At 56.7% G+C, this 112,331-nt stretch carries 121 protein-coding genes, 2 tRNA genes, 1 pseudogene and 1 riboswitch (2 of these 125 cut by a window edge); of the genes and pseudogenes, 49 read left to right on the top strand and 75 right to left on the bottom strand.

Annotation, left to right across the window (positions count from 1 at the left end):
* The 7 genes from ASB66_RS12590 to ASB66_RS12560 form a co-directional block, all read left to right on the top strand.
* Positions 1-70, top strand: partial view of an ABC transporter substrate-binding protein gene (locus ASB66_RS12590; RefSeq protein WP_060715621.1) — the 3' end only. It extends 707 nt beyond the left edge of the window; the window shows 70 of its 777 coding nt (coding positions 708-777); its start codon lies off the left edge, out of view; the stop codon is at positions 68-70.
* Positions 71-164: 94 nt separating this feature from the next.
* Positions 165-968, top strand: coding sequence for an ABC transporter permease (locus ASB66_RS12585; RefSeq protein ID WP_060715622.1), 804 nt, complete (start codon positions 165-167; stop codon positions 966-968).
* Entirely contained in the window at positions 965-1,795 is an 831-nt protein-coding gene (locus ASB66_RS12580) for an ABC transporter permease (protein WP_060715623.1), read from the top strand. The genes ASB66_RS12585 and ASB66_RS12580 overlap by 4 nt, the downstream gene beginning before the upstream one ends.
* A gap of 234 nt (positions 1,796-2,029) precedes the next feature.
* Positions 2,030-2,296 carry an usg protein gene (locus ASB66_RS12575; RefSeq protein WP_041696536.1) on the top strand — a complete coding sequence of 89 codons (267 nt, stop codon included), beginning with the start codon at positions 2,030-2,032 and terminating at the stop codon, positions 2,294-2,296.
* A 195-nt stretch (positions 2,297-2,491) separates the two neighbouring features.
* A complete protein-coding gene (locus tag ASB66_RS12570; RefSeq protein ID WP_060715624.1) occupies positions 2,492-3,301 on the top strand; it encodes a class I SAM-dependent methyltransferase in 810 nt (269 codons plus the stop codon).
* Between the two features lie 21 nt (positions 3,302-3,322).
* A complete protein-coding gene (pip, locus tag ASB66_RS12565) occupies positions 3,323-4,297 on the top strand; it encodes a prolyl aminopeptidase (RefSeq protein WP_060715625.1) in 975 nt (324 codons plus the stop codon).
* Between the two features lie 105 nt (positions 4,298-4,402).
* The gene (locus tag ASB66_RS12560) at positions 4,403-5,272 is read left to right on the top strand and encodes an NAD(P)-dependent oxidoreductase (RefSeq protein WP_060715626.1); all 870 of its coding nucleotides are present in this window, start codon (positions 4,403-4,405) and stop codon (positions 5,270-5,272) included.
* 36 nt (positions 5,273-5,308) lie between these two features.
* On the opposite strand, the gene ASB66_RS12555 is transcribed toward ASB66_RS12560, so the two are convergent.
* The 3 genes from ASB66_RS12555 to ASB66_RS12545 form a co-directional block, all read right to left on the bottom strand.
* On the bottom strand, positions 5,309-5,797 hold the full coding sequence (locus ASB66_RS12555) for an Lrp/AsnC family transcriptional regulator (protein ID WP_015915887.1): 489 nt from the start codon (positions 5,795-5,797) through the stop codon (positions 5,309-5,311).
* A gap of 65 nt (positions 5,798-5,862) precedes the next feature.
* Positions 5,863-6,498: a uracil-DNA glycosylase family protein gene (locus ASB66_RS12550; RefSeq protein WP_081088837.1), complete on the bottom strand. Its 636-nt coding sequence runs from the start codon at positions 6,496-6,498 to the stop codon at positions 5,863-5,865.
* Positions 6,495-7,019: a thermonuclease family protein gene (locus ASB66_RS12545; protein ID WP_141748794.1), complete on the bottom strand. Its 525-nt coding sequence runs from the start codon at positions 7,017-7,019 to the stop codon at positions 6,495-6,497. The genes ASB66_RS12550 and ASB66_RS12545 overlap by 4 nt, the downstream gene beginning before the upstream one ends.
* A gap of 121 nt (positions 7,020-7,140) precedes the next feature.
* On the opposite strand from ASB66_RS12545, the gene ASB66_RS12540 reads away from it, so the two are divergent.
* Positions 7,141-8,676 (top strand): sensor histidine kinase, encoded by a 1,536-nt coding sequence (locus ASB66_RS12540; RefSeq protein WP_060715629.1) that lies wholly within the window; start codon positions 7,141-7,143, stop codon positions 8,674-8,676.
* A 19-nt stretch (positions 8,677-8,695) separates the two neighbouring features.
* On the opposite strand, the gene ASB66_RS12535 is transcribed toward ASB66_RS12540, so the two are convergent.
* Entirely contained in the window at positions 8,696-9,007 is a 312-nt protein-coding gene (locus ASB66_RS12535; protein ID WP_114386580.1) for a hypothetical protein, read from the bottom strand.
* A gap of 175 nt (positions 9,008-9,182) precedes the next feature.
* On the opposite strand from ASB66_RS12535, the gene ASB66_RS12530 reads away from it, so the two are divergent.
* A tRNA-Asn gene (locus ASB66_RS12530) sits at positions 9,183-9,257 on the top strand.
* A gap of 82 nt (positions 9,258-9,339) precedes the next feature.
* On the opposite strand, the gene ASB66_RS12525 is transcribed toward ASB66_RS12530, so the two are convergent.
* From ASB66_RS12525 to ASB66_RS26710, 3 genes and pseudogenes are all read right to left on the bottom strand, one after another.
* On the bottom strand, positions 9,340-9,612 hold the full coding sequence (locus ASB66_RS12525) for a hypothetical protein (protein ID WP_060715630.1): 273 nt from the start codon (positions 9,610-9,612) through the stop codon (positions 9,340-9,342).
* 124 nt (positions 9,613-9,736) lie between these two features.
* Positions 9,737-10,279: a GNAT family N-acetyltransferase gene (locus ASB66_RS26715; RefSeq protein ID WP_234613886.1), complete on the bottom strand. Its 543-nt coding sequence runs from the start codon at positions 10,277-10,279 to the stop codon at positions 9,737-9,739.
* Positions 10,256-11,356: pseudogene (locus ASB66_RS26710) on the bottom strand (anhydro-N-acetylmuramic acid kinase); the annotation flags it as partial. The gene ASB66_RS26715 and the pseudogene ASB66_RS26710, both read right to left, overlap by 24 nt.
* A gap of 141 nt (positions 11,357-11,497) precedes the next feature.
* Between ASB66_RS26710 and tyrS the strand changes: the two are divergent.
* Entirely contained in the window at positions 11,498-12,754 is a 1,257-nt protein-coding gene (gene tyrS, locus ASB66_RS12515; protein ID WP_060715998.1) for a tyrosine--tRNA ligase, read from the top strand.
* A gap of 115 nt (positions 12,755-12,869) precedes the next feature.
* Here the strand turns inward: tyrS and ASB66_RS12510 are convergent, their stop codons facing one another.
* Complete coding sequence (locus tag ASB66_RS12510) at positions 12,870-13,850, bottom strand: alpha/beta fold hydrolase (RefSeq protein ID WP_060715631.1); 981 nt, start codon at positions 13,848-13,850, stop codon at positions 12,870-12,872.
* A 175-nt stretch (positions 13,851-14,025) separates the two neighbouring features.
* On the opposite strand from ASB66_RS12510, the gene ASB66_RS12505 reads away from it, so the two are divergent.
* Positions 14,026-14,439 (top strand): Rrf2 family transcriptional regulator, encoded by a 414-nt coding sequence (locus tag ASB66_RS12505; protein ID WP_060715632.1) that lies wholly within the window; start codon positions 14,026-14,028, stop codon positions 14,437-14,439.
* A gap of 72 nt (positions 14,440-14,511) precedes the next feature.
* On the opposite strand, the gene bluB is transcribed toward ASB66_RS12505, so the two are convergent.
* From bluB to ASB66_RS12490, 3 genes are all read right to left on the bottom strand, one after another.
* Positions 14,512-15,198 carry a 5,6-dimethylbenzimidazole synthase gene (gene bluB / locus ASB66_RS12500; protein WP_060715633.1) on the bottom strand — a complete coding sequence of 229 codons (687 nt, stop codon included), beginning with the start codon at positions 15,196-15,198 and terminating at the stop codon, positions 14,512-14,514.
* A gap of 78 nt (positions 15,199-15,276) precedes the next feature.
* A riboswitch (cobalamin riboswitch) is annotated at positions 15,277-15,457 on the bottom strand.
* A gap of 18 nt (positions 15,458-15,475) precedes the next feature.
* Entirely contained in the window at positions 15,476-16,309 is an 834-nt protein-coding gene (locus tag ASB66_RS12495) for a TolB-like translocation protein (protein WP_060715634.1), read from the bottom strand.
* Between the two features lie 5 nt (positions 16,310-16,314).
* On the bottom strand, positions 16,315-17,994 hold the full coding sequence (locus tag ASB66_RS12490) for an NAD+ synthase (protein WP_060715635.1): 1,680 nt from the start codon (positions 17,992-17,994) through the stop codon (positions 16,315-16,317).
* A gap of 523 nt (positions 17,995-18,517) precedes the next feature.
* Between ASB66_RS12490 and ASB66_RS12485 the strand changes: the two genes are divergently transcribed.
* The gene (locus ASB66_RS12485; RefSeq protein WP_060715636.1) at positions 18,518-19,498 is read left to right on the top strand and encodes a hypothetical protein; all 981 of its coding nucleotides are present in this window, start codon (positions 18,518-18,520) and stop codon (positions 19,496-19,498) included.
* On the opposite strand, the gene ASB66_RS12480 is transcribed toward ASB66_RS12485, so the two are convergent.
* From ASB66_RS12480 to hemN, 7 genes are all read right to left on the bottom strand, one after another.
* Positions 19,482-20,414 carry a lipid A biosynthesis lauroyl acyltransferase gene (locus tag ASB66_RS12480; protein WP_060715637.1) on the bottom strand — a complete coding sequence of 311 codons (933 nt, stop codon included), beginning with the start codon at positions 20,412-20,414 and terminating at the stop codon, positions 19,482-19,484. The two genes, ASB66_RS12485 and ASB66_RS12480, sit on opposite strands and share 17 nt — an antisense overlap.
* Positions 20,415-20,416: 2 nt before the next feature.
* Positions 20,417-21,445, bottom strand: a complete 1,029-nt coding sequence (locus ASB66_RS12475; protein ID WP_015915871.1) for a zinc-binding dehydrogenase — start codon at positions 21,443-21,445, stop codon at positions 20,417-20,419.
* Positions 21,446-21,521: 76 nt separating this feature from the next.
* Positions 21,522-22,823, bottom strand: coding sequence for a beta-ketoacyl-ACP synthase (locus tag ASB66_RS12470; protein WP_060715638.1), 1,302 nt, complete (start codon positions 22,821-22,823; stop codon positions 21,522-21,524).
* A 10-nt stretch (positions 22,824-22,833) separates the two neighbouring features.
* Positions 22,834-24,039 (bottom strand): beta-ketoacyl-ACP synthase, encoded by a 1,206-nt coding sequence (locus ASB66_RS12465; RefSeq protein ID WP_060715639.1) that lies wholly within the window; start codon positions 24,037-24,039, stop codon positions 22,834-22,836.
* Between the two features lie 289 nt (positions 24,040-24,328).
* Positions 24,329-24,802: a 3-hydroxyacyl-ACP dehydratase FabZ family protein gene (locus tag ASB66_RS12460; protein ID WP_060715640.1), complete on the bottom strand. Its 474-nt coding sequence runs from the start codon at positions 24,800-24,802 to the stop codon at positions 24,329-24,331.
* 62 nt (positions 24,803-24,864) lie between these two features.
* Positions 24,865-25,143, bottom strand: coding sequence for an acyl carrier protein (locus ASB66_RS12455; protein ID WP_015915867.1), 279 nt, complete (start codon positions 25,141-25,143; stop codon positions 24,865-24,867).
* Between the two features lie 107 nt (positions 25,144-25,250).
* Entirely contained in the window at positions 25,251-26,603 is a 1,353-nt protein-coding gene (hemN, locus tag ASB66_RS12450) for an oxygen-independent coproporphyrinogen III oxidase (RefSeq protein WP_060715641.1), read from the bottom strand.
* A gap of 319 nt (positions 26,604-26,922) precedes the next feature.
* Between hemN and ASB66_RS12445 the strand changes: the two genes are divergently transcribed.
* From ASB66_RS12445 to ASB66_RS12435, 3 genes are all read left to right on the top strand, one after another.
* Entirely contained in the window at positions 26,923-27,648 is a 726-nt protein-coding gene (locus ASB66_RS12445; RefSeq protein ID WP_114386657.1) for a Crp/Fnr family transcriptional regulator, read from the top strand.
* An 18-nt stretch (positions 27,649-27,666) separates the two neighbouring features.
* Positions 27,667-28,167 (top strand): peptide deformylase, encoded by a 501-nt coding sequence (locus ASB66_RS12440; protein ID WP_060715642.1) that lies wholly within the window; start codon positions 27,667-27,669, stop codon positions 28,165-28,167.
* A gap of 113 nt (positions 28,168-28,280) precedes the next feature.
* Positions 28,281-28,778: a BON domain-containing protein gene (locus ASB66_RS12435; protein WP_060715643.1), complete on the top strand. Its 498-nt coding sequence runs from the start codon at positions 28,281-28,283 to the stop codon at positions 28,776-28,778.
* 54 nt (positions 28,779-28,832) lie between these two features.
* On the opposite strand, the gene ASB66_RS12430 is transcribed toward ASB66_RS12435, so the two are convergent.
* The 5 genes from ASB66_RS12430 to cobT form a co-directional block, all read right to left on the bottom strand.
* The gene (locus tag ASB66_RS12430; RefSeq protein ID WP_114386655.1) at positions 28,833-30,266 is read right to left on the bottom strand and encodes a carbohydrate porin; all 1,434 of its coding nucleotides are present in this window, start codon (positions 30,264-30,266) and stop codon (positions 28,833-28,835) included.
* A gap of 154 nt (positions 30,267-30,420) precedes the next feature.
* Positions 30,421-30,738, bottom strand: coding sequence for a hypothetical protein (locus ASB66_RS12425; protein WP_060715645.1), 318 nt, complete (start codon positions 30,736-30,738; stop codon positions 30,421-30,423).
* A 269-nt stretch (positions 30,739-31,007) separates the two neighbouring features.
* Complete coding sequence (locus ASB66_RS12420; protein WP_015915860.1) at positions 31,008-31,250, bottom strand: hypothetical protein; 243 nt, start codon at positions 31,248-31,250, stop codon at positions 31,008-31,010.
* 31 nt (positions 31,251-31,281) lie between these two features.
* A complete protein-coding gene (locus ASB66_RS12415) occupies positions 31,282-31,671 on the bottom strand; it encodes a diacylglycerol kinase (RefSeq protein ID WP_060716000.1) in 390 nt (129 codons plus the stop codon).
* Positions 31,672-31,714: 43 nt separating this feature from the next.
* A complete protein-coding gene (gene cobT / locus ASB66_RS12410; RefSeq protein WP_060715646.1) occupies positions 31,715-32,737 on the bottom strand; it encodes a nicotinate-nucleotide--dimethylbenzimidazole phosphoribosyltransferase in 1,023 nt (340 codons plus the stop codon).
* A gap of 312 nt (positions 32,738-33,049) precedes the next feature.
* Between cobT and ASB66_RS12405 the strand changes: the two genes are divergently transcribed.
* From ASB66_RS12405 to ASB66_RS12395, 3 genes are read left to right on the top strand one after another with little or no spacing between them, the layout of a single operon-like run.
* Entirely contained in the window at positions 33,050-33,829 is a 780-nt protein-coding gene (locus tag ASB66_RS12405) for an adenosylcobinamide-GDP ribazoletransferase (RefSeq protein WP_060715647.1), read from the top strand.
* Positions 33,830-33,838: 9 nt separating this feature from the next.
* On the top strand, positions 33,839-34,042 hold the full coding sequence (locus tag ASB66_RS12400; protein ID WP_081088838.1) for a DUF1289 domain-containing protein: 204 nt from the start codon (positions 33,839-33,841) through the stop codon (positions 34,040-34,042).
* On the top strand, positions 34,039-34,746 hold the full coding sequence (locus ASB66_RS12395; RefSeq protein WP_060715648.1) for a retropepsin-like aspartic protease family protein: 708 nt from the start codon (positions 34,039-34,041) through the stop codon (positions 34,744-34,746). The genes ASB66_RS12400 and ASB66_RS12395 overlap by 4 nt, the downstream gene beginning before the upstream one ends.
* A 383-nt stretch (positions 34,747-35,129) precedes the next feature.
* Here the strand turns inward: ASB66_RS12395 and ASB66_RS12390 are convergent.
* Positions 35,130-35,214: transfer RNA gene (locus ASB66_RS12390), tRNA-Leu, on the bottom strand.
* A gap of 462 nt (positions 35,215-35,676) precedes the next feature.
* Here ASB66_RS12390 and lipB point away from each other — a divergent pair.
* On the top strand, positions 35,677-36,408 hold the full coding sequence (lipB, locus tag ASB66_RS12385) for a lipoyl(octanoyl) transferase LipB (protein WP_060715649.1): 732 nt from the start codon (positions 35,677-35,679) through the stop codon (positions 36,406-36,408).
* A 21-nt stretch (positions 36,409-36,429) separates the two neighbouring features.
* Here the strand turns inward: lipB and ASB66_RS12380 are convergent, their stop codons facing one another.
* The 3 genes from ASB66_RS12380 to ASB66_RS12370 form a co-directional block, all read right to left on the bottom strand.
* A complete protein-coding gene (locus ASB66_RS12380) occupies positions 36,430-36,834 on the bottom strand; it encodes a helix-turn-helix domain-containing protein (protein ID WP_060715650.1) in 405 nt (134 codons plus the stop codon).
* 502 nt (positions 36,835-37,336) lie between these two features.
* Positions 37,337-37,801, bottom strand: coding sequence for a hypothetical protein (locus tag ASB66_RS12375; RefSeq protein ID WP_114386568.1), 465 nt, complete (start codon positions 37,799-37,801; stop codon positions 37,337-37,339).
* 40 nt (positions 37,802-37,841) lie between these two features.
* Positions 37,842-38,435 (bottom strand): DnaJ domain-containing protein, encoded by a 594-nt coding sequence (locus ASB66_RS12370; protein WP_114386653.1) that lies wholly within the window; start codon positions 38,433-38,435, stop codon positions 37,842-37,844.
* A gap of 365 nt (positions 38,436-38,800) precedes the next feature.
* On the opposite strand from ASB66_RS12370, the gene purL reads away from it, so the two are divergent.
* From purL to ASB66_RS12345, 5 genes are all read left to right on the top strand, one after another.
* Positions 38,801-41,038, top strand: a complete 2,238-nt coding sequence (purL, locus tag ASB66_RS12365) for a phosphoribosylformylglycinamidine synthase subunit PurL (protein ID WP_060715653.1) — start codon at positions 38,801-38,803, stop codon at positions 41,036-41,038.
* Positions 41,039-41,077: 39 nt separating this feature from the next.
* On the top strand, positions 41,078-41,314 hold the full coding sequence (locus tag ASB66_RS12360; RefSeq protein WP_015915812.1) for a BolA/IbaG family iron-sulfur metabolism protein: 237 nt from the start codon (positions 41,078-41,080) through the stop codon (positions 41,312-41,314).
* 15 nt (positions 41,315-41,329) lie between these two features.
* Positions 41,330-41,530, top strand: a complete 201-nt coding sequence (locus tag ASB66_RS12355) for a hypothetical protein (RefSeq protein ID WP_060715654.1) — start codon at positions 41,330-41,332, stop codon at positions 41,528-41,530.
* Between the two features lie 101 nt (positions 41,531-41,631).
* A complete protein-coding gene (gene grxD / locus ASB66_RS12350) occupies positions 41,632-41,967 on the top strand; it encodes a Grx4 family monothiol glutaredoxin (RefSeq protein WP_060715655.1) in 336 nt (111 codons plus the stop codon).
* Positions 41,968-42,224: 257 nt separating this feature from the next.
* Entirely contained in the window at positions 42,225-43,430 is a 1,206-nt protein-coding gene (locus ASB66_RS12345) for a multidrug effflux MFS transporter (protein ID WP_060715656.1), read from the top strand.
* 72 nt (positions 43,431-43,502) lie between these two features.
* On the opposite strand, the gene ASB66_RS12340 is transcribed toward ASB66_RS12345, so the two are convergent.
* The 6 genes from ASB66_RS12340 to rpsD form a co-directional block, all read right to left on the bottom strand.
* Complete coding sequence (locus tag ASB66_RS12340) at positions 43,503-44,324, bottom strand: inositol monophosphatase family protein (protein ID WP_060715657.1); 822 nt, start codon at positions 44,322-44,324, stop codon at positions 43,503-43,505.
* A gap of 226 nt (positions 44,325-44,550) precedes the next feature.
* Entirely contained in the window at positions 44,551-45,387 is an 837-nt protein-coding gene (locus tag ASB66_RS12335; RefSeq protein WP_081088839.1) for an inositol monophosphatase family protein, read from the bottom strand.
* Positions 45,388-45,430: 43 nt separating this feature from the next.
* Positions 45,431-46,306, bottom strand: a complete 876-nt coding sequence (gene ttcA, locus ASB66_RS12330) for a tRNA 2-thiocytidine(32) synthetase TtcA (RefSeq protein ID WP_060715659.1) — start codon at positions 46,304-46,306, stop codon at positions 45,431-45,433.
* Between the two features lie 78 nt (positions 46,307-46,384).
* Complete coding sequence (locus ASB66_RS12325) at positions 46,385-47,179, bottom strand: ChbG/HpnK family deacetylase (RefSeq protein ID WP_234613862.1); 795 nt, start codon at positions 47,177-47,179, stop codon at positions 46,385-46,387.
* Positions 47,180-47,319: 140 nt separating this feature from the next.
* A complete protein-coding gene (locus tag ASB66_RS12320; protein WP_060715660.1) occupies positions 47,320-48,246 on the bottom strand; it encodes a glutaminase in 927 nt (308 codons plus the stop codon).
* A gap of 155 nt (positions 48,247-48,401) precedes the next feature.
* Complete coding sequence (gene rpsD, locus ASB66_RS12315; RefSeq protein WP_060715661.1) at positions 48,402-49,019, bottom strand: 30S ribosomal protein S4; 618 nt, start codon at positions 49,017-49,019, stop codon at positions 48,402-48,404.
* Positions 49,020-49,349: 330 nt separating this feature from the next.
* Between rpsD and ASB66_RS12310 the strand changes: the two genes are divergently transcribed.
* A complete protein-coding gene (locus tag ASB66_RS12310; RefSeq protein WP_060715662.1) occupies positions 49,350-50,339 on the top strand; it encodes a TerC family protein in 990 nt (329 codons plus the stop codon).
* A gap of 83 nt (positions 50,340-50,422) precedes the next feature.
* Here ASB66_RS12310 and ASB66_RS12305 read toward each other — a convergent pair whose 3' ends face one another.
* Positions 50,423-51,949, bottom strand: coding sequence for a SulP family inorganic anion transporter (locus ASB66_RS12305; RefSeq protein WP_060715663.1), 1,527 nt, complete (start codon positions 51,947-51,949; stop codon positions 50,423-50,425).
* 4 nt (positions 51,950-51,953) lie between these two features.
* Positions 51,954-52,658, bottom strand: a complete 705-nt coding sequence (locus ASB66_RS12300; RefSeq protein WP_060715664.1) for a carbonic anhydrase — start codon at positions 52,656-52,658, stop codon at positions 51,954-51,956.
* Positions 52,659-53,455: 797 nt separating this feature from the next.
* On the opposite strand from ASB66_RS12300, the gene pepT reads away from it, so the two are divergent.
* Positions 53,456-54,691 (top strand): peptidase T, encoded by a 1,236-nt coding sequence (gene pepT, locus ASB66_RS12295; RefSeq protein WP_060715665.1) that lies wholly within the window; start codon positions 53,456-53,458, stop codon positions 54,689-54,691.
* Between the two features lie 102 nt (positions 54,692-54,793).
* Here the strand turns inward: pepT and ASB66_RS12290 are convergent, their stop codons facing one another.
* From ASB66_RS12290 to ASB66_RS12280, 3 genes are all read right to left on the bottom strand, one after another.
* Positions 54,794-55,756 (bottom strand): alpha/beta hydrolase, encoded by a 963-nt coding sequence (locus ASB66_RS12290; protein ID WP_234613860.1) that lies wholly within the window; start codon positions 55,754-55,756, stop codon positions 54,794-54,796.
* A 77-nt stretch (positions 55,757-55,833) separates the two neighbouring features.
* The gene (locus ASB66_RS12285; RefSeq protein ID WP_060715667.1) at positions 55,834-57,348 is read right to left on the bottom strand and encodes a helicase HerA domain-containing protein; all 1,515 of its coding nucleotides are present in this window, start codon (positions 57,346-57,348) and stop codon (positions 55,834-55,836) included.
* A 141-nt stretch (positions 57,349-57,489) separates the two neighbouring features.
* Positions 57,490-58,782: a hemolysin family protein gene (locus ASB66_RS12280; RefSeq protein WP_060715668.1), complete on the bottom strand. Its 1,293-nt coding sequence runs from the start codon at positions 58,780-58,782 to the stop codon at positions 57,490-57,492.
* A gap of 832 nt (positions 58,783-59,614) precedes the next feature.
* Here ASB66_RS12280 and ASB66_RS12275 point away from each other — a divergent pair.
* Positions 59,615-60,076 carry an SRPBCC family protein gene (locus ASB66_RS12275; protein ID WP_060715669.1) on the top strand — a complete coding sequence of 154 codons (462 nt, stop codon included), beginning with the start codon at positions 59,615-59,617 and terminating at the stop codon, positions 60,074-60,076.
* A 30-nt stretch (positions 60,077-60,106) separates the two neighbouring features.
* Here the strand turns inward: ASB66_RS12275 and murI are convergent, their stop codons facing one another.
* Positions 60,107-60,916 carry a glutamate racemase gene (gene murI, locus ASB66_RS12270; protein WP_060715670.1) on the bottom strand — a complete coding sequence of 270 codons (810 nt, stop codon included), beginning with the start codon at positions 60,914-60,916 and terminating at the stop codon, positions 60,107-60,109.
* On the bottom strand, positions 60,897-61,757 hold the full coding sequence (locus ASB66_RS12265; RefSeq protein WP_060715671.1) for an RNA methyltransferase: 861 nt from the start codon (positions 61,755-61,757) through the stop codon (positions 60,897-60,899). The genes murI and ASB66_RS12265 overlap by 20 nt, the downstream gene beginning before the upstream one ends.
* Before the next feature lie 222 nt (positions 61,758-61,979).
* Here ASB66_RS12265 and ASB66_RS12260 point away from each other — a divergent pair, with 222 nt between their 5' ends.
* Positions 61,980-63,194 carry an NADP-dependent isocitrate dehydrogenase gene (locus ASB66_RS12260; RefSeq protein ID WP_060715672.1) on the top strand — a complete coding sequence of 405 codons (1,215 nt, stop codon included), beginning with the start codon at positions 61,980-61,982 and terminating at the stop codon, positions 63,192-63,194.
* 253 nt (positions 63,195-63,447) lie between these two features.
* On the top strand, positions 63,448-64,071 hold the full coding sequence (locus ASB66_RS12255; RefSeq protein WP_060716001.1) for a glutathione S-transferase family protein: 624 nt from the start codon (positions 63,448-63,450) through the stop codon (positions 64,069-64,071).
* A gap of 110 nt (positions 64,072-64,181) precedes the next feature.
* Here the strand turns inward: ASB66_RS12255 and ASB66_RS12250 are convergent, their stop codons facing one another.
* Both ASB66_RS12250 and ASB66_RS12240 read right to left on the bottom strand, forming a co-directional pair.
* Complete coding sequence (locus ASB66_RS12250; protein ID WP_158544212.1) at positions 64,182-65,351, bottom strand: GGDEF domain-containing protein; 1,170 nt, start codon at positions 65,349-65,351, stop codon at positions 64,182-64,184.
* Positions 65,352-66,038: 687 nt separating this feature from the next.
* Positions 66,039-67,709: a tannase/feruloyl esterase family alpha/beta hydrolase gene (locus tag ASB66_RS12240; protein WP_114386562.1), complete on the bottom strand. Its 1,671-nt coding sequence runs from the start codon at positions 67,707-67,709 to the stop codon at positions 66,039-66,041.
* A 76-nt stretch (positions 67,710-67,785) separates the two neighbouring features.
* Here ASB66_RS12240 and ASB66_RS12235 point away from each other — a divergent pair, with 76 nt between their 5' ends.
* From ASB66_RS12235 to ASB66_RS12210, 6 genes are all read left to right on the top strand, one after another.
* The gene (locus tag ASB66_RS12235) at positions 67,786-68,412 is read left to right on the top strand and encodes an RBBP9/YdeN family alpha/beta hydrolase (RefSeq protein WP_272940003.1); all 627 of its coding nucleotides are present in this window, start codon (positions 67,786-67,788) and stop codon (positions 68,410-68,412) included.
* Positions 68,413-68,705: 293 nt separating this feature from the next.
* On the top strand, positions 68,706-69,470 hold the full coding sequence (gene purC, locus ASB66_RS12230; RefSeq protein WP_015915788.1) for a phosphoribosylaminoimidazolesuccinocarboxamide synthase: 765 nt from the start codon (positions 68,706-68,708) through the stop codon (positions 69,468-69,470).
* Positions 69,471-69,486: 16 nt separating this feature from the next.
* Positions 69,487-69,729 carry a phosphoribosylformylglycinamidine synthase subunit PurS gene (gene purS / locus ASB66_RS12225; RefSeq protein WP_060715677.1) on the top strand — a complete coding sequence of 81 codons (243 nt, stop codon included), beginning with the start codon at positions 69,487-69,489 and terminating at the stop codon, positions 69,727-69,729.
* 196 nt (positions 69,730-69,925) lie between these two features.
* Complete coding sequence (gene purQ / locus ASB66_RS12220) at positions 69,926-70,600, top strand: phosphoribosylformylglycinamidine synthase subunit PurQ (RefSeq protein WP_060715678.1); 675 nt, start codon at positions 69,926-69,928, stop codon at positions 70,598-70,600.
* Between the two features lie 44 nt (positions 70,601-70,644).
* The gene (locus tag ASB66_RS12215) at positions 70,645-71,031 is read left to right on the top strand and encodes a hypothetical protein (RefSeq protein WP_060715679.1); all 387 of its coding nucleotides are present in this window, start codon (positions 70,645-70,647) and stop codon (positions 71,029-71,031) included.
* 144 nt (positions 71,032-71,175) lie between these two features.
* Positions 71,176-71,733 (top strand): acyloxyacyl hydrolase, encoded by a 558-nt coding sequence (locus ASB66_RS12210; RefSeq protein ID WP_060715680.1) that lies wholly within the window; start codon positions 71,176-71,178, stop codon positions 71,731-71,733.
* Positions 71,734-71,758: 25 nt separating this feature from the next.
* Here ASB66_RS12210 and ASB66_RS12205 read toward each other — a convergent pair whose 3' ends face one another.
* A complete protein-coding gene (locus ASB66_RS12205) occupies positions 71,759-72,088 on the bottom strand; it encodes a DUF1127 domain-containing protein (protein ID WP_060715681.1) in 330 nt (109 codons plus the stop codon).
* A gap of 96 nt (positions 72,089-72,184) precedes the next feature.
* On the opposite strand from ASB66_RS12205, the gene ASB66_RS12200 reads away from it, so the two are divergent.
* Positions 72,185-73,609, top strand: coding sequence for an aminotransferase-like domain-containing protein (locus tag ASB66_RS12200; RefSeq protein WP_060715682.1), 1,425 nt, complete (start codon positions 72,185-72,187; stop codon positions 73,607-73,609).
* A gap of 18 nt (positions 73,610-73,627) precedes the next feature.
* Here ASB66_RS12200 and ASB66_RS12195 read toward each other — a convergent pair whose 3' ends face one another.
* The 5 genes from ASB66_RS12195 to ASB66_RS12175 all read right to left on the bottom strand — a co-directional run bounded on the left by ASB66_RS12195 (position 73,628) and on the right by ASB66_RS12175 (position 78,727).
* Positions 73,628-74,242 carry an ABC-type transport auxiliary lipoprotein family protein gene (locus ASB66_RS12195; RefSeq protein WP_411910106.1) on the bottom strand — a complete coding sequence of 205 codons (615 nt, stop codon included), beginning with the start codon at positions 74,240-74,242 and terminating at the stop codon, positions 73,628-73,630.
* 29 nt (positions 74,243-74,271) lie between these two features.
* Entirely contained in the window at positions 74,272-75,639 is a 1,368-nt protein-coding gene (locus tag ASB66_RS12190) for an MlaD family protein (protein ID WP_015915781.1), read from the bottom strand.
* Positions 75,640-75,645: 6 nt separating this feature from the next.
* A complete protein-coding gene (locus ASB66_RS12185; protein WP_060715684.1) occupies positions 75,646-76,467 on the bottom strand; it encodes an ABC transporter ATP-binding protein in 822 nt (273 codons plus the stop codon).
* Positions 76,468-76,530: 63 nt separating this feature from the next.
* The gene (locus ASB66_RS12180) at positions 76,531-77,679 is read right to left on the bottom strand and encodes an ABC transporter permease (RefSeq protein WP_060715685.1); all 1,149 of its coding nucleotides are present in this window, start codon (positions 77,677-77,679) and stop codon (positions 76,531-76,533) included.
* Between the two features lie 187 nt (positions 77,680-77,866).
* Complete coding sequence (locus ASB66_RS12175) at positions 77,867-78,727, bottom strand: UDP-2,3-diacylglucosamine diphosphatase (RefSeq protein ID WP_060715686.1); 861 nt, start codon at positions 78,725-78,727, stop codon at positions 77,867-77,869.
* Positions 78,728-78,908: 181 nt separating this feature from the next.
* Here ASB66_RS12175 and ASB66_RS12170 point away from each other — a divergent pair, with 181 nt between their 5' ends.
* The 4 genes from ASB66_RS12170 (at position 78,909) to ASB66_RS12155 (ending at position 84,634) form a co-directional block, all read left to right on the top strand.
* Positions 78,909-81,215 (top strand): NADP-dependent malic enzyme, encoded by a 2,307-nt coding sequence (locus ASB66_RS12170; protein ID WP_060716003.1) that lies wholly within the window; start codon positions 78,909-78,911, stop codon positions 81,213-81,215.
* Positions 81,216-81,560: 345 nt separating this feature from the next.
* Positions 81,561-82,301, top strand: a complete 741-nt coding sequence (locus ASB66_RS12165; protein WP_060715687.1) for a helix-turn-helix transcriptional regulator — start codon at positions 81,561-81,563, stop codon at positions 82,299-82,301.
* A 300-nt stretch (positions 82,302-82,601) separates the two neighbouring features.
* Complete coding sequence (locus ASB66_RS12160) at positions 82,602-83,246, top strand: acyl-homoserine-lactone synthase (RefSeq protein WP_060715688.1); 645 nt, start codon at positions 82,602-82,604, stop codon at positions 83,244-83,246.
* A gap of 215 nt (positions 83,247-83,461) precedes the next feature.
* The gene (locus ASB66_RS12155) at positions 83,462-84,634 is read left to right on the top strand and encodes a DUF2865 domain-containing protein (protein ID WP_060715689.1); all 1,173 of its coding nucleotides are present in this window, start codon (positions 83,462-83,464) and stop codon (positions 84,632-84,634) included.
* A 65-nt stretch (positions 84,635-84,699) separates the two neighbouring features.
* Here the strand turns inward: ASB66_RS12155 and ASB66_RS12150 are convergent, their stop codons facing one another.
* Positions 84,700-88,125, bottom strand: coding sequence for a YhdP family protein (locus ASB66_RS12150; protein ID WP_060715690.1), 3,426 nt, complete (start codon positions 88,123-88,125; stop codon positions 84,700-84,702).
* Positions 88,126-88,345: 220 nt separating this feature from the next.
* On the opposite strand from ASB66_RS12150, the gene bcp reads away from it, so the two are divergent.
* From bcp to sseA, 8 genes are all read left to right on the top strand, one after another.
* Positions 88,346-88,819, top strand: coding sequence for a thioredoxin-dependent thiol peroxidase (gene bcp / locus ASB66_RS12145; protein ID WP_060715691.1), 474 nt, complete (start codon positions 88,346-88,348; stop codon positions 88,817-88,819).
* Between the two features lie 101 nt (positions 88,820-88,920).
* Positions 88,921-89,703, top strand: coding sequence for a ferritin-like domain-containing protein (locus ASB66_RS12140; RefSeq protein ID WP_411910104.1), 783 nt, complete (start codon positions 88,921-88,923; stop codon positions 89,701-89,703).
* A gap of 136 nt (positions 89,704-89,839) precedes the next feature.
* Positions 89,840-91,129 carry a M23 family metallopeptidase gene (locus tag ASB66_RS12135; protein ID WP_411910105.1) on the top strand — a complete coding sequence of 430 codons (1,290 nt, stop codon included), beginning with the start codon at positions 89,840-89,842 and terminating at the stop codon, positions 91,127-91,129.
* Positions 91,130-91,296: 167 nt separating this feature from the next.
* Positions 91,297-91,521, top strand: coding sequence for a hypothetical protein (locus ASB66_RS12130; protein WP_060715692.1), 225 nt, complete (start codon positions 91,297-91,299; stop codon positions 91,519-91,521).
* Between the two features lie 118 nt (positions 91,522-91,639).
* Entirely contained in the window at positions 91,640-93,091 is a 1,452-nt protein-coding gene (locus ASB66_RS12125; protein WP_060715693.1) for a cryptochrome/photolyase family protein, read from the top strand.
* 144 nt (positions 93,092-93,235) lie between these two features.
* The gene (locus tag ASB66_RS12120; RefSeq protein WP_060715694.1) at positions 93,236-94,273 is read left to right on the top strand and encodes a cysteine synthase A; all 1,038 of its coding nucleotides are present in this window, start codon (positions 93,236-93,238) and stop codon (positions 94,271-94,273) included.
* A 5-nt stretch (positions 94,274-94,278) separates the two neighbouring features.
* Positions 94,279-95,016: an alanyl-tRNA editing protein gene (locus tag ASB66_RS12115; protein WP_114386560.1), complete on the top strand. Its 738-nt coding sequence runs from the start codon at positions 94,279-94,281 to the stop codon at positions 95,014-95,016.
* 17 nt (positions 95,017-95,033) lie between these two features.
* Complete coding sequence (gene sseA / locus ASB66_RS12110) at positions 95,034-96,467, top strand: 3-mercaptopyruvate sulfurtransferase (RefSeq protein ID WP_060715696.1); 1,434 nt, start codon at positions 95,034-95,036, stop codon at positions 96,465-96,467.
* 124 nt (positions 96,468-96,591) lie between these two features.
* On the opposite strand, the gene ASB66_RS12105 is transcribed toward sseA, so the two are convergent.
* Positions 96,592-96,975 carry a ribosomal maturation YjgA family protein gene (locus ASB66_RS12105; protein WP_015915765.1) on the bottom strand — a complete coding sequence of 128 codons (384 nt, stop codon included), beginning with the start codon at positions 96,973-96,975 and terminating at the stop codon, positions 96,592-96,594.
* A 123-nt stretch (positions 96,976-97,098) separates the two neighbouring features.
* On the opposite strand from ASB66_RS12105, the gene ASB66_RS12100 reads away from it, so the two are divergent.
* Entirely contained in the window at positions 97,099-97,971 is an 873-nt protein-coding gene (locus ASB66_RS12100; protein WP_060715697.1) for a DUF817 domain-containing protein, read from the top strand.
* Between the two features lie 133 nt (positions 97,972-98,104).
* Here the strand turns inward: ASB66_RS12100 and ASB66_RS12095 are convergent, their stop codons facing one another.
* The 25 genes from ASB66_RS12095 to ASB66_RS11975 form a co-directional block, all read right to left on the bottom strand.
* On the bottom strand, positions 98,105-99,163 hold the full coding sequence (locus ASB66_RS12095) for a purine-nucleoside phosphorylase (protein WP_234613858.1): 1,059 nt from the start codon (positions 99,161-99,163) through the stop codon (positions 98,105-98,107).
* 249 nt (positions 99,164-99,412) lie between these two features.
* Positions 99,413-99,838, bottom strand: a complete 426-nt coding sequence (gene rplQ, locus ASB66_RS12090) for a 50S ribosomal protein L17 (RefSeq protein ID WP_060715698.1) — start codon at positions 99,836-99,838, stop codon at positions 99,413-99,415.
* A 119-nt stretch (positions 99,839-99,957) separates the two neighbouring features.
* Complete coding sequence (locus ASB66_RS12085; RefSeq protein WP_060715699.1) at positions 99,958-100,968, bottom strand: DNA-directed RNA polymerase subunit alpha; 1,011 nt, start codon at positions 100,966-100,968, stop codon at positions 99,958-99,960.
* Between the two features lie 99 nt (positions 100,969-101,067).
* Positions 101,068-101,457 carry a 30S ribosomal protein S11 gene (gene rpsK / locus ASB66_RS12080; RefSeq protein ID WP_015915761.1) on the bottom strand — a complete coding sequence of 130 codons (390 nt, stop codon included), beginning with the start codon at positions 101,455-101,457 and terminating at the stop codon, positions 101,068-101,070.
* A gap of 132 nt (positions 101,458-101,589) precedes the next feature.
* A complete protein-coding gene (gene rpsM, locus ASB66_RS12075) occupies positions 101,590-101,958 on the bottom strand; it encodes a 30S ribosomal protein S13 (RefSeq protein WP_060715700.1) in 369 nt (122 codons plus the stop codon).
* 229 nt (positions 101,959-102,187) lie between these two features.
* Positions 102,188-102,838, bottom strand: a complete 651-nt coding sequence (locus tag ASB66_RS12070; RefSeq protein ID WP_060715701.1) for an adenylate kinase — start codon at positions 102,836-102,838, stop codon at positions 102,188-102,190.
* On the bottom strand, positions 102,835-104,175 hold the full coding sequence (gene secY / locus ASB66_RS12065; RefSeq protein WP_015915758.1) for a preprotein translocase subunit SecY: 1,341 nt from the start codon (positions 104,173-104,175) through the stop codon (positions 102,835-102,837). Before secY ends, ASB66_RS12070 begins: the two co-directional genes overlap by 4 nt.
* Before the next feature lie 340 nt (positions 104,176-104,515).
* Positions 104,516-104,995, bottom strand: a complete 480-nt coding sequence (gene rplO, locus ASB66_RS12060; protein WP_015915757.1) for a 50S ribosomal protein L15 — start codon at positions 104,993-104,995, stop codon at positions 104,516-104,518.
* A 16-nt stretch (positions 104,996-105,011) separates the two neighbouring features.
* On the bottom strand, positions 105,012-105,215 hold the full coding sequence (rpmD, locus tag ASB66_RS12055) for a 50S ribosomal protein L30 (RefSeq protein ID WP_015915756.1): 204 nt from the start codon (positions 105,213-105,215) through the stop codon (positions 105,012-105,014).
* 11 nt (positions 105,216-105,226) lie between these two features.
* Positions 105,227-105,796 carry a 30S ribosomal protein S5 gene (gene rpsE, locus ASB66_RS12050; RefSeq protein WP_015915755.1) on the bottom strand — a complete coding sequence of 190 codons (570 nt, stop codon included), beginning with the start codon at positions 105,794-105,796 and terminating at the stop codon, positions 105,227-105,229.
* A 146-nt stretch (positions 105,797-105,942) separates the two neighbouring features.
* The gene (gene rplR / locus ASB66_RS12045) at positions 105,943-106,305 is read right to left on the bottom strand and encodes a 50S ribosomal protein L18 (protein ID WP_015915754.1); all 363 of its coding nucleotides are present in this window, start codon (positions 106,303-106,305) and stop codon (positions 105,943-105,945) included.
* Between the two features lie 12 nt (positions 106,306-106,317).
* Complete coding sequence (rplF, locus tag ASB66_RS12040) at positions 106,318-106,851, bottom strand: 50S ribosomal protein L6 (protein WP_015915753.1); 534 nt, start codon at positions 106,849-106,851, stop codon at positions 106,318-106,320.
* Positions 106,852-106,893: 42 nt separating this feature from the next.
* Positions 106,894-107,292 carry a 30S ribosomal protein S8 gene (rpsH, locus tag ASB66_RS12035; protein ID WP_015915752.1) on the bottom strand — a complete coding sequence of 133 codons (399 nt, stop codon included), beginning with the start codon at positions 107,290-107,292 and terminating at the stop codon, positions 106,894-106,896.
* A gap of 12 nt (positions 107,293-107,304) precedes the next feature.
* A complete protein-coding gene (gene rpsN / locus ASB66_RS12030; RefSeq protein ID WP_060715702.1) occupies positions 107,305-107,610 on the bottom strand; it encodes a 30S ribosomal protein S14 in 306 nt (101 codons plus the stop codon).
* A 33-nt stretch (positions 107,611-107,643) separates the two neighbouring features.
* Positions 107,644-108,201, bottom strand: coding sequence for a 50S ribosomal protein L5 (gene rplE, locus ASB66_RS12025; RefSeq protein WP_015915750.1), 558 nt, complete (start codon positions 108,199-108,201; stop codon positions 107,644-107,646).
* A complete protein-coding gene (gene rplX, locus ASB66_RS12020; protein ID WP_015915749.1) occupies positions 108,194-108,502 on the bottom strand; it encodes a 50S ribosomal protein L24 in 309 nt (102 codons plus the stop codon). Before rplX ends, rplE begins: the two co-directional genes overlap by 8 nt.
* A gap of 15 nt (positions 108,503-108,517) precedes the next feature.
* Entirely contained in the window at positions 108,518-108,886 is a 369-nt protein-coding gene (gene rplN / locus ASB66_RS12015; protein ID WP_015915748.1) for a 50S ribosomal protein L14, read from the bottom strand.
* Positions 108,887-109,119: 233 nt separating this feature from the next.
* Entirely contained in the window at positions 109,120-109,356 is a 237-nt protein-coding gene (gene rpsQ, locus ASB66_RS12010; protein ID WP_015915747.1) for a 30S ribosomal protein S17, read from the bottom strand.
* 15 nt (positions 109,357-109,371) lie between these two features.
* Positions 109,372-109,572 carry a 50S ribosomal protein L29 gene (gene rpmC, locus ASB66_RS12005; protein WP_015915746.1) on the bottom strand — a complete coding sequence of 67 codons (201 nt, stop codon included), beginning with the start codon at positions 109,570-109,572 and terminating at the stop codon, positions 109,372-109,374.
* A gap of 10 nt (positions 109,573-109,582) precedes the next feature.
* The gene (gene rplP / locus ASB66_RS12000) at positions 109,583-109,996 is read right to left on the bottom strand and encodes a 50S ribosomal protein L16 (protein WP_015915745.1); all 414 of its coding nucleotides are present in this window, start codon (positions 109,994-109,996) and stop codon (positions 109,583-109,585) included.
* 37 nt (positions 109,997-110,033) lie between these two features.
* On the bottom strand, positions 110,034-110,747 hold the full coding sequence (gene rpsC, locus ASB66_RS11995) for a 30S ribosomal protein S3 (RefSeq protein ID WP_041696471.1): 714 nt from the start codon (positions 110,745-110,747) through the stop codon (positions 110,034-110,036).
* Positions 110,747-111,136, bottom strand: a complete 390-nt coding sequence (gene rplV / locus ASB66_RS11990) for a 50S ribosomal protein L22 (RefSeq protein WP_015915743.1) — start codon at positions 111,134-111,136, stop codon at positions 110,747-110,749. The genes rpsC and rplV overlap by 1 nt, the downstream gene beginning before the upstream one ends.
* A gap of 2 nt (positions 111,137-111,138) precedes the next feature.
* On the bottom strand, positions 111,139-111,417 hold the full coding sequence (rpsS, locus tag ASB66_RS11985) for a 30S ribosomal protein S19 (RefSeq protein ID WP_015915742.1): 279 nt from the start codon (positions 111,415-111,417) through the stop codon (positions 111,139-111,141).
* A 15-nt stretch (positions 111,418-111,432) separates the two neighbouring features.
* Entirely contained in the window at positions 111,433-112,269 is an 837-nt protein-coding gene (rplB, locus tag ASB66_RS11980; protein WP_015915741.1) for a 50S ribosomal protein L2, read from the bottom strand.
* An 11-nt stretch (positions 112,270-112,280) separates the two neighbouring features.
* On the bottom strand, positions 112,281-112,331 hold the end of the coding sequence (locus ASB66_RS11975; RefSeq protein ID WP_015915740.1) for a 50S ribosomal protein L23. Its footprint extends 243 nt past the window's final position; only the last 51 of its 294 coding nucleotides appear in the window; its start codon lies beyond the right edge, outside the window — the gene reads right to left on this strand; it ends in the stop codon at positions 112,281-112,283.

Genomic DNA, 112,331 nt, shown 5'->3' with positions numbered 1-112,331 from the left:
TCGCGCCAATGGCACCTACCAGAAGATCAATGCCAAATATTTCGATTTTGACGTTTACGGCGACAAATAAATCGGTTTAAGACGGCGTGATCCGGGTCTACCCGGATCACGCACAACAGACAAAGCAAAAACAAGCGGCAAAGACCGTAAGGGGAATTGGCTAAATGGGCGGACTCGCTTCCGCGCTCGACGCCCTTTGGGCGCTCGTTTCGCAGATTTTCGATCCCTTTTGCGGCAGCGCCGGGATCTTCACCTGGTTTGCATCAGGGACACTTCTGGCCTGCGGCGACGCGGGCTGGGGCGATGAAATCGGTTTCGGCTTCAAGGTCACCGTCACGTTGGCTGCGGCAACCCTGCCCTTCGGATTGATAATCGGCTTCCTGATTGCTCTTGCCACCCAAAGCAGCGAACGCATGCTGCGCCAGGCAGCCGCAATCTATACGACAATCTTTCGCGGCCTTCCTGAACTCCTGACGCTATTCATTGTCTATTATGGCTCGCAAATCCTGATTCAGGCCGTCCTCGCCTCCATGGGGTTTGAGGAACGGATTGAAATCAACGCCTTTTTCGCCGGAATGATCGCGCTGGCTCTGGTGTTTTCGTCCTATTGCGCCGAGGTGCTACAATCGGCCTTCCGGGCCATTCCCTCCGGCCAGTATGAAGCAGGCTTTGCCATCGGCCTGTCGCGCACCAAGACAATGCTGCTGGTGATCGTGCCGCAATTGATCCGCATTGCCCTGCCCGGCATCGTCAATCTGTGGATGAACCTTTTGAAGGATACCGCGCTGGTGTCTGTTATCGGCCTTTCCGACATTATCCGCCAGACAGGTATTGCCGCCCGCGTCACCAAGGAAGCCTTCCTGTTTTATACGATTGCCTGTGCGCTTTATCTGGTGCTGGCAATCCTCTCCTCCATCGCCGTCGGCTATATCGAAAACTGGACGAAACAGTCGGGGGCGAACCGATGAGCCACAGTCTTGAACTGATTCCGCCGCGCCCTGCTCCGCCAAGACATGAGCATCGAGTCACCCCCGGCAGGGTATTGGGCGGTTCCTTGCTGCTGGTCTGGGCTTTGCTCGGCCTTGGCCTGCTGGCGATGATGATCGGCAACTGGGACCAAGACAAATTCGTCAAATACGGTCCGCGTTTTCTCTCTGGCCTTGGGACGACGCTCAGCATCGTCGTCATCTCGATTGCCGCAGGCGCAGTCCTCTCTATCCCAATCGCCTTTGGCCGGATGTCGAACAACCCTCTGGCCAAGGCCGTGACCTATGCCTATGTCTATGTCTTTCGCGGTACGCCGCTGCTGGCGCAGGTGTTTCTGGTCTATTACGGCCTGGGTGGGTTCCGGACGGAATTCGAGGCTGTCGGTCTCTGGTGGTTCTTCCGCGATGCCTGGTATTGCGGGTTGCTGGCACTGTCGCTGAACACGGCCGCCTATCAGGCAGAGATCCTGCGGGGCGCGATCCGCAGCGTTGGACGCGGCCAGCATGAAGGTGCTGCTTCGCTGGGTTTGCCGCGCACCGTCACCTTCTGGAAAGTCATCCTGCCGCAGGCGCTGATCGTCGCGCTCCGGCCTTACGGCAATGAAATTATCCTGATGGTCAAGGGTTCGGCCATTCTGTCGATCATCACCGTTCTCGATATGATGGGCGAGACCCGCTACGCCTTTTCGCGCACCTTCGACTACCAGACCTATCTCTGGGCGGCGATCTTCTACCTCGCAATTGTCGAGATCCTGCGCCATGGCTGGGCCGCCATCGAAAGACGATTGACGCGCCATCTCAAGCGCTGACAAAACCTGGCAGCACTCAAGGCAACATGCTGCTAACTATATGATTTTTATCTTAGAATGTCATTTATGACAGTTTTGTTAAGCCTCGATTAAGCCTCGCATGGAACCATCTTCCTATCGGACGAACCGATGCGCGACGGACAGGTCGCCCCTGTGCCGCCGGGATCAGAATGGGAACGAAACGAGGTTGCCATGAACACTGACATCAGGAATGACGACACACCTAAATCTGGCATGACTTCCGATATGGAAATGATGCTGAAAGGCTATGGCATGACCACAGCGCAAATTTTATACCGCATGCCCGATCACCAAAACCTGCTGCAAACCTTCATCTGGCAGAATTACGATCTGGCCCCGGATTTTCCGGAAATGCGCGGCTTTCTGAAATTCTGGCAGGAAAAGCTGGACGGGCCGCTGCATTCGGTGCGCTATGTGCATCGCAAACTGATTGCCGCCAACGAATGGCGGGCGCTGAAAGGTGAATTCATCCTGCATTGAAACAGGCTGATTGATAGCAGACTGGCGATGTTGCCAAACGCGCCATGAGCCGGTAGACCCTCACGCCAATCGCCTGTTCATAAGCCTTGCCATTGACTTTCAATGCCGGGCCGAGATCATGCGGTTGGATTGAAATCTACGCCAGAGCCTGATGCGCCGGTCCGGTGCGCGGCGGCGTGATGTGAGGGCGACGCAATGGCGAAAATCGATGAAGAGAAGCTGTCCGAGGCTTATAACCGGGCCTTGGCGCTTGAAAAGGCTGGCGATATCGACGCTGCGGTAAAAGCCTATCATGAGGTTCTGGAAATCGACCCGGAAGACCATGGCGGGGCTGCCGTGCGTCTTGCCTCGCTTGGCCGTGGTGAAACGCCGCCGCGTGCCTCCGATGCCTATGTGGAAACGCTGTTTGACCAGCATGCCGAGGATTTCGAAGATATTCTCGTTGATCAGCTCGGTTACGCCGTGCCGGTCATCGTGCGCCAGCGCTTGCAGGAATTGAAGCTCGGCCCGTTCAAGCGCCTGCTGGATCTCGGCTGCGGCACCGGGCTGACCGGCGGCACCCTGCGTGACATGGTAGACGATATCACCGGCATCGACCTTTCGGAAAACATGGTCGAGATCGCTCATGAGAAAGACCTTTACGACACGCTTTACGTTGCCGAAGTCGAGGATTTCCTTGAGGACAATGACGAGGACCTGTTCGACCTGATCACCGCCACCGATGTCCTGCCCTATCTTGGCGCGCTCGAGCCGCTGTTTTTCGGCGTATCCGAAAATCTGATGCTGGGCGGCTATTTCATCTTCTCTTCGGAAACGATGGGCGAGGATGTGCCCTACAAGGTCGGCCCGCATCAGCGCTTCGTCCATGCGCAGACCTATATCCGCGAGCGGTTGGCCGCCACCGGCTTCGAGGTCATCGAAGTCACCGATATCAATGTGCGGATGCAAGATGGTGAGCCTTCGCCCGGCCATCTGGTGATCGCGCAATTGAAAACCTTGAACTGACCTAAAAGCCGCGAGGGCGAGATGACAGGACCAGAGCTTCATCCGCCCTTGCCGCCCTACCGAACCGGTCACCTGCCGGTCACGGACGGCCACCGGATCTATTTCGAATGCAGCGGCAACCGTAAGGGTATCCCGGCCCTCGTTCTGCATGGCGGCCCCGGCTCCGGGCTCTCTGAAACCACGCGCAGGTTCTTCGACCCCGTGCACTATCACATCGTCCAATTCGACCAGCGCCATTGCGGCCGCAGTCTCCCCTTTGCGGGCGACCCTGTGGTTGATCTCAGCACGAACACGCTGCCGCATCTGCTTGAGGATATCGAAGCGCTGCGCCTCCATCTCGGCATTGAGCACTGGCTGGTCATGGGCGGGTCATGGGGGTCGACGCTGGCGCTCGCCTATGCCCAAGCGCACCGGGAGCAGGTTCTCGGCCTGCTGCTCACCATGGTCGTCACGACAAGTGCTGCCGAAATCGAATGGATCACGCGCGGCGTCGGACAATTTTTTCCCGCAGACCATGCGCGCTTTCTCGACCATCTTCCAAGAGATCAGCGAGATGGCGATCTCACTACCGCCTATCACAGGCTGCTGATCAATCCTGACAAACAGATTCATGACAAGGCCGCAAGTGCCTGGTGCGCATGGGAATCTGCCACTCTCTCCGTAAAGCCGGGCTATGTCCCACATGTCAGGTGGTCGGACGCCCGATTTCGGCTGTGCTTTTCCCGGCTCGTCACCCACTACTGGTCGCATCGCGCCTGGCTGGCCGATGGAGAAATCCTTCGGCGTATCAAACTATTAGAGGGTCTTCCTGCCATATTGATTCATGGCCGCCTCGATTTTGGCAGCCCGCTCAAGACCGCCTATGACCTGCACCTTGCATGGCTTGGCAGTCGGTTGATTATCGTCGAGGATGGCGAACATAATATCAGTGCGCCAGGCATGGCGGCCAGCGTCATCGGGTCGCTTCAACAGCTTGCCCACGAATTGAAACATTGAGCCGGCACCATCCCCATCAAGGCAGCTTGACCCAAAAATAACTTTTCCTGCGTTGCGGGCTGCGATACCTCTGGCGGCACGCAATAAGCAAAGGAGACTTAAGACATGGCCAAGGTGGCATTCATCGGATTGGGCGTCATGGGTTATCCCATGGCCGGACACCTGAAAGCGAAGGGCGGCCATGATGTGACAGTCTATAACCGCACCACGGCTAAGGCCGAAAGCTGGGTAGCCCAGCATGGCGGGGCGCTTGGCCTGACGCCGGCAGAGGCGGCGAAGGATGCCGATTTCGTCTTCACCTGCGTTGGTAATGACGATGACCTGCGTGCCGTCACCATTGGCACCGATGGTGTTTTCGTGGGCATGAAACCCGGTGCGATATTGATCGACAACACCACGGCCTCAGCGGATGTGGCCCGGGAACTTTATGAGGCTGCAAAAGCCAACGGCTTTGGGTTCATCGATGCGCCGGTGTCCGGCGGTCAGGCTGGAGCGGAAAATGGTGTGCTGACGGTGATGTGCGGTGGAGACGAGCCGGTGTTCGAACAGGCCCGCCCGGTAATCGAAGCCTATGCGCGGATGATTGGCCTGATGGGGCCAGCGGGTTCTGGCCAGTTAACCAAGATGATCAACCAGATCTGCATTGCCGGTATCGTTCAGGGCTTGGCGGAAGGCGTGCATTTCGGCAAGCGGGCCGGTCTCGATATCGAAAAGGTCATAGAGGTGATTTCCAAAGGCGCTGCCGGTTCCTGGCAGATGGAAAACCGCCACAAGACCATGGCCGTCGGCAAATATGATTTCGGCTTTGCCGTCGACTGGATGCGCAAGGATCTCGGCATCGTGCTGAACGAAGCCAAGACCAATGGCGCCACCTTGCCGCTTACAGCCCTGGTCGATCAGTTCTACGGCGATGTGCAAAAGCTTGGCGGCAATCGCTGGGATACGTCATCCCTGCTGGCCCGGCTGGAAAAGTGATGAGATTGGGGAGTCTGTTATCAGGCTCCCCAGCCATTATTCCTCACCCGATTTGTTATTATCGAGCATCATATAATCGAGCGGCAATTCGGTCGTGTATTTAATCTGCTCCATGGCGAAGGCCGAGGATACGTCGCGGATCTCGATCTTGGCGATCAGCCGCTTGTAGAAGGCATCATAGGCACCGATGTCAGGAACCACGACCCGCAGCAGATAATCCACATCGCCGCTCATGCGATAGAATTCCACCACTTCGGGAAATTCCGCCACCACTTCGGAAAACCGCTTCAACCATTCAATCGAATGGGTATTGGTGCGCACCGAAACGAAGACCGTCACCTTGGTATTGACCTTGACCGGATCGAGCAGCGCCACGCGGCGCTTGATCACGCCATCCTCTTCCATCTTCTGGATACGCCGCCAGCAGGGCGTGGTGGAAAGACCGACCTTCTTGGCGAGGTCGGCAACGGCAAGAGTGGAATCCTCCTGCAAAATACGCAGAATTTTACGGTCCAGACGATCCATGAGCGACACCATTGAAATTTTTTTCCGGTATAGCGCAATTTGTAGCAAACGAAAGCAAAATGCTTTCACCGCAAACAGTGATCCACTTGCTTTTTCAAGACAGGTAGCAATTCTGCCTCAAACCACGGATTGCGACGCAGCCAACCACTGTTTCGCCAACTGGGATGAGGCAGCGGCAAAATCTTCGGCCCGGGCCGGTTGGTAAAAAAAGACTCGCGCCAGCTCACCACCGTGGCATGCAAGGTTGGTTTTCGCAGGTCGCCCAAGTGCCAGCGTTGCGCATATTGGCCGATAGCAAGCACCAGCTCCACCTGGGGCATAACCGCCATGGCCGCTTCCCGCCACTGTGGGGCGCATTCGCGCCGAGGGGGCAGGTCGTGGCCGCTGGCGTCGTATCCCGGAAAGCAGAAGCCCATCGGCAGGATGGCAAAGTTGCGGCTATCGTAAAACGCCTCCCTGTCCACACCCAACCATTGCCGCAGCCGATCGCCGGAGGCATCGTTGAAAGGCAGTCCGGTTTCATGCACCCGAATGCCCGGCGCCTGTCCAGCAATCAGAATGCGGGCGGAGGACGACAGAACGACGACGGGCCTGGGTTCATGCGGCAGCGCTGTTACCTGTGTCGGACAATCCCGGCAGATCCGGCAGGCGTGAATGGCCGCGAGCAGTCCGTCGAGGTCAACAGGCACGCTCACGGTCAATTTTCGTCCTGCCTGCGAATGATATCATTGCGAGGATGCAGCTTTCGCCATTCTTCCGGCCGGTCGAACGTGCCTGCCCAAAGCCCGGCTTTATCGGCCTGGGCCTGCTTTTCCTCATTCTCATAGCCGCCCGCATTCAGAACGAGACCGGAGCGAACCATGTCGGCTCCAACATCGCGACCCATGACAGTGCAGGTTACCAGAATACGGTCGTTTTCAATGCGGTCCCTTCCCTGACAGAGAACACCGGCCTGAGCCATGCGCTGGGCCAGACCGAATCGGGCCTGCGCACCGCAAAGCTGGACAACACCATCCTCGCCCCGGCACCGCTGACCAATTTCGGGTGAATCCAGGCCTTTGAGTTGCAGACGTTGACCATTGGTCACCAATGTTTCACCATCGGCAATTACGAAAGGGCCATCGAAAGACGGTATTTTACGGGGCCAGAAGGCAGCGACAAGCATCGTGCCGATGATCAGGCAGACGAAGGCGGCAGCAATGATCCGATGCATGCGTGTCACAATCTGGCCCTTTTCAATAACAGCCGGTATCCGAGAATGGCAAATAAAACCTTTCCAGAAAGTAACTCTTAAGACTTCATGGCTAGTCTGAGACGGACCGCGGAAAAAATGCAACCACATCATGGGTAACGGCGTTTCAAACTCTACTGACAAGAATATTGTCGACCTATCGCGTAGCCACCGCAACAAGGCGACGGCAAAAGCCTTGCGCATGACCAGAGAACGTCTGCATTCCACCCACGGCGGCACACCGGCTTTCGAAAAAGACCTGCTGTCCATGCATACCCAGGCCAGCCTGCATGGCGCGGCCGTCACACCCTTCATCACGATATTGACCGCCGGCCTGACGGCCTACCTGTCGGGAAGCCCGATCTATATCCTCTGGGCGCTGCTAACACTGAGCATTCACGCCCTGAACATTTTGCTCATCCGCAAGGCTGCCAAGCGCATTCCGGTCTCCCATCATCAGGAACATTGGCGCCATGTTCTGCTGGCCGGGCATCTGGCCATGGGCTGCTGCTGGGCCGCCTTTACCTTCCAGACCTGCGCGGCATGCGGCCCGACAAGCGACCTGCTGCTGAAAGGCTCCGTGCTGCTGGTAGTGCTCTGCACTACGGCCATGACCAATATTCTGCTGCGTCAGGCCGTGCTCTATGCGTTTACGCCACCGATCATCGCGCTGTCCGCCCAGGCGTTTTTCTCGCAGCGCGTCGAAGACGCGACGCTGGCCCTGGCCTTTACCGTCTCCGTGCTGTTCTTCATCTATATCACCGGCAGGCTCTATGTCTCCAACCTCAAGCTGATATCGTTCCAGAGCGAGAAGGACGACTTGATCGCCGAGCTGGAAGTGGCCAAATCCATGTCGGACGAAGCGCGTCGTCGGGCGGAAGAAGCCAATATGGCGAAATCGCGCTTTCTTGCCTCTATGTCGCATGAGTTGCGCACACCACTGAATGCCATCCTAGGCTTTTCCGAGGTCATGGCTCAGGAAGTGCTGGGGCCGCTCAACAATCCGCTTTACCGGGAATATTCCGGCGATATTCACAGGTCCGGCCAGCACCTGCTCAATCTGATCAACGAAATCCTCGACCTGTCCCGAATCGAGGCTGGCAAATACGATCTTTCGGAAGAATCGATCTCGTTGCTTGAAGTCGCCGAGGACTGCGTCGGCATGGTGCAATTGCGCGCCAAAGCCAAGGATATCAAGATATCCCAGCAATATGAGATCAACCTGCCCGCCCTTTGGGCCGATGAAAAGGCGCTCCGGCAAGTGGTGCTAAACCTCTTGTCGAATGCGGTGAAATTCACACCGCCGGGCGGAGAAATCCTCGTCAAGGTCGGCTGGACCGTCGGCGGCGGACAATATGTCTCCATCAAGGACAATGGCCCCGGCATTGCCGAAGAGGAAATCCCCGTGGTGCTCTCGGCCTTCGGGCAGGGCTCCATCGCCATCAAGAGCGCCGAACAGGGGACGGGCCTCGGCCTTCCCATCGTCCAGGCCATCCTCGCCAAGCATGGCGGCGAATTCAAGCTGAAATCAAAGCTGCGCGAAGGGACGGAAGTGATTGCCATCCTGCCCGCCAAGCGCGTCCTGCAAACGATTCCCGCCGTACAGGGCACCCAGGCCGTGGAACCAAAGCGGCGTTATTTCGCCTGAACAAACGAGTTTTGAACCTTCACCGCTGCATATGGGGCCGCCGTTTGCGCCCCAGCTTCCAACCATTTTTTTGAGCCCTGGCAAATTTCAGCCCGGCCCTGCGGCGAAACCGCCGAACCGGCGCCACGTCATGGGACAAGACCAAGACGCCAAGCGGCACCATCCAGAAGCCAAGCACAGGCAGAAAGCCCAGGCAGCCGCCAACCACCAGAAGACTGCCAACCGTAATCCGCCCGCCGCGAGACTGCGGGATCGGCAGGTTGAAACGCCCCAGATGCAGGCGTCCATTTTCGGTATCCATATGATAGGTCTTGGTTTTCTTTTCCGTCACGGTCGTCCTTCAAGGCCGATTGAGGCCAGTTTTCCCACAGACATCAGATGGGAAAGAGGGGAAAACAAAACAAGAGGCACTTTTTTTTCAAAAAGGGACTTGGCAAACCATCAAAGCCTGAGTAGAAGCCCACTCACACCAACGGACGCGGTTCACACCGCTTCAAACGGTACATTCCCTGGTAGCTCAGCGGTAGAGCATTCGACTGTTAATCGACAGGTCGCCGGTTCGAATCCGGCCCGGGGAGCCATATTCCAGCTGAATAGCTGACATTATAAAGCCGGATCATTTCTGATCCGGCTTTTTTTCTATCCCAATTCAAGCTGATTGGCTTAACGGCAAACCGTAGTGGTCTTGTAGACCCAACGACCGTGATGACGGAACTTGACCTTCTTGGTCCGGCAGTTATCGCGGTAGGCGTGATGACGCCGCTCGAAATTGCGATGATGCGGACGATGAGGACGGTATTCGTCACGGCCATACTGGCGATCAGGATGATAACCGCGATCATACACCATAACCCTCACATCATCGGCCAGAGACGGTGCCGCCGTTGCTGTGATGCTTCCCAGACCGATCAGACATGCGACCAAAAATTTCTTCATCTTCTATCTCCTGATGCGTTTCACTGGAAACGATGACTGGAGATTAAGAGAACCAAGATGAACGCAATCTGATCCTGTTGTTCATGTTGAGGACGGGTATTTTCCGGCGGTCACATGCCTAAGGTTACTCAGGCGCCACGCATTCAAAAAACTGAAAAGGCCGACCTTTGTAATCGCGCTGCTCCGTTTCCGTAAAGCCGGTCTTACGCAGCACGGCCAGCGAGGCGGCATTGTCGATATGGGCGAAGGCGATGAAGGCATTCCCGATGTCTTGTTCAAAGAACCAGCGCTTCAAGCCTGTGGCGATTTCCGTTGCAAAGCCTTTGCCCCATTCATCATGGCAGATGGAATAGCCCAGTTCGTACTGCCCGCTTTCCTTCGACCACGAGAAACCAGCACGCCCGATGAAGCGGCCATCGTCCCGGGCAACCAGCTTGAGCTTGCCGATACCCTTTGCCTCATAGTCATTCATCCAGCCATCGATGCGCTCAGCCGCATAGGACACGCTCCATGGCGCACCCGTGCTGACAAAGCGGCAGGTTTCCGGGGTCGAATGAAGGTCGGCCAGCAATGTCTCATCGCCCGCCCGCCATGGGGTTAGCAAAAGCCGCTCCGTCTCGCAGACCAGCGGAATCTGATGGAGGCCGCCCGATACCGCCTGACGCACGCCAGTAGTGCCGGGAAAGGTCAAGGGCAGCCCCTTCAGCGAGCGTACCGCAAGATAGGCCCAGGCCTCCGCCTCCATGGCATCGCCATCCAGTGCCAGATCATCGGCATTGACGATCACAGCTCTTTCCCGCGCCGCCATGGCGCTCAAATCCGCCATGATAACCGCATTCAACCGGCCACCGCCGCAGATCACATAGGTTTTCGGCTTTTGTGGCAAATGCCGGGCCGAGGCGAAAATCGCAGCCGCGGCCACATGCGCCAGCGTGCGCGCGCCATCTTCAAGACTGATATCCCCTGCCTTGGGCGGGGCAAAATCATTGCGATCCAGTGAGCGGCGCAGATTGGAGGTGAAAAACCCGTGGCTGAGATAACGGTCCGCCAACACCTTCACCACCCTGCCCTTGGCGGCAATTTTACCCCCGGCATCGAAAGCAAGGCCAGTGTGGGTCTCGACCCATTGGTCGATCAGGGTATTGCCGGGACCACTGTCAAAGGCGGCGATTTCGCCGTCAGCACCGATATAGGTCAGGTTGGAAATGCCGCCGATATTGACGAAACAGGCCGGAAGGCGTTCCACCCCCAATCCGCCAGCCAGCGCGGCATGATAGGCAGGCACCAGCGGAGCACCCTGCCCGCCATGCACCATATCACTGGCCCGCATATCGTAGACAACATCAATACCGGTTTCGCGGGCCAGCAACGCGCCATCGCCAAGCTGCACCGTCAAAGCCTGATCCGGCCTGTGCAACACCGTCTGGCCATGAAAGCCGATGACATCGATATCACGGGCGCGGAGCTCGTTTGCGGCGAGAAAGCGTTTGACAGCATCCGCATGACGCAGCGTCAACTCCCTCTCCAACGCGGCCAGGCTGGCTGGGCGTTGACGGCGATCGATGATTACCTTTGCGTCCTCCAGCCCCTGCTTCAGCCGCTGGCGAAACGCATCGTCATAGGCGACCGCCAGAAACGGCCCCCGCTCTACCGCCGCCTCGCCATCTGTGGTGACCAGAGCAACATCGATGCCGTCCATGGAAGTGCCACTCATCAGGCCGATTGCTTGCAGCGTTTTGGTCACGACTCGATGTTCCTTTTCCCGGCGATCAGAAAGAGCGCCATTGATGGCTGAAATTGATGCACTTTTCAAAAAACAATGATAAAGCCGCCTCGAATTCCAAATTCACAAGACCAAAATCCGATACCAGAAGGCGTGACGATCATGTCCAAGTTCAAGTCTGATTTCCTGCATATCCTGTCCGAGCGCGGCTTCATCCACCAGATGTCCGACGAAACTGGCCTCGATGACCTGCTCTCCAAGGAAAGTGTGACGGCTTATATTGGCTATGATCCGACGGCTTCCAGCCTACACGTCGGCCACCTGATGCAGATCATGATGCTGAACTGGTTTCAGGAAACCGGCCATCAGCCGATCTCACTAATGGGCGGCGGCACCGGCATGGTGGGCGATCCGTCCTTCAAGGAAGAAGCCCGCAAGCTGATGACCATCGACATGATTGAGGACAATATCGCCTCCATCAAAGCCTGCTTCGCCAACTACCTCGATTACGACAAAGGCCCCAAGGGCGGCGCCTTGATGATCAACAATGCCGAATGGCTGCGGGGTCTGAATTACCTCGAATTCCTGCGCGATGTGGGCCGCCATTTCTCGGTCAATCGCATGTTGTCGTTTGATAGCGTCAAGACCCGTCTGGACCGCGAGCAATCGCTGTCCTTCCTGGAATTCAACTACATGATTCTCCAGGCCTATGATTATGTCGAGTTGAACAAGCGCTACGGCTGCCGCCTGCAAATGGGCGGCTCTGACCAATGGGGCAATATCATCAACGGTATCGACCTTGGCCACCGCATGGACACGCCACAGCTCTACGCGTTGACGGCTCCGCTGCTGACCACATCCTCAGGCGCAAAGATGGGTAAAAGCGCCTCTGGTGCCGTGTGGCTGAATGCTGATCTGCTGCCGATCTACGATTTCTGGCAATATTGGCGCAACACGGAGGACGCAGACGTTAGCCGCTTCCTCAAGCTGTTCACCAAACTGCCGATGGATGAAGTGGCCCGTCTGGTTGCCCTTGGTGGTGCGGAGCTGAACGAAGCCAAAAAGGTGCTGGCAACGGAAGTGACGGCCATCCTGCACGGCCGCGCAGCCGCCGAAGAAGCAGCTGAAACCGCCCGCAAGACCTTTGAAGAAGGCGCACTGGCCGACAACCTACCCTCCATCGAGGTCGCAACAGCGGAGCTTGAATCCGGCATCGGCCTTCTGGCCCTGATCGTCAAAGCCGGCCTCGCCGCCTCCAACGGCGAAGCCCGCCGCCATGTGCAGGGCGGAGCCGTGAAGATCAATGACCAGAGCGTTTCTGATGAGCGTCTGAGCATTGGGGCTGGTGAGGTAACTGGTGATGGCGTGATTAAGCTGTCATTGGGCAAGAAGAAGCATATTCTGGTTCGGCCTGTTTGATAGGAAAGCCTTCTGCGTTTTGATTGGCGCAGGAGGCCTTTCAGGCGTTGCCAAAGCCAGACGTGGAACGATCCGTTTCAGCAGGGCACTCATTTTCCGCGCTTGGGAAGCCCCTCTAACGATTATCCAACTGCTTGAGAAAGTTTATCATCAGTTCAGAGACCTCGGTCGGCCTCTCCTGCTGGAGCCAATGGCCAGCTTCGGGCAGGGTGTGGGAACCACGCAGGTCGGGAACCAGGTCAGACATGCCAGCGATGATCTGATCCATCCCAGGAATGCTTAAACCGGGATCGCGCTCACCAATCATAAAGAATGCCGGCACGTTGACTGTTTGGCCTGAATAAGCCTGCTGCAATTCCCAATTACGATCCAGATTTCGATAATAGTTGAGGCCGCCGGTGAACCCTGATGCCTTGAATGCGCGGACCAAGTGCTGGAAAACTTCGGGGGCCAGCCAATCCGGCAGCGTGTCCACATCCGGCAGGCCCGCCAAGAGCCCCATGCGTCGCGTCACCATTCCAAAGGGATTGGGCGTACCGTCACTGGGTTTGCGCGGCCCCGCTTCTCCACTTGCTGCAAAAATCAACTTGCGGAGCGTCAAACTCACGTCGTGAGAGAACTCAGCGTCTGCGGTCTGCGGCCCTTGAAAGTAGAGGGCGTAGAACATGGCTTCTTCGTTCTGCGGGAAGATTTGTGTCGGTGGAACGGGTGGTGAGCCCATCATAGGCACACTCAGTGCTCCGACAGCACGAAACCTGTCCGGGCGCATGAGCGCAGCTTGCCATGCGATAGTCGCTCCCCAATCGTGACCGAAGACAACCGCCTGTTTCTCACCCAATGCGTCCAACAATGCCACCAAGTCGCCGACTGCATGGAAAACCGTATATTGATCTTCACCCGTCGGCGCGTCAGTGCCACCATAGCCCCTCAAGTCTGGCGCGACGACGCGATAACCCGCGCGCGCAAGAGTATCGATCTGATGCCGCCAAGCGTGTTTGGTTTCAGGAAAACCATGGCAAAGCAATACCAAGGGGCCACTCCCCGCATCAAGTATGCTCATATGAATGGTGCGGGTCGGGATCATCATCTCATTCATTTGGACCTCTGGATGTTTGGTTTGGCGCTTGTGATGGAAGAGATCAAATTCGCCAAAAAACGAATAGGAGCCAACGTTGGTCCGAAAGCGCTCATTCTATTTCGTAACACTATGTGTTACATAAAATCCTTGACGTCAAGATATCGTAACAAATAATGTTACGGAAAGGTATGCAATGAGACCCGATAGTCGGTTCCCCAGAATGCTGCATGTTCTGGTGCACATGGGCTTGCTCGGCGGCAGGGAAACGTCGGAACGGATCGGGCAAATGCTCAATACAAATCCCGTGGTCGTGCGCCGTACGTTAGGCGCTTTGCGAGAGCATGGAATTGTTGAATCGGAAGGCGGTCGCGGCGGCGGATGGAAGCTAACCAAACCGCTCGATCAGATCACGGTGCTCGACGTTCAACGAGCTTTGAACGAAGGACCTATTCTTCATGCCCCGATCTCGCGTGATCACCCGACATGCCCGGTGGAGCGGGCCTCCAACGCCATCCTTGAAGAGGCACACGAGGCAGCCGAAATCCACGTCACAAAGAAATATGCGGAGACAACGCTTGCGCAAATCGGTGAGATTGCCCTTGCGTGAAAAGATGCAAGGTAAGCCAGAGATTGCGCACGGACCATGTTCCTGCTGTCAGTTCAGTGATTATGCCCGCTCTCAACCAGCGCCTTTCCACCCCTCCTCAAACACCAGATCCTCCAACGCCAGCCGCTTGCGCCACCCCTTCACCTGCAATTCCGGCTCATCATAAAGCTCGACAACGTGGCCAAGGCACAGCCACCCAACAATCTCAATCCGCTCTGGAATATTGAGAATAGCCCGCAAATCGGCATCGTGAAAAATGCTGACCCAGCCGACGCCGATACCTTCCGCGCGGGCGGCGAGCCAGAGGTTCTGGATGGCGCAGACAGTGGAGTAGCTGTCCATGCGGGGGTTGTGGGTTCGGCCTAGCACCACGGGGCCTGCGCGGTCTGGGTCGCAGGTGACGCAGATGCCGAGCGGCGCTTTGAGAATGCCCTCTAACTTCAGATTGCGATAGAGCGTGGCTTTTTCGCCTTCAAACAGGCTTGCCGCCTCGTCATTGGCCTTGGAAAAGGCCTGCCAGACGGCATGGCGGCGAGCGGTGTCGCGCACCAGCACAAAGTTCCAGGGCTGCATGAAACCCACTGAAGGAGCGTGGTGGGCGGCGGTGAGGATGCGCCAGAGCGTGTCATCGTCGATTGGGTCGGGCAGAAATTCATCGCGCACATCGCGGCGGGTCATGATGGCCCGGTAGACGGCGGCGCGTTCATCGTCGGAAAATGCTCCGGCGGAAACCAGAGCATCATTAGGTTGGTCTAGCATCGTTTGGTCCCCAACAATGCGCCCGACGCGATCCCTTGCGAATCGCGATCCAGCAAAACGCGCCTGCCGTCCGCGCAGATACGTCTATCATATCAGGCCGGTCTTCTGACTGGGTTTCATTTGATTGCTGCACCTTCCCGGTTATCACCAGTGGCAAAAGCAACAACCATCCACCTCACAGCGTTGGGCACGTTGCGGAATTTCACCGCATTCCCGATTCTCCCGCAAACATGCGGGCACCTGACGAACGGCTGGTACTGTCAGACTGCGGCAATGCTTAGGCGATCACCGGAAAATACCGCACATAGGCGAATTCCTGGCCGCCCGGCGACCAGCTTGGCACATTGATCGTTCCCTGCCCGCCAAACAGTTCAAACAGGGTTTCGACATTGCCGCCGTCCATGTCCATCAGGCGCATGCGGACATGGAGATCGCGCGGGTGATCGAAGACATCGGCGTCATAGGAAATGAACACCACCTTGCGATTATTCGGGCATGGATGCGGAAACCAGTCGCCCTGCCCGTCATCGGTCAGACGCTGTACGTCCGTGCCATCCGGGCGAATACGCCAGATCTGCATCGTGCCGCTGCGGCTGCAGTTGAAATAGATCCACGCGCCATCCGCCGACCAGTCCGGCCCATCATTGCGGCCTTCGCCATGGGTCAGGCGGCGCTCGTCGTTGCCGTCAACCGAGATCGTATAGATGTCGAAGACCTGGTCGCGGATGCCGCAGTAACACACCCTTCCGCCATCCGGCGCCCAGCCATGCCAGTAAGAAGGCAGGTTCTCGGTGATCTGGATCGGCGTGCCGCCTTTGGCAGGCAGGATGTAGAGGCAGGTTTTGCCATGCTCCACCTTGTCGCAGATCGCCAGCCATTGGCCATCCGGCGAAAGCCCATGGTCATTGTTGCATTGGGTGGCAAAACCAGTGTCAATCTTTTCCGACACCGGCTGCCCGACCAGAGGCAGGCGATACATCAATCCGTCATCGTTGAGGATCAAGAACTGGCCATCCCGCGACCAGTTCGGTGCCTCCACCAATCGCTCTGTCTGCCAGACAATGCGGCTCTGGCGGGTCTCGATATTGTAAATCTCCACAGAGCTGCGCATAGCCGCTAGCGATCCCGGAACCGGTTGGTGATCGGATAACGGCGATCCCGACCAAAATTCTTCTTGGTGATCTTCACGCCCGGCGCAGATTGACGGCGCTTGTATTCGGCCAAGTAAAGCAGGTGCTCGATGCGATGCACGGTGGCGATGTCATGGCCACGCGCCAAAATCTCTTCTACCGACATTTCTTTTTCCACCAGGCACTCCAGAATGTCATCCAGCACCGGATAGGGCGGCAGGCTGTCCTGGTCCTTCTGGTCGGGGCGCAGTTCGGCTGACGGCGCCTTGGAGATGATGTTGGCCGGAATGACCTCACCCGCCGGGCCGAGCGCGCCCACTGGCACATGGGCGTTGCGCCAGGCTGACAGCGCATAGACCTGCATCTTGTAGAGGTCCTTGATCGGATTGAAGCCACCGTTCATGTCACCATACAGCGTCGCATAGCCCACCGACATTTCCGACTTATTGCCCGTCGTCACCACCATCGAGCCGAACTTGTTGGACACCGCCATCAGGATGGTGCCACGGGTGCGGCTTTGCAGGTTTTCTTCGGTAATGCCGCTTTCCGTGCCTTCGAACATATCGGCAAGACTGGACAGAAAGCCTTCCACCGGCTCTGAGATCGGCACGATGTCATAATGGCAGCCAAGCGCCTTGGCGCAATCGGCGGCATCCTTGAAGCTTTCCTCGGATGTATAGCGATAGGGCAGCATGATGGTGCGCACCCGTTCATGCCCCAGCGCATCGACTGCCATTGCCGCGCAAATCGCCGAATCGATACCACCGGACAAGCCCAGCACCACGCTCTTGAAGCCGTTTTTATTGACGTAATCGCGAAAGCCCAGCATGCAGGCGCGGTAATCCGCCTCCTCACCCTCAGGGATATCAGAGACCTCGCCCGGCGCGCAACGCCAGCCATCACCCTCCCGCGTCCAAGTGGTCAGCACGATGCTTTCCTCGAACTGCGGCATCTGGAAGGCCAGCGTCTTGTCGGCATTGAAACAGAAACTGGCCCCGTCGAATACCAGCTCATCCTGCCCACCAACCTGATTGGCGAAGACCAGCGGCAAGCCGCTTTCGATCACCTGGCGCAGAACGACCTGATACCGAACCTCAAGCTTACCGTGGTAATAGGGCGACCCATTGGGAACCAGCAGAATTTCCGCACCGCTTTCGGCCAGCGTCTCGCAGACACCGAGATCGTTCCAGATTTCCTCGCAGATCGGCACGCCCAGCCGCACGCCCCGGAAGTTCACCGGTCCCGGCATGTCGCCTTCGACAAACACCCGCTTCTCATCGAATTCGCCGTAATTGGGCAGATCTATCTTGTCGCGCAGACCGAGGATTTTGCCGCTATCGATGATCGCCACCGAATTGTGCCGGCCTTTATCGCCCTGGCGGGGAAAGCCGACGATGACGCCCGGTCCGCCATCGGCGGTATCGGCGGCCAGTTCCTCCACCGCCGCCTTACAGGCCTGGAGAAAGGCGGGTTTCAGCACCAGGTCTTCCGGCGGATAGCCGGAAATGAACAGTTCGGACAGCAACAGAAGATCCGCCCCCAGCGAGGCCGCCTTGGCGCGGGCGGTGCGGGCAAGGCTTAGATTGCCCACCACATCGCCCACGGTCGGATTGAACTGAGCCACGGCAATGCGCAGCGTTTCGGGTCTTTGGACTATGTCGCTCATGGCTCAAGGTTTAACCCGGCCATCGGTGGACTGCAACGGCCCAAAACAACCTGCTGAGACGAAAAATCGTGCGTTCCTGTTTCCTCAAAAGAGCATAGAAGGCGCTGCTCTATTGCCGGAAACAAACCGAGAAGATGGATTTTGGCCGCACGTCCCACCTGATATAATTGACAGCAAGGGTCATCGTGCTCGCGTAAATGCCAATCAAATATGCTTGAAACTACTTCGAAATATTCAAGTTCTCGAGGGGCCGCACCGCCCATGATATCGGCAGGAGAATACCAAAGACAGATTGTTAAACAGGAATTTTTATTCCCATATATTTTATGGGACAAAGCACGTATGTTTTGAGCATGCTCGTTGCATCGGCAACGCAATGAAAATACAAGGTAGCACGATGATCTTGGATGAAGATTAACCGGAAGTTGCCTGGCTTACCGCTATTCTTGTTGCCATAGAGCGTTCACTAAGACTGCAGTCAAGAAACACGTATTGCTATTCGTCATTGTCGGGTTCAACACAGATGTTGTCATCTCCGCGTTCAAACATCTCATCCCCATCCCTTCTGAGCCGTGAGGCTATCGCTGCTCATCCGGCTTTTCCGGAAATCGAGCGGGAAATCGCCCGACACCTGATTGGGATACATCTTAAGACACCGCGCCTGTCACGCCTCAAGGCCTGTCACCGCAAATGGTTGATGTCGCATTCCATGTATGCGCTTGCCTTGCAGCGAACCCCGGAAGATCCGCTTTCAGGTCTGACGGCCTCCCGCTTCATGGAGGCGGCGATGCAATTGGGCGCGGCAAGCCGCAATACCGCAGCGTCATTTCTGGCCGAATTGTCCGCCTATAAATTTATCGAGGAAATAGAAAACCCAGCCGATCGGCGAATGCGCATCCTGGTCCCAACGGCAGCAACCGAGGCAGCAATGATCTCCTGGTTTCTGGGGCATCTGGATTGCCTTGACCGGTTGGACGATGGAGGTCGCCGCGCCCTTGCCGATGCCAATCCGCTTATTTTCAGGATTGCCCAACCGATCATCGCCCAGGCTTTGGTGGTGGACCCCGATTGGCGCATACCGCGTGAGACGATAGCTCCCTTTCTCAATTCGGACATGGGGGGCATGGTGTTGCACGGCATGATCAGCCAGATCCCGGATCGTCCCGATGCCGATGGGCTCTATCGGCTGGGACCAATCAGCCTTGCCGCGCTTGGAGAGACCTATCTGATCTCGATCACCAACCTGAAGCGGATGTTCAAGAAGCCGCAGGAAGAAGAACTGCTGGGCTGGGAATTGCCGCGCCGCCGCGGCAATGTCTGGCTGTCACAGCGTTTTGTCGATGATTACTTCCATTGGCAATCGACAAAGTTTGAAGCCATCAACACTGCCTTTTGGACAGCCGTTGCGCAGGCCAACGTTTTGACGCCGCCTCAAACCGAACAAACGAGAGCTGACTTGTCCCAAGCTGAGAAGGCCAGAGCGGACTTCAAAGTGTTTTCTTGATGTTCCAGCGGTCGTGATACCAGAGCCATTGCTCGGGACATTCGCGCACCCAGCTCTCGACCTTGTCGTTCAGCATTTGCGCAGTTGCCTGAACATCGACCCGGCCCTGACCATCCTTGGGTATATCCACCTTCGGTTCGATTTCCAGCCGGTAACGATTGCCGGGCAGACGGATACAGCGGGCCGGATAAATATCGCAGCCGAACTGTCGCACCAGCTTGGCCAGTAGCGGATTGGTGCGCACTTCGCTGCCAAAGAATGTCGTGGGCTGGCCCTTCTTGAACTTCTGATCGACCAGCACGCCGACCCCTTTGCCTGCTTCCAGCTGTCGCGCCAGATGAAAGGACGAACCGGCATGGGAGGGCACGAGATTGCCCATCCGCGCCCGCCGGAAATCGAACACCATATCGGCTATGTAGGGATTGTTGGGCGGGCGAAACAGCACCGTCACATAAAGACCGAAGGCAGCGCCCGCCACCGGCAGCATTTCGAAATTGCCGGTATGGCCGGTAAAAACGATGAACGGGCGCGGATTTTCCAGCAGGTCCATAAAGATCGGAATGCCGGAAACCTCGACGCGGCCCTCTCCCAGCTTGTCCGGGTCGAAATCGAACAACTCGTCCAGAAACACATATTCGGCGATCTGCCGGCCCATATGACCCCAGGCGGCCAGCGCGATAGTCTCGATTTCCACCTCGGACTTTTCCGGAAAGGCATTGCGCAGATTGGTCAGCATCAACCGGTGGCGCTTCAGCTTCGGACCGATAAACCGTACCAGCCGATCCGCACCGTTCAAGGCTGTATCGGCAGGAAACAGTTTCAGTAGCGTCAGCAAGACCAGGATGAACTTGGCCACCAGCCATTGTGGAAATTTCCGCAGGCCCAACACGACCTTTGTTAGAACCCGACGGAGCATGATCAATCCATTTTCAGGATGATTTTGCCAAAGATCTGGCGGCTTTCCATCCGGGTCAGCGCCACGTCGATATCTTCGAACGTCACCTGCGTATCGATAACAGGATGAACAAGGCCACGAGCCATTTTCTGCATGGCGTTGGCCATGTTTTCCATCCGGCAGCCAAACGAGCCGAGCAGTTTCAATTGCTGCTGGAACAGCATCATCAGGTTCAGGTCGGTCGAAACGCCTGATGTCGAGCCGCAAGTCACAAGGCGCCCGCCGCGCTTCATGCACAGCATGGAGCCTGCCCAGGTGTCCTTGCCGACATGTTCGAACACCACGTCGACGCCCTTCTTCTTGGTCAGCTTGCGCACCACGCCTTCAAACCGGTCCGTGCGGTAATTGATGACGTGATCGGCGCCCAGCGCCCGCGCCCGCTCGATCTTGTCGTCCGAGCCGACGGTGGTGATCACCGTGCAGCCAATCTTCTTGGCCAGTTGAATGGCCGCCGTACCGATGCCGGAGCCGCCGGCATGAACGAGAATGGTTTCACCCGGCTCCAGCTTGGCATTGTCGAACAGCATATGCTCAACGGTGCCGAACGTGACCGGCGCGAGCGCTGCGGCAATGGCATCGACGCCCGGAGGGGCAGGAACCAGCAGACGAGCCGGAATATTGATTTTTTCCTGGGCAAAGCCGTCGAGATGGAAGCCATGCACACCGCCGACATGTTCGCAGAGATTGTCGCGGCCATCACGGCAGGGCTTGCAGAGGCCGCAGGTGCGTGCGCCGTAAACCGCCGCCAGCTGGCCGGGCAGGATATTGCCGACGCCGGGACCGATAGCCTCGACCACGCCGGAGGCTTCCGCACCGATCACCAGCGGCATCTTGCGCTTGGCAAACGCCATGCCGCGCCAGCCCCAGACATCGATATGGTTCAGCGCCACCGCCTTGACCCGCAGCGTCACTTCACCGGGACCGGGCGCATCCGGCTCCGGCAGGTCGGTGATTTCAAGCTTACGGTCTTCGATCAATTGCAATGCGCGCATGGCTATCTTCCTTCGCCCAAGGGCTTATTTTATTGTCTTTCCTGTCCCGGTCGTGTCCGGGCCGGGTGAAGCCTTATCAGGCAGGTTCAAGGGTCATGACAAGGCTGGCATTCTGCCCGCCAAAGCCGAAACTATTGGATAGCACGGCCGAAACCTGTGCGTCGCGCTTGACGTTCGGCACCACGTCCAGCTCCACGGTCGGATCTGGATTGGTATAGTTGATGGTCGGCGGCAGGGTACCGGTCAGCATGGTCTGGATCGAAAACACCGCTTCGACCGCACCGGCCGCCGTCAACGTGTGGCCAATCATCGACTTGTTGGACGACACCGGAATCTGGTCCTTCAACCGCTCACCGAACACCGACAGCATGGCACCATATTCCATCTTGTCGTTTTCCGGCGTCGAGGTGCCATGGGCATTGATATAGCCGATGCCTTGATCTGTAAGACCGGCATCTTCAAGCGCGGCACGGATTGTGGCGATGGCCGGACCACCATCTGGTGAGGAACGGGTGCGGTGGAAATGGTCGGCCTTTTCACCACAGCCCTTCATGATGCCAAGCACCTTTGCGCCACGGGCAATGGCGGCTTCGAGCGATTCCAGCACCAGCGTTGCCGCACCTTCGGCGATGACGAAACCGTCGCGATCCTTGCTGAAGGGTTTGGATGCCTTTTCCGGCGGATCGTTCTGGGTCGACAATGCCGAGAGTAGCGCAAAGCGGATCAGCGCCTCGGCGCCGACGGAACCATCGGTTGCCACTGTCAACGCCCGATCCGTACGACCCTGGCGAATGGCCTCAACACCGAGCTGGATCGCTGTGGCGCCCGAAGCGCAGGCCGTCGACAAGGTCACTGGCAGGCCACGCGTGCCGAACCGGTCGGCAAGCCGCTCGGAAATCGAGCCGAACTGTACGGCCTCCAGAAACACCGGATCGGCCTCGGCGCGCATGGCAGCCAGCAGCCGCTGATAGGCATGGCCCTCGGCGCTTTCCGCAGGTGCGCGTTCAGCAAGCGCAAACCGATCGTCCCATTCCGGCTCGACTGGCGGGGCGGCCAGAAACAGCGGGCCTTCGAAATCGCCGGACAGGCCAGCCTGGGCCAATGCCTCGATGGTGGTTTCCCGTGCCATGGCATAGGAGCGCTCGACCGCGTTGATGGCCGGAATATCGATGAAGTCTACCGTGCCACTGATGCGGGTATTGAGGCCTTCGGTCGGAAACCGGGTGATCTTGTGGATGCCGGACACGCCACCGGTCAGCTTTGCCCAATTGTCGGCAAGCCCTTGACCAAGCGAGGTGATGACGCCCATGCCTGTGACGGCGATAATCGGACGACCGAGATGATCCTTGAAACGGGACTCATAACCGGATTGTGTCATGTCTCTCTCCTCACGCCTCAGCCGACAGGTGGGCCATGCCTTCGCCACGCACATAGCCGACCGTGGTGACAATGGCCTGGCTTGCCGGTTTGGTCATCCCTGCTTCGCCGGTGGGATCGAAAGCCGGAACGATGGTTTCTCCATCCAGCGCCAGCGCCGCCAGCGCCAGCCCCAGCGGAAACTGTGCTTCCAGCCCGTGGCCGGTTATGCCACCGAAGCCGCGAATGGCCGCACCTGGAAAGGCTTTTTCCAGCGCTGTCTTTTCCCGGGCGGAAATCTCATGCAGGCCGCTTGCTCCCGACAGAACCAAAGCATCTGCATCAATATCCTTGCCGACAGAATCTGCCATGCGGCTCAAACGTTTTTCCAGCCCGCCATCGGCACGCTGACCACGGTCGCCCTCGATAGCGTCGAGCACGGCGTAGATATGGGCGCCCCGAGCCTCGGCATAAGCGCGCTGTTCCAGAACCAGAAATGCGCCGACCGTGCCGAGAACCATGCCGCCGCCCTCGCCGCTCTGGCGCTGCCAAAGCGGTTTCCAGGGGCCGGTCGTATGGGCTTGAATGCCTTCCACCAGCAGAAAAATATCATCACGATCGGCCACGAACGCGCCACCCACCAGCGAATGGGTGGATTGACCGGCGCGAATGCGCGCAAACGCGGTCTCGATGGCAGAAATACCGGCGGCCTCTTCGCCCATGAAGGTGCGCGAGGACCCAGTGACCTTGTGGACGATGGAGATATTACCCGCCATCAGATTGGAGAGCTGGGCCAGAAACAGGGTCGGGCGCAGCTCGGTCGTCAGTTTTTCATTGACCAGCTGGGCGCGATCGTTGCGCTTCAGCCCTTCATTGACGATCAGCGTATCGACATTGATGTCACGCTCACCGCCACCGGCTGCCACGATCATGTCCATCGTGGCGCAGGCCTGCACATCGTCCTTCAGCCCGGCATCATCGAGCGCCAGACCGGCAGCATAGACGCCGAGCCTCTGCCAGTTTTCCATCTGCCGCTGGTCGCCACGCTTGGCGATCTGGGTCGACCAATCGATCTGCGGCATCGGATGAATGGGATAAGGCGCAAATTTTTCCACCTCGACCGGCGGCACGGCTGCCGTTCCCGCAGACAGAAGCGCAAGGTGCGGCTCCTTGCCGGTTCCGTGGCAGCTGACAATGCCAATGCCGGTGATCACCACATCGTTGGGCGTCTTATGCATGTCTATAACCTTCTTCAGCAGTGTAGAGCGCTCAGCGCCAGCACCACGACATACCGTCCATTCCCAGGTCCGAGCCCGAAAGCTCCAAGGCCTGCAAGGGCCGCCATGCCCTACTCCGACAGACGGCTTTACGCAATAAGGCCGCGCACAAAAGCGGCGGCCTTATTGACGAAACTTTAAAGATCTCACTTAGAATCCGCCAGGTTCATTGAACCATACAGATTCTCACTCTCTTTGTTTGAGTTTGTCTTTTCAGGAAAACCGGTTTCCAAGTTTCCCCTGATAAACTCTATTGCGCAGCGGCAATCGCCGCCATCAGGCCGATCTGCTCGGCGCGGCTGCGAACGATATCGCCCAGCGGCACTTCGTCAAAAGACATGGTGCGCAGCTTCAACTGGCAATCCGCGACTTTCTTGCCGGCAGAGGTGATCTTCGCCTTGGTGACTGCAAAGCCTGACCCTTCGTGCTCCAGATGCGCCTCGATATCCAGAACCGCGTTCGGCTCGACAAAGCTGCGCATCTTGGCACCGTCTACCGACATCAGGAACGGCATCGAGGCAAACTTTGTCACCGCCAGCACCAGCAGCCCCGAAGCCTGCGCCATGGTTTCGATCAACAGAACGCCGGGCACCAAAGGCATGCCCGGAAAATGCCCTTCGAAGACGGGACTATTTTCCGGCACCACCGATTGGGCCTTCAAGGTCAGGGCAGACAGATCCACCGTCTCGACCTTGTCGATCATCTGGAAATATTCCAGCAGCATTCAGCGATCCCCCGGCAATGGCAGTGACAATCCTAAGCAGATCAAGCCTTGGCCTGAACGGATCAAGCCTTGGCGGCCCTGAGTTCGTCGATCTTGGAGCAGAGGTTCTTGAGCACGAAATATTCTTCCGTGGAAACCTTGCCCTCGTTGACATCCTGGGTCCACTGTTCGAGCGGAATCTTGATGCCGAATTCCTTGTCGATCGCGAAAACGATGTCAAGGAAATCGAGGCTGTCGATTCCAAGGTCATCGATCGTGTGGCTCTCTGGAGTGATGGTTTCCCGATCGATCTCGCTGGTCTCAGCAATGATGTCGGCAACTTTGTCAAATGTAGCGGTCAAGCCAATTATCCTTCAGAATTTCAAATTCAGCGTCCCACATAGGCAAAACTCGGACAAAAGCCAATGGCCTGTTTTGTGGGCTCGCAGCAAAAATGCAGACTTATTCGTCAAACCGCAATGGAATGACGGGCCTTGCCGCTGGAAAAGTAGCAATCGAACGTTGCCGCGACGCTGCGGGCAAAGAGCCGCCCGGTGGGGGTCAGAGTAAAACACTCCCGGTCGATCCGGCAGAGGTCGTCACCGTTGGAAGCCGTGAATACCTTGGCTTCTGCGATCACATTCTCGGCGACATCTGGAAAAGCTTGCCGGATCTCGGCAAAGGAAAAGCCGAACTCGCACATGATCTGTTCGATGACGGCAGCACGCACCCGGTCATCGCCGCTCAGAGCAATACCTCTTGTCGCTGCAAGCCCATTTTCACTGACAAGACGCTGATATTCTCCCGTCGCGGGCATGTTCTGTACATAGCCTTGCGGCAGTTGGCTGATCGAAGAAGCGCCAAGTCCGATCAAGGCATCGGCGCCGTCAGTCGTGTACCCCTGGAAATTGCGCCGCAGCCGCTTTTGTCGTGCCGCGATAGCCAAACTATCCTCGGGCAATGCAAAATGGTCGATTCCAATGGCATCATAACCAGCCGCAACCAGCATGGCCGAGGCCCTCACCATCTGTTCATAGCGCATGACGATGTCAGGCAAGGCATTCTCGGGGATCAGCGTCTGATGCTTTTTCATCCAGGGCACGTGGGCATAGCCGAATAGAGCGATCCGATCCGGCTTCAACGACACGATATCGAGGACAGTTTTCTCCAGACTTTCGAGGGTCTGATAGGGAAGACCATAGAGAATATCGCAATTGACCGAGGTGGCACCGCGCTTACGCACCTGCTCAACCACTGATTTAGTCTGTTCGAAGGTCTGGAGACGGTTAATCGCCTTCTGAACCACGGGATCGAAATCCTGAACACCGAGACTTGCCCGCGTCAAACCAATGGACGCAAGTGCATCGTAGCGGGCTTCGTCGAGATCGTTCGGGTCCATTTCGACGCTGATTTCCGCCTCATCGGCAAAGGTAAAATTTGCCCGGAGCCGGTCCATCAGCGTCACCATGTCCTGCGGGCGCAGCATGGTGGGAGAGCCGCCGCCGAGATGCACAGCCGTCACCACTGCTTCGCGACCGACAAGCCTGGCGGTATTTTCGATCTCGCTGAAAAGCGCAGCAAGATAAGCGGTTATCGGCTCATACTTTAGTGTATGTTTGGTATGGCAGGCGCAAAACCAGCAGAGCCTGTCGCAGTATGGAATATGAATATAAAGAGAGATCGTCTGCCCCTGCCCCAGCAGCGATAGCCAGTGCGCATAATTGCCGCAGTCGATACCGGTATGAAAATGCGGCGCCGTCGGATAACTCGTGTAGCGCGGAACGGCGGCGGCATATTTTGAGAGAAGCGCTTTGGCTGGCATGAACTGAGGCCTTGTCGAGTGGCGGTTGGACTGAACAAATAATCGGTTTCAATGGAACGGACTTTGACTTCGATCAATTTCTTGATAGTCTCGTTCAGGTAGAAACTCCTCATGGGAGCGCGACGGAAAATTCGGCGGCTTTAGATGCGTGTCTGCTGCATCACCGTTTCTGCGTGGCCTGTGTCGTTTTTGAACTTTTGTCGGCGCCTTACGGCGCGCAATTGCACAATGACGAACTGTTCGACCGAACCTGAGCGTCACAAGCACGCGCTAAGCTACGTGTAAGCGCGACTTCATATGTATGGGGCAGACAATGGACATGCATAGTCTTAAAAGCAGCACCGGCGGCGCGGAAACACCTGCGGTTTGCAGCGAATGCGAAGCAAGGCATGGTGGAGTATGCGCGTCGCTTTCGATTCTTCAATTGATCGAGCTCAACCGTATCTCGACAAAGCGCCATATCGAAGCGGGCGGCGAAGTGATCGGCCAGGGAGAGCAGATCTCCAGCTATAGCAATATCGTCAAGGGCGTAGTCAAGCTGTCGAAAATGATGGCGGATGGCCGCCAACAGATCGTCGGCCTGCAATTTGCCCCGGATTTCATGGGGCGTCCTTTCCTGAAAGAAAGCAGTTTGACAGCTGAGGCCGCGACCGACGCGGAAATCTGCGCCTTTCCCCGTGCTGTCATCGACCGGCTGGTGGCCGATGCTCCTGATTTCGAGCACAAGCTGCACGAACAGTCCCTGAAAGAACTGGATGAGGCCCGCGAATGGATGCTGACGCTGGGCCGCAAAACGGCGCAGGAAAAAGTGGCAAGCTTTCTCCATCTGATCGCCACCCATATCGACCCGATGCAGCCGTTCAGCAAAAGCTTCGACCTGCCGCTATCGCGCGCCGACATCGCTGATTTCCTTGGCCTGACCATTGAAACCGTCAGCCGGCAGATGACCAAACTGCGCAAGGAGGGCATCATCGTTATCGAGAACAACCGCCATGTCATCGTGCCCGACCGTCGCAAGCTGCGCGAGGCGGCTGGCTCCGATTGAGCCGCCTATCATTCTGTCATGGCCCTGAAAATCCTGCGCTACCCTCATCCTCTGCTGGCCAAGCCTTGCCAGACCGTGACAGCGTTTGACGCCACCCTGATCCATTTTGCCGATGCGTTATACGATGCCATGCGCGCCGCGCCCGGCGTCGGCATTACCGCCGCCCATGTGGGCGAGTCGATGCGCCTGGTCATCCTCGATCTACTCGAATTGGGTGGACGGCGTGATTACGTCAATCCGGAAATCCTCTTCTTCTCACAAAGCACTCTGGAGCATGATGAAGGAAGTGTCTGCATGCCGGGCATGACCGAGACCGTGACGCGGCCGCGCCAGATCACCCTTCGCTACCAGTCATTGGACGGCACGGTTCACGAAGAGGAGCTTCAGGACTTTGCCGCCATCTGCATGCAGCATGAAATCGACCAGCTCGATGGCCTGTTCTGGATCCAGCGGCTGTCTCGCCTGAAGCGTGATCGGTTGCTGAAAAAATGGCAGAAGGCCATATCGTCGCAAACATGATTGTCACATGCGGTATATGACACCCTGACGGCCTGGAATCCCCAGCCAACCGGGGATATGAACCAAATCAATCCTGAAGCGTTTATCCGTCACAAAGACAAGGAGAACGTGTCATGATTTATGCCAAGCATGGAAACGCTGCATCCACCGAAGACGAATTGCGGGACCTGGAAGAGCGCGATATCAACGACGGCTGGCCTTATTCCGACACACCAGGTGCAGCCTCGGACGCGCCGGAAAACCGTGCCTACGGAGAAACCGCCGGTAATTTCGACCGTGACACCAATGGTGGCTACCGAATCGATACGGTCGAGGCCGATGGCGAAGAAAAGCCATTAAAGGACGGTTTGAGCCCCGCCACCATCGGCCGTGAAGACAGCGACGACATTGAAAGCCGTATTGCCGAACGGTTCGAGACAGTCGATGACATGGTGCTCGACAATATCGAAATCAGTGTCGATGGTCATACCGCGACCCTGAGCGGTATGGTCGATACCAATGAAGAAATGCGGATGGCGGCGCGTTTGGCACTCAGTGTTCCCGGTGTGCGTCATGTCATCAACGAGATCGAAGCCATGGGGGTCGATGCCCATCAGCCCGATGAGGACTGATGGTGCTTGTCATGCCGAGGGTCGAAAGCGCTCTTAGATGATTGTAAGAGCGGCTTACGGCCCTATACGGGGCGACAGGCCCAGGCTGCCGCCGAGGTCGAACGCTAGCGCTACATAAAAGAAGAAGCCGTCCTTCTGTTGTTTTGACGAAAAATCGGTCGGAACGATTGTGTTTGGATTGACGATATATGCGGCACCAGCGTTGAGAACGCCCCTGTTGAATAGTCCCGTTCTTGCATGCACATCAAACATGAACGTGTCCTTCGACTGGCGCTGATCCAGTCCAGCCATGACCCGGCGGGCATTCGTTTCATATTGCGCGCGCTCCTCGCTGAGGGCGATGTAGTGGATAGACGCACCGATCGTTGTGAGCGGATTTTGTGGTATGAAACCCGAATATTCGAGGCCAGCATAGGCTTCCCACGGATAGGCCTGGCCGTCACCCAACGTGTGGAAAACACCGCCATAGAATGCCAGATTCTTCGGAACCGGACCGCCGTTAGGGTCACTCCAAAGGACTTGTCTCACCTGCCCGTAAAAGCCGTTCGTGCCGTTCTTGTGGGTGATGACAGTTGGCGTCGCGGAGGTGAATGTAGGGTTTCCTGGCCCGTCATCATAAAGGGCATCATTATAGGCAGCTGAGCGACGATAGGCACCAATCTCGAATTTTAGAGGACGAGGGGTATCTATGAAACTCTCTGCATGAATAATGTTGGCAACCGCAATATATCCATCGGTACTGCCCTTTTCCCAATCCCAACCATCACCATCCAGCCAATTGTCGGTATTGTTTTCAACGATGCCGAAGCCCGCCGTTGTGTTGGGCGTCATTTTATATGCGGCCCGCGCGCCCCAAACGGCAAGCCCTGCCTCAGGGAGGTGGAGAGTTGCACCTTGTGTGGAGTTAACGCAGGCTGGACCGTCGCAGAAGCCCCTGGTCAAGAAATTTTCAACAAGCCCCATGCGTCCCGCCTCGATCAGGAGACGATCATCGAAAAAATCCGCCTGGAATGTTAAGCGAGTGAGATCTGTGTCTGACTTGTCGCGAACAGGCCCAACGAAGACATTCGCATAGCCGTTGACATTGTGAGCCGGAAAATTAACCGTTTCGGTGAGTCTTACCCGAAAATCAGGCGACAGATGACCAGTCACGTCGAAGATTAACCCGCCATAGGCCGTCGAGCTAAATCCATATGTCGGGGAACTCTGGTAAATGTTGAAATAGTCCAACTTGAGGTCAATTCCGTTATCATGCAGAGCCTTTCCAACGGACGCCAAAGGGCCTTCGTAAACCGGATCGGGAAGGTTCCCCAAGGCAGATGATGGCACATCGGCAACCAAAGCAGGCTGGGCCGCTACTGGGACAGCAATTCCAAACAGCACGGTGAACCACAATGCACAGAACAGTTTTGCTGCATGGATACTGTATTCGAGCCATCTCTGCGTCGCCGAACTGGCGACGGCACACGTCCTCTTTCCCTGCGTCAAGGCATCCTCCTCCTCTGGTAGTTGGAGCGCGCGGCCTCCTACCGCGCGCTTCGGCTCAGTCAATTGACCGAGCCGTTTGATCAGGCTTGTCTTCCTCCAAACACCGGCCCGACAAACACTGGTCCCCAAAACATTGGGGAAAGGCATAAGCTCATCAAATGCTGCCCAAATTTCGATTGCAGACGATAGCTCCTTCGTTCCATGCGAACCAAAGCCGGGGCAGCTCAAGTTTCTCGCGAGGCCAGACCGGCGGCGCCACAGACGGCATATTGAAGGGCAGTTGTTTGGCCATATCGCTAAGGGTTTTCAGCGCATAACGGAGCCATGCCGAAAAAGATGTGACACAAGCCCGATCTTCCTCCGCAAAAGATTGCTCTTTGCCCAAGATAAGGTTGGGAAGGGAGATCGCCGTCATCCCCATGACATGCCAGTCATCGATGATTTCCACCTGATCAGATTGCAACGCCATCATGGCTCAATGCTGCTTGTTGAATACTGACCGGTACGCTTTTGTGGTGGACTGCAAAAGTCACGGCAGGATACATATGCGATGTAACCATCAACTGACGAACACAAGCGCAATTTACCCTCAATTTCATGGGAACGCGTGGTAAGCCCATGCCTCTCACAACAATCTGGAAGAATAGCAATAAAAAAGCGCTTCCGGTTTCCCGGAAGCGCTAAAAAATATAGAGAATAGAGAGAGTTAAAGCAGACACGACAATTGGAACCGGGCTGACCCTAGCGCCATTGTTTCGGGTCGGTGGGGTTTTGGCAGCCATAGGGCGGCAGCATGGTGCTAAAATTGGCTTGCAGCTTGGCGCAGCCCCATTTGTTGAACGGATCCGGCAGGCGGCTGTTAATGTCAATACCGACTTCCTGATACGGGGTTTCCGTATTGGTGACATAGGTATACCAACGCGAGCCGAAGAGCACGATGGCGGCGATTGCCATGATCAGTATCAGGCGCAGCAGGCGTTTCATTCATTCATCCTTGTTGTTTCGGTAGAGTGGCTCAGCCAGCGAAAAGCATTACCCAGCCGATATAGAGCCCGTTGGCAACCAACAGGCAGAACACTGCAAACGATCCTAAGTCCTTTGCATTGCGGGCGACGATCGAAAATTCCGGCGAAATCCGGTCAATTACGTCTTCGATTGCGGTATTTAGAGCCTCGACGGAAAAAAGCATCAGCATCAACAACAAAAAGCCGAGATAATAAACGGGTGCTGCGCCCCGCAGCGCAAGCAGCAGCAGGCCAGCTCCAAACGCCATCACTTCGTGGCGAAACGCGGCCTCGCGCCACAAGCGGCGCGCGCCCTGCATGGAATAGCGAGTCGCAGCAAAAAGATGGGCAAACCCGGTCTTTTTCTCAAAGGGGGCGGGTTTATCGTCTTCTAAACTCATGCCTGAGGCCGTCCCAATATCAGGCTTTTCAACAGAAGATGCCTCAATGGGTGCCAGCATTGGTCACGCCGGCCTGTTCGAAGGTCGCCATGCCCGTATGGCAGGCCGCAGCCGCCTTGACGATGCCAGCCGCAAGGGCTGCACCCGTCCCCTCGCCCAGCCGCATACCAAGCGCCAGAAGCGGCGTCTTGCCCAGCTTGTCGATGGCCTTCAAATGCCCCGGCTCTGCCGAGACATGGCCAATCAGGCAATGGTCAAGCGCTGACGGATTGGCGGCTTTCAGCAGGGCAGCGGCGGCCGTTGCCACATAGCCGTCGATCAACACGGGAATACGCTCCATTCGCGCAGCAAGAATGGCGCCTGCCATGGCGGCGATTTCGCGTCCTCCCAGACGGCGCATCACTTCCAGCGGATCGGAAAGGTGATCGCGATGAAATTCCACCGCTTGTTTGACCACAGCGATCTTGCGCTCCAGCATTTCGCCTTGCGAGCCGGTGCCAGGCCCGACCCAGTCTTCCGCCGCACCGCCGTAAAGCGCCAGGTTGATCGCAGCCGCAATTGTCGTATTGCCAATCCCCATTTCGCCAAGGCACAGCAGGTCCGTACCACCGGCGATCGCTTCCATGCCGAAGGCCATGGTGGCCGCACAATCACGCTCCGACAAAGCTGGCTCGACGGTAATATCGCCAGTCGGATAATCCAGCGCCAGATCGAAAATCTTCAGGCCGAGATCGTGGGCAACGCAAATCTGGTTGATCGCCGCCCCACCGGCTGCGAAATTCTCCACCATCTGCTGGGTAACGGAAGACGGAAACGGCGTAATACCATGCCGGGCCACGCCGTGGTTGCCGGCAAAGATCGCCACCAGTGGGCGGTTCACCGCTGGCACACGGCCACTCCAGGCAGCAAGCCATATGGCGATTTCTTCCAGCCGGCCAAGCGAGCCTGGCGGCTTGGTCAATTGACGGTCGCGGTCGCGGGCCGCCACAAGCGCCTGGCTATCAGGCCCTGGCAAATCGCGCAGCAGCACTCGGAAATCGTCAAACGGCAGGCCGGTTACACTCATCAGGCAGGCTTTCTTGTCTTTTATTCAGGCGGATTTGGCGCCTTTCTTAATGCATAAATTCCGAAATCGGAATCGATTCGCACAAAATTTTATCAATGAGCGAAAAAACCCGGCGCGACCTGTTTTCACAAACATGACTGGAAAACGATTTTCCGGAAAACGCTACAACGGAACCAACCGTCCAGCCTTCGAGTCAGCTGGCAAATACCGATAGGCAAACTATATATCAAACCATGAAAAGAGCCGGATTCGGCACGGTTTCCCTCCAGGAAACGCGCGCAAATCCTCAAATATAAAGAGTGGACGACGTTGATGACCCTGACTGCACTTGTCGATGATCTCGCCCGTTCGCTCGGCTTCCTCAGTCGCTTGCCCATAGCCTCGCGGTTTTTCCAAAACCATTCCGGCGAAATGAGCCGCACGCCCCGCGCCTTTCCGCTGGCTGGTGCGGTCATTGCCGCCCCCGCGGGCCTGTTGCTCGCCCTAATGCTAGGCCTCGGCGCCAGCAGTCTGGTGGCCGCCTTTGCCGCACTTGCTTTGCAAGTTTTGCTGACCGGCGCCCTGCATGAGGACGGCTTTGCCGACACAGCCGATGGCCTTGGGGGTGCCAACCGCGAAAAAGCCTTCGACATCATGAAGGATAGCCGGGTCGGCACGTTTGGGGTCTTGGCCCTGGTTTTTGGCGTTGGTCTGCGGGTCGCGGCGCTGGCCTCGCTCGTCAACAGCCTCTCTCCCATCCATGTTGCTCTAGTGATGATCGGCATTGCCGCCGTCAGCCGGGCGCTGATGGTTTGGCATTGGCATGCCCTGCCCCCGGCAAAACCCGATGGCGTCGCCGCATCACTTGGCAGGCCGACGGATAACACCCTGTATGCAGCCCTGTTCCTCGGCTTGGCCGTCGCGGTTGTCACCATCGCGCCGGTTACCTCTTTTCATCCGCTGGCGGTCATGCTTGTCGCAAGTGGCGCAGCGGCCTTCGCGGCCAATCGGCTGATCTTGCGTAAGCTGGGCGGCCAGACTGGCGATACCATAGGCGCAACCCAACAGATTTGTGAAATCACCGCGCTGGCCAGCATCGCCATGGCCTTGTAGGACATCAGCATGACAAACGCTCAAGCCTCTTCGCCCTGCGCCACCTCGCCTTGCATTGGCATCTGCACTCTGGACGAGACCAGTGCCTTCTGTCTGGGTTGCGGGCGCAGCCTGGACGATATCGCCAATTGGTCGCGCTATAGCGAGGGGCAACGGACAGAAATCATGCTGAGCTTGCAAGGGTCTCTGCCGGTAGAACAGGATAGACCATGAAGCTCGGTGGGTTTGGCATTGTCATCGGCATCCTGCTCGCAGGGACTGCGGTTTTGATCATCAACCGCGATAGCGGCCAGAGCTTTGGCATGGATAATGACGACTTCGCCCGTGTCGTTACCCTCCTGCCCTTCGCGCTCATGCTTTCGGCTGGCATTGTCGCCAGCCGCCAGAACCTCGGCCAGAACCTGCGATTTGCCGCCGCCTGGGTGCTCATCGCGCTCATCCTCGTCACCGGTTATATCTACCGTAACGATGCGGCCTCCGTCGCCGACCGGGTGCTGGCCGGACTGGTTCCGGGACGTGCCGTCGTCACCACGACCGGCGATGGCCAGAGCCAACTCGTCCTGCAAAGAGGCTCCTCCGGACATTTTTCGGCAACTGTCAGCATTAACGGTGTCGATATCCCGATGATGATCGATACCGGAGCCAGCGCTGTAGTGCTGCGGGCCGAAGATGCCGCCAGCATCGGCATCAATGTTGATGACTTAACCTATAGCGTCACCGTCAGCACCGCCAATGGCGAAGCGCTGGCCTCGCCCTTACGCCTGCGGCAGGTGGCCATTGGCCCCGTAATCAGGGAAAATGTCCGCGCCCTGATCACCCAGCCGGGCCGAATGGACGGCAGCCTGCTCGGCATGAGTTTTCTCTCGACGCTAGACAGCATCCAGATCCGCGGCGACGAACTGCGCCTGACGGACTGATATAAAGAACCATTGAAGCTGACAGCTCGTATTCCGTTTTCGAATACCGCGCGCTTTTGATACATGAGTTTGTCAGAGGAAAGTGAAAGCCAGTTTTTCCGAAGGACGAACGAAATACGAGAAACGAGTGCCTGTTTGGTTCAATCTGGACCTGAATAATTCTCGCCAAACCGTTGCATGAAGTAGGATGCCGCTGCCGCGAAATCATCACTATTCCCAGCTGTTCAAAAGCCAAAACAACATTGTCTACAGCCACACATCGAATGCTGGAAACTGGCGCCTGGAGCAGCTCAAAACCTAAGTGACCTGTCTCTGGCACGGAGCACGATTAAAAAAACAAACTATTGACGTAAAAAAGAAAAACCCGGCCGAAGCCGGGTTCTTGGTGCGGTCGAGAAGACTCGAACTTCCACGGGTTGCCCCACAGCGACCTCAACGCTGCGCGTCTACCAATTCCGCCACGACCGCATCGTGGTAGAGTGCCGACTTGCGTCGACGGGCTGCATCTAGCAAATGCGTCGGGGGTACACAAGGGCGGCTTGCAACATTTTTATGAAATCGCCCCACAGCCTTGATATGCCTGTTGAAAACTCGCTCTTGCCGGGCCAAATGCAGGGTGAAATACGGCGCGCTGCCGGAATGAACCTTATAAGGAGAACAACCCTCATAAGATTGGATCATTGGAGATCGCCGCTCATATTCTCCTTGGCCTTATTGGGTTCATACAAAAATCGAACGTCAGCGTGGGCGCCCGTTCAAGGGCGCTGCCGTTTCACCATTGCATAATTCTTCTAGCTCAAATCGAGCCTAGAAGAAATTATGCAACGAATTTCAAGTGTTATAGCGCCGCCATCGCACATATGGTGGGCGGCGGTATAAACCAACCCACGCAATAGCAATGGCAAATTGCGCACTTAAGGATAGTGTCTCATGCTTCGTTCCGATCTCGACAAGTCCATGCTTGCCAACCCTGGCAATGCGCCGATCCGGTGGCGGGTCAGCGACGGACTTGTTGGCTATGAGGATGCGTTGCGCGTGATGGAGGAGGAAGTTGCAGCCATTGCCGATGGCACCGCCGACGAGCTGATCTGGCTGCTGGAACACCCGCCGATCTACACGGCTGGCACCAGTGCCGATCCGAAAGATTTGATCGACACGCAGCGCTTTCCGGTTTTCGCCACCGGACGCGGCGGGGAATACACCTATCATGGGCCGGGCCAGCGTGTCGTCTATGTCATGCTGGATTTGAAACGTCGCCGCCAGGACGTACGCGCCTATGTCGCCGCCCTGGAAGACGTAATCATCAACACGCTGGATATGATGAATATTCGTGGCGAGCGGCGGGAAGATCGGGTCGGGGTCTGGGTTCGCCGACCGGATAAAGCACCACTGCCGGACGGTAGCGTGACAGAAGACAAGATCGCCGCCCTCGGCATTCGTCTGCGGCGCTGGGTCAGTTTTCACGGCCTGTCGTTAAACGTCGAGCCAGACCTGTCTCATTTCAGCGGTATCGTGCCCTGCGGAATCTCTGCCTATGGCGTGACCAGCCTTGTCGATCTCGGCTTACCTGTAACGATGGCCGATGTCGATATTCATCTTAAAGAGGCATTTGAAATGGTGTTCGGCCCGACAGTGGCCGACCATCATCTAAAGCCGCGATAATCGGCGTCTGTAAAATACCGATTATCGGCTAGACCGCTGCTCCAAATCGCCAATCCTGCGATGCAGGTTTTCGATCATGCTGCCGGTTTCCTGATACATATGGGTCAAACGATCAAGCTCGCGGCGCATGACCAAAAGCATGTCATCCTCAGCATCGCCGCCATTGTCCTCTTCGTCTGGCCCTCGCCCGTTGCCGGTCATCAACCATTGACGGCAAACGCCAAGGCTATCGGCAACCAAACCAAGACTTCTGGCATCAGCTTCACTGCGATCCGCCTCCCATGAGCGCAATTTCGCAACCGGCACGCCCGCAATCGAGGCCAAATCGGCGAGATCCATGCCTGCGCAATCCCGCGCAGTTGCAAGTCGCCCGCCCAAGGTATCGTCATTCACATTCAGTAGCCGGTTAATATCGTAAAGCCCCATAATACGATCTCCGTGAAAAAAACGCCGATGATTCCCAGCCACCCGACATTCCCTTGACCGCCTGTCGCCGAAGGCCCACGCCTTCGACAATTTTTTACCCGCATGATTGCCAGCTTAAAATAGATCCAGATCGAAATCTGTCTGCCGCGCATCCGGGTTAAAATACGCGCCCATCGGATTGCCACGCCGTTGAACCGTTTAAAACCGCAACAGAAATGTCCGACATCTCAATTGGTTCCACACCGCAGAAAAAAATTATCCTGACGCCGTAAATTACGAAAATTGAAACTGTGCCGCAATGGTGCCTCGCGACAAATCTCGTTTTCACGACTGTCATATTTAAACGCCGACCAGCAAACCCTCGGCCAAACGCTCGGTAACTTTTAAAAACAGCAATGTTTTTCAATGAGAAGGCGGCAAATTGAATTCCATAAGGAAACGGAACGGACCTGACCTACCCTTATCGGCTTCTCTCGACAGGACTTAAGGGCGCGTTAACGACCTAAATCCGCGACGCTCCAAAATGACCCAGTTTTATTCCAGGGAGCCATTTGATGTACGTTTTTGAGGCAGCCAAGCCACGACGAATCAAATTGGCAGAAAAACTGCAATTCGTTTTTGCTTGGATTATTTTTTTGAATGATGGCGCGCCAAAAACCGCTCCACACTTTTCGGGCCGATAGCTTTTCCCAAGCATCGGCTCATCCGAAAACCGCTCCACACTTTTCGGGCCGATCGCTTCCCTAAGCATCGGCTTATCCGAAAACCGCTCCACACTTTTCGGGCCGATCGCTTCCCTAAGCATCGGCTTATCCGAAAACCGCTCCACACTTTTCGGGCCGATCGCTTCCCTAAGCATCGGCTTATCCGAAAACCGCTCCACACTTTTCGGGCCGATCGCTTCCCTAAGCATCGGCTTATCCGAAAACCGCTCCACACTTTTCGGGCCGATCGCTTCCCTAAGCATCGGCTTATCCGAAAACCGCTCCACACTTTTCGGGCCGATGCTATTCGGCCGCCTTCGGCAGATCCGGGACAGGATCGGAGAGCGTTTCCACCAGCGGCTCAAGCTCGTAGGAATAGCCTTCCAGCATGGAATAGGCGCGCTCGATGGCGTCAATTTGGATTTCGGCATTTTTGATCGCTTCGGCGATCGACTGGGTGCGGGCGCGCAACATCGAGCCAAGCACATCCGTTTCAGGCCGCCGACCAATGCGATCCACATGCTTGCGGATACGGGTGCGGTGACGCTCCAATTCCAGGATATGGAACCGGGCTTTGAGGATATCGTCGGTCAGTTTACGGCGCAGGCCCGCGACCGGATCAAAACTGCCGGGCTCGCGCTCGTCAAGAATCATGTCGTTAATCAGCGATTCCAGCACCATCAAGCCCTTCAGGTCGGCAACATCGGCCAGTTGCGGATCATAACCGGTATCGTCATAGACTTTCCGGCGAACCGGATCCTTCAAGAGATCGTAGGACGTAGTGATCCGGCCAAATTCATCCGGGTCGCCGCCAGCATCCGGGTGGGCGCTCTTGGCCTTCTTGCGATACGCCGCCTTGACCGCCGCCTCATCGGCATCGCGCTCCAAACCCAGCATGACATAAGGATCGATCACAAAGGCACCTGTCTAGACTTCCAACCGGCCCGGTAAAGCGGGCAGACGTTTCGCATGCTGTAACACAGGCTCATCCGCCTCGCTTACATCGCGCATAAGTTTACCGCAGGCCGGGGCGAAAATGTGAAAAGAAATGGTCTATCCCCAAAACAGATTGTCTGAGATGCCATAAACCGCGCTTTCACCAGCCCTGGACTTTGCGCAGATCCGGCCACAGATGAGCCATCAACACGCAAACCTTGGAAAGGCCGCATTTTACCCGCCGCAGCCACATTTTCCAGTCGCGCGAATGAATTGCCTGTTATAAAAGGGCGGCAAAATTCTCACTCCCAGTGCAAGAGAGAGCCATGACGATCCCGAATTCCATCCCGATCACCCCGGAACTGGTTGCCTCCCATGGCCTAAAGCCGGAGGAATATGACCGGATTCTGCAATTGATCGGACGGGAGCCGACATTTACCGAGCTTGGTATTTTCTCGGCCATGTGGAACGAGCATTGTTCCTACAAGTCCTCCAAGCGCTGGTTGCGCACCCTGCCCACCACGGGCGCTCGTGTCATTCAAGGTCCGGGCGAAAATGCAGGCGTAGTCGATATCGATGACGGCGATTGCGTGGTCTTCAAGATGGAAAGCCACAACCATCCTTCTTATATCGAGCCTTATCAAGGTGCTGCGACCGGCGTTGGCGGCATTCTGCGGGACGTTTTCACCATGGGCGCGCGTCCGATAGCGGCCATGAACGCGCTGCGATTTGGGGCGCCAGATCATCCGAAGACACGGCATCTCGTCTCCGGCGTTGTGGCCGGTGTTGGCGGCTACGGCAACGCCTTCGGCGTTCCCACCGTTGGCGGCGAAGTGGAGTTCGACGAGCGCTATAACGGCAATATCCTGGTCAATGCCTTTGCCGCTGGCCTTGCAAAGTCGGATGCAATTTTCCTGTCGGAAGCCAAAGGCGTTGGCTTGCCGGTCGTCTATCTCGGCGCCAAGACCGGCCGCGATGGCGTCGGCGGCGCGACCATGGCGTCGGCGGAGTTCGACGAGTCCATCGAGGAAAAGCGCCCAACCGTACAAGTCGGCGACCCCTTCACCGAAAAATGCCTGCTGGAAGCCTGCCTTGAGCTGATGAAGACCGGCGCGGTCATCGCCATCCAGGACATGGGCGCCGCCGGTCTCACCTGTTCGGCGGTGGAAATGGGCGCCAAGGGCGATCTCGGCATCGAGCTCGACCTCGACACTGTGCCGGTGCGTGAAGAAAACATGACCGCCTATGAAATGATGCTCTCGGAAAGCCAGGAGCGCATGCTGATGGTGCTGGAGCCCTCCAAAGAAGAGGTCGCCAAGGCGATCTTCGTCAAATGGGGCCTGGATTTCGCCATTGTCGGCAAGACCACCGACGACCTGCGTTTCCGCATCCTGCATCAAGGCGAGGAAGTCGCCAATCTGCCGATCAAGGATCTCGGCGACCAGGCACCCGAATATGACCGGCCCTGGCGCGAATCAGACAAGCGCGGCCTGCTGCCCGCCAATCTGGTCGAAGAGCCAGCCGATTACCGCGCCGCAATTCTGTCGCTGGTCGGTTCGGCCAACCAGTCCAGCCGCCGCTGGGTGTATGAACAATATGACACACTGATCCAGGGCAATTCGCTTCAGCTTCCCGGCGGTGACGCTGGCGTGGTGCGGGTGGAAAATCATCCGACCAAGGCACTGGCATTCTCCTCGGACGTCACGCCGCGTTATGTCGAAGCCGATCCGTTTGAAGGCGGCAAACAGGCCGTAGCCGAATGCTGGCGCAACATTACCGCGACGGGCGCCGAGCCGCTGGCCGCCACCGACAATCTCAATTTCGGCAATCCCGAAAAGCCTGAAATCATGGGACAACTGGTGGAAGCCATCAAGGGTATTGGCGAAGCCTGCCGGGCACTGGATTTCCCGATCGTCTCGGGCAATGTCTCGCTGTATAATGAAACCAATGGCGTCGCGATCCTCCCGACCCCGACCATTGCCGGCGTTGGCCTACTGCCCGATTGGAGCCGGATGGCGAAAATCGGCGGCGCCCAGGACGGCGATCATGTCCTGCTGATCGGCACCGATGGCTCCCATCTCGGTAGCTCTATCTATCTGCGCGACCTTCTTGGCCGCACCGATGGCCCGGCGCCTGAGGTGGATTTGCATGCCGAGCGCCGCAATGGCGATTTCATCCGCTCGGCGATCCGCAATGGTCAGGTAACCGCCTGCCATGACATTTCCTCCGGTGGCCTGGGGATTGCTCTGGCCGAGATGGCCATGGCCTCGGCCAAGGGCCTTACCATCGACTTGTCGGAAAGCCGCGGTCCGGCCCATGCCCTGCTGTTTGGTGAAGACCAGGCCCGCTATGTGGTAACGGTTCCAGCCGATCTCGCCAATTTCATCTGCGCCAATGCCGAAGGCGCTGGCGTACCGTTCCGCCGTCTTGGCAAGGTTGGCGGTGACGCGCTTGTCATCGACGGTATGTGTACAATCACCGTTGAGGAATTGCGCAACACGCATGAATCGTGGTTCCCTGATTTCATGGATGGCAAGGCTGAAACCCTGGCCGCCGCGCAGTAAAGATCAGGCGCGCAAAAAGATCAGAATGGGAGCAGAACCATGGCTATGAAGCCCGGCGATATCGAAGACATGATCAAAGCGGGTATTCCCGGCGCCAAGGTCGTCATCCGCGATCTGGCAGGCGATGGCGATCACTACGCCGCTGAAGTCGTGGCAGAAGCCTTTCGCGGCAAGTCGCGCGTGCAGCAGCACCAGATGGTTTACGATGCCCTGAAAGGCAATATGGGCGGGGTGCTGCATGCGCTCGCCCTGCAAACCTCCATCCCCGAAGCCTGACGGTATCACATCATCATGAGCAACCCGATTACCTCGTTTTTCTCCTCACTGATCAAATCGGTGAAAGCTGAAATGTCCGACCGAAAGAAGTACAAGCAGGCCCGGCTGCAACGGTTGAATGCTCCTGCTGCCGACAAAAAGGTCGAGCCGACACGGGCAAACACCCGCAACAAAGCTGCCCGTCAGGCCCGGCGGGTCACCCGCAACCGGGGCTGATAACGGTTAACCACCGTTTTGACTTTTGAAATTTCGGCAAAATGCGCCTATATAGGCAATGGAATACTGCGGCCTTGACCCGCATGTGAAAGGATAAATCCATGAGCGGTGTAAACGAATTCATTGATAATGCTGTCAAAAGCAGTGACGTCGTGCTTTTCATGAAGGGCACGCCCCAGTTTCCGCAATGCGGATTTTCGGGCCAGGTCGTGCAGATGCTCGATTATCTCGGCATCGACTACAAGGGCATCAATGTGCTCGCCGACCAGGAAATTCGCGAAGGCATCAAGAGCTATTCCAACTGGCCGACCATTCCGCAGCTCTATGTGAAGGGCGAATTCATCGGCGGATGCGATATCGTCCGGGAAATGTTCCAGGCTGGTGAGTTGCAGTCCCATCTTGAGGAAAAGGGTATTGCCGTTCGCGGCGCAGCCTGACGCGAAACGGACAAAGCCCGGTGGTATTCCGGGCTTGTCCCCTTCTACCCCCTTGCGCATATTGCGGTGCGGCAAATTTGACGCACCCTGCGGCCAGCTACAACCCCATCGACAGCACAGCTCTCATAATCGATTCCGATTGAGGGATTAATGCAGTATCTGATGAAGGCGTCGCGCCTTGCGACGCCTTTTGATTTTCCAGGACATGTTTTCCCATGACAGCTCCCCTTCGTTCCGCTCCAGCTGCCTTGCAAGGCATGAGCAAGCTGGAATTCGTCTTTCTCTGCGCCGCATTGATGGCAATGAACGCGCTGGCGATCGACATCATGCTTCCTGCCTTGCAGCAGATCGGCGAAGCCCTCAATGTCGCCAATGAAAACTACCGGCAATATGTCGTGACGTCCTACCTGATCGGGTTTGGCTGCGCGCAATTGATCTATGGCCCGCTGTCAGATCGGTTCGGGCGGCGCACGCCGATGTTGATCGGTCTTATCGTCTATGTTCTGGCGGCGCTGGCCATCACCATTGTGCCAAGCTTCGCCGGATTGCTGATCCTGCGCTTCATCCAGGGCGCCGGCTCGGCGGGAACCCGAGTCATCACCATTTCTATCGTGCGAGATGTCTACGGTGGCCGGCAGATGGCAGAAGTGATGTCGCTGATCATGATGGTGTTCATGATCATCCCGGTCGTCGCCCCCGGAACCGGTCAGATCATCATGTTCTTCGGCAACTGGCACCTGATCTTCCTGTTCATTGCCGTTGGCGGCATTCTCACCAGCATCTGGATGCACATGCGACTGCCGGAAACACTCGATCCGGAAAATCGGCGAGAATTCACCCCAAAAGTCATTCTCCAGGGCTTCAAGATCGTCCTGACAAACCGCATCGCCCTGTTCTACACATTGGCAAGCACCTTCATCTTCGGGGCGCTGTTCGGTTTCATCAACTCGGCCCAGCAGATCTATATGGGCATTTATGGTCTGGGCGTCTGGTTTCCATTCGCCTTTGCTGCCGTGGCAATTTTCATGGCGCTGTCGTCCTACGTCAACTCGAAGCTGGTGGGCCGGATTGGCATGCGGCGCCTGTCTCACGGCTCACTTCTCGGCTTCATCACCATCAATGCCCTGTGGTTACTGGCTGAAACCTTTGGGCCGACACCATTGCCCTTCGTGATATTCATGGCATTCTTTGCCGTCTCGATGTTCCAGTTCGGCTGGATCGGTGGCAATTTCCAGACGCTTGCCATCGAACCGCTCGGCCATGTCGCCGGAACGGCCTCCTCGGTGCTTGGCTTCATTTCGACCGTCGGCGGCTCTGTTCTCGGCGCTATCGTCGGTCAGGCCTTCGATGGAACATCCCGACCGCTGGTCGCCGGCTACTTCTTCCTGGGCGTCATAGGGCTTGTGTTCGTGCTGATTGCCGAAAAGGGTAAGCTGTTCCAGCCACATAATCCAAAGGTCTGAAACTCTGATATATGAACAAAAAAGCCACGGCAGATCACCTGCCGTGGCTTTTTTATTGGATAAGCCAAGACTTCAAACGTTGAAAATCTTTTCCCGCAATTCCGTCCAGCTCTCTTTGTCTGGAGCGATCAGCAGGCCGCCGCTGGTGTGGTGCGGCAGGTAGGCGGAGCCGTCGAACCGGGCAGCATAGGCACCTGCCTCCTGAGCCATCAGCGTTCCAGCCAGATGATCCCAAGGCATTAGCTTATTATACATGGCAAAATGCATATGGCCCTGGCAGAGAATGCGGTATTCGTGGGCTGCACAGCGATAGCTGGTGAACAGCCGCACCTCGGCCAGATTGACCAGCAGCTTGCGGCGCGCCTCCAGCTCGAAGAAACCAACATTGGCAATGCCGATCATCTGCGCGAGATCGGGTGCCGGGCGCACCTCCATCTTTTCCTGGTTGCCATCGGGTTTGCAGAGCCAGGCACCGCTGCCCTTTTCAACGATTGCCCAATCATTGCCCATCGGGTCGTAAATCAGGCCCGCAACTGTTTCGCCCTGACGCACGACACTGAGCATGACCCCGAACAGCGGCAGTCCGGCAGCGAAATTAAAGGTGCCATCGATGGGATCGACAACCACGGCCAACTCGGCATCCGCCAGCTTGTCGAGCAGGGTCGGATCGGCGGCAACCGCTTCCTCGCCTATGAACACAGCATCGGGCATAAGCTCCTTGATACGGCTGTGGATCAGTCTCTCGGCAGCTTCATCGGCCTCGGTGACCAGATCAATGGCTTCGGTTTTCATCCGCACATCGCCTTCGCCCAGATTGCGAAAACGCGGCAGGATTTCCTTCACTGCCGCTTCCTGCAGAAGATTGGCAAGGGCTGCGATGTCGATATCGGCCATGTCTGTTCCTTTTAAAATGTCGTTCGTCTCACAGTCTGTTCAAGAATTGCCTTTGGCCTGGCGAAAATGGTGATTTCGAGAACCGGAACGGAGCGTACTTAACGTACGTGAGTACAAGCATTTCAGAAAAAGTGCGAAGCGGTTTTCCGTCCGAAAATGCGAATGCACCAAACAAGCGCAGAAATTGCCATTTGCAGACGGCCAGCGGTGATTATTGAACGGATTGTTATCGCGCCTGGATCACTTCGCGTAGGACCATCTCCCAGCTGTCGCGATCCGGTGCCGTCAGAATACCGCCGGTTATGTCGCCAGGACGATAGGGGCTGCCATCGAACCGGGCAGTCACCCCGCCCGCTTCCTGGTGGATAAGCACACCGGCCAGATGGTCCCAGGGCATCAATTTGTAATGACCGATGAAATGGACCTTGCCGGTGGCAACCAGCCAATATTCATAGGCCGAGCAATTGAAGGCGAAGGCCATCTTCGCTTTGGTGAGATTACCGGCAATGCGGCGCTTTTCCTCGCCCGTCAATTCATTGATGGAAATCGTTCCCACCATGGACGAGAGATCGCAAGGGGCAGCCACTTTTACCGGCACGCGCTCACCATCGGCGCGCAGGAACTGTGCACCGGCACCGCGAGCGGCCACCAGCGTATCGCCAAGCACCGATTCGTGGATAATCCCCGCGACGGTCTCCCCCCGCACCACGACGGCGAGATTGGTGGCATGCAACGGCAGGCCTGCCTGAAAATTGAAGGTTCCATCGACCGGGTCGATGACGAATGCCAGTTCGGCATCCCTCAAGGCGTCGATCACGCCTGGATTGGTTTCGCAAGCCTCCTCACCGACGATGAGGGCACCGGGCCAGCGGGCGAGAAAGGCGTCCGTCATCTGCTTTTCCGACAGAAGATCGGCCTCGGTGACGAGATCGATAGAGGATTTCTTCTCGGAAATATCGGAAACACCCAGACGGCGAAAACGAGGCACGATCTGGCTGGCGGCGGCGTCCTTGACGATTTGCAGGACGGCGTCGATATCACGGTCTTGAAACACGGGAGGCACTTTCTTAAGGCTGGTGAAATGTCAAAAACTCGATGCGCCTGCCTTATGACGGCTTCGTGACAGTCAGCCCGGAAAAATCAAAAAGTGCCGGATCAAGCAGATGCGACGGGTTCACATGCGACAGCGCCCGCAGCATCGCATCCTTGCGGCCCGGCATTTTGGCTTCGATCCCGGCCAGCATGTCCTTCATGGCATTGCGCTGCAAGCCGTCCTGCGAGCCGCAGAGATCGCAGGGAATGATTGGAAACTGCATGGCCGCGGCGAATTTGGCGAGATCGTCTTCCGCCGCATAGGCCAGCGGCCGCATCACGAACAGATCGCCCTCATCATTCAGCAGCTTGGCCGGCATGGCCGCCAACCGGCCACCATGGAAAAAATTCATGAAGAAGGTTTCGAGAATGTCTTCGCGGTGATGGCCGAGCACCAGAGCGTCACAGCCTTCTTCGCGGGCGATGCGGTAGAGATTACCGCGCCGCAGTCGCGAGCAAAGCGAACAATAGGTGCCGCCCGCCGGGACCTTTTCCTTCACAATGGAATAGGTGTCTCGGTATTCGATACGATGGGCAACGCCAATCGATTTCAGATAATCCGGCAGCACATGCTTGGGAAAATTAGGCTGCCCCTGATCGAGATTGCAGGCGATCAACTCGACGGGCAGCAGGCCGCGCCATTTCAGGTCCATCAGCAGCGCTAAGAGGCCATAGCTGTCCTTGCCTCCGGAAAGCCCGATCAGCCAGCGCTTCTGGCCGTTCAACATGCCAAAGTCATCGATTGCCTGACGCACTTGGCGCAGCAACCGTTTGCGAAGCTTGTTGAAGGAGACTGACTGCGGTGCGTCATTAAACAGCGGATGGCGGACGCTCTCCTGCGCGTCGTCGGCCTCATCGGCCTCTGTACGTTCCGCCAATGCAAGGTTCATATTCGGATGCGCCCCTGTCCGCTGATTTGTCTAATACGGTCGATCCGTGAAAATTACGCCTGTCGGACGGATATACCCTTACTGGCGCATCAGCTCGGCAAATTCAACCTCGCGCGCCATCATTAGCCGATCACGCGCCCGCAAGATCGCATCCGAATGACCGGGATGACACATGACAACGGCATCACGCGGCGCATGGCTGCGAAAATAGCGAAGCGCGTCGGCAAAGCCGTTCGGCTTGCCGCGCTCGTAAAAACCGGTCAACGGTCCCTTGATCGTATAGCCCGCCGCCTGCATTTCCGTGTTGAAACCGCGGGCCATGCGCTGCACGAGGCTGATCTTGGCACGCTGGGCAAGGCTGGTCGCCAGCCGTGCATCCGGCTCACCGCGCAACCAGGGACTGTTGCCGCGCGGGCTGATCAGCAAATCGCGGCGCGCCACCAGCCATTCCCGCACGACGGGCAGGAAATGAATGTGTTGATGGCCGTCGATATAATCAGGCACGCGGCCAATCACATCGATAAAAGCATTGAGTTGCGCATCAAGCTCGCGTTGCAGCTTGCCCTTGTCGACACCGCCCATGAAGGACTGGGTCAGACGGCGTCGGAAAGAACACATGGGCTGCACCCCGCTCAAAGGCAGGAAATTGGTCAGCGTCAGATGCAGGCCGATGGCGCCGCCACATCTGTCGATCACGGGCAGCAACAGAGAAGCCTCGTCGCGCCAATCGGCAAACACGGTCATGCAGCCGGTGCCACGCACCTTGCCCTCGCTAAGCAGCGTCCTGATCGCCTGATTGACGCCCGGCGACAGCCCATAGCCATCGGCAACGATGCATAGCGGCGCCGCATTGATTTTCATATCCGAGATCACGTTCAAGACTTGTCCCACTCCTGCAGGCCTTTTGCCCGCTATATCATAGTCACGGCATGAATGCGCGCCGAACTTTATGCTTATCGACCCTGGATTCTTCCGGCATTGCCTCTCACCGAAAAGCCAACGCCATTCTAGCGTCAATTTCCAAAAACCGACCAGCCAGTCCGGGTTGCCAGCAGTTCGAGCGCTTCCGATCCAAGCGCCGAATTGCCGACTTTGTTCAATCCCGGAGACCATACTGCAATAGAGGCCTTGCCCGGCGCTATTGCCAGGATGCCGCCGCCCACGCCGCTCTTGCCGGGCAGGCCGACATGATAGGCGAAATCCCCGGAGCCATCGTAATGGCCACAGGTCAGCATCAAGGCGTTGATGCGCCGCGCCCGCTTCGGCGAGACCACGGAAAAGCCACTAAGCGGATTTGTACCCCGGTTGGCAAGATACAGACCCGCATGGGAGAGTTGCACACAGCTCATCGCCAACGCGCATTGATGGAAATAAACACCCAGCACCATTTCCACGGCGTGATCGAGATTGCCGAAGCCGCGCATGAAATTGGCCAGCGCGAAATTGCGATAGCCGGTCGTCTGCTCGGACTGCGCCACCTTCCGGTCAATGGTAATGCCGTCGTCATCAGCCAGGAACTGCATGAACCGCAGAAACTCACCGATGGCTTCGCGCGGCTTGTGTCCGGCCAGCACCATATCCGTCACAACGATGGCGCCCGCATTGATGAAGGGGTTGCGCGGAATGCCATGCTCGTGCTCCAGCTGGACGATGGAGTTGAAGGATGAGCCGGAGGGCTCGCGCCCGACTCGCTTCCACACGCCCTCACCCGTTTTGCCAAGCGCAAGCGTCAGCATGAACACCTTGGAAATGCTCTGGATCGAAAATGGCACCGACGCATCGCCTGCGGTGAAGGTCTGGCCATCGACGGTGGTGATGGCAATGCCGAATTGCTTCGGATCGATCGTCGCAAGCTCGGGAATATAGTCCGCGACCTTGCCTTCCCCGAGTCGGGGCTGCATCTCACCGACAATCTCGTCAACAATTGCCTGCAAATCCATCTGGTTTCCCCATGCCGAGCTGTTGCTCATCCCGGCAGATGCATGACAGTCACGTTTTTCGTGCAGAAGCCGACAGGCATCATTATCGAATTTTGCTGCGCTGCAAACAGAAAAAGCCGCCCGTAAAGGCGGCTTTCTCGAATTTCAGATCGAAATCAACGCGAGTAGAATTCGACGACCAGCTGTGGTTCCATGATGACGGCGTAAGGAACGTCCGACAGGCCAGGAACGCGAACAAAGGTCGCAACCATCTTGTTGTGATCGACTTCGATGTAATCGGGAACATCACGTTCTGCGAGCTGCGTGGCTTCCAGAACGATGGCCAGCTGCTTGGACTTCTGACGCACTTCAATAACGTCACCAGCCTTGCAGCGGTAGGAACCGATATTGACCTTAACGCCATTGACCGAAACGTGGCCGTGATTGACGAACTGGCGAGCAGCAAACACCGTCGGCACGAACTTGGCGCGGTAGACGATGGCGTCCAGACGCGATTCCAGCAGGCCGATCAGGTTTTCCGAGGTATCGCCCTTGCGACGGTTGGCTTCGTCGTAGGTGGCGCGGAACTGCTTTTCACGCAGGTCGCCGTAGTAACCCTTCAGCTTCTGCTTGGCGCGCAGCTGCACACCGAAGTCGGAAAGCTTGCCCTTGCGGCGCTGACCGTGCTGGCCGGGGCCATATTCGCGACGGTTAACCGGGGACTTCGGGCGGCCCCAGATATTTTCGCCCATGCGGCGGTCGATTTTGTACTTGGAAGATGCGCGCTTGCTCATCGTATTTCCTCTTGTTGTTATTGGGTCTTTGAGGACCCATTTTGGGAAACACGCCCTCCTCTGGATCGCCTTTCGGCTTTCCTGACAGGCGGCTCACACCTAAAAAGCGGAGCCTCCACGGGACATGTCGTAAAAACACCGGGCGTTTCCACCCGGCGTTGGATGGGTCTCTACGCAGAGCCGTCACAAATGTCAAGCACCGGCCTTGAACTCGTCGCCCATCCGCCACACTTACACAAACATCAGCAGTTCCGGGCCCCTCTGACGCGAGTGCCGGATACCCGTGATGTCGGAACTGCAACAAAAACCCTCCGGCAAAGGAAACCCTCGATGGATTTTCTTTGGGTCGATTTTATGGGCAAGCCAACATGGATGTGGCTTTTCTTCATTGCAGTCGTTCTATTTCTTCTGGTTCTCGACCTTGGTGTTCTGCACAAGAATAGCAAGGAAATCGGTATGGCCGAAAGCTTTGCTTTCTCGGCCTTCTACATCACTCTGGGCGTGTTGTTCGGCGGCTGGATATGGTGGCAATCAGGTCCGCAGGCCGGACTTGAATATCTGACAGGCTTTGTCATCGAAAAAAGCCTGGCGATGGACAATATCTTCGTTATCGCCATGATCTTCGGCTATTTCGCCATCCCTCGCGCCTACCAGCACCGGGTGCTGCTCTACGGTATTCTTGGCGTCATCGTGCTGCGCGGCATCATGATCGCGGCGGGTGCGGCGATTGTCGAAAGCTATCACTGGGTTCTGTATTTCTTCGCGGCCTTCCTGGTGTTTACCGGCGTCAAAATGCTGCTATCGGCAGATAGCGAATATGATGTCGCCAACAACCCGGCCTTGAAGCTGGCACGGCGGTTTCTACCCGTCACCGATAAGCTGGAAGGCGACCGTTTCGTGGTGCGCAAGCAGGACGAAACGACTGGTAAGCTGAAAACCTATATCACGCCGCTGCTTCTGGCGCTGATCATGGTGGAATTCGTTGACCTGGTGTTTGCGGTTGATTCGATCCCGGCGATTTTTGCGATCACCACTGATCCCTATATCGTCTACACGTCGAACATCTTCGCCATCCTCGGCCTGCGCGCCCTGTATTTCGCGCTGTCCGCCCTGATCCATCGCTTCGTCTATCTCAAATATGCGTTGTCGGTGGTGCTAATCTTCATCGGTTCGAAGATCTTCCTTGCCGACATGCTGGGCATTACCAAGATCCCGCCGCTGCTGTCGCTGACGATCACGCTGGCCATCCTCGCGGCTGGTATTGTTGGATCGCTGTGGGCGACCCGCAAGGACGAGAAAAAGGATGTTATCGAAGGGTAACCTTCTCTCTAGCCAACAGCCAATATAAAAGAAGGGGCGGCTTCATGGGCCGCCCCTTTTTTGTAGCTGACATGTGGTTTTCTTTATGCGGGCTTGACGCAGAGCCGATCCACCATGGACGCAACTTTCGGAGCAAGCTGATTGGACCTGCTCACCTCAAGCGGCCGCCCTGCCCGTCTTTCACGCGTCACCCATTCCGTCAGGGTTTCGGCATAGGTGTGGTCGACATAATGCAGGCCCGCGGGCGTAATCAGCACCTTCTTTCCGTCTGGAAGGGATTCCAGTGTGGCCAGCAATGCCGGAACGTCCCGGCAGGTCCCGACGCCTTTCAGCTTCAACTGGATCGACTCGTCATTCTCGTGATGGTCAATATGCAGCTTGCGACGCAGGAACGGGATGATTTCCATGATCGAAAGAAACAGACCGACGGCCACGCCAACCAGCAAATCCTGCACGACAACAAGGCTGACCGTTACTCCCCACACCGCGACGGGCACCCAGCCGTGATGATCGAACAGGTGGCGCACATGCTGCAAGCTCACCAGTCGCCAGCCAGTCACCAAAAGCACCGCCGCCAGAGCGGTCAAAGGCACGACCCCCAGCAATTGCGGCAGAAGCGCCACCAGAGCCAAGATCCAGACCCCATGGAGAATGGTGGAACGACGTGTTGCAGCGCCTGCCTGGATATTGGCAGACGAGCGAACGATGACGCCGGTTACCGGCAGAGCGCCCAGCAGACCGCACAGGCTATTGCCGACGCCCTGCGCCACCAGTTCCTTATTGAAGCGGGTGCGCTCACCATCATGCATCCTGTCGACGGCAGCAGCCGATAGCAGGGTTTCGGCGCTGGCGATGACGGCGATGATCAGCACGGTGGCGATCACGCCTGGCTGGGCAAGCCCGGCAAAGCTTTCCATCGTTGGTAAGCGAATGCCTTCCAGCAGGGTGGCCGGAACCTGGACACGGGCAATCGGCAAATCGAGGCCGACCGTCAGCAAGGTTCCGGCGGCAACGCCGATCAATGCCCCCGGCACCAGCCGCAACCGTGCCGGCCGCAATTTTTCCCAGCCAACCATGGCCAGCAAGGAAATCAGGCCGATCATCAGCGCCATACTGTGATTGCTAAGGCTACCGCTGAACACCTTGCCGATGGTCTCATCCATGGCGGCAACGTTTTCAACGCCACCCGCAGCGGGCTTGGCATCCATCAACACATGGACCTGACCCAGCACGATCAGGATACCGATTCCCGCCAGCATGCCATGCACGACAGCGGGGGAAATGGCGCGAAACCAGGAACCCAGTTTGAGATAGCCGGCCAGAACCTGCAAAAATCCGGCGACGATCAGCACCGGCCCCAGAAGAACAAGTCCATATTCCTCAACGAAGCCGAAGACGATCACCGCAAGGCCTGCCGCCGGGCCAGAGACCTGCAAGGGTGAACCGGCGATGACGCCGATAACGATGCCGCCGACAATGCCGGAGACGAGGCCCATCGCCACCGGCACGCCGGAGGCGATGGCAATGCCGAGGCAAAGCGGGATGGCGACGAGAAAGACAACGATGGACGAAGCAATGTCGCGTGTCAGAGCTGAACTGGTTTTTTCCATCGTTTCACTCCGCCGCCACCGCTACGAGAGGATCGGCCATGATATGCGGCGTGGCACGTCCGGACACCGCCACTGGCAGCGGCTTTTCACCCTCGATCACCAGGAAGCGTTTCTCTGCGCCATCATAAACCTGGACCTCACCGGTCTCGATGTCGAAGAACCAGCCATGCAGGTTAATGTCATTGGTGGCGAGTTTGGCGGCGACCGAGGGGTGGGTCTTCAGGTGATCGATTTGAATGACCACATTTTCCATCGCCACGGCCCGCACCTTGTCCTTGTGCGGCAGATCATCAGGATAAGCCTCGCAAACGATGGAATAAGCGGCGTGGCTATGGCGCAACCAGGCGGCTACATTGGGCATCGGCGCCAGGAGTTCGTGATTGCACAGGCCCTTCATGGCGCCGCAATCGGAATGGCCGCACACGACGATGTCGCGCACACCAAGCGCCACGACAGCATATTCGATAGCCGAGGAAACGCCGCCATTCATGGTCGAGAACGGTGGTACGATGTTGCCCGCATTGCGGCATACGAACAGTTCGCCAGGGCCGGACTGGGTAATCACTTCCGGCATGACCCGGCTGTCAGCGCAGGAAATCATCAAGGCCTGAGGCTGCTGCCCTTCCCGGGCCAATTTACGATAGAGACCAGAATGGGTCGGAAATACTTCTTCACGAAAACTCGAAACGCGCTTCAAAAAATCACTCATTGCAAAAATCCTCCTGATAAATAGCTGGCTAGATATTGAAGCCGGAATGCATTGCATCCGTGTTGTGAGCTACGCGGATTTAAGACAGCAATCCGGCTGGTTATCGTGCAGGGCTGGACCAAACCGATCCCTTTAACTATTCCCCGCCTACACAACCGAGAGTAATTTATTTCGAGGACGAAAATGTGATTTTTGTTGCTACGCAGCAAAAACATCAATCACTTTTCCGTTATTATTTCAAAATCTCGTTTATCGATCGGTAAAAATTCCAGATATTTTACATATGAATTACAACGATTTGAATGCTAAACTTGATGAACGTCATAGCGATTTAAAATATTGAAATTTTCAAATTCCGTTCAATTCCACGAGTCCTCATCAAAGAACAGCTATTTTTCTGCATCGCAATATAAAGTCAAAATACTCTCTTAGGATGCATAGAGAAAAATAAATATTATGGCATCCTTTTAGTCTTGACGAACAATAACGCGGCGGATGTCAGGTCACGGAGCCGCGCCTACACAGGGTCATTTCCAACAGTGTTTGCTTGAGTATTGTCCGCAGCCAATGGTGAGAGATAAAAATGCGGATGCATTACAAATGGGTTGAGCAAACCTGCGTCTTGTGAAACGCTTACATTTACAGGATCTCTTTTGCGTCAAGAATGTCGCAAATCGAATACTGTAAAATTGCAGGTGCCGCAGATCGGCATCGCATATCCCGCGGATGGGCAAAGCCCGACCCCGCCCCAAACCGTGGCCACCAACCATAGCCACAAACCGTGATGGACCGCCCGCATGCCCGATACAATTCTCGACCGTTTCCTGCGCTATGTCGTCATCGACACACAATCAGACCCCGAATCAACCAGCCAGCCCTCCACGGAAAAACAGAAAAACCTCGGCCATGTGCTGGTCAGCGAATTGCTCTCCATGGGCCTGTCCGACGCGCATCTGGATGAGCACGGCAATGTCTATGCCACCATTCCAGCCAATGTAGACAAGCCGGTGCCAGTCATCTGCTTCTGCTCGCATATGGATACGGCACCGGATTTCACCGGCACGAATGTGAAGCCGCAGCTACTGAAAAACTATCAGGGCGGAGATATCGTTCTGTCCGGCGATGCCAATCAGATCATCCGGGTCAGCAACAATCCGCAGCTCAACAGTCAAATCGGCCATGACATTGTCACCACCGACGGCACAACATTGTTGGGTGCAGACGACAAGGCTGGCATTGCCGAAATCATGACGGCAGCGCAGTTCCTGATCGACAACCCGCACATCCGGCATGGCGCCATTAAAATCCTTTTCACCACCGATGAGGAAATCGGGCGCGGGGCCGATAAGGTCGACCTTAAAAAGCTGGGCGCAGCCTTTGGCTACACCATGGATGGCAGCACGGTCGGCGAGATCGAGAACGAGACATTTTCGGCGGACGGCGTCGAGATCACCATTACCGGGGTTGCCATCCATCCCGGCACGGCCAAGGGCCGGATGGAAAATGCCATCAAGATCGCCAGCGCTATCATTGCCCGGCTGCCAAAGGACCAGGCGCCGGAAACCACCGAGGGCCGCCAGGGCTTCATTCACCCCACCGACATCAGTGGTTCCATGGATGAAGCGCACCTGAAATTCATCATCCGAGATTTTGTGGATGAAGGCTTAACGCAGAAAGAAGCGCTGCTGGAAGAGATCACCCGCGATGTGATGCGCGACTATCCCGGATCGACCTATACATTCGAGGTCAAGCAGCAGTATCGCAACATGAAAGTGGTGCTCGACCAATATCCGATGGTGATGGACAATCTCGAGGAAGCGGTGTGCCGCGTTGGCCTCACCCCCGTGCTGCATAGCATTCGCGGCGGAACCGATGGCTCGCGACTATCCTTCATGGGCCTGCCCTGCCCCAATATCTATACCGGTGGTCATGCCTATCACTCGCCGCTGGAATGGATAAGCGTTCAGGACATGGAAGTCGCGGTGAAAACCATTGTGGAACTGGCAAAGGTCTGGGAAGAACGGGCAGACTGACGCGCTATCGCATCGTGCCGAAAACCACTTTTCGGTACGATGCTTTTCTTCTCGCATCGTATTGCCCGAAAACCGGGTTCCACTTTTCGGTACGATGCTGGATCAAACCAGATTGCGACCCCGCATCCATGCCTCAAGCGCCGGGGTCCAGAGCACCGGCGGTCGTGGCGTTTTCCCCATGCTTCCCTCGCCCATGGCAAAGCCGTGACCGCCTTGCTCAAGTTCGACCAGATCGGCGGAAACGCCAGCCTTGCGGCAAGCAGCCTGCATCAGCCTGGAATGCTCGATATTGGCAACCGGATCGTCCTTGGCATGGGCCAGAAAGACCGGCGGGCAAGTGGAACCAACATGGGTTTCCACCGACCAGGCCGCTACATCGGCATCGCTTGGATGTTTACCAACCATCTCAACCCGGGTCCAGGTATGATTATAGGGAGCCTTCAGAGTAATCACCGGATAGGCCAGCAGGGTGAAATCCGGCCTTGCCGACAGCGTATCGGCATTATCCACCGAGGAATAGATCGGCTCGGCAAAGCGGGTCGATAGCATGCCCATCAAATGCCCACCGGCGGAAAATCCCATGCTGCCAATTTTCTGAGGGTCGAGGCCAAGCGCATCACCCTGCGCCCGGATCAACCGCAAGGCCCGCTGAGCATCCTGCAATGGCGCGCGCGGCCCAACGAACCAGCCTTCACCTGGAAGACGGTAGGTGAGAATGAAAGCAGTAACGCCACGCGCGGCCAGCCATTGCGCGGCCGCCTCGCCCTCCTTACGTTCCTCCACGAAATGATAGCCGCCGCCGGGTGCAATCAATACGGCTGTACCATTTGGGGTTTGAGGACGGACCATCCGCAGGGTTGGCGTGGCGATCCGCAGCAATGCCGCCTTGTGAATGGTGCGTCGGCCAAGCCGAGGCCCGCCCCCGCCTGGCGCCCGGCCAGACCAGAGCGGCACTTCACCGGGCGCCAGGGATGCGGCTTGCCCTGATGTCACGAGACCCAGGAAACTGAAAGAAGCAAAGCTCAGGACATGCCTCCGTCGGAGGGCTAGGGGAAACTTGGTCATCAGCCCATCATGGGCAGCCATTGCGGCACAACTTGGCCAGTCAGCAAGGCTCCAGGTTCAAAACCGTGGCATAAGCTCTATTCCGCAGCAGTGCGGTTATCCGGCATATCGGCTGCATTCGGATCACCCGGCTTGGTTTCGGATTCCAGATCAGGAAAGGCAACGATGCGTTTTCCGGAAAAATCCGTATGCACCACGACCATGCCCTGCTCCTCGAAATATCCAAGCAACCGGCGGGCGCGGCGGGCGGAATGGGTGCCGTAAGCTCGGGCAATCCGCAAATCTGAGGGGCAAGGCTCGGACCGGATGGCCGCCTTGGCGATCAGCAGGAAAACGCCCTGTAGGTCATCCGAAACCCGCGTTGACAAGGACAGCGCCTCTTGCCAGCGATCAGAGGATGCGGTTTCTTCATCGACATCGGCCCTCGCCACGGCGACACGGCGACGAAACTCACCCATCGCCATCGGCGGACCGCCGACCCGGCGCATGCGGGCTCGAACCAGGAATTCCTGATAGAGAACGGAATCGGTGCGATAGGCCGCCTGTGGATCATCGAGAATTTCTGCCAGCACCGCCGCCATCCGCTCCTCGCGTTCCTCGGCGGTGATTTCCGGCTGTGACGATCTCTGTGGGGCGACATCCTCGACGCTCACCGGCGTTGCACGGGCGAGTTCGGCCAGAATATCGGTGGTAGGACGCGGGGCTGGCGGCGCACGGCGAACGAGCGGGCGGGTAAACTCTTCCGGGTCCGGCGTGAAAATCAGGTCTTCCACGTCCTGCGGCGCATCGGGCAAGGGCATCAGTTTCGGACTGGAGGAACGCGCTGATGTCTCCACGTCACCGATGACAATCGGCAAGGGACGGCGTGACAGCGCCGGGCCAAGGGCAACAAAATTGCCGCGCTTCAGGTCGCGGAACATTTCCGCCTGGCGGCGATCCATACCGAGAAGATCGGCGGCACGCGCCATATCGATATCGAGAAAGGTGCGGCCCATCAGAAAATTGGAGGCTTCAGCCGCAACATTCTTGGCAAGCTTTGCCAGTCGCTGGGTAGCGATCACACCTGCCAGGCCACGCTTTCGGCCACGGCACATCAAGTTGGTCATGGCGCCAAGCGACAGTTTGCGGGCGTCTTCGGAGACATCACCGCCGACCGAGGGGGCAAACATCTGCGCCTCGTCGACCACGACCAGCACCGGATACCAATATTCGCGCTCGGCATCAAACAACCCGTTCAGGAACACCCCGGCTGCGCGCATCTGTTGCTCGATATCCAACCCTTCCAGCGTCAGCACGCAGGAAACCCGGTGCTGGCGGATGCGGTTGGCAATCCCGATCAATTCGGCATCGCTGCGCTCCCCGTCTACGACCAGATGGCCGTATTTTTCCGAGAGCGTCACGAAATCCCCTTCGGGATCGATGATCACCTGCTGCACCCATTGGGCAGATTGCTCCAGCAGACGCCGCAGAAGATGCGATTTGCCGGAGCCGGAATTGCCTTGAACAAGAAGTCGGGTCGCCAATAGCTCCTCGATATCGAGCCTGGCAGGTTGGCCACCCGCCACTGTTCCCATATCGATCCCGACCTGCACCTTTATAAACCCTCATGATGGAATGGTGGCGCATTCCTGGAGCAGGATGCAGCCACGTTGTTCAATCCGTGTTTCCTAACAGAAAGTAAAAGAAGATGCCTGTGTCTTCTCGTTGAAACCCACAGGCAATCGCGGATGAAATCAATCCGGATCGTCTGCCAGGACCGGCGAGACCAGCAGCTTGTCGATGCGCCGGCCATCCAGATCGACGACCTCGAATTTCCAGCCATTCTTGACGAAACTTTCGCCCAGCGCCGGAATGCGTTTCAACTCATCCAGCACATAGCCTGCGACAGTGGTAAAATCCGGATCGTCATCCACAGGCACACGAATATGCTCGATGAATTCGTCGATCGGCGTCCATCCGGCCACCAAATAGGAACCGTCCTCACGCATCAACAGCGCCGGCTCTTCCTCGCCCTCTTCCTGGTAGGCACCGGTAATCGCCTCAAGAATGTCGCCTGAGGTGATAATGCCTTCGAAATGGCCGTATTCGTCATAGACCAGCACCATGTGCAGAACCGTCTTGCGGATCGACTGGATGATGTCGATGGCACCGGCCAGATCGGATACGATCGGTACATCGCTGATAATCGAGCGGATGTCGACCGTGCCGCCATTGGCCAAAGCATCGTAAAAGTTTTTCACCAGCATGACCCCGACGATTTCGTCGGAATTGCCATTGCGCACCGGCAGACGGGAATGCTGGCTGTTGCGCAATGTTTCGCGAATTTCCTCAATCGTGTCATCAACGCTGATGAGTTCGACATCACGGCGTGGCGTCATAAGGCCACGCGCCGTGCGGTCCGCCAGGCGCATGACACCGGAAATCATCTGTGATTCTTCCGATTCGATGACACCAGCACTTTGTGCTTCGGCCAGAACCGTCTTGATTTCCTCATCCGTCACCGTGCCAGAGGATGCACCTTTCTGGCCAAGCAGCGACAGGACCGCTCGCCCCGAGCCATCCAGCAACCAGACCAGCGGCAGCGAAACCTTGGATAGGATCAGCATGGCGCCTGCCATGCGCGAGGCGACCATTTCAGGGTTTCGCAGCGCGATCTGTTTGGGAACCAGTTCACCGACAATCAGCGATAGATAGGTGATGCCGACCACGACACAGCCGACGCCGAGCGTGCTTGCCAGGGCCTCTGACATCCCTTGCAGCAAAAGCCACTGGGTCAATCGAGCCCCCAGCGTCGCTCCTGAAAATGCGCCGGACAAAACGCCGACAAGGGTAATACCGATCTGCACGGTCGACAAAAACCGACCAGGATTTTCGGCCAACCGGATGGCAACGGCAGAACCGCGATGACCGGCTTCGGCCAGAACTCTCAGACGCGCCGGACGGGCGGAGACGACCGCCAGTTCGGACATTGCCAATACGCCGTTCAAGATGGTGAGCAGGACAACAATGACGATTTCGGCAAACAAGCTGTTTCAAATCTCTTAGGAGCCGCATGGATGGCGGCGGGATAAAATCTGTAGCACAAGTCGTTGCCGCATTCCAAATGGCTCGCAACAATTTCGATGGATGGAAGGTGGTCGGGAATACGCGACCGTAAGTTTCGCTGAAAAAGGCAGATCATTCGAGAAGACAGAGGATATCGAGGCCTGAAAATCTCGACGCCTCAAGGGGGTTGAGGGATTTTGTGCCATCTGCAAGGCAAGAGTGCGCGAGCATGAGGAACCTTGATATAAGGCGCTGATTGAACCGGACAAAAATCGAAGTCGCCATCAAAAGCCAATCTCCGAAGAGATACACACAGGGTTTGCCGTGAACAACTGACATTTATCAAGAAAAACAACCGCTGGACGAGCCCCGTAAAGACCATGTTGACTATGATTATTTGAAACCGATGACGCATTTTTGGTGTTTTCCCCACCATGCCACGGCGCTTCCCGTATTATTGTAGGGCTGTGTATTCCCCAGATAATGGTGTTCTTCAAGCAGGTCCGATTTTATCAAATCCACAATAACACGTTGAATGCTCAATAGTTTTTATCTGGAGCATTAAAATCCACTTCCAACCAATTCTACTTTAGCGACTTAGTCCCGGCATCACATTTCGCGCGAACCGAAATAACAAAAAAATATAGTTTGAAATCTTTAGATAGTTGACCCCCGCATGGCGTCCTATAAAGATCGCCTCAATACAGGACGGCTTCGGTTTAAAGTGCATCCACTTCTAAAATGATGAAACAACCTTGAATATCTACTGTTTTTACGAACACCTATAGCCCTTTGGGCGCGAAAGGTCTCGGAATGGCATTTTCCATTCGCGTTGATAAACTCATCCAGGCTCCGATCAGTCGCGTCTATAAAGCGTTTCTTGACGAGCAGTCCGTCGTGCAATGGATGCAGAGGAAGGACTTTACCTGCCAACCGCTTCATTTCGATGGACGCGAGGGTGGCGGTTACAGGATACGCTTTATCAGCACCGCGTCAGATTTAAGTTATGTGATGATCGGAGAGTTCAACGAATTGGTTCTCAACGAGCGTATTCGCTACACGGAAAGAATGGATGACCCATTCTGGACTGCGCGAGTCGAGACCATTATCCAGCTGAAACCGACAGTAAAGGGAACGGCACTGACACTCCTTCAGTCCGGTATACCAGACACTGTATCGCAGGAAGGCGTCCAATTGGCTTGGGACGAATGTCTGCGACAGCTTGCCTGCCTGGTCGAACAACTCACCGAGAGCCTACACGCGCGAACACGATAATTTATCTTCTGGCTATTTCCGTAATAAACGTCAGTCTGATGCGACGCGCAGGCCAAATCCCTGCATCAGCCGGTGGGTGGAAAAGACCGGCTGGCCTGACGTGAAGACCGCGAAATCGTAATCGTCCGAATGCGCGCTCTCGTCCACGACTGGTACCAGACGCCGCGCCTGACGGGCGATGGCTTCCGCGGGGTCAAGCCAATCAACCGGCCAGGGAGCCAGCTTGCGGAAGACATTGGCAAGAAACGGATAATGGGTACAGGCGAGCACGACGATATCGGTCTTCGCGCCTTGTTTTTCGATGAAACAGGGCGCGATCTCGGCATTCAGCGCCGCCTCTTCAACCGGCTCACCGCGAATATAGGCTTCAGCCAGCCGGGCCAGATGTTGAGAGCCGACAAGGTTGACCTCGCACTGGCTGGCAAAGGACTGGATCAGATCGCGGGTATAGGCGCGCTTGACGGTGCCCGGGGTTGCCAGCACGGAAATCAGTCCGGAACGGCTGCGCTCGGCGGCAGGCTTGATGGCGGGCACAGTGCCGATGAAGCGCATGCCGGGAAAGGCTTCGCGCAGCGCGGCACCAGCCAGCGTGAAGGCCGTGCTACAGGCAACGATCACCGCTTCGGGATCATATTGCGCCAGAAGAGAGGCAAACAAGGAGACGATCCGTGCTTTGAGTGGCTCCTCCTCCCAATTGCCATAGGGGAAACCAGCGTCATCGGCGATGTAGATAAAGCCGCGCTCCGGCATCAGCACCCGGGCTTCACGCAAAACGGTCAAGCCGCCAATACCGGAATCAAACACCAGAATCGGTTTTAGTTTAGTCCTGGTCTCGTTCATGCCCGCTACCATCAGCTTCGTCCCTCTCAATGCCGTCCACTGCGTCGCCCTCCAAAGGCGCTCCAGCGCCGCGCGGATTGCGGCGGGAGAAGCGGTCGAGTGACGAGACCACGCCACGCATGACATTGATCTCCGGTGAAGTGAAACCACGTCGCGTCAGCACGGCGCGCAGATTGTCGATCATTCGTGCTTTTTTATGGATCGGACGGAAATATCCCCTGGCATCAAGTGCATCCTCCATATGCTCGAACAGGCCGATAACTTCTTCCTTGCTGGCAGGCATTTGGTCGACGCCCTGAAACGGCGTCTGGGTAACATCCTCCATGGTGGATTTCATCCACTCATAGGACATCAGCAGCACGGCCTGAGCGATGTTCAGCGACGCGAAAGCGGGATTGACCGGAAAGGTGACGATTTCATCGGCCAGAGCCACATCCTCATTCTTCAGGCCGGATTTTTCACGTCCAAAAAGAATTCCGGTTTTTTCACCGGCCAGAAACCGGGTTCGCAAGGTTGCGGCCGCCGTCACCGGTGAGGCCACAGGCTTGAAATTGTCCCGTTGGCGCGCCGTGGTCGCATAGACGAAATTAAGATCGGCCAGTGCTTCTTCCAAAGTATCGTATAGCTTGGCACCATCGATGACATGGTCGGCCTTAGATGCGGCGGACCGGGCTTTTTCCGAGGGCCACCCATCACGCGGATTGACCAGGCGCAGTTCCGCCAACCCGAAATTCGCCATGGCACGGGCCACCATGCCGATATTTTCGCCCAATTGCGGTTCCACCAGAATAATCGCCGGTCCCTCGGCGATAAGCTCGCGCTCGCTGTTCGTGCCTGCCATGGCGCCTTTCCTGCAATTATTCACTTAACCCTGCAAATTTACGCCTGCATGGGCATAAACAGCCCAAAATGCAAGAGGCGGAAGGCAAAGCGCATTCAAGCTAAAATGAAGTCCACACGCGGCTTCCTGTTTGCCTTGGCTTGCGAGAATGCTATAGGCAACTCCGGTCATATGGACAGAGACGCGGTCGAATTAAAGCCGCCCTATCGATGAGGAAGACTTATGCAAAAGATCAAGGTTGCCAACCCGGTCGTCGATCTCGACGGCGATGAAATGACCCGTATCATCTGGCAGTTCATCAAGGAAAAGCTGATCCTTCCCTATCTCGATCTCGAGATTGAATACTACGACCTCTCGGTAGAAAACCGCGATGCAACCAATGACCAGGTAACGATTGATTCCGCCCACGCCATCAAAAAGCACGGCGTCGGCATCAAATGCGCCACCATCACGCCCGACGAAGCCCGCGTGAAGGAATTCAACCTGAAGGAAATGTGGAAAAGCCCGAACGGCACGATCCGCAACATCCTCGGCGGCGTTATTTTCCGCGAGCCAATCATCTGCAAAAACGTACCCCGTCTCGTTCCCGGCTGGACCCAGCCAATCGTTGTTGGTCGTCATGCTTTCGGCGACCAGTATAAGGCAACCGATTTCAAATTCCCCGGCAAGGGCAAGCTGACCATCAAATTCGTCGGCGAAGACGGCCAGGTGATCGAGAAGGACGTGTTCGATGCACCGTCCGCCGGTGTGGCAATGGCCATGTACAACCTGGATGACTCGATCCGCGATTTCGCCCGCGCTTCGATGAACTACGGCCTGATGCGCAAGTGGCCGGTGTACCTGTCCACCAAGAACACCATCTTGAAGGCCTATGACGGTCGCTTCAAGGATATTTTCGAGGAAGTCTACCAGGCCGAATTCAAGGCTCAGTTCGACGCCGCTGGCATTACCTACGAGCATCGCCTGATCGACGACATGGTTGCCTCCGCGCTGAAGTGGTCGGGTGGCTATATCTGGGCCTGCAAGAACTATGACGGCGACGTGCAGTCGGATACGGTTGCGCAGGGCTTCGGCTCGCTCGGCCTGATGACCTCGGTTCTGCTGTCGCCGGATGGCCGCACGGTGGAAGCCGAAGCCGCCCACGGCACCGTGACCCGTCACTATCGCCAGCACCAGAAGGGCCAGGAAACCTCGACCAATTCCATCGCCTCGATCTTTGCCTGGACCCGTGGCCTCGCGCACCGCGCCAAGCTGGACGACAATGCCGAGCTGGCCAAGTTCGCCCTCACCCTTGAAAAGGTTTGCGTCGACACAGTCGAAGCTGGCTTCATGACCAAGGATCTGGCGCTGCTGATCGGCCCCGACCAGCCATGGCTGTCGACCACCGCCTTCCTCGACAAGGTGGATGAAAATCTTCGGGCTGCAATGGCCGCCTGAGCCGTCACACGTTTTGCAAGACCCGGCCATCGCGCCGGGTTTTCGCGTTATAGGGAGAGCCAATAAAAATGGCCGTCCGTCTACTGCATGATTCCATAAATCGGAATCGATTTAAGGATAAAATTATACGGCAGATTTAGAGTGTTACAGCGCCGTGCGTTTTATAAAACGCACGGCGCTGTAATGTCAGGCGAGGATGCCTGAGCATCGTCAATCCTATGTATTCTATGCATTTTTTGGGGAAGAGAACACCATGACCGAGCAAGTCGTTTTATACACCAATCCAATGTCCAGAGGGCGCATCGTTCGCTGGATGCTGGAAGAGATCGGCCAACCCTATCAGACCGAATTGGTCGCCTACGGCCCCGTCATGAAGGCGGCCGACTACACCGCCATCAACCCGCTGGGCAAAGTCCCCGCTATCCGCCATGGCAAAACGGTGGTGACGGAAACGCCAGCCATTCTCGCCTATCTGGCCGATGCCTTTCCTGAGGCGGGCCTTGCACCTGCCCTTGACAAGCGCGGCAGCTATTACCGCTGGCTGTTTTTCACCGCTGGCCCCGTGGAAGCCGCCGTCATTGGCCAGGCCTGTGGCTTTGCCGTCCCCGATGAGCGTCGCGGCATGGTTGGCTACGGCAGCATTGACACCATGATGGATGTGGTTGCTTCGGCAATTTCCGCAAGCCCGTATATCGCTGGCGAAAGCTTTAGCGCCGCCGATCTCTATCTTGCATCGCATCTGTCGTTCTCACTGAGAGTGAACAGTGTGCCAGCACGTCCGGTCTTTACCGATTACATTGCCCGGATGACCGATCGCGATGCCTACCGCCGTGCGAGTGAAATCGACACCGAAGCCCAGGCCGCAGCCACCGCATGACCTTGAATTTCAGATCCGATTGAACACATCGGACCTCTGATGAAACAGAATTTGCCAAGCGCCCTCAAAGATGGCGCTTGGTATTCCCCTTACCAGAATTTTTCAACACATCACGATAGTTCGGGTACCGCCGCTGGTTTTGCACCGATCAGCGCGATGACGGCAGCCATCCCCTCCTCCGGTTTCTGCACCACGGCTTCCTCCGCAGCGCTCAAAACGCAACGATCCCGTCCTTGATCTTTAGCCCGGTAAAGCGCTGCATCCGCCCGAAGAGACACCGCGTCGAGATCTGCGCCAGCTTTGACGACCTCATGCATGCCGATACTGATGGTCATGGTGATCGTCGTGTCACGCCAGGGAGTGGTGAGCCGGGCAACGGATTGCCGCAGCCCATCGCAAAAGGCCAGCGCTTCACCACCCGTCATTTGCGGCATGAACAGAGCAAACTCTTCCCCGCCAAGCCGACCAAACACCATGTTCGCATTGAGTTGCTCGATCATCGTTTTCCCAAAGGCACACAAGGCGGCGTCGCCTCCGGCATGTCCATGGGCATCATTGATGTATTTGAAATGATCGAGATCGATCAGCGCCAGCACACCAGCATTCTTAAGCATTTGTGACTGGGCACGCTCATAGAAAGCGCGGCGGTTGAGAACGCCGGTCAGCATGTCGATCTCGGAGGCATGCTTATACTGCATGAGGCTTCGATGGCTGCTGAGCGCAAAAATGCCGATCCCCAGCCCAAGGCTGTTGACGTATAAAATAAAGGTAACGACCGACACCCATGGTGTTTGGGCTACGCCACCGATCTCGGTGACCGGCCAGATCATCACCAACGGAATACGCATCAACATGACGAAGCAGTAGGACAGCAGCATGAAGATAAGGACAAGGCGGACTGGAAAATGGTCACTCTTCCATCCGGACCAAATCGAGGCGGCCAAAGCGCCAATCTGGATAACGGTTAAAATCGTGTAGAGGACAATTCGGTAATCGGGATTGGTGGAAAAGATATTCACTCCAAAATAGCATAGGAGCCAAATCGCGGTTATCGCGACCACAAACCAACCGGAACGGGAAAACCCATCGAAGATCCGAAACCCAACCCACACCAGTCCGGAACCCAAAAGCACCAGTGCTCCACCAAGGCCGATACCGAGAGATTCAGGAACGATCCCACGCAAAGCCTGCAAGCATGTACCGATTGCAACACACCAAAAACCGATACTCCAAACGCCCAACTGGCTGGATTTACGGTCGAAAAACCAACTGATGCTCATCAGCACAGAATTCAAGGTCCATCCGACCAGGAGGCAGATCATCAGCGTTGGAATATTGAAGAGTAAAACCAAGAGATGTTAACCCAAAATACGGTTGCTTTGTCATGCCTCACCCGGTCCCAGCCTGGGCGTATAAGAAATATGTCTGCACCCAGTGATCTTAAATAATATTTACAGTTATCGCCCGTCACTCACTAAAAATCCATTGGCAAATGATAATCGATATATTTTTCTCGAGAGAGAGAGACGATCGCATCGCAAACGCGAAACACAACTACAAAATAATACTCTAATATATACTGTAAATTCTATTTTATGGTGATCATCAGTAAAAAACAATCTTTGATTGATGTTCTTGGTCAGCAGAAGATTTGAGCAGCTCCCTGACGGCTCTGTCATACGTGCGATATCAAAACACGCCAGCCATAAACCAGAACCTGTTTGCGCCATTTGTCTTTTCGCGAAAACTGGCGTCCAATTTCCATGACAACCGTCAGAATGGCGACGTTAATAATTGGGAGCATCGGTCGAACAGCGGGACCGGCTTTCGGATAAACCCGATGCAAAACAAAATCACAAAGCATCGTGCATTTGAAGAATGCACGATGCTCTCATCACAAAAACCACTATCGGCCTAAAAAGGATGAACTGGTCTCAGATCCGATGCTCCTATGCCGTTTTTTTATCTCAGCGGCATTTGAAGGGGATGGAATCCGAGCCAGCAGCGGCTTTATCGTAATGCGCAACCAGGGGATAGGGGCAGTAAAGATAGCGCCCCGGCGTTAGTGCTGACGCCTCCTTGTTGTCCTTGGTAATGCCGGCGGAAACCGGACCGGGCGCAGCGCCCTTTTCTACCCAGGCGACGAGCGGTGTGAAGAAATCGAAATCGTCATAGGAGGGACCACCCGCCCCATGCGGCATGCCGGGGATGCGGTAGAATTTGACGAAATCACCCGCCTTGCGACCGTTATTGCTGTCGAGTTTGCGGTACCACTTGACCGTATCGAGCACTGAAAATACCGGATCGGCATTGCCATGAAAAACAATCATCTTGTGGCCCGCGGCTTTAAATGCCTTCAAATTCGGATTGGCGCTATTGGGGGGAATCATGAAATCTGCAGCAGATTCCGTGAACGGGCCTGATTTCGCAAAAATCTTCGGCGCATCCCGGTCGAAATCGAAGCCAAGCAAAAACTTTTGCAGATCCTCCGGCGTTCCATTAACGGGCACGGGCGGCGTGGTGAAGATCTGAGCCAGCGAACCCGCTCCCATCACAGCAATGATTGGCTTGCCACCCCAGGCTGCAACAGGGCTCTGCAATTTCCACAGTCGCCAATTGGCAGACCCCATGCCCGGGTCCCAATCCCAATTGCTGTACAGCGCATGGCCCTTGCTGTTTTTCGGGCCGGCATGGCTGGCCCGGAGGGCAGTGATCTGGCTCTGGCTGAGGCAATCGGGCTGCTTCTCAGCCTTGCAGGCCAGGGAGGCGAGATTGAAGCGGCTCTGGCAGGCCTCCGCGTTGCCGACAACGCCATCAACCCGACCGTCCAAGGCATCGCAGGCGGTAAGGATGCCCTTGGCGAGAACCGCCATATCGGCGGGAGAAAAGGCTTTGGCGATATCCTGATCGACCTTGGCCCAGGATTGCACGTCCCAGGCATGCTGAAGAGCGGCCTTCGGCAAATTGAAGCCGGGATAACCGACGAGCAGACCATCGAATTGCTCCGGCAACCGCGTGGCGGCCATCAGCGCATGGCGGCCACCGTTCGAGCCACCGATGCCGTAGCGAAAGGCAATTTTTTGTCCGTAATACTGCTCAACAAGCTGCATGGCCAAGGGGTTGAGCTTGGCGACGGCACTGTAGCCATAATCCTGGCGGGCGACCGGGTCGAAGCCAAAGGCGGCTGAACCGGCAAGCCCCTTGTCGGAAAATGCCGCTTCGTCATGGCCGGCATCGCTGGAGACCACTGCATAACCACGGCTGAGCGCATTGTCCGCCTTGTTGCCGCCGAGCAGCGGACCGGTAGCGGCCAAGACCTTACCGTCGTTGCCACCGTTGAACTGATGCACGAACCGGCCATTCCAATCATCTGGAAGCCGCATTTCGAAATGGATGGCATAGGCTCTGCCATCAATGCCCTGGTGAGGCGCCAATTCGCCCTGAATCAGGCAATGGCTGCGTGGCATCTCCGCAGTGCTGGAAACGGATGTTGCCTCAGTTATGGTCAATTCGGGTGGATGCGCGCCGCTATTGCGGACATCCTCGCATGTGCCGGCGGCATTGGCCCCGGATGCATACAGAAATGACGGAAACATCAGAGCCGCAAACACCGCGCTCCGCACAGCAAATAATGACATGAATTCCTCCCAGAATATCCCGGCCAAGGTAATCCCGTCGGCCGGTCGTCGTCAATATTGGTAGGCAAGACAAACCATTTTCTTTTGTCCTTGCCGCGCTCACACTCTTGACGCAAGGCGCTACGGATCGCAGATAAGCGGCATGAAGGCATCGCAAGCAGAAATCTTGATCGTTCCCGGCTATACCAATTCCGGGCCGGACCATTGGCAAAGCCGTTGGGAGGGCAAACTGTCCACCGCGCGCCGCGTTGAGCAGGCCGAATGGGCAAAACCTGTCCGGGAGGATTGGGTGAAGCGGCTGGTGGAAGAGGTAAACCGCGCCGAAAAACCGGTCGTGCTGGTGGGACACTCGCTGGGTGTGCCAACGATCGTGCATGCGGTGCCGCATTTTCAGCGCAAGGTAGCTGGCGCTTTTCTAGTGGCACCGCCGGATGTGGCCAACGCGGAAATCCGACCTCGCCACCTGATGACCTTCGGGCCTTATCCCCGTGTGCCCCTGCCCTTCCCTACGCTCATGGTCGCTAGTCGCAACGATCCGTTCGGCACCTATGATCATGCCGAGGATATCGCCAAGGCCTGGGGAGCGCTCCTCGTCGATGCGGGCGAGGCTGGCCATCTCAATGCCGAATCCGGCCATGGTCCCTGGCCGGAAGGCACCATGGTGTTTGCCCAGTTTCTCAGCAAGCTTTCAGCCGAGGACTGACTTATCCATGGCTTTCTACGGCCACGGATTTCGTGGTTCGGCACCGCTGTGCTAAAGATAATATCCTGGGCTGCTGTGATAGATCGCGATTCTCCATGGTCGGTAATGTCTGCATTGGAGATTGAACGGTAGGGAGCAGAAGCCTGTGTGGATGCGTCCGAACCGGGCGCGACCAGAAAAACAAGGAAGGGGCAAGAGCCGGATTGTGAAAAGCCGCGTTTTCCTTTATGGACCGCCTCAACCAGTGACACAGAGCGTCCCTTGTGCGACGCCAACAATAGAGACAAACCGTCATGAACCGTCGCCGCCGTATTTACGAAGGCAAGGCCAAGATCCTGTACGAGGGTCCTGAGCCGGGCACGCTGATCCAGTTTTTCAAGGATGATGCAACAGCCTTCAACAAGAAAAAGCATGATGTCATCGACGGCAAAGGCGTGTTGAACAATCGCATCTGCGAATATGTCTACACGCATCTGAACAAGATCGGCATTCCCACCCACTTCATCCGCCGCCTCAACATGCGTGAGCAGCTGATCAAGGAAGTGGAAATCATTCCGCTTGAGATCGTCGTGCGCAATGTCGCCGCCGGTTCCCTGTCCAAGCGTCTCGGCATCGAAGAAGGCGTGGTTCTGCCGCGCTCCATCATCGAATTCTATTATAAATCCGATGCGCTGGAAGATCCGATTGTCTCGGAAGAGCATATCACCGCGTTTGGCTGGGCCAATCCGGCTGAGCTGGACGATATCATGGCGCTGGCCATTCGCGTCAATGACTTCCTCTCAGGGCTCTTCCTCGGCATCGGCATTCAGCTGGTCGATTTCAAGATCGAATGCGGTCGCCTCTACGAAGGTGACATGATGCGCATCGTTTTGGCCGACGAGATTTCGCCCGACAGCTGCCGCCTTTGGGACGTTGAAACCCACGAGAAATTGGACAAGGACCGCTTCCGCCACGATATGGGCGGGCTGCTGGAAGCCTATCAGGAAGTGGCGCGCCGTCTCGGCATCATCAATGAAAACGAACCCGTTCGCGGCACCGGCCCGGTTCTGGTCAAGTAGTTCTGGAGACACAATCGTGATTAAGGCTCGCGTCACCGTTACGTTGAAAAACGGCGTTCTGGACCCGCAAGGCAAGGCTATCGAAGGAGCGCTCAGCGCGCTCGGCTTCGGCGACGTCAACCAGGTCCGCCAGGGCAAGGTTTTCGACCTGTCGCTCGACACCGCCGACAAGGCCGCAGCAGAAGCGGAATTGAAAGCCATGTGCGAGAAGCTGCTGGCCAATACCGTGATCGAAAATTACGCGATCTCGATCGATTGAGCGAACCGTTCCCGGTGACGGGGACGGCAAAGCCGCAATGCGTTTGATCAAACGCACGATGCTTTAGGCTTTGCCTTGTGAAGAACGGAAGCCAATCTTTGCAAGGCAAATGACATCACAAAAAATCCAGAGACCGCCTGATTGAAACATCAACCCGGCAGCGTCTGGAACAGACAGTCAACTGGGAACCGACGCCATGAAATCCGCCGTTGTTCAATTGCCCGGCCTGAACCGTGACCGCGACATGATCGCGGCTTTGACCAAGATTTCCGGCACCCCACCCGTTACCATCTGGCAGACGGAAACGGAGATCCCGGATGTCGACCTGATTGTCATTCCCGGCGGCTTTTCCTATGGCGACTATCTGCGTTGCGGCGCCATTGCCGCGCGCATGCCCGTCATGCAGGCCATCAAGGCCAAGGCCGATCAGGGCGTCAAGGTTCTCGGCGTTTGCAACGGTTTTCAGATTCTTTTGGAAGCCGGCATGTTGCCAGGCGCGCTGATGCGCAATGCGTCGTTGAAATTCGTCTGCCGCGAAGTGAAGCTGGAAGTCGTCAATGACGATACGGATTTCTCGCGCGCCTATGCCGCAGGCCAGATCATCCGTTGCCCGGTTGCCCATCACGACGGCAATTATTTTGCTGATCCCGAGACGCTGAAATCCATCGAAGACAATGGCCAGGTGGTGTTTCGCTATGCCGAGGGCACCAATCCGAACGGCTCCCTCAACAATATTGCCGGCGTGATCAATGCAAAAGGCAATGTGCTGGGCATGATGCCGCATCCGGAAAACCTGATCGAAGCCGCCCATGGCGGTAATGATGGACGAGGCCTGTTTGCGTCCGCTCTCGACGTCGTCGCCGCAGCCTGAGACCGGTTGTTGACCTGAATTACAAATCGGACTCGGATTAACTGATGCGCAAGCCACTTCTTATGATCGCCCTTACGGGTCTCGCCATGCTGGGTGCTTGCAAGCCGACACCGCCTGCTGCCGTCAAGCCGCAAAGCGCCCTCGACGTGATGGAGCGGGTGATGGTCAGCGCCTCATCCTGCTGGTTCAAGTCCGGCGATCCTGCCTTCAAAGCTTACCGCATGGATGCCGAACTGACCTCCTATTCAGGCCAGCCGCGCATTCTTCTGGTGCGCAAGGGCAGTGGCGACATCCGTCCGCTGCTGGTGGTCATGGCGCAAGGCACGCCCGCCAGGCTTCAGGCCTTCGGACCCGTCATGAACGAGCCCCTGTCCGGCCGTATTTCTGCCGACGTCAAGCGTTGGGCAAACGGATCGTCAGCCTGCCGCTAATGTTACGTTGAAACGCGCGACAGCGCCTCGGCCACGCGGCGATAAATGCCCAGCGTGGCGATTTTGACACTGCGTTTGCTTGGAAAAATTGGCAAATTAAACCTCGGCGAATCATCGGGATTCGAGCGAGGAATTTGAATAACAATGATTGCGCTGTCTTCGATAAGAGCATCGGCCTTGGCTGGCCTTTTCCTGTTTACCGTTACCAACCAATCCGCATTTGCTGGCGACACTATTTTCGACGAATTGCGTTTCGGGGCCGTCACCTCAATCCAGGGCCATGAACATGGTGGCGCCGGTGAAGTCACGATGTTGTTCGACCCATTCTCCCGCGATTCCGCCTCCGGTTTCCTCGACAGCCTTGCACGGCCAAGGGTTCATGTCGGCGGAGAAATCGGTGGCGACAGTCTCAACAATCAAATCTATGCGGGCTTCAGTTGGACGACCGACATCTTCTCCTCCAAAGCCTTTATCGAAGCAGGCTTTGGCGGCGTGATCCATGATGGCGCCATTGACGAGCAACACCGCAACGGCCCGGATCTTGGCTGCCGCGTGCTGTTTCGTGAATATGCAGCGCTCGGCTACCGAATCAACAAGACCTGGAGCGTGATGGGGCAGATCGAGCACGCTTCCAATGCCGATCTCTGCGATCCGAATGATGGCATGACGCGGGCGGGCGTGATGGTCGGATATAAATTCTGACGACTGCGCTCAACGATCCCTTGGACTATAGCACCGGGAATTTGATAGGCGCATGATGATGGGGCGGCAAAAGCTCAGCCGTCCAGTGCAGGTAAATAGACTTGCGCATTTCCAAGCGGGCTTCCTCACGCGATATGCCGATATCGCGTAACAGACACGCATCCAGATCCGTAAGGTCCTTTCGGGTCCGGCGCGTCACCTGCCACCGCTTCAGCCGTGCCCTCACCGTCCCGATATGTTTCAAAAGCCACCATACAGGATCGCGTAAAACACTGCCGTGATGATAGCTTGACTGGGCACTGCCAGCAGCATCTGTATCCCGCAAGACAATTGTATCTATTGTCACCATCGCCATGATCCTAAAATCTCGTAATCTTCGATTGTGTCGCTTGTTATCTGTGTATTTATAGATACAATCGTACCATTGAAGGTGACAATAAGGATAATTGTCATGGTAACACATTGGCTCCCCGACCTTTCGACAGCAGAGGGTCCGCTTTATATCAGGATTGCGGATCGGGCAGAGGCGGATATCAAGACCGGCAGGTTGTCGTCCGGCGCAAAACTGCCGCCGCAGCGGGATCTTGCCTTCGATCTGAAGGTGACAATTGGGACAATTACCCGTGCCTATGCGCTGTTGCGGGAACGAGGGCTGGTGACAGGTGAAGTCGGGCGCGGCACTTACGTCCAGTCAAGTCTGGCCGAGGGCGAAACCGATAGTCATCGCGACCCCGTCACCCTCACCTATGGCGGCACGCGAACGCTGTCGCCGCCACCGGGCAAGCTGCGCTTTGACACCACCGCAGCCATCGATGTCGGTCAGGCGGAGATTATCGGCCGATTGATGACCGACATCGCCCGTGACCAACCGGACGAGATCGCCAGCTACACTCGAATCCTGCTACCGGACTGGTTGGAAGCGGGCCGCCGCTGGCTGTCGAATGGCGACTGGAGCCCGGAGGCTGCCAATATCGTGCCGCAGATGGGTGTACATGCCGGGGTCAATGCGGTGATCGCCGCCATCAGCGGCACCGGTGACCGGATCGTATGCGAACACCTCACTTATTCGCAGATTGCCCGCAGCGCCTCTCTGATGGGGCGCCAGATTGCGCTGGTGGATTCCGACCATGACGGCATTATCCCAGAGGACTTTGAACGGGTCTGCGCACGCGAGCACCCAAAGGCAGCCTTCATCATGTCGTCCGGCCAGAACCCGACGCTATCCTGCCTGCCCCTGTCACGGCGGCTGGAGATCGTCGACATCGCCCGCCGTTATAATGTCTGGCTGATCGAGGATTACATTTATGGGGCGCTGGTCGGCGATGGCATTCCCTTGCTGGCCCAACTGGCGCCAGACCGGACATTTCTGCTCAACAGCCTGTCGAAATCCGTTGCCGCCGGAGTGCGCGGCGGCTGGGTCGCCTGCCCCGACCATATGAGCCAGCGCGTTCGCGTCACCCAGAAAATGGTCTGTGGCGGCCTGCCCTTCCTGCTGGCGGAATTATCTGCGCGCCTGGTTTTGTCGGGTGCTGCGGATGACATTCGCGGGCGGGTGCTTGACGAGCTTTCAGCCCGGGAACAGATCGTCCGGCACTTGTTCGAGGGCTACGAATTCCGCTCGCATCCACGCCTGCCATATTTCTGGCTGAAGCTGCCGGAGCCATGGCTGTCTGGCACATTCAAGCAGGCCGCGCTGGATCAGGGCGTGTTGATCGATGATGAAGACGAGTTCAAGCCGGCCCGTTCATCCCGGGTATTCCATCATATCCGCGCCGGCTTCAGCGAAGGGCGGGATCGAAGCATCGCTGAAGGTGGCCTGATCACGCTCAGGCGGATTCTCGACCAGATCCCGGTCGGCAGCAACGCCGTCATGTGACGGCGTTGCCTCCAGGGATCAGATCGTCGTCAACGTCCAGTTGACGATATCGCCGCTAACCTGTGCGAAAGCCTGTGACAGAGCATTGACGAGTGCCTGATTGTCGCCGCCACGGGCTGGAACGCTGGCGGAAAATACCTTCTGAGAAATCACACTGCCATTGCGGTCATTGAGCAGCTTAACGGAAATCTCGACATTGGCCCGGCGAATACCGCCAGCCTCGACTTCGAACGTCCTGATATCGGATAGCAATTGATAATCGATTGCCAGGCCCTGCCCCGGCTTGCCGACACCGCCGAGCTTACCGGTATTTTCGAAAGCCTCGACCAGTTTCGACTGCACCATGCGCGGCAGCTTGTCGCTCCATTGCGACTTGGCCAGATATTGCATTTCCGTGCCGGACACGCGCACCACGATCATGTCGCTGTCGAGCACTTTCAACGCGGTCGGATCGGCAACCAGAACCTGCCGCTTTTGGGCCGATTGGGTTGTGGTGGCAGCACGGATACTGGCCAGATCGTATGTGTCGTTGGGCGTCGTGCCGCAGCCCGCCAGCATCACGCCAAGAATGGACAGGGCACAAGCGGCGCGCAACACCGCCATTGGACGCAGAACCGCTAAAGAATACCCCATCATCTGTCCCTTTTTCACGGAAAAACCTGTCACCGTCTTGTCCGCCCATCATATTGCTTGACGTTGTCGCCACCGAAGATCAGCCGTTGCGGATCGCGGTCGAAATTGCTGATCGTGTCATCCAGGTTCTTCACGGTGCTGCGGGTATCGTTGACCAGCGTCTGAATATCCTTCAGGCCCGAAGACGAGAACTTCGACAGATTGTCAGCAATCGGACCGATCTTCTGGTTAAGATTATCAGCCACGGCGCGAATGGACTGAAGGGTGCGCTTGGCCTCAGCCGAGAGCGAATTGGTATCGTCAGAGCCCAGCAACGCATCGACCTTGGCCAAAATGCCATCGACCCTAGTCGAAGCATTGTTCAGCCGGTTGGAAAGCTGAGTAAAGTCGCTGATGGCCTGGTCGATATCCGGTTTACGATCCTTGAAGGTCTCGGTCACCGATTGGACGTTGGCTGCCGCACTGCGAGCATCGGTTACCGCCACGGAAACGTCGTCCACGACGCGCGAGACCTTCTGCGTATCGATCGCGGCGATCAGCGCGTTGACCTGCCCAAGCGTTCCTTCAGCCTTCACGCCGAAATCGTTGAAGGTCTTGGCGGTCGCCGAAAAATTATCGACGGCAACGCCAACCTTGTCGGAGGCATCGGCAATCTTGCCGGTGAACGTTTCGGCATTGGTCAGGATCTGGTTGACCTTGTTGCGGTCCACAGCCTTTAGCAGATCTTCAGCTGCGGCAAGCGTTGAATCAAGCCGCCCGGAGAGACCAGTGATCGTATCGGAAAGCGCGCTGACGCTCTTCAGGAAGGTGTCGATGCCATCGGCATTGTCGGCCAAAGCCTTGGAAAAGGTTTCAGCGTTGCGCATCGTATTGGTCAACGGCCCGCGCGCATCGGCGACGAAACCCTGAACATTGGCGATAGCGTCATCGGCGCGCTTCATGATCTTGTCAGCCGTCGCCAGAAGATTGGTCAGGCTTGACTGATCGGCCACCAGGACTGCCGTCTTGCCGGTTTCCTGGGCTTTCTTCAGCAAATCGTCGCCACCAACGCCACCCGACATTTCGACATAGGCCGCACCGGTCAGGCCCTGAACCTCAAGCGCCGCCTTGGTATTGGAGCGAATGGGTGCATCCTGCTGCACCTGCGTCTCCGCGATGGAAAAGGCCGGATCGTCACGGTCGATGCTCAAGGAAACAACCGAGCCGATCTGGATGCCGTTGAAACGCACCGGCGAGCCGACACTTAGACCGTTGGCGGAGCCAGGAATGCGGATGGTCAGCGGTGACATTGGACCACCACGGCCATATTCAGCCATCCAGTAGACAAAACCAAATGCCGCAAGGATCACAAGAAGCGTGAACAAGCCGACGATGGTGTAATTTGCTTTGGTTTCCATAGGATCTCAATCAATCGTGCCGGCAATCGCGCGGGTGCCGCGCATTTCCTGATGTTTGGGGATGGAGCGCGCCCGTTTGCCCCGGAAATAGGATTTGACCCAGTCGTCGTCGCAGGCGAGCATATCCGTTAACGGTCCTTCAACCAAGACTCGTTTCTGTCCGAGCACAGCGATGCGATCGCAGACGGAAAACAGGCTGTCGAGGTCATGGGTCACCATATAGACGGTCAGCCCCAGCGTATCGCGCAGGCGGGCAATCAAATCGTCGAACTCGGCAGCGCCGATCGGATCGAGGCCGGATGTTGGCTCGTCAAGAAAAACCAGATCCGGGTCAAGCGCCAGCGCCCGCGCTAAAGCCGCCCGCTTGATCATGCCGCCGGACAGTTCAGAAGGGTATTTGTCCCCGGCATCCGCAGACAGGCCGACCATCTGGATTTTCAGATAGGCCAGTTCATCCATCAGCACTTGCGGCAGTTTCAGATATTCCCGCATCGGAAGTTGAATATTTTCCTTGACCGTCAGCGCCGAAAACAAGGCGCCGTGCTGGAACAGCACACCGAGGCGTGTATCGAGATTGGAACGCTCGGCAGCGCTGACCGCATCATAGTCCGCGCCGAGAATGTGGATCTGACCGGCCTGACGCGGCAAAAGCCGGAGAACCGTGCGCATGAGCACTGATTTGCCTGCACCCGAAGCCCCGACAAAACCGAGAATTTCTCCGCGATAGACATCGAGATCGAGATTGTCCAGCACCAGCTTGTCACCGAAGCCAACAGTCAGACCACGCACGGACAACACCGCTTCCCGCCCTTCCTTGAGCGGCGGCACCTCTTGCGTCGGGTGATTGTCTTTGTCTTGAGTGTTAAGGTCTTGCTGTTCCACGGCGGCCCCTTAAAAATTGATCGCAGCGTAGAACACGGCAAACAGCCCATCCATGAGGATGACGACGAAGATCGATTTGACCACCGAAGCCGTGACGTGCTGGCCAAGCGACTCGGCGCTACCGCCAACCTTCATACCCTCCACAGCCGCGACGATACCGATTACGACAGCCATAAAGGGCGCCTTGATCAGGCCAGCGGCAAACGTTGCATAATCCACCGCATCGTGCAGGCGAGTCACAAAGACCTGAAAAGTGATGCCGGAATAAGCCAGGGAGACAACCGCCGCGCCGTAAAGCGCTGCGAAATTGGCGATAACAGTCAGAAGCGGCAGAGCAATGACCAAAGCGACGATACGCGGCAGAACCAGAACGCCGATCGGATTGAGGCCGATAACCTTCAAGGCATCAACCTCTTCGCGCATCTTCATCGAGCCGATTTCAGCGGTGATGGCGCTGCCGGAGCGACCGGCAATCATGATCGCAGTCAGCAGAACGCCGATCTCGCGCAATTGCAGAATGCCGACCAGATCGACCACGAAAACCTCGGCACCAAAATAGCGCAACTGAAATGCGCCCTGCTGGGCGATAATCGCTCCGATCAGGAAGGACATCAGCAGGATTATCGGCACCGCCCGCAGGCCCATATGGTCCAACTGATTAACGATGGAAGCAATCGAAGCCCGGCCGCCGCGCCTCTCCTTGGACTGGGTGCCACGCACTGCCGATCCCAGCACATAGCTCATGGCCAGCACATCTTCGAACAGGCTGACAGTCATCTTGCCAAGCGGTTCGAACACGCGCTGGGTGAGCGGTCGAAGGTCTGGAACTTTTTCGGGCAGAGGCGGCTGTTCCGGCAAGGCCGAAATCAATTCGCGCATGACATCACTGCCGCCGACGATGCGCACATCGCCATTCTTGGATATGCCAAGTTCCATCCGGCGGATAATCCAGGCGCCTGACGTATCAAGGCTGGAAATGTCGGAAATATCGATCTCGACACTGCTTCCGGCAAGGTCTCCCTTTTCGAACGCATCACGCATTTCCAGCAGCTTTGGTATCACGCTATCGACAGTGGTATTGCGCCATGGTCCGCTCAGGCGGAGACGCTGGCCGCCTCCCCCTTCCAACTGTTCGGCGTCGACCGCAGCATTGTCCATTTGACCGGAACTCAAAACTTATACACTTTCAAAGCCATCACTCAGAGAGTGGGCAAGCCTCCATCGGCTTGATACTGGCGACTATATATCCTTCCTGCGCGACAATTCCACTGATCTTTACGGGAAAAGTGTCGATCAACCCATGGGCAACACTTCGGTCCACAGGCTTTTGTCATCTATAACCATTTTAGGCGTTGCAGCGTGCTGCTTTCGTCTCTGTTCCAGCAGGGTTTTCCACCGGAAAGATGCGAATCGGCTCCGGCGGCCCCAGCAGGCGCGGCTGATCAGCAGCATTATAGCGCGTACCCCATTCGATCAGCTCGAAATGCCCGTCATGATGTTCGGCCACTGCGGTGCAGCTCTCCACCCAATCGCCGGTATTGATGTAATGGATACCGCCGACATCCTCCATCACAGCGTGGTGGATATGGCCGCAGATCACGCCATGCACGTCATTGCGGCGCGCTTCGTCAGCAACGACTTTCTGGAACTCCCCAATGAAATTGACAGCATGTTTTACCTGTAGCTTGGCCCAGGCGGAAAAGGACCAATAGGGCATGCCCATCCGCCGTCGTACGGCCGCCAGAACCACATTGATAGCAATGGCAATGTCATAAGCCCAGTCGCCCATATAGGCGAGCAGGCGCGCATTGCGCACAACAACATCGAACTGGTCGCCATGCAAAACCAGATAGCGCTTGTGATCGGCCGTCTCGTGAATCATCTGGTCCAGCACTTCGATTCCGCCGAAATGGGTTCCGGGAAAACCCCGGAGGAATTCGTCGTGATTTCCGGGGATATAGACAATTCTTGTCCCCTTGCGCGCCTTGCGCAACAATTTCTGTACCACGTCATTACAGCCCTGCGGCCAGTACCAGCTGCGCTTCAACCGCCAGCCATCGACGATATCACCAACCAGAATGATCGTGTCGGCATCGTAAACACGCAGGAAATCCAGCAAAAAATCGGTTTTTGCGGCCTTCGAGCCGAGATGCACATCCGAAATGAAGAGGGTTCTCACATGCCGCGTTTCGGTTTCGTCGCTCACGGGAATGGTCCTTTACGATCAGCTTTGGCATGCTCTCAAAATCAGACTCGTGTTTCAGGATGATGACACGGCTGGTACACCGCTGGGATGCAATTGCCATGGCGCACAGAAATATGTTCTGGTCCGTGGAACGATTTGTTGTATGAGGGGGGAAGAGATGAACGATGAACCGGCAAGAAGCATGACCGACGACAAAACCAAGACAAATGCGCCCGCCTCTGGTGATCTGGACGAACAGGCACTGTTCTACCATCTGCATCCCCGTCCCGGCAAACTGGAGATCCAGGCAACCAAGCCGCTGGGCAATCAGCGCGATCTGGCACTTGCCTACTCCCCCGGTGTTGCCGCTCCCTGCCTTGCCATTCGTGACAATCCACAGGCCGCCGACGATTATACGGCCCGTGCCAATCTGGTCGCGGTGATTTCCAACGGCACCGCCGTCCTCGGCCTTGGCAATATCGGCCCGCTGGCCTCCAAGCCGGTCATGGAAGGCAAAGCCGTCCTGTTCAAGAAATTCGCCGGCATCGATGTGTTCGACATCGAGGTCGACGCCATGACCGTCGACGCCATGGTCTCGACCGTCGCGTCGCTGGAGCCGACCTTCGGCGGTATCAACCTTGAAGATATCAAAGCGCCGGAATGCTTCGAAATCGAGCAGCAATTGCGTGACCGGATGAATATTCCGGTGTTTCACGATGACCAGCACGGCACCGCGATCATCGTCGCCGCCGCCATCCTGAACGGCCTGGAACTGGCCGGTAAAACCATCGGCGACGTCAAGATCGTCGCGTCAGGCGCAGGCGCTGCGGCTCTGGCCTGCCTCAACCTTCTGGTTGCACTTGGCGCGAAACGCGAAAACATCTGGGTTCATGACATTGAGGGCCTGGTCTACAAGGGCCGTAACGAGTTGATGGACCCCTGGAAAGAGGTCTATGCCCAGGAAAGCGACAAGCGGGTGCTTGCCGAAAGCATCTGCGGTGCCGATGTGTTCCTCGGTCTGTCGGCGGCGGGTGTGCTGAAGCCGGAATTGCTGGAACAGATGGCGCCAAGCCCGCTGATCATGGCTCTGGCCAATCCCAAGCCGGAAATCATGCCGGAACTGGCGCGCACCGCCCGTCCCGACGCGATGATCTGCACAGGTCGGTCGGACTATCCCAATCAGGTCAACAACGTTCTCTGCTTCCCTTATATCTTCCGGGGGGCGCTGGATTGCGGCGCGACCACGATCAACGAAGAGATGAAGATGGCCGCCGTCAAGGCCATCGCCGCACTGGCGCGCGAAGAAGTCTCAGAGGTCGCCGCTAAGGCCTATAGCGGCGATTCGCCGACGTTCGGACCTGAATACCTGATCCCCTCGCCTTTCGATCCCCGCCTGATTTTGCGCATCGCGCCTGCCGTGGCAAAAGCCGCCGAAGAGAGTGGTGTCGCCCGCAGGCCGATTGCCGATTACGATAGCTATCTCGATACGCTCAGCCGTTTCGTGTTCCGCTCCGGTTTCATCATGAAGCCGATCTTTGCCAATGCGAAAGCTGCGACGAAGAAGCGGGTGATCTTTGCCGAGGGCGAGGATGAACGCGTGCTGCGCGCCGCCCAGGTGCTGCTGGAAGACGGGATCGGCGAACCGATCCTGATCGGTCGTCCGCAGATTATCGAGACACGCCTGAAACGCTTCGGCCTGCGCATCCGGCCCGGCACCGATTTCGCCATCGTCAATCCGGAAGACGATCCGCGTTACCGTGACTATGTCGACGATTACGTGGCGCTGGTTGGACGGTCTGGTATCAATCCCGAAGCCGCAAGAACCATCGTGCGCACCAATACGACCGTGATCGGCGCGCTATCGCTGAAGCGCGGTGAAGCCGATGCGCTGATCTGCGGCGTCGAAGGCCGATTTGACAGACATGTTCATGATGTCGGCCAGATTCTCGGCAAGAAACCGAATGTAAGGGACTTTTCCGGCCTCAGCCTGCTGATTTCCCAGCGCGGTGCGGTTTTCATGACCGATACATTCGTGACTGAAAATCCAACGGCGGAAGAAGTGGCGGAAATGACCATTCTGGCCGCCCAGACGATTCGTCAATTCGGCATCACGCCGAAAGCAGCACTTCTGTCTCACTCCAATTTCGGCTCGCGCAATTGCGAGAGTGCCCGAAAGATGCGCGCAGCGCTTGAGATCCTGCGCAAGGAAGCACCAGAGCTGGAAGTCGATGGTGAAATGCAGGGCGGTTCGGCCCTGTCGGAAACCTTGCGCCGGCGCGCCATGCCCAACAGCACGCTGTCGGGCGATGCAAACCTGCTGGTCTTCCCCAATCTGGATTCCGCCAACATCTCGCTGGGTATCGTGCGTACCTTGACCGATGCGCTGCATGTCGGCCCGATCCTTCTGGGAGCGGCCCAGCCGGCGCATGTCCTGTCGACATCCGTCACCTCACGTGGCGTCGTCAATATGGCCGCCCTCGCTGTGGTGGAAGCCAACCAGCAAGACTGACACACCACTTTCGATCTTTCGCATTCTGTAATCACTCAGGTTCATCCGAACCTGAGTGATTTTTGTTTGCCTGCTTGCGTTTCCGTTCAGGAAAAACGGGGTCCGCTTTTCCTGGCAAATGCCAGGCCCGGCGACGATGACGGTCTCGGTCACCATCTGGTTATGATCCTCTCAATTGCTGTGGTTCTCTTATGCTCTGTTTCCTCGGGAAACGGAGTTTTCGGTGTTCGACCCGGGCACCGTCGTGTTCGCAAGACATAAAATCGCAGACCTGAAACCTTATTCAACACATGGACATTTGCCCTCAAAGGTAGAAAATAAACCCTTGAAAATTGCGGGGCTTTCATGTTTGACGATAACATTTATTTCAATTTGCTCGATTGGCTGGAGACCACCACCAGCGCGAAATGGACCGATTTCCTGAACCGCCTGCAAACCAGCTACAACCTGTCCGGCTGTCTTTACATGGACGCTTCCATCACCTCGGCTGGCGCCCTGGTCTATCGATACGGGCATACATTCGATCAGCAGGCAAAAGACCCTATCCTCATGCTTGATGCGCCTGTTTTGCGTAACGTCTTGTCACAGCTCAGCCGGGCCATGGAGCCGGTGGATATGCATGACCTCGCGCAATTGAGCGAAGAGGGCCTGCTGTTGCGCAGCAAGCTGCGCGATCTGCCCTTGCCGAGGCAAGCCGTCAGCTATCCGCTGCTTTCGGTCGATGGACGCGGCGCAATTCTCGCTATTGCAAGCAATGCATGTGAGGAGGAGTGGCGACGCTTTCGCCGCTGCCATGACCGCGACGTTCATCTTCTGGCGGGAAAATTCCACGCAGGTATGGTGAAACGCTGCGATGGTGCTCGGATCGGAGGAGTACCCAGCCTGACCCGACGGGAACAGGAAACCCTGCGGTGGACGGCTGCGGGCAAAAGCTATTGGGAAACTGCAGTTATCCTTGGAATTTCGGAACGGACCGTGCGGTATTTCATGGCCAATGCCCGCACCAAACTCGACGCCGTCTCCAACACTCAAGCGGTGGCAAAGGCCCTGCAACGTGGTCTGATCCCACCGGAAGCACCACTATAAACGGCCGCCGCCCTCCATAGCTTATTTTCGCCAGACATCTCCGCAGCTGGGTTATCCGAACTATCATTGATAGATGGCGGTCCGTATTGCTTTTGCAAAAATTTCATGCGGCGTATGTGTTTTAGATATTTTCAATGCCTTCAAGAGGGGGAGTGTTCCTCATCTTCGATGCCTTGGTATGATATGGTGAATCGGAGCAGTTTAACGATCAACTCTCGACAGTTAAACTGTCGCTACCGTCAGTTTTATTGGGATTTTTTTACACTCATATTGTGTCACCTTCCAAATAAGGAGACACGCATGCTCAAAATTCTGAACAGCCGACATAAGCAGACCCAACAGGCGGCATTGGCAGACATGTTTCGCCTACGAAAAAAAGTATTCCATGATCTTTTGAAATGGGATGTCGTTGTACAAGGCGATTTCGAGATGGATCATTATGACGAAGCCAATCCGATTTACGTTTTATCTTATGACGACCGGACAGGCCGGTTGCGCGGCTCGCTCCGGCTTCTGCCGACGCTTGGCCCGAATATGCTGGACGATACCTTTCCCGTTCTATTGGACGGAAAACCGGCCATTCGTGACATTGCCATGTGGGAATCGAGCCGGTTCTGCATCGACCCGGAAATTTCCCTGGACCGATCTTCCAACCAGGTCAGCATTGCCGCAGCCGAGCTGATGTGTGGTGTTGGTGAACTGGGCCTTGCATCGGGGCTTACCCATATCGTCACCGTGACAGATGTGTTTTTAGAGCGGATGTTTCGCCGCATGGGCTGCCCCGGCGAACGAATTGGCGCGCCGCATAAAATCGGCTCGGTTCATGCTGTGGCAATTGCCTGGGAGATTGATACCGGCATGCTCGATGCCATGAAAAATATTGCTGCCATCACCGGACGCCTGCTCGACACACCCATGTCGCTGGAACAGGCGCGCGCCGCCTGACGTGGCATCTCATATACGAAGAGCCGCCGACAATGATCTTCGTATGGTCGGCCTCTATGCTCTGGCAGACGGGATTGCTAAAACAGGATTACGGGTTGGCGTTTCCGACGCCCTGCCCTATGTTCCCTTTCACTTGACTTAATGTCACTTGGCTTGATTAGTGTCCCGTCAACCGGCCCGTTAGCATGGCCCAATAGCATGGCTTATGGATCTGCATGCGCGCTATCGCTCTCATCGCTGTCGCGTCCTGTTGTTTCATCGCCCTCGGGCCGCCCGATTCGGTACGGGCCGCCCCAAGCTGCGAGGCTATTCGAGCCGAGCTTGCCCAGACGCCTGTGGTGATTGGCAATTCGCAGGATGTGCGGGCCTATTCGGGAGCTGTGACCCGACAGGATTTCGAGATCCGTAAATTGCAACGCACCATGCAACAGGCCGGATGCTCCTCCAGTATCGCCATTCTCGATGGCCATGGACAGGATCTCTGCGCGCAAATGCAGGAGAGCCTTGCCGTCATGCAGGAAAATAAGCGTCAGCTTTTGATCGAACGCAACGCGGCAGGCATGAAGGGCGGCGTCAACCCCCGTCACGAGGAACTGACGGCTGCTTTACAATCGAATGGCTGCGATGTCGCCGAACCGGCCCCGGCGCTCCAGGACACGGATGATGGCCAGGAGACGGTGAGGCCCTATGAGGCCCCTGTCTATCCCGATTATCCCCTACGCAACGAGGCACCGCTCTCGTCATCCAGCGACGGGCTTATGCTGCCTTCGGGACAGGGCGGATACAGAACGCTTTGCGTTCGCACCTGCGATGGTGGCTTTTTCCCGATCTCGCCCAGCACGCCCGCCCGTGATTTCGGGCGCGATGCCGAAACATGCAACCGGCTTTGTCCAGGGACCGAAGCGGAACTCTATTATTCACGCCTCACCGACGAGGCCAAGGACATGGTTTCAACCGTGACCGGCCAGCCTTATCGCGATATGCCTAATGCCTTTGCCTATCTCAACCGCGCCCCCGGGCAGCCGGGGCAATGCAGTTGCAACAGGGCCAGCTCTGACGGCTTGCAGACCAATGGTCCAAAGCCTGGTTTAGGAACTGATTCTGGTGGGTCCTCAGTCATTTCCATCACATCAAATGGATCAGCCCCCGGCACGAGACAGTTGGAGGCTCCATCTGGTGCGCAGGACAAAACATCGACCGACCAAAAGGCGACGACTGGCATGGAAGCCACGAATAAGCCGGCCCCTGAACCTGAGGCGGTGAGCCGACCCTATGATCCCGGACGGCAATCCGTGCGCCGCGTCGGCCCAACGTTCCTGCCGTCCAATACCAGCCAGATTGACCTCGTTCATCCAGCGCTTCCAGGCGCACAACCGGTTCAGGAATAGGCTCTCCTTACCGCATCGTACCAATTATGGTTTTTTGCCCGGTCTGTGGAGCGGATAAACAGACTCTATTGGAATTCGAAAATCTGGCGGAACATGCCCGGCGCAATGATCGATAGCGGATTGACCACCAGATGCGGGGCATCAACCGGGCCTTTCAACTTGAAGGTAATGCCCAAAAGCCCCCGGTCCCGTCCATTGCCGAGGATGCTGCCAATGATCGGCACTTCCGCAAACAAGCGATTAAGACCATAGGCGGGCATGAATGTTCCGGTCATTTCCATCTGGCCTCGTGTATCCTTGATGGTGCCCTGGAACGAAGCGCCGACCTGTTCTCCACGGACAATACCGTTATCAGTCCTGAGCACGCCGTCCTGATAGATCAGCCGCGCGAAGGCCCGCTGGAATTTTTCCGAACTGACATCCAAGTCACGTTTGACCGCGCTATTCAGGCTACGGCCATCGTCGGTTGCCGGCGTCGTGACGATTTTCTGTAGCCGATCCTCATTCTCGACCCGGAAATTGCGCAGATCAACATTGCCCATCCAGTTCTTATTCAGATCACCACGGATTTTCACATCCAGCATGCCACCGCGCATATGGCTGTAGAGATCGACAAACCGCACCAACGTGCCCGCATCGCTGGAAATCAGTGAAATATCATTGCCATTTGCAGCCTTGGCCGACTGGACGACAACCGCCTGGCCGGTATCGGTCACCGCACTCAGCTTTAGCGCTGTTATTGCCCCCGATCGAGAACCATAGACCAGCCTGACGCCGGAAAGGGATTCGTCATTGAAACCAATCAGTTTGTCGATATCGACATTTATATCGACATCGGTCGAATTGCTTGATGACTTACTGTCGCCAGTCGCGCCATTGGACCCGCTCCCGGCCTTCAGCTTTTTCAGGAAAGCACGGCCATCAACACTGCTGCCGCTGACCTTTGCGTTGATGATACCCTTGTTGATCTGAAGAGAAACACCGAAATCATCGGCGGATGCCAGCTTGACATGGTCGAGATCCGCTCCAACCAGTCCATTGGTTTTGGATACCACAAGCTTGCCAGTCGCCCCGAACCCGTCGCCGTCGAGATTGAACTTGTCGAGCATGAACAGGCCGGACTTGTCCTGCAATTCCATCGACACCTTGGCGGGAATACCGGAGCCCTTGGTCCAGCCGATAACCGGGATGTTCAAAGTCGCGCGCGACAGGTCGCTTTTCACCAGCTGGCGATTGTCATCGAGGCGCGATACTTCCAGATCGATCGTGCCTCCGACAATGTCGCCAAGGCCCGGTACGAGCTTGGCGCGCTGGCTGTCGTTCAGTTGTCCTTTCACCGTCCAGTTGGGCGCTCTATTGGAACCGCGGTCGACCGGCTGAGAGAAGTCGATCTCCACCGGCACGCCATCGATCTGGGCGTCCCCCTGCAAGACAGCATTTTGCGGATCGACCACCAGCGTGCCATCGAAGCCGGTGATCTTTTTGTCCATATAGGGCCGCTTGAGATCGACCCCCTTCAAATCCAGCGATGCTTTCCACACTTCCGGCGGAGGTTTCTGATCGGCGATAATACCGCCATAGAGCTGGACATCGGCCTTGATCTCGCCTGCGAAATCCTCCGGCACGAATTCCGTGCGTTGCAGGGCTTGCATGGGCTTGAAGGTTGCAAGTTCCGCCATGGCATCAGCCGGGCCGCTGACGGAAACGGCGATATTGGCCATCAGAGGCTTCTTGTAGGTATTGGCGATGGAAAATGTGCCTTTGTCCAGTTTGACCTTCCGCCCCGAGGGGAAATAGGAGGTGCCGCCATCAATACGCACCTGCAAATCCGGTCCTGTCAGGTCAAAATGTCCGGCAAGATCACGAATAGGAGGCAGATCGCCGGTGACGTTCATTCGCGCGCCGCTGATATCGAAAGCGATTTTCAGCTCGTCAGGCCCGAGATCCAGCGGTTGGGGTATAGGCTTCATCCGCCCGGCAGGAATGAGCACATCGATAGAGGCATTGCTGATCGTGCCGCCGAACAGATTGGCCTGGACCCAGGCTCTTGGCTTCATGGCCATCCAATAGGGCCAGAGCTGCTTGACCATGGCGGTGCGCATCTCGAACAGTTTGCCGTTGAAACGGATTTCCGGCGAGGCGTTGCCAAACTGAACATTGAGCGTGGCTTGCATGCTGCCATGCGGTGTCGAGACCGCCAGCTCGCTGAATGTCAAATGACGCTGGCTGGGAATGAACTGCCCAAAGGCCTTCAAAGAAAACGGAAACGGTTGCTCTCCCGATGATTCCACCGAGGCCGTGCCCTGATCGACCAGCAGATCGATGCCGATACCCTGGGCATCACCTGGCACGGACTGCAAACGATCCAGATCGATGAACCCACCGGAAAACGGCACATGGGTCGGGCCGAAATCCACTTCCGAGGGCCGGATTTCCGCCGTCAGCTTATCGAAATCATAGGCCAGATTGATGTCGGCCCGCGTCAGCTCCTGTTTGTCACCATCGACATACAGTATGCCGTTTTCTGTCCGCAACCGCGCCGACAGAACCGGTCTCTGGCTTGGCGCCTGCCTTAAAGCGTAGAAATCGATATTGATGCTGGTATCGGCCCCGTCGCGCCAGACCCCGGTCGGCGTGCGCTTGATCAGGAAGGGCGTAGCGATCAGATCCGTTACAGTAGCTGTCAGCGACGTGGTCCTGGTTCCGTCAGTCACCGCCTCAGCTGAAATCATGCTGACTTTGCCGTCAATAGACGCCTCGCCCTCAATGGCCAGCGAATCGTCCTTCCTGCGGGTCAATGTCAGATCGTTGACCTGCACATCAACTGGCTGGCCGATTCCGTTCTTGGCGGGCAAGGTAATGCCGCCCAGGCGCAGCCGATCCAAACCTCCCCTGACAATGAAGCCATGTACATCATCGAGATTGCCGAACATCGTCTCCATGAATGGCGGAAACTTGTCGATCCGTAGCGTGGCAAGATCCAGATCGCCTCCCTGCAACAGCCGTGAACTGTCGAAATCGATGCCGGACACGTCAATCTCGGTCACGGAAACCCGTCCCATCAGCAGCGAAATAGGATCGATGACCAGTTTGACGTCGCCGGCCTTGGAGACCACCTGCTGGGTCTTCGGATCGGTCAGGGTGACATTCTGCGCGGCGACCGCCAGATGCAAATTCTTGGAAAGACGAATCGACGTCTGGTCGATATCGGCTTTCAGGTCGTCACCAATCGCGGATTGAAAAGCCGCACGCGCACCGGTCGACAGGGCCTGGTCCAGCGTACCGGTTTCAATCGCAATGGCTGCCGCCCCTAGCATGGCCATCAGTGACAGGACGATATAGGCCCCAAACCGCATCAATCTGGTCAGAGCTCCACGCCGGCGCGGGCAATGCACGATCAAGGGATCCTCGACCTGCGAGGACGGCAAGGTCTCGAGAGCAACAATGTCGCCTTTGCGAAAACGGATTTTCTCGCCCCGGATTTCTCCCATGCCTTGGCCTGTATCTCCGATATTTCCTGAAGTTCGACGGGCTGTTAGCGCACCGGCAACCTTATGATTCCAATGAATGACCGAATTCGACATGTGCCTTGACTGCGCGCAGCAAACAGAATTCTGATGGCAAATTCATTACACTGGACGCGCGTCATCTGCGCTATATATCCGTCCCGGCCTTATATTTCCACAAACCGGGCAAAAGAAAGGTATCAGCATGGCGGAATTGTCGATTGGGGACATGGCTCCGGATTTTACACTACCGCGCGATGGCGGCGGCACGGTGAGCCTCTCCTCCTTCAAGGGTAAGCAGGCGGTCGTCTATTTCTATCCCAAGGACGATACCAGCGGCTGCACCGTAGAAGCCACTTCATTCACCTCACTGTCGTCGGAATTCGAGAATTTCGGTGCTGTCATCATCGGCATTTCTCCCGACACGGTGAAAAGCCATGATAAATTCGTCGCCAAACACGGACTTGCCGTCATGCTCGGCTCGGACGAGGAGAAGACCACTCTGGAAGCCTACGGCGTGTGGAAGGAAAAAAGCATGTATGGCAAGACCTATATGGGGGTTGAGCGCAGTACCTTCCTGATCGATGCCGGTGGCCGGATCGCAGGCGTCTGGCGCAAGGTGAAAGTCCCTGGTCATGCTGAGGCGGTGCTGCAAGCCGTAAAAGACAAAGCCGCGTAGCCGCAATATTTCGTCCGAAATCGATAGAGATTTCGGCAATTATGCCGTAAATGCCAAGCATGTCTCATAGCTTGATAAAATCCCTGAGAGCGGGTGCGACGATGGCAATCGCCGCAACCGACCTTGATGAAAAGACCGGCCTTGCGCACGAAACCGCCCGCCGTTGGCATGGCCGGACGCTATCGCTGCGCTCTCCACTCGATCCGCCCCTGCCGGACCGTCCGGGGCGCCCGACCCATCCGGTTCTGGTGCCGCCAAAGGCGACAGAAAAGCGGTCCCTGCACACGCTGAAGGGCCGGATCGCCATGCTGCATTCGCTGGCCCATATCGAGTTGAATGCCGTGGATCTGGCGCTGGATATTGTTGCCCGCTTTGCTAGCGAACCGGTGCCACATTCATTTTTCGACGGCTGGATGCAGGTGGCCTTTGAAGAAGCTAAACATTTCGGTCTGGTGCGCGACCGGCTCCGGGCACTCGGGGCTGATTATGGCGACATGCCAGCCCATGACGGCCTTTGGCAGGCCGCCCATAGCACCCGCACCGACCTCACAGCCCGGCTTGCTGTCGTGCCGCTGATTCTTGAGGCGCGTGGTCTGGACGTAACCCCGTCCCTTCAGGAAAAAATGCGCGAGACCGGCGATATCGAAAGTGCCGATGTATTGAAGATCATCTATGACGACGAAAAAGGCCATGTCGCCGTCGGCGCCAAATGGTTTCGCTTTCTTTGCGCCCGCGAAAAACGCGACCCGGCCAAAACCTTCCAGCAATTGGTGCGCGCCAACTTCCGTGGAACGCTGAAAGCACCGTTCAACGACATTGCCCGGGCCGAAGTCGGGCTGACACCCTCCTTTTATCGGGTGCTTTCCTCCATCAGCCACGCTTGAACCATCTCGGCCATAAGCAACATTTTGTTAACCTTAACAGGATGTAATCACCTCGACAGAATCGGGTCTGCAATCTGGATCAGACGTTACAGTCTGGCCACGCGCAGCGACTGTAACGATGCGCGAGGTCGGCATGATGAAGACACGCAGCCGCAAAGGCTTCAGCAAGCGTCAGCGCCAACAGCATGTGCTCATCCTCGCGTCCGGGGAAACCATTCGCCATATGACCCTGCGCCCCTGGATGGCAGGTGCAGGTCTCTGTCTGGTGGTGGCCGGTGTGGTCGGCTATCTTGGCGCGACCTCCTATCTCATCATGCGCGATAATCTGATCGGCGCCTCCATGGCCCGTCAGGCGCATTTGCAGCACGATTACGAAGACCGGATTTCCGCCTTGCGCGCCCAGGTCGACCGGGTCACGTCCCGGCAATTGCTGGACCAGCAGGTGGTGGAGGAAAAGCTTCAAACCCTGCTCGAAAAGCAGATGGCGCTTTCCGCCCGTTCCGGCAAGCTTGGATCGCTTCTGGACCGTGCCGAGGAATCCGGCCTGACACCCAATGAGCCTTTAGCGCCTGTGATGCCGGATAAATCCGCGTCTGTCGCACCTGTGGGCAAAGGCAATGCACTGGCCGCCCTCAACCGGATGCTCCATACCGACCCCACAGACACACAGGAAAGCGATGGTCCGGCACTGGGCTTTATGCCCGCCCGTGAAAGCGGCGCCGATCGGGCCGACCGGGTTTTCCGCAACGTGACCCTGTCGCTGAAATCCATTGAGCAGCAGCAGAAATCAAGCATCCATGCACTGACCGCCGAGGCGAGCGACAAGGCCAGCACCATCGAGCAGGTCTTGACCGACAATGGCATTCGGATCGACAAGCCTGAAGCTGGCAAGGATGGAATGGGGGGCCCCCTGGTTGATGCCGACCCGAAACTCGGAATTGATACCAGTCTCGACAGCTTGGACAGCGCCCTCAATCGCCTGGATGCCGCACGCGAGACGGCAAAGGACATGCCTTTTTCCAACCCTGCCGCTACCCGCGAAATCACCAGCCCGTTCGGCAACCGCCCTGACCCGCTGCTTGGACGGCTGGCCATGCATACCGGCATAGATTTCCGCGCAACGAATGGTTCTCCTGTCAAAAGTGCCGGTGCTGGAACCGTGATCACGGCCGGACCGACGGGCGGCTATGGAAATATGGTGGAAATCGACCACGGTCAGGGACTGTCCACCCGTTACGGCCATATGTCGAAAATCCTGGTTCGACCGGGCGAAAAGATCGAAGTTGGCCAGTTGATCGGCCTTTCCGGATCGACCGGGCGTTCCACCGGGCCGCATCTGCATTATGAAATTCGCAAGAACGGCAACCCGATCAATCCGATGAGCTTTCTGGCGTCCGGAATGACATTGAAGCCTTTTATTCAGTAGGCCCTCGCATCGGGAGGACTCCCGTAGCGGGCTGCGAGATTGGCGGCACTTACCAAGGCAACCCGTTATTCATAAATGTCTGTTACTGCATATCCGCAGATACGAGGATATGTCAGGGGACCTGAGTTGCAAACAAAGCAGCTCAACAGACAAAGCGGAATGGTACTATGTGGCTTGAACTGCATGACGGCGACGGGTTTCCCTTCTTCGTCAATATGAACAATGTCGTTGATTTTCGTTGGTATGAACGAGAAAAATATACCAGCTTGCTGACCACGGCGCCTGTGGCGGAAAAACTGCATATGCTTTACGTGCGAGAAAGCGCGACCCAGATCATGCAGATGATCCGCCAGGAGCAAAACCGGCAGGCCGGCAGGGTGGGCGGCGCCTAAAGCAACGGCCCCGAAAAAGAAACCGGGTTGCTGAACGGTGCTCTAAGATGGCAGAGATTGATCCAACACCTTTCGCCTAGCGTAATGGTATAGGTTACTCCTGAATCAGCGAGCCACCATGCCAAATGCCAGCCCTAGTCCAACCATCCTTTGGTTCCGCAAGGATCTGCGTCTTGATGACAACAGGGCGCTGCACGCGATCTTGCAGACTGGAAGCCCGGTCATCCCCCTCTATATCCTTGAACCTGAGGAGATGGGTACCGGTCCGCTCGGTCCGGCGCAGGCCTGGTGGCTGCATCACTCCCTCGTCAGCCTCGGCCAGTCGCTTGAACCTTACGGCAGTGGGTTGATTCTTCGCCACGGCCCACCGGCCCAGGTCCTGCGCCACTTGATGAAAGAGACTGGCGCGAAAGCCGTCCACTGGAATCGTCGTTACGACCCCAGCGGCATGGCATTGGATGCGGATTTAAAAGCCGCTCTGCGCAGCGAAGGGCTTGAGGCCAGTAGCCATGCGGGCTTCCTGCTGCATGAACCGTCGAAGGTGAAAACCGGGAGTGGGGGACCTTTCCGTGTCTACACACCCTTCTGGCGCGCTCTTGAAAAGCAGGGCGATCCACCACCGCCCATCGAGAAACCCAAGACCTTGCATAACCCTGCCGATTGGCCGGATAGCGACCGGTTGGAAGACTGGCAACTGCTGCCGACCAGGCCGGATTGGGCAAAAGAGTTTTCGCAGATCTGGACGCCAGGGGAATCCGGTGCGCATGAGAAACTGAGCCAGTTTATCGATCACGGCATCAAGGGTTACCGCACCCAGCGGGATTTCCCCGCCCAACCCCATACATCCGGCCTGTCGCCGCATCTGGCCCTGGGGGAAATTTCTCCGGCCCGAGTCTGGCACGCAACCATCGGCCTCGGCGATGATGTTTCCAGCGAAGACTATGTGCATTTTCGAAAAGAGCTGGTCTGGCGGGAATTTTCCTACCACCTGCTGTTTCACTTTGCCGAGCTGGCCAGCCAGAACTGGAACGACCGCTTCAATGACTTCCCCTGGGAAAAGAACCCGGCATTTCTATCCGCCTGGCAGCGGGGGCAGACTGGCTATCCAATCGTCGATGCAGGCATGCGCCAGCTCTGGCGACATGGTGTCATGCACAATCGCGTGCGGATGATTGTTGCTTCCTTTCTGATCAAGGACCTGATGATCGATTGGCGCGAAGGCGAAGCGTGGTTTCGTTACACCTTGGTCGATGCCGATCCAGCTTCCAATGCCGCCAGCTGGCAATGGGTGGCAGGCTCCGGCGCCGATGCATCACCGTTTTTCCGGATTTTCAACCCGGTCACCCAGAGCGAGAAATTCGACCCTGACGGCGATTATATCCGCCAATTCGTGCCTGAGCTGGCAAAATTACCCAACAACCTGATCCATCGCCCATTCGAAGCCCCCGCAGCCCTATTGGAAAAGGCGGGTGTTACGCTTGGCAAAACCTATCCGGCGCCACTGGTGGATCACAAAAAGGCCAGGGCCGTGGCGCTTGAGGCTTATAAATCAACCGGCGCGCCGGAATGAATAACAGCCTCAAAGGCATTTCTCCCGCAAGCTGAGGCAAGGTTTTCCGGGTTGATGCCACAGCAAGAAATTGCATTTCTTGTCATGCGGGGCTTGTAGACCGAAAACACACTTTCTATTGTCCGGGAAACAGAAAGTGCGCTCATGGCATTCCACCCCTCCGTTCTAGACGCCATCGGCAACACGCCGCTGATCCGGCTGAAAGCCGCTTCACAGGCAACCGGTTGCACCATTCTGGGCAAGGCCGAGTTTCTCAATCCCGGCCAGTCCGTCAAGGACCGTGCCGCGCTCTACATTATCCGCGATGCCGAACGGCGCGGATTGCTGCGCCCCGGCGGGGTGATCGTTGAGGGTACGGCTGGCAATACCGGCATTGGCCTGACCCTGGTCGCCAAGGCGCTTGGCTACCGCACCGTGATCGTCATTCCGGAAACCCAGAGCCAGGAAAAGAAGGACGCGCTGCGGCTGCTTGGCGCCGAACTGGTCGAGGTTCCCGCCGTTCCCTACAAGAACCCGAATAATTACGTGAAGCTTTCCGGGCGGCTTGCGGCCCAGCTGGCGAAAACCGAACCGAACGGCGCGATCTGGGCCAATCAGTTTGACAATACCGCCAATCGTGACGCCCACATCGAGACAACGGCCCGGGAGATTTTTGAGGATACCGGCGGCGCTGTTGATGGTTTCATCTGCGCCGTTGGCTCCGGTGGCACACTGGCCGGCACGGGGATCGGACTGCGAAACCTGAAGCCTGGCGTCAAGATCGGCCTTGCCGATCCCGAAGGCGCCGCGCTCTATGAATTCTACCGGAATGGCGAATTGAAATCCTCTGGTTCCTCGATCAGCGAAGGCATTGGCCAAGGACGGATTACCGCCAATCTCGAGGGATTTACGCCTGATTTCGCTTACCTGATTCCCGACAGCGAAGCCCTGCCGATCATTTTCGATCTGGTCGAACAGGAAGGCCTCTGCCTTGGCGGCTCTTCCGGCATCAATATCGCTGGCGCCATCCGGCTGGCGCGCGAACTGGGGCCGGGTCATACCATCGTGACCATCCTGTGCGACTATGGCAATCGCTACCAGTCGAAGCTCTATAATCGGGCCTTCCTCAAAGAAAAGGGCCTGCCGCAGCCGACATGGCTGGGCGGTAAACCCGACATTTCCATTCCCTTCGAACCTGTCTGAGCCCCATGCCAACATTGCCTCTGTTTCGTGACGATTTTTACCTTTCGACGGCAGAGGCGGTGGTGACAGCCGTGCATGACGACGGCTCAATCGAGCTTGACCAGACCTGTTTTTACGCCACATCCGGCGGCCAGCCGGGCGATACCGGCTTTCTGGAACGGGCCGATGGCTCGACCATCCAGCTTGGCCTGACGCGCCACGGCCCGGACAAGAGTGTGATCCTGCACCAGCCGCTGGAGGGCCAGCCAAGCCCCAGCCTTGGCGAAAAACTGGTGCTGCATGTTGACTGGCCACGCCGCTACAAACTGATGCGGATGCATACCGCCTGCCATCTGCTGTCGGTGGTCTGCCCGTTTCCCATTACCGGTGCTGCTGTCGGCGAGGAGGAAAGCCGGGTGGATTTCGACATGAGCGAAGCCATTGACCGCGAAACGGTGACGGCGGTTCTGATGCGGTTGGTGGAGGAAAACCATCCGGTCTACCTGGAATGGATCACCGACGCGCAACTGGCAGCCAATCCGGATATCGTCAAATCCAAGAATGTGCGCCCACCGATGGGTTTGGGTCGCGTTAGCCTTGTTTGCATCGGAGAGAATTCATCCGTTGACAGCCAGCCCTGCGGCGGCACACATGTTTCCGAGACCCAGGAGGTCGGCGCGATTCATATCGCCAAGATCGAGAAAAAGGGCAAGGAGAACCGGCGCTTCCGTATTCGCTTCGGTACGCTGGAACCCTCTGCCTGACAAGCACGGAGAGAAGCATGTCTGCGGAGAAAAGCCGTTTCGTCGTATCGGCCGAGTGGGTACAGAAGCAATTGGGCGCACCTCAATTCAAGGTCGTCGATGCATCCTGGTATTTGCCGGCCCATAACCGCAATGGCGCGGAAGAATACGCTGCTGGTCACATTCCCGGCGCAATGTTTTTCGATCAGGACCAGATCGCCGATCGCTCCACCAGCCTGCCCCACACCGTACCCTCCCCGGAATCCTTTGCCGAAGCAGTCGGTAAGCTTGGGATTTCAGACACCGACACGATTGTGGTGTATGATGGTCCAGGTCTTTTTTCCGCGCCGCGCGTCTGGTGGATGTTCCGGGTGATGGGCGCGCCGAATGTGTTTCTTCTGGATGGAGGATTGGACGGTTGGAAACAGGAAGAACGGCCGCTTGAGACCGACCTGCCTGAGCCAGCACCTGCGACCTTTACCACCAATTTCAAGGAAAGCCTGATCACTCCGTTCCAGGATATGCAGAGCATTGTCGAGAGCGCCAGCCGCCAGATCGCCGATGCCCGCCCTGCTGGACGGTTCACGGGTGAAGAACAGGAACCACGGGCGGGAATGCGCTCCGGCCATATGCCCGGCGCCCGTTCGGTTCCCGCCTCTATCCTTGGCGAAAATGGCCGGTTGAAAGACCTCTCGACATTGCGGGAGATTTTCACCGACGCGGGCATCGACCTGACCCGCCCGATCGTTACCAGCTGCGGCTCTGGGGTTACAGCGGCAGTGGTGACGCTGGCGCTGCAATCGCTCGGCCATCACGATAATACACTCTATGACGGCTCCTGGTCTGAATGGGGCTCTCGCAAGGACACTCCTGTCGTGACCGGACCGGCAGACGCAATTGAGGGCGAGCTACCTACGCTTCTGACCGCCCATGTCACCAAGCTGGAAATGACCGCCCCGCCGAAGTCCAGCTTGCCAGTGCCGATCAATATCCAGACGGCGATCATCCGCGCCACTGAAATGCCCCTGCCCTATTACCGCTTCCTCTATCGCCAGGTTGGCTCCCGCTGGCACTGGTACAAACGCCTGCAGATGACCGATGCCGAACTGAAGGCGACCATCCATAACCCGGACGTGTCAATCTGTGTGCTTTACGTCAATGGCGCACCAGCGGGCTTCTTCGAGCTGACCCAGCAACAGGACAATACCGTCGAGCTGTCCTATTTTGGCCTGTTTGAACATGCGCTGGGGCTTGGAATCGGCAAATGGTTCCTGCTCCAGGCGCTCTATGCCGCCTGGTCGACCGCACCAACCAAAATCTCGGTGATGACAAATACACTCGACCATCCCCGCGCCCTGCAACTCTACCAGCAGTTCGGCTTTTCCCCGGTTGAGACCTGGAACGAATTGGTGGAGCCACCCTCCGAATCCAGTTTGCTAGACATTTTGAAGCGGGATTACAACATTCAGTGATGGGCTGTGACGCCTGTTAATTCTTCGTCGAGCCTGTCAGGTTTAGATTTAACCCGACAGGCTCGAATCCATTCAGTTCAGCAATGGGATAATCGACGGGCAACACCATCAACCTTTCGGACGCTCACTTCTTAGGTGAGAATGCAAGCCGGTCCAGCACGCTAGCGATGACAATGCCCAAACAATAAGCCACGATGTTCCACGGTGAAAAAATCCGGCCGAGCAGCAAGGCACCCGCCATAGTCAAACGAAAAGCATCCAGCTCCGGCGTATGGATCAACCTGGACAATTCGACAGCAATTGCCACGGCCAAAGAAGCGACCAAAGACCGACGGAATGCAACCAAAACCATAGCGGTCAACCCATAGACCATAGCTCCCCACAAGATCGACCCACCATACTTGACGAAAAAGAACGGCAAACCAAACTGATAGCCTTTAACCCGCAACAGGAGACCCGCAATAATCACGCCTAGCGACGCTACCAATAGAATAAGCTTTCTTTGCAATGGGCTACAATCTCCGGTCCTGACGATAGACAAGTTGGATCCTCTTCAAAAACCGTCCCTCTCCAACATTGCACATTTTTGAAGCGTACAAATTCCAGTGAATTATGCAGCAGGCAAGATCGTATGACAGATCCCCGCACACGCCAGGCGTTCTCACTTCATCGCCTTGATGACATTCTTGAGCAGAGTCGGCCATTCAACAATCTCTCAGGTCTGCGCCGATTTATCGTCGAGTTTCTTTATTTTGGAATAAAAGAGGCCCGCGCCTGTCTTTTTGTCGGACTGTTTTTTCTGGCGGTTTTCCTCGTGCCGCGCGGTGGCATTCTCGGTGTTGCCCGCTACGATATACTTTTGTTTATCGCTCTCGCCATCCAAGCGGTCATGCTGATCGGCAAATTGGAGACATGGGACGAAGCCAAGGCAATCGCGCTCTTCCATGCACTTGGTTTTGCTCTTGAAGTCTTCAAGACATCCGGCGCACTTCCATCTTGGTCTTATCCTGATCCCGGATTGAGCAAATTATTCGGTGTTCCTCTATTTTCCGGCTTCATGTACGCGGGTGTCGGCTCCTACATCATACAAGCCTGGAGGTTATTCGACCTGCGTGTTCGCCATCACCCACCGTATTGGATGACGGCGCTAGTCGCAGTGGCAATATATGCAAACTTTTTCACCCATCACTATATCGGCGACTACCGCTGGTATATTGCCGCTTGCGCGCTGGGCCTCTACGCTCGAACCACTGTGATTTTCCGTCCATATGACAAAGACCGATGGATGCCTCTGTTTGTTGCCTTTATCCTCATAGGATTTTTTATATGGCTTGCGGAAAACATCAGCACATTTTTTGGTATCTGGCGCTATCCGAACCAAATGAACTATTGGTCCATGGTTCATCTTGGTAAGTGGAGTTCGTGGTCCTTGTTGGTGATCATGTCATTTGTGATCGTCACGCAATTGAAACATATCAAAACAAGGATACATATACCTCAATAGTAAGCGCATCGACCTTATAGCGATGCCTATTGATGGTGCATGAAGGCGCGACAACACACCGCGTCCTCAATGCCTTGATTTTTATTGTGGAGATCAAAAACGAATAAGGCTCTCAAGATACATACGATATGTCTTATTTTCCGCCATTGCGTTCTTTCCACGTTTTCCAGTCCGCGATAACGGCATTTGCGAAAGCATTTCCTACTCGATAAGCATTCGTGACTGATGGCATGAAGCCGCCGGACTTCGAAGTCAGCGATTCGATAGCGGTACGGCCAAACGGTTCGCGGTCGAAATTGGACGCTGTGCGCAACACCAGAATACGGTTGAAATCGAGGCGCCCGGCCTCTGAGGCCCGCTTCAAAGCTGTCAGCGTCGCATTATCCTCCATTTGGGTGGTGCAGTAATGGGCTTTTCCATCGGTGACCAGGGTAGCAAATCGTTCTGTGGCTTCAGCGTCCTTGACCCCATGCCAGTAGGTATCGCCTGAGACCGTGTCGCAAATCTTCACAGACGGAGCCGCCTTGGCCGCTGGCGCGGCATAGGCGGCGCGATAGGTCTTGGCGGCATCGCTGTCCAAAAGTTCGACGGATCCCGTCAGTTCCATGGCCTTTTGGACCAGCGCCTCGTTCAGCGCGTAGACCTCCGTCCCTGCCGCCCAGGTCGGCTTGCCGGTCGGACTTGCCGCACCCAGCGGCACCTGCCCGTCTGGCCAGTCCTTGTCGATCTGGCGGGCGTCGATATCATGCCGCAATCCACCGTCCACCACATATCTGGCCCAGAGCGCCGACCCCAGAGTTCCCTCCTTCGGATTGACGCCGGCAATGCCTGCGATCAACACATAGGTGTTGCGGAGATCGAACCGACGGTCGAACGCGACTGCCATGGTCGAGCTCGCCGCATTGGCATAGCCCATTGCCGTGGTCATCACGCAGAGGCCCTGACGATCGCAAGCGACCTCTGGATACTCTTTCGACAGGCCTGGCACTTTAACCTTCGTCGTCAGCTTGCGCCCTGCCAGCCACGGCTTGGTCTCTTCGCCAAACATGGTGATAACGAGAACCTTCGGAGCAATTGTTTTCACTCCTCGGCTGGAAGCCGACGACGCGGCTTGACTGACAATGGCGCTCGACGCCACCGACAACGCAGTGACAATCATCGCAGTAGCGAATGCAGGCAATCTTGGCATCATGGGATAGATCTCTTTGTCGAAGGGCAATGGCAGCATTGCAGGGATGGAGATCTCCTTCTTAGCCCGGACAGAATTTCAGGTCAAAACCATAGACCAGAGGCATAGGCGATCCTGAACATTAACCAACAACGGTGCGAAGCCTAAACACAACTCTCCCGGAAAGACTTGGAGCAGCGAGCCAGAAAACGGAAAAGGGCCGGATGGTTTCCCATCCGGCCCTGAAACAAACGACTTAACGTCGCTTATGGCTTATGCTGCTTCAGCGGTTTCTGCTTCTGCGGCAACGCGAGCCTTGTCAGCTGCACCCTTGGCGTCGACATCGCGCTCAACGAACTCGATAACGGCCAGAGGAGCATTGTCGCCCTGACGGAAGCCAGCCTTCATGATGCGAAGGTAGCCGCCATTACGGCTGGCGTAACGGGTAGCAATCGCATCGAACAGCTTGCGAACAGCATCCTGATCCTTGATCTGCGAAATGGCCTGACGACGAGCGTGCAGGTCGCCACGCTTGCCGAGTGTGACAAGCCGTTCGACGATCGGGCGAATTTCCTTCGCCTTGGGCAGGGTGGTGACAATCTGCTCATGGGTGATGAGCGAAGCCGCCATATTGGCAAACATTGCCTTACGGTGGCTTGCGGTACGGTTCAGCTTGCGGCCGGCTTTCTGATGGCGCATGGCTATTCTCCTTCAATGCAGGTTCCCGCGCTTGTTGCGGCCCTGCCGTTTCCTGACACATACGGATCAAGATCCGCAGTTTGACTGGAAAGGCAGAGTTCAACCTGCCTTATCTAAGATTAATATTGGTCTTCGTAGCGCTTGGCGAGATCTTCGATGTTTTCCGGCGGCCAGGCAGGAACTTCCATACCCAGATGCAGGCCCATGGAAGCCAAAACTTCCTTGATCTCGTTCAGCGATTTGCGGCCAAAATTCGGTGTGCGCAGCATTTCGGCTTCGGTCTTCTGGATCAGATCGCCAATATATACGATATTGTCGTTCTTCAGGCAGTTGGCCGAACGAACCGAAAGCTCGAGTTCGTCGACCTTCTTCAAGAGAGCCGGGTTGAAAGCCAGTTCGGTAACGGCTTCTTCTTCAGCTTCACGCTGCGGCTCATCGAAGTTGACGAAGACAGACAGCTGGTCCTGGAGAATACGGGCAGCAAAAGCCACCGCATCTTCACCCGAAACAGACCCATCGGTCTCAATCGTCATGGTCAGCTTGTCGTAGTCAAGAACCTGGCCTTCGCGGGTGTTCTCCACCTTGTAGGACACTTTCTTGACCGGCGAATAGAGGCTGTCGACGGGTATAAGCCCAATCGGAGCATCTTCTGCGCGGTTACGATCGGCGGGGACATAGCCCTTACCGTTGTTGACCGTGAATTCCATCCGGATTTCCGCACCTTCATCCAGCGTGCAGATGACGTGGTTCGGATTGAGGATCTCGATATCGCCAACCGTCTGGATATCTCCAGCGGTCACGACGCCCGGACCCTGCTTGCGGACGACCATGCGCTTGGCATCGTCGCCGTCCATCTTGATGGCAATTTCCTTGATGTTCAAAACGATGTCGGTGACATCTTCGCGAACACCCGGGATCGACGAGAATTCATGCAGAACACCGTCGATCTGGACAGCCGTCACGGCAGCACCGCGCAGCGACGACAGCAAAACGCGACGAAGAGCGTTGCCGAGCGTCAGACCGAAGCCCCGCTCAAGCGGTTCGGCAACCAGGGTTGCCTTGGTGCGACCGCTGGAGGAGAACTCAACCTTGTTCGGCTTGATCAGTTCCTGCCAATTCTTCTGAATCATATGTTTACCTTCCGTTCGTCGCCACTATTCAATCGTGACGACCGAGCATGAGAAGAACCGGGACCGCATGTGCGCATATCCCGGCCGGACGAAGAATGATCAGACGCGGCGCTTCTTGCGAGGACGGCAGCCATTGTGCGGGATCGGGGTCACATCGCGGATCGAGGTGATCATGAAGCCCGCAGCCTGCAAAGCGCGCAGAGCCGATTCACGGCCAGAACCCGGACCGCAAACTTCGACTTCCAGCGACTTCATGCCGTGTTCTTGAGCCTTCTTGGCGCAATCTTCAGCAGCGATCTGAGCGGCAAACGGGGTCGATTTACGCGAGCCCTTGAAGCCCTTGGCACCAGCGGACGACCAGGCAATTGCATTGCCCTGCGCGTCGGTGATGGTGATCATCGTGTTGTTGAATGTCGAGTTGACGTGCGCAACACCCGACGAAATATTTTTGCGCTCTCTACGGCGAACGCGTGTGGCTTCCTTGGCCATTCAATTCCCTTTCATTGATCTCGACACCGCCGTAACACCAGCGGCTCCACCGGAAAGGACAACGTGCCCTTTCCAAAACTGCAACAAGGCCGGCACTGACGTGCCAGCCTCAAGCTCGCCATACAGCGAAACTTACTTCTTCTTACCAGCAATAGCCTTTGCCGGACCCTTGCGAGTACGAGCATTGGTATGTGTACGCTGACCGCGAACAGGCAGACCGCGACGATGACGAAGACCGCGGTAGCAGCCCAGATCCATCAAACGCTTGATGTTCATTGCGGTGTCGCGACGCAGGTCACCTTCGACCTGGTAATCGCGGTCGATGGTTTCACGGATAGCCAGAACTTCAGCATCTGTCAGCTGATGAACGCGGCGGTCGGCTGCAAGACCAACCTTTTCCATGATTTCCTGTGCGAACTTCGGACCAATCCCATGAATATAGGTCAGCGCGATAACTACGCGCTTTGCCGTTGGGATGTTGACGCCAGCGATACGTGCCACGCCTATTCTCCTTGCGTTCCAGTTGCCATCCGGCAAGTGGTGTGTCGTTTGACAGCCGTGACAAGGCCGCCGATTGATTTTTGGGTTCTCAACAAGTCAAAACGACCGAACCCGTCTTCCTCCGTAGGAAGAACGCGCCGACCGTTGATCTTTAGCGAGTTGGCGCGCTATCTAGCGGAATCAGTAACGAAAAGCAACCGTTCCGCTAAAGAAATTCATGGATATCCGGTCAGAGACCGGACAACACCGTCTCAATTTCCGCCGTAACCTGGTCGATTTCGGCCATACCGTCGACAGAATGGAGTTTTCCCTTGGCATAGTAATAGCCGATCAAGGGAGAAGTCTCCTTATAATAGGCCTGTAGACGGGTCTTTACCGTATCGCGATTGTCATCGGGACGACGCTTAAAGTGAGTCGATCCGCATTTATCGCAGACCCCCTCCACCTTCGGCTTGAGATTCTCGTCATGATAGCCCGTGCCACAATTGGCACAGGTATAACGACCAGCGATTCGGTCCGCCAGGATTTCATCTTCAACCCTGATTTCAACCACAGCCGAAAGTTCAAGGCCCTTGACCGCAAGCATCTCTTCCGTAGCATCCGCCTGGATCAAGGTCCGCGGAAATCCATCGAGAATGAAGCCATTGCTGCAATCATCCTGATCGATCCGCTCGGAAACAATCGCTATGACGATATCGTCCGAGACCAGCTTTCCAGCATCCATCACCGCCTTGGCGCGCTTACCGACCTCAGTCTGAGCCGACACAGCCGCCCGCAGCATATCCCCCGTCGACAGTTGCGGAATACCGTACTTGTCGACGATCCTCTGAGCCTGAGTGCCTTTACCCGCACCCGGAGGCCCCAATAGAATTAACCTCATCGTCCCCTCTTTCCTCCACGCAACTTCGATTTCTTGATCAGCCCCTCATATTGCTGAGCAATCAGGTGACCCTGTACCTGTGCTACCGTATCCAGGGTAACGCTGACAACAATCAAAAGCGACGTACCACCAAGGGATAAGGGCACCCCGGTCTGAGAAACCAAAATTTCGGGAAGGATACAGACGAAGACAAGGTAAATGGCGCCAACAACCGTAATTCGCGTCAGCACATAATCGATATATTCAGCCGTGCGCTCGCCGGGACGAATCCCTGGAATGAAGCCGCCATGCTTTTTCAGATTGTCGGCCGTGTCCTTCGGATTGAAAACAATGGCCGTATAGAAGAATGCAAAGAAGCCGATCAACAGCGCATAGAGCACCATGTAGGCAGGCTGACCATGGCCAAGCGCGCTGATGATAGTCGTTGCCCATGCGGGCAGCGTTGAGCCACCGGTAAAGCCAGCAGCCGTCGCTGGCAGCAGCAGCAACGACGATGCGAAGATCGCGGGGATAACGCCCGAGGTGTTCAGCTTCAGTGGCAGATGCGAGGTGTCGCCCTGGAACATCCGGTTGCCGACCTGGCGCTTCGGATACTGGATCAACAAGCGGCGCTGGGCGCGCTCGAAGAACACGATCAGCGCAATCACGCCGATCGCCACCAAGATGACGGTCAGGATCAAAGCTGTGGACAAAGCCCCGGTGCGGCCAAGCTCCAGCGTACCAGCAAGCGCAGTCGGCAGACCAGCGGCAATACCCGCGAAGATAATCAGCGAAATACCGTTACCAATACCGCGCGAGGTGATCTGTTCACCAAGCCACATCAAGAACATCGTACCACCCAAAAGGGTCACGACAGTCGAAAGGCGGAAGAACAAGCCAGGATCGGTCACCAAGCCATTGCCGTGCTCCAGCCCTACCGCAATGCCATAGGCTTGAAGCGTGCCGAGCAGAACGGTGCCGTAGCGGGTATATTGATTGATGATCTTGCGCCCCTGCTCACCTTCCTTCTTGAGGTTTTCGAGCGAGGGAACAACTGATGTCATCAGCTGGACGATAATCGAAGCGGAAATATAGGGCATGATCCCGAGGGCGAAAATCGCCATGCGCTGCACCGCGCCACCGGAAAACATGTTGAACAGTCCCAGAATACCACCGGACTGGCCTTTAAAGGCAGCAGCATAGGCCTCGGGGTTGAGGCCAGGCAGCGGAATATGGGTACCTAGACGATAGACAAGAAGGGCGGCCAACGTGAACCAGATGCGCTTTTTCAAATCCTCTGCCTTCGCAAAGGTTGAAAAGTTCAGGTTCGAGGCCAATTGTTCCGCTGCAGAAGCCATAAAATTCTCCGCGTCACCATATACGGCGGCTTGACGATGGACAGCCTACCGAAGGTAAAGTTCGTTCTCTCTCGCAGAAAACCGGGGGCGGAGCGATTGCAGTGCAACCAGATGCCTCTCCCTCTGTTTCCGAAATTCCCGGAAGACGGAACATAAAGCGTCGTGCATTTTTTAAACACACGAAAGCTGCTTTATCACTCAAAAAGTGCTGTGTCGCTTTCTCCCCAAACCAAGATGATTTGGGGAGAAAGCGACACAGGAGCCGCCAATGGGTCGCGAGGCACACATATGGTAGAAAAATCGCCCGGTGTGAAGCACCCCGGGCGATAATATTAATCGATTATTCCGACTTTTCCGCAGCAGCTGACAGCTGCTTGATCGTGCCGCCCGCCTTTTCGATCTTTTCGACCGCTGGCTTGGAAGCTCCGGCAACTTCAATCGTTACCTTCGTCGTCAATTCACCGTCACCGAGGACGCGAACACCGTCTTTAAGGCGGCGAATCACGCCAGCAGCCTTGAGAGCTGCTGCATCGATGGTGGCGGAAGCGTCGAGCTTGCCGGCATCGATCGCTGTCTGAATCCGACCGAGCGAAACGGTCGTGAATTCGGAAGCGAAGATGTTGTTGAAGCCACGCTTCGGCAGGCGACGATAGATCGGCATCTGGCCGCCTTCGAAGCCATTGACGGCTACGCCGGAACGCGCCTTCTGACCCTTGACGCCACGGCCACCGGTCTTGCCCTTGCCGGAACCGATACCACGACCTACGCGGATACGGTCCTTGCTGGAGCCTTCGTTGTCTTTGATTTCATTCAGTTTCATGACAGTTTCCTCCGTCTCACTTCTCGTCGACGACGCGAACGAGATGCTGGACAGCACGGATCATGCCACGAACCGAAGGCGTATCTTCCAACGTGCGGACCCGATGCATCTTGTTGAGACCCAGGCCGATAAGCGTCTGGCGCTGTACAGCCGGGCGGCGAATAGGCGAACCGATCTGCTCGACCGTGATCGTCTTCTGGGCTTCAGTGTTCTTGGCCATTGTCCAGCTCCTTATTCTTCAGAACCGTTGCCGGACGCGGCACGACGAGCCTGCAAGGTCGCATACTTCAGGCCACGCTGTGCAGCGACGTCCTTCGGATGAACCTGGTGCTTCAGCGCGTCGAACGTTGCACGAACCATGTTGTAAGGGTTCGACGAACCAGTCGACTTTGCAACAACGTCATGCATGCCGAGCGTTTCGAAAACGGCGCGCATCGGACCACCAGCGATGATACCGGTACCAGCCTTGGCAGACCGCAGCAGCACCTTGCCGGCGCCGTGACGGCCATGAACGTCATGATGCAGCGTACGGCCATCACGCAGCGGTACGAAAATCAGGTCGCGCTTGGCGGATTCGGTTGCCTTGCGGATGGCTTCCGGCACTTCACGTGCCTTGCCATGACCGAAGCCAACGCGACCCTTCTGGTCGCCGACGACGACGAGAGCAGCGAAACCAAAACGACGGCCGCCCTTGACGACCTTGGCGACGCGATTGATGGCGACCAGCTTGTCGACAAATTCGCTATCGCGCTCTTCACGGTTCTGACGGTCGTCCCGCGAACCACGCTTTTCTTGTGCCATTGTCCTTTTCCTTTTTTCTTTTCCGGGTGCAATCGGCAGATTACAATCTTGAATTCGGCCCTCGCCCTTTTAGGTTTGGGCTCCTCCGGTTTATGCGGCAAAGCCGCGAAACCGCCCGGACACATGCGCATCCGGGCGGCTATTCCTTAGAAGGACAGACCACCTTCGCGGGCGGCTTCTGCCAGTGCCTTGATGCGGCCATGATAGATGAAGGCACCGCGATCGAATACGACTTCCTTCACACCGGCGGCAACAGCGCGCTCGGCGACCAGCTTGCCAACAGCAGCAGCTGCTGCTGTGTCGGCGCCGGTCTTCAGCGAAGAGCGCAGGCTGCCGTCGAGGGTCGATGCAGCAGCCAGCGTGCGGCCGGCCACGTCGTCGATAACCTGGACGTAGATGTTCTTCGAAGAGCGATGTACCGACAGACGCGGACGGCCATTGGCCACCGCCTTGATCTGACGCCGTACGCGGTTGGCACGACGTACAAGTGCTTCTTTTCTGCTTGCCATTTCGCGCGTTCCTTACTTCTTCTTGCCTTCTTTGCGGACGATCCGCTCTTCGGCATACTTGACGCCCTTGCCCTTGTAGGGCTCGGGGCCGCGATATTCGCGGATCTCGGCAGCGACCTGACCGACCTGCTGCTTATTGATCCCGGAAACCACGATTTCCGTCGGCTTCGGAACGGCGATAGTGATGCCCTGCGGCGGCTCATACACAACGTCGTGGCTGAAACCGAGCGCCAGCTGCAGGTTCTTGCCCTGCAAAGATGCGCGGTAACCAACGCCGTTGATTTCGAGCTTGCGCTCGTAGCCGTCCTTGACACCCTTCAGGATGTTTTCGATCATCGTGCGGGACATGCCCCACTTTGAGCGTGCATCCTTGGAGTCGTTGACTGGCTTGACGACAATTGCATTGTCCTCAAGCGCAACCGAGATTTCGTCATTTGCGACGAAGAAGAGTTCGCCCTTCGGGCCCTTGGCAGTTACTTTCTGGCCATCAACCGAGGCCGTGATCCCTGCAGGAACCTGAACGGGCTTTTTACCGATACGAGACATGTGATTATCCTGTCTGTTCGCTAGGGAGATCTCTGCGCTGTCTTAGAAGACAGAGCAGAGAACCTCGCCACCAACATTCTGTTCGCGAGCCTGGTGATCGGCCATTACACCCTTCGGAGTCGAAAGGATGGTAATGCCGAGGCCGTTCGCGACCTGCGGAATGGACTTAACCGAGACATAGACTCGGCGGCCCGGCTTGGACACGCGGCCGATCTCACGGATCACCGACGCGCCTTCATAATATTTCAGTTCGATCGTGATCTCGGCCTTGCCGTTACCATGGTCGATTTCAGAATAGCCACGAATGTAGCCTTCAGCCTGAAGAACATCCAGAACGCGCGCGCGCAGCTTGGAAGCCGGAGTAACCACCGAAGCCTTGCGGCGGGCAGCACCATTCCGGATACGGGTGAGCATATCGCCCAACGGATCAGTCATCGTCATTTGCCCGTCTCCTTACCAGCTCGACTTTACAATACCCGGCACCTTGCCGGAATTGCCAAGCTCACGAAGTGCGATACGCGACATCTTGAGCTTGCGATAAAATGCACGAGGACGACCGGTGACTTCGCAACGGTTACGGATGCGGGTCTTGGAGCCATCACGCGGCATTTCTGCCAGCTTCAGGGTTGCCTTGAAACGGTCCTCGATCGACAGGGACTGGTTCATGATGATTGCCTTCAGCTCCGCGCGCTTGCCGGATTGCTGGGCAACTGTCTTGCGGCGGCGCTTGTTCTTTTCAACTGCGCTTGTCTTCGCCATATTGAAGTTCCTCTTCTACGCTCGTCGTTACGGTTATTGACGGAAGGGGAAGTTGAACTCTTTTAGAAGAGCCCGTGCTTCGTCATCCGTGGGTGCCGTCGTGCAAACGATGATGTCCATGCCCCACATCTGATCAACCTTATCGTAGTTGATCTCTGGGAACACAATGTGTTCCTTGATGCCCATGGCGAAGTTGCCACGGCCGTCAAAGCTCTTCGGGTTCAAGCCCCGGAAGTCGCGAACGCGCGGGAGCGCGATGTTGATCAGACGGTCCATGAACTCATACATGCGAGCGCCGCGCAGGGTAACCTTTGCGCCGATCGGCATGTCTTCGCGGACCTTGAAACCAGCGATAGAGTTACGAGCCCGGGTAATGACAGGCTTCTGACCGGCAATAGCCGCCAGATCCGCAGCAGCAACCGTGGGTTTCTTGGAATCGGCAGTTGCCTCACCCACGCCCATGTTGATGACGATCTTGTCAAGCTTCGGAATCTGCATTTCGTTGGCGTAGGAAAACTGCTCCCGAAGCGCCTGACGAATGCGGCTTACATATTCTGCCTTGAGCCTTGGCTCATACTTGGTCTCAGCCATCGATCACTTCCCCCGAACGCTTGGCAACGCGAACCTTCTTGCCGTCAACAACGGAGAAACCAACGCGAGTCGGCTTGCCGTCCTTGTCTGCGATAGCAAGGTTGGAAAGGTGCACAGAGGCTTCCTTGTTGATGATACCGGCTTCCTGGGTCTGCGTCTGGCGCTGGTGGCGCTTTACGACGTTGATCCCCTGAACGACCGCACGGTCTTCCTTCGGCATCACTTGAATGACTTCACCAGAACGACCCTTGTCCTTGCCGGTGAGTACGACGACCTTGTCGCCCTTACGAATCTTTTGCATCGTCAATCGCTCCCCTTAAAGAACTTCAGGAGCCAGCGAGATGATCTTCATGTGGTTCTTAGCGCGAAGTTCGCGCGGAACCGGTCCGAAGATACGGCTGCCGATTGGCTCTTTCTTGTTGTCGATAAGAACGGCTGCGTTGTTATCGAAGCGGATGACGCTGCCGTCGGCGCGGCGGATGTCCTTGGCGGTACGAACCACCACGGCTTTCATCACATCACCCTTTTTCACGCGGCCGCGCGGAATAGCTTCCTTGATCGAAACGACGATAATGTCGCCGACCGAAGCGTATTTGCGCTTAGAACCGCCCAGCACTTTGATGCACATGACACGACGCGCGCCGGAATTATCGGCAACGTCGAGGTTAGTCTGCATCTGAATCATGTCAGGTCGCCTTCTCGTTATACCGGAACGGTTGGGCGATGCCCCCTATTCCGGCTTATGGATCTTTATGTCTTTTCGAGCGGAGGAGGATCTTGCCAAGGTGGTTTCCTTAAAAAGGACCTTCCCTGCGCTCAAAGCAAAAGAACGCTCTCGATGGAGCGTTCTTGCGCCGTTGCGGTGCTTCTACAGATTTTTGGGAAAGGCGCAAGTGGCCTCCCCCATTTCTCTGCAAATTAAGCCTGGGCGGAAACGACCGTCCAGCACTTATCCTTGGAAATCGGTGCGCATTCCTCGATGGAAACCACGTCACCAATCTTATACTGATTGCTCTCGTCGTGAGCCTTGTATTTCTTCGAGCGACGAACGGTCTTCTGAAGCAGCGGGTGAGCGAATCGACGCTCAACCCGAACCACAACGGTCTTCTCGTTCTTGTCGCTGACCACGACGCCCTGCAGAATGCGTTTCGGCATTGTTCTTCTGGTCCTTTAGGCCTTGGCTTCTGCCGCCTTCTGGCGGGCAATGGTTTTCACGCGGGCGATGTCCTTACGGACCTCGTTGATGCGCGAGGACTTTTCAAGCTGGCCAGTTGCCTTCTGGAAGCGCAGGTTGAACTGCTCCTTCTTCAGGTTGCCCAACTCATCCTTCAACTGATCAGCGCTCATGGCGCGTGCGTCTGCGGCTTTCATGGCTTGATCCTTACTCTGCAATGCGCTGTACGAAGCGCGTTTTCACCGAGAGCTTGGCCGAGCCGAGACGCAGCGCCTCACGGGCGATTTCCTCGGACACACCGTCGATCTCGAACATCATACGGCCGGGCTTGACCTTGCATGCCCAGTATTCGACAGAGCCCTTACCCTTACCCATACGGACTTCGGTAGGCTTTGCCGTTACCGGCACATCAGGGAATACCCGGATCCACACGCGACCTGCGCGCTTCATGTAGCGCGTGATCGCGCGGCGAGCCGCTTCGATCTCGCGTGCATTGACGCGGTTGGGCTCAAGAGCCTTCAGGCCGAATTCACCGAACGCCAGGTCGAAACCGCCCTTGGCAACGCCCTTGATGCGTCCCTTGAACTGCTTGCGGTACTTGGTACGCTTTGGCTGCAACATTTATCTATTCTCCGAACTTTTCTCCGGGCGCGCCTAATCAGGCGTTCTCGCGACGACGGTTGTTGTTGTTGCCGCCTTGGGCGTCGCTTTCCAGCGCCCGGCGCTCGGAGGCCATTGGATCGTGCTCAAGGATTTCGCCCTTGAAGATCCAGACCTTGATGCCGCAAATACCATAAGCGGTTGTGGCTTCCGCCACACCGTAATCGATATCGGCACGCAGCGTATGAAGCGGCACGCGACCTTCGCGGTACCATTCCGTACGAGCGATTTCGGCACCACCGAGACGGCCAGCGCAGGTGATCTTGATGCCTTCGGCACCCAGACGCATGGCGGACTGTACGGCGCGCTTCATGGCACGACGGAACGCGATACGGCGCTCGAGCTGCTGGGCGATCGACTGAGCGACCAGCGTTGCATCGACTTCCGGCTTGCGCACTTCAACGATGTTGAGGTGCGTTTCGGAATTGGTCATTTCGGAAAGCTTCTTGCGAAGCTTTTCGATGTCTGCACCCTTCTTGCCGATGATCAGACCCGGACGAGCCGAGTGGATCGTAACGCGGCACTTCTTGTGCGGACGCTCGATAACCACCTTGGCGATACCGGCCTGCTTCAGCTCATCCATCAAATAGGCCCGGATCTTCAGGTCTTCATGAAGAAGCTTGCCATATTCGGCGTTGTCGGCGAACCAACGGCTATCCCAGGTCCTGTTAATGCCCAGGCGGAAACCGATTGGATTGATTTTCTGACCCATTATGCGGCCTCCCCTTTGGCTTCGACTTCGCGCACGACAATCGTCAGATGCGAGAATGGCTTTTCAATGCGCGATGCGCGGCCACGGCCACGAGCGTGGAAACGCTTCATGGTGATCGATTTACCAACATAGGCTTCGGCGACGATCAGCTGATCGACGTCGAGGTCGTGGTTGTTCTCGGCATTTGCAATAGCTGATTCCAGCGTCTTCTTCACTGTATCTGCAATGCGCTTGCGCGAGAATGTCAGGTCGGCCAGAGCGCGGTCGACCTTCTTGCCACGGATCAAAGCTGCAACCAGGTTGAGCTTCTGAGGGCTGACGCGGAGCGTGCGCGCAACGGCCTGCGCCTCGTTATCCTTCAGCCGGCGTTCGGCTTTTGCCTTGCCCATCGTTACTTCCTCTTCGCTTTCTTGTCCGCACCGTGACCGTAATAGGTCCGGGTCGGAGCGAATTCACCGAATTTATGGCCAACCATGTCTTCGTTGACGCTGACCGGGATATGCTTGCTGCCGTTATAGACGCCGAACGTCAAACCGACAAACTGGGGCAAGATCGTGGACCGACGGGTCCACATCTTGATCACTTCGCTACGACCGCTCTCGCGAACTTTTTCAGCCTTCTTAAGAAGGTAGCCGTCAACGAAGGGGCCTTTCCATACTGAACGAGCCATCTCTGACTACCTCTCTTACTTCTTCTTCTGGTGGCGGGAACGCATGATGAACTTGTCCGTGGACTTGTTCGACCGCGTACGCTTGCCCTTGGTCGGCTTACCCCAAGGGGAAACCGGATGACGGCCACCGGAGGTGCGGCCTTCACCACCGCCGTGCGGGTGGTCGACTGGGTTCATGACGACGCCGCGAACGTGCGGGCGCTTGCCGCGCCAACGCGAACGACCAGCCTTGCCGTCATTGATGTTGCCGTGGTCGGAGTTCGACACGGCGCCGACCGTTGCAAGGCAAGTGCCATGCACCAGGCGCTGTTCGCCAGAGCTGAGGCGCAGGATAGCCATGCCGGCATCGCGGCCGACCAGCTGAACGTAGGCACCAGCGGAACGGGCAACCTGACCGCCCTTGCCGGGCTTCAGCTCGACATTGTGAACGATGGAGCCAACCGGGACGTATTGCAGCGGCATAGCGTTGCCGGGCTTAACGTCGACAGCCTTATCCGATGCGATCACCTTGTCACCAGCCGCCAAACGCTGCGGAGCCAAGATATAGGCCTGCTCGCCATCGGCATAGGTGATCAGCGCAATGAACGCCGTACGGTTGGGGTCATATTCCAGACGCTCGACAGTGCCTTCTACGTCGAACTTACGACGCTTGAAGTCCACCAGACGATAGGTGCGCTTGTGACCGCCGCCCTGAAAGCGAACGGTGATGCGACCGAGATTGTTGCGACCGCCCTTCGAAGACAGACCCTCGGTCAACGACTTAACAGGCTTGCCCTTGTAAAGGCCCGACCGGTCAACGATGACCAGCTGACGCTGGCTCGGGGTTGTCGGATTGAAATTTTTCAATGCCATTTTTCTGTTCCTCAGAGACCGGTGGAGACGTCGATGGACTGACCCTCGGCGAGCGTAACGAT

The organism is Gillisella vitis (assembly GCF_001541345.2).
Classification (GTDB): domain Bacteria; phylum Pseudomonadota; class Alphaproteobacteria; order Rhizobiales; family Rhizobiaceae; genus Allorhizobium; species Allorhizobium vitis.
Note: the sequence above shows the minus strand (reverse complement) of the source record. Positions and strands in the feature narration are given on the sequence as shown.

Excerpts from the sequence above, each read along its gene's own strand:
- ASB66_RS12475 (WP_015915871.1), bottom strand. The coding sequence starts at position 21,445 with ATGCGCGCATTGCAATTGATCGAAGACCGTAAGCTTGAAATCACCGAC.
- ASB66_RS12425 (WP_060715645.1), bottom strand. The coding sequence starts at position 30,738 with ATGATGGCGTTGCAATCTGATCAGGTGGAAATCATCGATGACTGGCAT.
- ASB66_RS12165 (WP_060715687.1), top strand. The coding sequence starts at position 81,561 with ATGTTTGACGATAACATTTATTTCAATTTGCTCGATTGGCTGGAGACC.
- ASB66_RS12485 (WP_060715636.1), top strand. The coding sequence starts at position 18,518 with ATGTTGTCATCTCCGCGTTCAAACATCTCATCCCCATCCCTTCTGAGC.
- ASB66_RS12345 (WP_060715656.1), top strand. The coding sequence starts at position 42,225 with ATGAGCAAGCTGGAATTCGTCTTTCTCTGCGCCGCATTGATGGCAATG.
- ASB66_RS12070 (WP_060715701.1), bottom strand. The coding sequence starts at position 102,838 with ATGAGGTTAATTCTATTGGGGCCTCCGGGTGCGGGTAAAGGCACTCAG.
- tyrS (WP_060715998.1), top strand. The coding sequence starts at position 11,498 with ATGTCCAAGTTCAAGTCTGATTTCCTGCATATCCTGTCCGAGCGCGGC.
- sseA (WP_060715696.1), top strand. The coding sequence starts at position 95,034 with ATGTCTGCGGAGAAAAGCCGTTTCGTCGTATCGGCCGAGTGGGTACAG.
- ASB66_RS12505 (WP_060715632.1), top strand. The coding sequence starts at position 14,026 with ATGAGACCCGATAGTCGGTTCCCCAGAATGCTGCATGTTCTGGTGCAC.
- ASB66_RS12585 (WP_060715622.1), top strand. The coding sequence starts at position 165 with ATGGGCGGACTCGCTTCCGCGCTCGACGCCCTTTGGGCGCTCGTTTCG.
- rpsH (WP_015915752.1), bottom strand. The coding sequence starts at position 107,292 with ATGACGATGACTGATCCGTTGGGCGATATGCTCACCCGTATCCGGAAT.
- bluB (WP_060715633.1), bottom strand. The coding sequence starts at position 15,198 with ATGCTAGACCAACCTAATGATGCTCTGGTTTCCGCCGGAGCATTTTCC.
- rpsK (WP_015915761.1), bottom strand. The coding sequence starts at position 101,457 with ATGGCCAAGGAAGCCACACGCGTTCGCCGTAGAGAGCGCAAAAATATT.
- ASB66_RS12570 (WP_060715624.1), top strand. The coding sequence starts at position 2,492 with ATGGCGAAAATCGATGAAGAGAAGCTGTCCGAGGCTTATAACCGGGCC.
- ASB66_RS12420 (WP_015915860.1), bottom strand. The coding sequence starts at position 31,250 with ATGAAACGCCTGCTGCGCCTGATACTGATCATGGCAATCGCCGCCATC.
- ASB66_RS12205 (WP_060715681.1), bottom strand. The coding sequence starts at position 72,088 with ATGGCGATGGTGACAATAGATACAATTGTCTTGCGGGATACAGATGCT.
- ASB66_RS12085 (WP_060715699.1), bottom strand. The coding sequence starts at position 100,968 with ATGATTCAGAAGAATTGGCAGGAACTGATCAAGCCGAACAAGGTTGAG.
- ASB66_RS12380 (WP_060715650.1), bottom strand. The coding sequence starts at position 36,834 with ATGGGGCTTTACGATATTAACCGGCTACTGAATGTGAATGACGATACC.
- ASB66_RS12305 (WP_060715663.1), bottom strand. The coding sequence starts at position 51,949 with ATGGAAAAAACCAGTTCAGCTCTGACACGCGACATTGCTTCGTCCATC.
- rplO (WP_015915757.1), bottom strand. The coding sequence starts at position 104,995 with ATGAAACTGAATGAAATCAAAGACAACGAAGGCTCCAGCAAGGACCGT.
- ASB66_RS12130 (WP_060715692.1), top strand. The coding sequence starts at position 91,297 with ATGTGGCTTGAACTGCATGACGGCGACGGGTTTCCCTTCTTCGTCAAT.
- rplV (WP_015915743.1), bottom strand. The coding sequence starts at position 111,136 with ATGGGCAAGGCAAAAGCCGAACGCCGGCTGAAGGATAACGAGGCGCAG.
- ASB66_RS12135 (WP_411910105.1), top strand. The coding sequence starts at position 89,840 with ATGAAGACACGCAGCCGCAAAGGCTTCAGCAAGCGTCAGCGCCAACAG.
- cobT (WP_060715646.1), bottom strand. The coding sequence starts at position 32,737 with ATGAGTGTAACCGGCCTGCCGTTTGACGATTTCCGAGTGCTGCTGCGC.
- ASB66_RS12160 (WP_060715688.1), top strand. The coding sequence starts at position 82,602 with ATGCTCAAAATTCTGAACAGCCGACATAAGCAGACCCAACAGGCGGCA.
- ASB66_RS12580 (WP_060715623.1), top strand. The coding sequence starts at position 965 with ATGAGCCACAGTCTTGAACTGATTCCGCCGCGCCCTGCTCCGCCAAGA.
- ASB66_RS12555 (WP_015915887.1), bottom strand. The coding sequence starts at position 5,797 with ATGGATCGTCTGGACCGTAAAATTCTGCGTATTTTGCAGGAGGATTCC.
- purQ (WP_060715678.1), top strand. The coding sequence starts at position 69,926 with ATGAAATCCGCCGTTGTTCAATTGCCCGGCCTGAACCGTGACCGCGAC.
- ASB66_RS12115 (WP_114386560.1), top strand. The coding sequence starts at position 94,279 with ATGCCAACATTGCCTCTGTTTCGTGACGATTTTTACCTTTCGACGGCA.
- rpmC (WP_015915746.1), bottom strand. The coding sequence starts at position 109,572 with ATGAAAGCCGCAGACGCACGCGCCATGAGCGCTGATCAGTTGAAGGAT.
- ASB66_RS12260 (WP_060715672.1), top strand. The coding sequence starts at position 61,980 with ATGCAAAAGATCAAGGTTGCCAACCCGGTCGTCGATCTCGACGGCGAT.
- secY (WP_015915758.1), bottom strand. The coding sequence starts at position 104,175 with ATGGCTTCTGCAGCGGAACAATTGGCCTCGAACCTGAACTTTTCAACC.
- ASB66_RS12560 (WP_060715626.1), top strand. The coding sequence starts at position 4,403 with ATGGCCAAGGTGGCATTCATCGGATTGGGCGTCATGGGTTATCCCATG.
- ASB66_RS12275 (WP_060715669.1), top strand. The coding sequence starts at position 59,615 with ATGGCATTTTCCATTCGCGTTGATAAACTCATCCAGGCTCCGATCAGT.
- ASB66_RS12255 (WP_060716001.1), top strand. The coding sequence starts at position 63,448 with ATGACCGAGCAAGTCGTTTTATACACCAATCCAATGTCCAGAGGGCGC.
- pip (WP_060715625.1), top strand. The coding sequence starts at position 3,323 with ATGACAGGACCAGAGCTTCATCCGCCCTTGCCGCCCTACCGAACCGGT.
- rpsQ (WP_015915747.1), bottom strand. The coding sequence starts at position 109,356 with ATGCCGAAACGCATTCTGCAGGGCGTCGTGGTCAGCGACAAGAACGAG.
- ASB66_RS12440 (WP_060715642.1), top strand. The coding sequence starts at position 27,667 with ATGGCCCTGAAAATCCTGCGCTACCCTCATCCTCTGCTGGCCAAGCCT.
- rplN (WP_015915748.1), bottom strand. The coding sequence starts at position 108,886 with ATGATTCAGATGCAGACTAACCTCGACGTTGCCGATAATTCCGGCGCG.
- ASB66_RS12480 (WP_060715637.1), bottom strand. The coding sequence starts at position 20,414 with ATGCTCCGTCGGGTTCTAACAAAGGTCGTGTTGGGCCTGCGGAAATTT.
- ASB66_RS12125 (WP_060715693.1), top strand. The coding sequence starts at position 91,640 with ATGCCAAATGCCAGCCCTAGTCCAACCATCCTTTGGTTCCGCAAGGAT.
- ASB66_RS12525 (WP_060715630.1), bottom strand. The coding sequence starts at position 9,612 with ATGAAGAAATTTTTGGTCGCATGTCTGATCGGTCTGGGAAGCATCACA.
- ASB66_RS12320 (WP_060715660.1), bottom strand. The coding sequence starts at position 48,246 with ATGGATTTGCAGGCAATTGTTGACGAGATTGTCGGTGAGATGCAGCCC.
- ASB66_RS12490 (WP_060715635.1), bottom strand. The coding sequence starts at position 17,994 with ATGAGCGACATAGTCCAAAGACCCGAAACGCTGCGCATTGCCGTGGCT.
- ASB66_RS12435 (WP_060715643.1), top strand. The coding sequence starts at position 28,281 with ATGATTTATGCCAAGCATGGAAACGCTGCATCCACCGAAGACGAATTG.
- ASB66_RS12360 (WP_015915812.1), top strand. The coding sequence starts at position 41,078 with ATGGCTATGAAGCCCGGCGATATCGAAGACATGATCAAAGCGGGTATT.
- ASB66_RS12445 (WP_114386657.1), top strand. The coding sequence starts at position 26,923 with ATGCATAGTCTTAAAAGCAGCACCGGCGGCGCGGAAACACCTGCGGTT.
- ASB66_RS12120 (WP_060715694.1), top strand. The coding sequence starts at position 93,236 with ATGGCATTCCACCCCTCCGTTCTAGACGCCATCGGCAACACGCCGCTG.
- ASB66_RS12240 (WP_114386562.1), bottom strand. The coding sequence starts at position 67,709 with ATGTCATTATTTGCTGTGCGGAGCGCGGTGTTTGCGGCTCTGATGTTT.
- ASB66_RS12415 (WP_060716000.1), bottom strand. The coding sequence starts at position 31,671 with ATGAGTTTAGAAGACGATAAACCCGCCCCCTTTGAGAAAAAGACCGGG.
- ASB66_RS12470 (WP_060715638.1), bottom strand. The coding sequence starts at position 22,823 with ATGACACAATCCGGTTATGAGTCCCGTTTCAAGGATCATCTCGGTCGT.
- rplE (WP_015915750.1), bottom strand. The coding sequence starts at position 108,201 with ATGGCTGAGACCAAGTATGAGCCAAGGCTCAAGGCAGAATATGTAAGC.
- purL (WP_060715653.1), top strand. The coding sequence starts at position 38,801 with ATGACGATCCCGAATTCCATCCCGATCACCCCGGAACTGGTTGCCTCC.
- ASB66_RS12495 (WP_060715634.1), bottom strand. The coding sequence starts at position 16,309 with ATGCGCAGCTCTGTGGAGATTTACAATATCGAGACCCGCCAGAGCCGC.
- bcp (WP_060715691.1), top strand. The coding sequence starts at position 88,346 with ATGGCGGAATTGTCGATTGGGGACATGGCTCCGGATTTTACACTACCG.
- purC (WP_015915788.1), top strand. The coding sequence starts at position 68,706 with ATGAACCGTCGCCGCCGTATTTACGAAGGCAAGGCCAAGATCCTGTAC.
- rpsE (WP_015915755.1), bottom strand. The coding sequence starts at position 105,796 with ATGGCACAAGAAAAGCGTGGTTCGCGGGACGACCGTCAGAACCGTGAA.
- ASB66_RS12465 (WP_060715639.1), bottom strand. The coding sequence starts at position 24,039 with ATGCATAAGACGCCCAACGATGTGGTGATCACCGGCATTGGCATTGTC.
- ASB66_RS12215 (WP_060715679.1), top strand. The coding sequence starts at position 70,645 with ATGCGCAAGCCACTTCTTATGATCGCCCTTACGGGTCTCGCCATGCTG.
- ASB66_RS12140 (WP_411910104.1), top strand. The coding sequence starts at position 88,921 with ATGGCAATCGCCGCAACCGACCTTGATGAAAAGACCGGCCTTGCGCAC.
- rpmD (WP_015915756.1), bottom strand. The coding sequence starts at position 105,215 with ATGGCCAAGAACACTGAAGCCCAGAAGACGATCACGGTCGAGCAGATC.
- ASB66_RS12460 (WP_060715640.1), bottom strand. The coding sequence starts at position 24,802 with ATGCTGCTGGAATATTTCCAGATGATCGACAAGGTCGAGACGGTGGAT.
- ASB66_RS12510 (WP_060715631.1), bottom strand. The coding sequence starts at position 13,850 with ATGAATGAGATGATGATCCCGACCCGCACCATTCATATGAGCATACTT.
- ASB66_RS12370 (WP_114386653.1), bottom strand. The coding sequence starts at position 38,435 with ATGCTGGGTTTGGAGCGCGATGCCGATGAGGCGGCGGTCAAGGCGGCG.
- hemN (WP_060715641.1), bottom strand. The coding sequence starts at position 26,603 with ATGCCAGCCAAAGCGCTTCTCTCAAAATATGCCGCCGCCGTTCCGCGC.
- rpsC (WP_041696471.1), bottom strand. The coding sequence starts at position 110,747 with ATGGGTCAGAAAATCAATCCAATCGGTTTCCGCCTGGGCATTAACAGG.
- ASB66_RS12180 (WP_060715685.1), bottom strand. The coding sequence starts at position 77,679 with ATGGACAATGCTGCGGTCGACGCCGAACAGTTGGAAGGGGGAGGCGGC.
- ASB66_RS12190 (WP_015915781.1), bottom strand. The coding sequence starts at position 75,639 with ATGGAAACCAAAGCAAATTACACCATCGTCGGCTTGTTCACGCTTCTT.
- ASB66_RS12265 (WP_060715671.1), bottom strand. The coding sequence starts at position 61,757 with ATGGCAGGCACGAACAGCGAGCGCGAGCTTATCGCCGAGGGACCGGCG.
- ASB66_RS12340 (WP_060715657.1), bottom strand. The coding sequence starts at position 44,324 with ATGGCCGATATCGACATCGCAGCCCTTGCCAATCTTCTGCAGGAAGCG.
- pepT (WP_060715665.1), top strand. The coding sequence starts at position 53,456 with ATGCCCGATACAATTCTCGACCGTTTCCTGCGCTATGTCGTCATCGAC.
- ASB66_RS12200 (WP_060715682.1), top strand. The coding sequence starts at position 72,185 with ATGGTAACACATTGGCTCCCCGACCTTTCGACAGCAGAGGGTCCGCTT.
- ASB66_RS12400 (WP_081088838.1), top strand. The coding sequence starts at position 33,839 with ATGACAAACGCTCAAGCCTCTTCGCCCTGCGCCACCTCGCCTTGCATT.
- rplB (WP_015915741.1), bottom strand. The coding sequence starts at position 112,269 with ATGGCATTGAAAAATTTCAATCCGACAACCCCGAGCCAGCGTCAGCTG.
- rplP (WP_015915745.1), bottom strand. The coding sequence starts at position 109,996 with ATGTTGCAGCCAAAGCGTACCAAGTACCGCAAGCAGTTCAAGGGACGC.
- rpsS (WP_015915742.1), bottom strand. The coding sequence starts at position 111,417 with ATGGCTCGTTCAGTATGGAAAGGCCCCTTCGTTGACGGCTACCTTCTT.
- ASB66_RS12170 (WP_060716003.1), top strand. The coding sequence starts at position 78,909 with ATGACCGACGACAAAACCAAGACAAATGCGCCCGCCTCTGGTGATCTG.
- ttcA (WP_060715659.1), bottom strand. The coding sequence starts at position 46,306 with ATGAACCTTGCATTGGCGGAACGTACAGAGGCCGATGAGGCCGACGAC.
- ASB66_RS12300 (WP_060715664.1), bottom strand. The coding sequence starts at position 52,658 with ATGAGTGATTTTTTGAAGCGCGTTTCGAGTTTTCGTGAAGAAGTATTT.
- rplQ (WP_060715698.1), bottom strand. The coding sequence starts at position 99,838 with ATGCGCCATCAGAAAGCCGGCCGCAAGCTGAACCGTACCGCAAGCCAC.
- ASB66_RS12405 (WP_060715647.1), top strand. The coding sequence starts at position 33,050 with ATGACCCTGACTGCACTTGTCGATGATCTCGCCCGTTCGCTCGGCTTC.
- ASB66_RS12310 (WP_060715662.1), top strand. The coding sequence starts at position 49,350 with ATGGATTTTCTTTGGGTCGATTTTATGGGCAAGCCAACATGGATGTGG.
- rplF (WP_015915753.1), bottom strand. The coding sequence starts at position 106,851 with ATGTCTCGTATCGGTAAAAAGCCCGTTCAGGTTCCTGCAGGGATCACG.
- ASB66_RS12290 (WP_234613860.1), bottom strand. The coding sequence starts at position 55,756 with ATGACCAAGTTTCCCCTAGCCCTCCGACGGAGGCATGTCCTGAGCTTT.
- lipB (WP_060715649.1), top strand. The coding sequence starts at position 35,677 with ATGCTTCGTTCCGATCTCGACAAGTCCATGCTTGCCAACCCTGGCAAT.
- rplX (WP_015915749.1), bottom strand. The coding sequence starts at position 108,502 with ATGCAAAAGATTCGTAAGGGCGACAAGGTCGTCGTACTCACCGGCAAG.
- murI (WP_060715670.1), bottom strand. The coding sequence starts at position 60,916 with ATGAACGAGACCAGGACTAAACTAAAACCGATTCTGGTGTTTGATTCC.
- ASB66_RS12375 (WP_114386568.1), bottom strand. The coding sequence starts at position 37,801 with ATGCTTAGGGAAGCGATCGGCCCGAAAAGTGTGGAGCGGTTTTCGGAT.
- ASB66_RS12150 (WP_060715690.1), bottom strand. The coding sequence starts at position 88,125 with ATGGGAGAAATCCGGGGCGAGAAAATCCGTTTTCGCAAAGGCGACATT.
- ASB66_RS12095 (WP_234613858.1), bottom strand. The coding sequence starts at position 99,163 with ATGATGCCAAGATTGCCTGCATTCGCTACTGCGATGATTGTCACTGCG.
- ASB66_RS12575 (WP_041696536.1), top strand. The coding sequence starts at position 2,030 with ATGACTTCCGATATGGAAATGATGCTGAAAGGCTATGGCATGACCACA.
- ASB66_RS12210 (WP_060715680.1), top strand. The coding sequence starts at position 71,176 with ATGATTGCGCTGTCTTCGATAAGAGCATCGGCCTTGGCTGGCCTTTTC.
- rpsN (WP_060715702.1), bottom strand. The coding sequence starts at position 107,610 with ATGGCGAAGACAAGCGCAGTTGAAAAGAACAAGCGCCGCCGCAAGACA.
- ASB66_RS12395 (WP_060715648.1), top strand. The coding sequence starts at position 34,039 with ATGAAGCTCGGTGGGTTTGGCATTGTCATCGGCATCCTGCTCGCAGGG.
- ASB66_RS12540 (WP_060715629.1), top strand. The coding sequence starts at position 7,141 with ATGGGTAACGGCGTTTCAAACTCTACTGACAAGAATATTGTCGACCTA.
- ASB66_RS12100 (WP_060715697.1), top strand. The coding sequence starts at position 97,099 with ATGACAGATCCCCGCACACGCCAGGCGTTCTCACTTCATCGCCTTGAT.
- rplR (WP_015915754.1), bottom strand. The coding sequence starts at position 106,305 with ATGGCAAGCAGAAAAGAAGCACTTGTACGTCGTGCCAACCGCGTACGG.
- ASB66_RS12355 (WP_060715654.1), top strand. The coding sequence starts at position 41,330 with ATGAGCAACCCGATTACCTCGTTTTTCTCCTCACTGATCAAATCGGTG.
- ASB66_RS12195 (WP_411910106.1), bottom strand. The coding sequence starts at position 74,242 with ATGGGGTATTCTTTAGCGGTTCTGCGTCCAATGGCGGTGTTGCGCGCC.
- ASB66_RS12155 (WP_060715689.1), top strand. The coding sequence starts at position 83,462 with ATGCGCGCTATCGCTCTCATCGCTGTCGCGTCCTGTTGTTTCATCGCC.
- ASB66_RS12250 (WP_158544212.1), bottom strand. The coding sequence starts at position 65,351 with ATGAGCATCAGTTGGTTTTTCGACCGTAAATCCAGCCAGTTGGGCGTT.
- grxD (WP_060715655.1), top strand. The coding sequence starts at position 41,632 with ATGAGCGGTGTAAACGAATTCATTGATAATGCTGTCAAAAGCAGTGAC.
- rpsD (WP_060715661.1), bottom strand. The coding sequence starts at position 49,019 with ATGAGCAAGCGCGCATCTTCCAAGTACAAAATCGACCGCCGCATGGGC.